The sequence below is a fragment of the Micromonospora sp. TSRI0369 genome (assembly GCF_001905625.1).
Taxonomy (GTDB): domain Bacteria; phylum Actinomycetota; class Actinomycetes; order Mycobacteriales; family Micromonosporaceae; genus Micromonospora; species Micromonospora echinospora_A.
Window position 1 is genome coordinate 206,824 of record NZ_LIVU01000003.1, and the last position, 115,343, is coordinate 322,166.

General features: G+C 72.5%; 94 protein-coding genes (1 of these 94 running past the window's edge). 61 read left to right on the forward strand and 33 right to left on the reverse strand.

The genetic code is table 11. The features are described from left to right. Together AMK25_RS09845 and AMK25_RS09850 are read left to right on the forward strand one after the other, a co-directional pair. The coding region (locus tag AMK25_RS09845) for a carbohydrate ABC transporter permease (protein WP_198937492.1) at positions 1–825 on the forward strand (825 nt) is incomplete at its 5' end. Next, positions 822–1,691 (forward strand): carbohydrate ABC transporter permease, encoded by an 870-nt coding sequence (locus AMK25_RS09850; RefSeq protein ID WP_073827873.1) that lies wholly within the window; start codon positions 822–824, stop codon positions 1,689–1,691. The genes AMK25_RS09845 and AMK25_RS09850, both read left to right, overlap by 4 nt. A gap of 17 nt (positions 1,692–1,708) precedes the next feature. On the opposite strand, the gene AMK25_RS09855 is transcribed toward AMK25_RS09850, so the two are convergent. Further along, positions 1,709–3,247 carry a glycoside hydrolase family 43 protein gene (locus AMK25_RS09855; RefSeq protein WP_083664691.1) on the reverse strand — a complete coding sequence of 513 codons (1,539 nt, stop codon included), beginning with the start codon at positions 3,245–3,247 and terminating at the stop codon, positions 1,709–1,711. Between the two features lie 80 nt (positions 3,248–3,327). On the opposite strand from AMK25_RS09855, the gene AMK25_RS09860 reads away from it, so the two are divergent. Beyond that, on the forward strand, positions 3,328–4,992 hold the full coding sequence (locus AMK25_RS09860; protein WP_083664692.1) for a CocE/NonD family hydrolase: 1,665 nt from the start codon (positions 3,328–3,330) through the stop codon (positions 4,990–4,992). Between the two features lie 27 nt (positions 4,993–5,019). Continuing rightward, a complete protein-coding gene (locus tag AMK25_RS09865) occupies positions 5,020–6,984 on the forward strand; it encodes a right-handed parallel beta-helix repeat-containing protein (RefSeq protein ID WP_073827874.1) in 1,965 nt (654 codons plus the stop codon). Positions 6,985–7,049: 65 nt separating this feature from the next. Here AMK25_RS09865 and AMK25_RS09870 read toward each other — a convergent pair whose 3' ends face one another. The 6 genes from AMK25_RS09870 to AMK25_RS09895 all read right to left on the reverse strand — a co-directional run bounded on the left by AMK25_RS09870 (position 7,050) and on the right by AMK25_RS09895 (position 15,652). Beyond that, positions 7,050–9,452 carry a phosphoketolase family protein gene (locus AMK25_RS09870; RefSeq protein ID WP_073827875.1) on the reverse strand — a complete coding sequence of 801 codons (2,403 nt, stop codon included), beginning with the start codon at positions 9,450–9,452 and terminating at the stop codon, positions 7,050–7,052. A 40-nt stretch (positions 9,453–9,492) separates the two neighbouring features. Next, positions 9,493–12,147, reverse strand: a complete 2,655-nt coding sequence (adhE, locus tag AMK25_RS09875) for a bifunctional acetaldehyde-CoA/alcohol dehydrogenase (protein ID WP_241826312.1) — start codon at positions 12,145–12,147, stop codon at positions 9,493–9,495. 135 nt (positions 12,148–12,282) lie between these two features. Then, positions 12,283–13,095 (reverse strand): ABC transporter ATP-binding protein, encoded by an 813-nt coding sequence (locus AMK25_RS09880; protein ID WP_073827876.1) that lies wholly within the window; start codon positions 13,093–13,095, stop codon positions 12,283–12,285. Then, positions 13,088–13,903, reverse strand: a complete 816-nt coding sequence (locus AMK25_RS09885) for an ABC transporter permease (protein WP_083664694.1) — start codon at positions 13,901–13,903, stop codon at positions 13,088–13,090. Before AMK25_RS09885 ends, AMK25_RS09880 begins: the two co-directional genes overlap by 8 nt. Then, positions 13,900–14,670 (reverse strand): ABC transporter permease, encoded by a 771-nt coding sequence (locus AMK25_RS09890; protein ID WP_073827877.1) that lies wholly within the window; start codon positions 14,668–14,670, stop codon positions 13,900–13,902. Before AMK25_RS09890 ends, AMK25_RS09885 begins: the two co-directional genes overlap by 4 nt. 7 nt (positions 14,671–14,677) lie before the next feature. After that, complete coding sequence (locus tag AMK25_RS09895) at positions 14,678–15,652, reverse strand: ABC transporter substrate-binding protein (RefSeq protein ID WP_073828606.1); 975 nt, start codon at positions 15,650–15,652, stop codon at positions 14,678–14,680. Between the two features lie 250 nt (positions 15,653–15,902). Here AMK25_RS09895 and AMK25_RS09900 point away from each other — a divergent pair, with 250 nt between their 5' ends. The 7 genes from AMK25_RS09900 to AMK25_RS09930 all read left to right on the forward strand — a co-directional run bounded on the left by AMK25_RS09900 (position 15,903) and on the right by AMK25_RS09930 (position 20,707). Continuing rightward, on the forward strand, positions 15,903–17,132 hold the full coding sequence (locus AMK25_RS09900) for a flavin-dependent oxidoreductase (protein WP_241826349.1): 1,230 nt from the start codon (positions 15,903–15,905) through the stop codon (positions 17,130–17,132). After that, positions 17,129–17,596 (forward strand): MarR family winged helix-turn-helix transcriptional regulator, encoded by a 468-nt coding sequence (locus AMK25_RS09905; protein WP_198937493.1) that lies wholly within the window; start codon positions 17,129–17,131, stop codon positions 17,594–17,596. The genes AMK25_RS09900 and AMK25_RS09905 overlap by 4 nt, the downstream gene beginning before the upstream one ends. Beyond that, positions 17,593–18,090, forward strand: a complete 498-nt coding sequence (locus AMK25_RS09910) for a DUF3237 domain-containing protein (protein ID WP_073827879.1) — start codon at positions 17,593–17,595, stop codon at positions 18,088–18,090. The genes AMK25_RS09905 and AMK25_RS09910 overlap by 4 nt, the downstream gene beginning before the upstream one ends. 110 nt (positions 18,091–18,200) lie before the next feature. Next, a complete protein-coding gene (locus tag AMK25_RS09915; RefSeq protein WP_073827880.1) occupies positions 18,201–18,614 on the forward strand; it encodes a DUF6153 family protein in 414 nt (137 codons plus the stop codon). Between the two features lie 58 nt (positions 18,615–18,672). Continuing rightward, the gene (locus AMK25_RS09920; RefSeq protein ID WP_073827881.1) at positions 18,673–19,332 is read left to right on the forward strand and encodes a DUF305 domain-containing protein; all 660 of its coding nucleotides are present in this window, start codon (positions 18,673–18,675) and stop codon (positions 19,330–19,332) included. A 92-nt stretch (positions 19,333–19,424) separates the two neighbouring features. After that, the gene (locus AMK25_RS09925; protein ID WP_073827882.1) at positions 19,425–19,787 is read left to right on the forward strand and encodes a BlaI/MecI/CopY family transcriptional regulator; all 363 of its coding nucleotides are present in this window, start codon (positions 19,425–19,427) and stop codon (positions 19,785–19,787) included. Next, positions 19,784–20,707, forward strand: coding sequence for a M56 family metallopeptidase (locus tag AMK25_RS09930; protein WP_073827883.1), 924 nt, complete (start codon positions 19,784–19,786; stop codon positions 20,705–20,707). Before AMK25_RS09925 ends, AMK25_RS09930 begins: the two co-directional genes overlap by 4 nt. A gap of 33 nt (positions 20,708–20,740) precedes the next feature. Here AMK25_RS09930 and AMK25_RS09935 read toward each other — a convergent pair whose 3' ends face one another. The 4 genes from AMK25_RS09935 to AMK25_RS09950 form a co-directional block, all read right to left on the reverse strand. Next, positions 20,741–22,309 (reverse strand): copper resistance CopC/CopD family protein, encoded by a 1,569-nt coding sequence (locus AMK25_RS09935; RefSeq protein WP_241826314.1) that lies wholly within the window; start codon positions 22,307–22,309, stop codon positions 20,741–20,743. Positions 22,310–22,518: 209 nt separating this feature from the next. Beyond that, complete coding sequence (locus tag AMK25_RS09940) at positions 22,519–22,935, reverse strand: hypothetical protein (protein WP_143194720.1); 417 nt, start codon at positions 22,933–22,935, stop codon at positions 22,519–22,521. 49 nt (positions 22,936–22,984) lie between these two features. Beyond that, complete coding sequence (locus tag AMK25_RS09945) at positions 22,985–24,400, reverse strand: class I adenylate-forming enzyme family protein (protein ID WP_073827885.1); 1,416 nt, start codon at positions 24,398–24,400, stop codon at positions 22,985–22,987. Beyond that, a complete protein-coding gene (locus AMK25_RS09950; RefSeq protein ID WP_073827886.1) occupies positions 24,390–25,934 on the reverse strand; it encodes an NAD(P)-binding domain-containing protein in 1,545 nt (514 codons plus the stop codon). The genes AMK25_RS09945 and AMK25_RS09950 overlap by 11 nt, the downstream gene beginning before the upstream one ends. Positions 25,935–25,997: 63 nt before the next feature. On the opposite strand from AMK25_RS09950, the gene AMK25_RS09955 reads away from it, so the two are divergent. Genes AMK25_RS09955 through AMK25_RS09985 form a run of 7 tightly spaced genes read left to right on the forward strand, consistent with a single transcriptional unit; the run spans position 25,998 to position 34,729 of the window. Further along, positions 25,998–27,485 (forward strand): HAL/PAL/TAL family ammonia-lyase, encoded by a 1,488-nt coding sequence (locus AMK25_RS09955; protein WP_073827887.1) that lies wholly within the window; start codon positions 25,998–26,000, stop codon positions 27,483–27,485. 12 nt (positions 27,486–27,497) lie between these two features. Continuing rightward, a complete protein-coding gene (locus AMK25_RS09960; protein ID WP_073827888.1) occupies positions 27,498–29,054 on the forward strand; it encodes an NAD(P)-binding domain-containing protein in 1,557 nt (518 codons plus the stop codon). A 1-nt stretch (position 29,055) separates the two neighbouring features. After that, the gene (locus AMK25_RS09965; RefSeq protein ID WP_073827889.1) at positions 29,056–30,129 is read left to right on the forward strand and encodes an alpha-hydroxy acid oxidase; all 1,074 of its coding nucleotides are present in this window, start codon (positions 29,056–29,058) and stop codon (positions 30,127–30,129) included. Next, positions 30,126–31,460 (forward strand): cytochrome P450, encoded by a 1,335-nt coding sequence (locus AMK25_RS09970; RefSeq protein ID WP_073828609.1) that lies wholly within the window; start codon positions 30,126–30,128, stop codon positions 31,458–31,460. Before AMK25_RS09965 ends, AMK25_RS09970 begins: the two co-directional genes overlap by 4 nt. After that, positions 31,457–32,725 carry a cation:proton antiporter gene (locus AMK25_RS09975; RefSeq protein WP_073827890.1) on the forward strand — a complete coding sequence of 423 codons (1,269 nt, stop codon included), beginning with the start codon at positions 31,457–31,459 and terminating at the stop codon, positions 32,723–32,725. The genes AMK25_RS09970 and AMK25_RS09975 overlap by 4 nt, the downstream gene beginning before the upstream one ends. Positions 32,726–32,777: 52 nt before the next feature. After that, complete coding sequence (locus AMK25_RS09980) at positions 32,778–33,449, forward strand: response regulator transcription factor (protein ID WP_143194721.1); 672 nt, start codon at positions 32,778–32,780, stop codon at positions 33,447–33,449. After that, on the forward strand, positions 33,449–34,729 hold the full coding sequence (locus AMK25_RS09985; protein WP_073827891.1) for a sensor histidine kinase: 1,281 nt from the start codon (positions 33,449–33,451) through the stop codon (positions 34,727–34,729). Before AMK25_RS09980 ends, AMK25_RS09985 begins: the two co-directional genes overlap by 1 nt. Here AMK25_RS09985 and AMK25_RS09990 read toward each other — a convergent pair. Beyond that, positions 34,689–35,798 carry a carboxypeptidase-like regulatory domain-containing protein gene (locus tag AMK25_RS09990; protein ID WP_073827892.1) on the reverse strand — a complete coding sequence of 370 codons (1,110 nt, stop codon included), beginning with the start codon at positions 35,796–35,798 and terminating at the stop codon, positions 34,689–34,691. The genes AMK25_RS09985 and AMK25_RS09990 overlap by 41 nt on opposite strands. Positions 35,799–35,929: 131 nt before the next feature. Between AMK25_RS09990 and AMK25_RS09995 the strand changes: the two genes are divergently transcribed. The 5 genes from AMK25_RS09995 (at position 35,930) to AMK25_RS10015 (ending at position 42,865) form a co-directional block, all read left to right on the forward strand. Next, positions 35,930–36,382: an OsmC family protein gene (locus AMK25_RS09995; protein ID WP_073827893.1), complete on the forward strand. Its 453-nt coding sequence runs from the start codon at positions 35,930–35,932 to the stop codon at positions 36,380–36,382. Between the two features lie 255 nt (positions 36,383–36,637). Then, the gene (locus AMK25_RS10000) at positions 36,638–38,092 is read left to right on the forward strand and encodes a family 43 glycosylhydrolase (RefSeq protein WP_073827894.1); all 1,455 of its coding nucleotides are present in this window, start codon (positions 36,638–36,640) and stop codon (positions 38,090–38,092) included. A 48-nt stretch (positions 38,093–38,140) separates the two neighbouring features. Further along, a complete protein-coding gene (locus AMK25_RS10005; RefSeq protein ID WP_073827895.1) occupies positions 38,141–39,652 on the forward strand; it encodes a family 43 glycosylhydrolase in 1,512 nt (503 codons plus the stop codon). Positions 39,653–39,706: 54 nt separating this feature from the next. After that, on the forward strand, positions 39,707–41,362 hold the full coding sequence (locus AMK25_RS10010; protein WP_073827896.1) for an RICIN domain-containing protein: 1,656 nt from the start codon (positions 39,707–39,709) through the stop codon (positions 41,360–41,362). Positions 41,363–41,422: 60 nt separating this feature from the next. After that, positions 41,423–42,865: a pectate lyase family protein gene (locus tag AMK25_RS10015; protein WP_083664696.1), complete on the forward strand. Its 1,443-nt coding sequence runs from the start codon at positions 41,423–41,425 to the stop codon at positions 42,863–42,865. 49 nt (positions 42,866–42,914) lie between these two features. On the opposite strand, the gene AMK25_RS10020 is transcribed toward AMK25_RS10015, so the two are convergent. Next, entirely contained in the window at positions 42,915–43,796 is an 882-nt protein-coding gene (locus AMK25_RS10020; RefSeq protein ID WP_073827897.1) for a helix-turn-helix transcriptional regulator, read from the reverse strand. A gap of 164 nt (positions 43,797–43,960) precedes the next feature. On the opposite strand from AMK25_RS10020, the gene AMK25_RS10025 reads away from it, so the two are divergent. Continuing rightward, positions 43,961–44,818 (forward strand): SDR family NAD(P)-dependent oxidoreductase, encoded by an 858-nt coding sequence (locus AMK25_RS10025; RefSeq protein ID WP_073827898.1) that lies wholly within the window; start codon positions 43,961–43,963, stop codon positions 44,816–44,818. A 51-nt stretch (positions 44,819–44,869) separates the two neighbouring features. Here AMK25_RS10025 and AMK25_RS10030 read toward each other — a convergent pair whose 3' ends face one another. After that, the gene (locus tag AMK25_RS10030) at positions 44,870–45,541 is read right to left on the reverse strand and encodes an alpha/beta fold hydrolase (RefSeq protein ID WP_073827899.1); all 672 of its coding nucleotides are present in this window, start codon (positions 45,539–45,541) and stop codon (positions 44,870–44,872) included. Between the two features lie 47 nt (positions 45,542–45,588). Between AMK25_RS10030 and AMK25_RS10035 the strand changes: the two genes are divergently transcribed. The 5 genes from AMK25_RS10035 to AMK25_RS10055 all read left to right on the forward strand — a co-directional run bounded on the left by AMK25_RS10035 (position 45,589) and on the right by AMK25_RS10055 (position 51,280). Then, positions 45,589–46,251 carry a winged helix-turn-helix transcriptional regulator gene (locus AMK25_RS10035; RefSeq protein ID WP_198937494.1) on the forward strand — a complete coding sequence of 221 codons (663 nt, stop codon included), beginning with the start codon at positions 45,589–45,591 and terminating at the stop codon, positions 46,249–46,251. A 164-nt stretch (positions 46,252–46,415) separates the two neighbouring features. After that, positions 46,416–47,438: a sporulation protein gene (locus AMK25_RS10040; protein ID WP_073828613.1), complete on the forward strand. Its 1,023-nt coding sequence runs from the start codon at positions 46,416–46,418 to the stop codon at positions 47,436–47,438. Between the two features lie 103 nt (positions 47,439–47,541). Further along, complete coding sequence (locus AMK25_RS10045; protein WP_073828614.1) at positions 47,542–48,192, forward strand: M23 family metallopeptidase; 651 nt, start codon at positions 47,542–47,544, stop codon at positions 48,190–48,192. A 163-nt stretch (positions 48,193–48,355) separates the two neighbouring features. Next, positions 48,356–50,311, forward strand: coding sequence for an elongation factor G (locus tag AMK25_RS10050; RefSeq protein WP_073827900.1), 1,956 nt, complete (start codon positions 48,356–48,358; stop codon positions 50,309–50,311). Positions 50,312–50,449: 138 nt separating this feature from the next. Then, entirely contained in the window at positions 50,450–51,280 is an 831-nt protein-coding gene (locus AMK25_RS10055; protein WP_073827901.1) for an endonuclease/exonuclease/phosphatase family protein, read from the forward strand. Here AMK25_RS10055 and AMK25_RS10060 read toward each other — a convergent pair. Further along, complete coding sequence (locus tag AMK25_RS10060; protein WP_073827902.1) at positions 51,260–52,087, reverse strand: SAM-dependent methyltransferase; 828 nt, start codon at positions 52,085–52,087, stop codon at positions 51,260–51,262. The two genes, AMK25_RS10055 and AMK25_RS10060, sit on opposite strands and share 21 nt — an antisense overlap. Before the next feature lie 256 nt (positions 52,088–52,343). Here AMK25_RS10060 and AMK25_RS10065 point away from each other — a divergent pair, with 256 nt between their 5' ends. Together AMK25_RS10065 and mhpA are read left to right on the forward strand one after the other, a co-directional pair. Beyond that, complete coding sequence (locus AMK25_RS10065; protein ID WP_073827903.1) at positions 52,344–55,484, forward strand: BTAD domain-containing putative transcriptional regulator; 3,141 nt, start codon at positions 52,344–52,346, stop codon at positions 55,482–55,484. A 116-nt stretch (positions 55,485–55,600) separates the two neighbouring features. Next, a complete protein-coding gene (gene mhpA, locus AMK25_RS10070) occupies positions 55,601–57,313 on the forward strand; it encodes a bifunctional 3-(3-hydroxy-phenyl)propionate/3-hydroxycinnamic acid hydroxylase MhpA (RefSeq protein WP_241826315.1) in 1,713 nt (570 codons plus the stop codon). Positions 57,314–57,322: 9 nt separating this feature from the next. On the opposite strand, the gene AMK25_RS10075 is transcribed toward mhpA, so the two are convergent. Further along, positions 57,323–60,082 (reverse strand): matrixin family metalloprotease, encoded by a 2,760-nt coding sequence (locus AMK25_RS10075; protein ID WP_073827905.1) that lies wholly within the window; start codon positions 60,080–60,082, stop codon positions 57,323–57,325. 165 nt (positions 60,083–60,247) lie between these two features. Between AMK25_RS10075 and AMK25_RS10080 the strand changes: the two genes are divergently transcribed. Both AMK25_RS10080 and AMK25_RS10085 read left to right on the forward strand, forming a co-directional pair. After that, positions 60,248–62,281: a hypothetical protein gene (locus tag AMK25_RS10080; RefSeq protein ID WP_083664715.1), complete on the forward strand. Its 2,034-nt coding sequence runs from the start codon at positions 60,248–60,250 to the stop codon at positions 62,279–62,281. Positions 62,282–62,366: 85 nt separating this feature from the next. After that, a complete protein-coding gene (locus AMK25_RS10085; RefSeq protein ID WP_073827907.1) occupies positions 62,367–63,185 on the forward strand; it encodes a M23 family metallopeptidase in 819 nt (272 codons plus the stop codon). Positions 63,186–63,219: 34 nt separating this feature from the next. Here the strand turns inward: AMK25_RS10085 and AMK25_RS10090 are convergent, their stop codons facing one another. From AMK25_RS10090 to AMK25_RS10110, 5 genes are read right to left on the reverse strand one after another with little or no spacing between them, the layout of a single operon-like run. Then, on the reverse strand, positions 63,220–64,644 hold the full coding sequence (locus AMK25_RS10090) for a class-II fumarase/aspartase family protein (protein ID WP_073827908.1): 1,425 nt from the start codon (positions 64,642–64,644) through the stop codon (positions 63,220–63,222). Further along, entirely contained in the window at positions 64,641–66,614 is a 1,974-nt protein-coding gene (locus tag AMK25_RS10095) for an FAD/NAD(P)-binding protein (RefSeq protein ID WP_073827909.1), read from the reverse strand. Before AMK25_RS10095 ends, AMK25_RS10090 begins: the two co-directional genes overlap by 4 nt. Beyond that, on the reverse strand, positions 66,611–67,819 hold the full coding sequence (locus tag AMK25_RS10100) for an FAD-dependent monooxygenase (protein WP_073827910.1): 1,209 nt from the start codon (positions 67,817–67,819) through the stop codon (positions 66,611–66,613). Before AMK25_RS10100 ends, AMK25_RS10095 begins: the two co-directional genes overlap by 4 nt. Continuing rightward, positions 67,816–69,387: a class I adenylate-forming enzyme family protein gene (locus tag AMK25_RS10105; RefSeq protein ID WP_073827911.1), complete on the reverse strand. Its 1,572-nt coding sequence runs from the start codon at positions 69,385–69,387 to the stop codon at positions 67,816–67,818. The genes AMK25_RS10100 and AMK25_RS10105 overlap by 4 nt, the downstream gene beginning before the upstream one ends. 9 nt (positions 69,388–69,396) lie before the next feature. Further along, positions 69,397–69,939: an SRPBCC family protein gene (locus tag AMK25_RS10110; protein ID WP_073827912.1), complete on the reverse strand. Its 543-nt coding sequence runs from the start codon at positions 69,937–69,939 to the stop codon at positions 69,397–69,399. Between the two features lie 166 nt (positions 69,940–70,105). Between AMK25_RS10110 and AMK25_RS10115 the strand changes: the two genes are divergently transcribed. After that, positions 70,106–71,827: a helix-turn-helix domain-containing protein gene (locus tag AMK25_RS10115; protein WP_073827913.1), complete on the forward strand. Its 1,722-nt coding sequence runs from the start codon at positions 70,106–70,108 to the stop codon at positions 71,825–71,827. Here the strand turns inward: AMK25_RS10115 and AMK25_RS10120 are convergent. The 4 genes from AMK25_RS10120 to AMK25_RS10135 are packed head-to-tail and all read right to left on the reverse strand — an operon-like array spanning position 71,768 to position 75,424. Further along, positions 71,768–72,817 carry an NADPH:quinone reductase gene (locus AMK25_RS10120; protein ID WP_241826316.1) on the reverse strand — a complete coding sequence of 350 codons (1,050 nt, stop codon included), beginning with the start codon at positions 72,815–72,817 and terminating at the stop codon, positions 71,768–71,770. The two genes, AMK25_RS10115 and AMK25_RS10120, sit on opposite strands and share 60 nt — an antisense overlap. Then, positions 72,814–73,653, reverse strand: coding sequence for an arylamine N-acetyltransferase family protein (locus AMK25_RS10125; RefSeq protein ID WP_073827914.1), 840 nt, complete (start codon positions 73,651–73,653; stop codon positions 72,814–72,816). Before AMK25_RS10125 ends, AMK25_RS10120 begins: the two co-directional genes overlap by 4 nt. Before the next feature lie 3 nt (positions 73,654–73,656). Next, entirely contained in the window at positions 73,657–74,466 is an 810-nt protein-coding gene (locus AMK25_RS10130; RefSeq protein ID WP_073827915.1) for an arylamine N-acetyltransferase family protein, read from the reverse strand. A 4-nt stretch (positions 74,467–74,470) separates the two neighbouring features. Beyond that, entirely contained in the window at positions 74,471–75,424 is a 954-nt protein-coding gene (locus AMK25_RS10135; RefSeq protein WP_073828616.1) for an amidohydrolase family protein, read from the reverse strand. 252 nt (positions 75,425–75,676) lie between these two features. Here AMK25_RS10135 and AMK25_RS10140 point away from each other — a divergent pair, with 252 nt between their 5' ends. Beyond that, complete coding sequence (locus AMK25_RS10140) at positions 75,677–76,681, forward strand: 3-oxoacyl-ACP synthase III family protein (RefSeq protein ID WP_073827916.1); 1,005 nt, start codon at positions 75,677–75,679, stop codon at positions 76,679–76,681. A gap of 46 nt (positions 76,682–76,727) precedes the next feature. Here AMK25_RS10140 and AMK25_RS10145 read toward each other — a convergent pair whose 3' ends face one another. Continuing rightward, positions 76,728–77,822 carry an IS701 family transposase gene (locus AMK25_RS10145; RefSeq protein ID WP_073827917.1) on the reverse strand — a complete coding sequence of 365 codons (1,095 nt, stop codon included), beginning with the start codon at positions 77,820–77,822 and terminating at the stop codon, positions 76,728–76,730. Between the two features lie 144 nt (positions 77,823–77,966). Beyond that, positions 77,967–78,662, reverse strand: a complete 696-nt coding sequence (locus AMK25_RS10150; protein ID WP_073827918.1) for an NAD(P)-dependent oxidoreductase — start codon at positions 78,660–78,662, stop codon at positions 77,967–77,969. Positions 78,663–78,789: 127 nt separating this feature from the next. Between AMK25_RS10150 and AMK25_RS10155 the strand changes: the two genes are divergently transcribed. Further along, positions 78,790–79,467 (forward strand): TetR/AcrR family transcriptional regulator C-terminal domain-containing protein, encoded by a 678-nt coding sequence (locus AMK25_RS10155; protein WP_073827919.1) that lies wholly within the window; start codon positions 78,790–78,792, stop codon positions 79,465–79,467. A 51-nt stretch (positions 79,468–79,518) separates the two neighbouring features. On the opposite strand, the gene AMK25_RS10160 is transcribed toward AMK25_RS10155, so the two are convergent. Beyond that, positions 79,519–80,187, reverse strand: coding sequence for an NAD(P)H-dependent oxidoreductase (locus AMK25_RS10160; protein WP_073827920.1), 669 nt, complete (start codon positions 80,185–80,187; stop codon positions 79,519–79,521). 190 nt (positions 80,188–80,377) lie between these two features. Here AMK25_RS10160 and AMK25_RS10165 point away from each other — a divergent pair, with 190 nt between their 5' ends. After that, on the forward strand, positions 80,378–80,794 hold the full coding sequence (locus AMK25_RS10165; RefSeq protein WP_073827921.1) for a YybH family protein: 417 nt from the start codon (positions 80,378–80,380) through the stop codon (positions 80,792–80,794). A 153-nt stretch (positions 80,795–80,947) separates the two neighbouring features. Here the strand turns inward: AMK25_RS10165 and AMK25_RS10170 are convergent, their stop codons facing one another. Both AMK25_RS10170 and AMK25_RS10175 read right to left on the reverse strand, forming a co-directional pair. Next, positions 80,948–81,952, reverse strand: a complete 1,005-nt coding sequence (locus tag AMK25_RS10170; RefSeq protein WP_073827922.1) for a nitronate monooxygenase — start codon at positions 81,950–81,952, stop codon at positions 80,948–80,950. Between the two features lie 83 nt (positions 81,953–82,035). Continuing rightward, entirely contained in the window at positions 82,036–84,135 is a 2,100-nt protein-coding gene (locus AMK25_RS10175) for an MMPL family transporter (RefSeq protein ID WP_198937495.1), read from the reverse strand. 1,021 nt (positions 84,136–85,156) lie between these two features. On the opposite strand from AMK25_RS10175, the gene AMK25_RS10180 reads away from it, so the two are divergent. After that, positions 85,157–86,830, forward strand: coding sequence for a LuxR C-terminal-related transcriptional regulator (locus AMK25_RS10180; RefSeq protein ID WP_073827924.1), 1,674 nt, complete (start codon positions 85,157–85,159; stop codon positions 86,828–86,830). A 54-nt stretch (positions 86,831–86,884) separates the two neighbouring features. Here AMK25_RS10180 and AMK25_RS10185 read toward each other — a convergent pair whose 3' ends face one another. Beyond that, the gene (locus tag AMK25_RS10185; RefSeq protein ID WP_198937496.1) at positions 86,885–89,554 is read right to left on the reverse strand and encodes a helix-turn-helix transcriptional regulator; all 2,670 of its coding nucleotides are present in this window, start codon (positions 89,552–89,554) and stop codon (positions 86,885–86,887) included. A gap of 420 nt (positions 89,555–89,974) precedes the next feature. Between AMK25_RS10185 and AMK25_RS10190 the strand changes: the two genes are divergently transcribed. The 14 genes from AMK25_RS10190 to AMK25_RS10255 all read left to right on the forward strand — a co-directional run bounded on the left by AMK25_RS10190 (position 89,975) and on the right by AMK25_RS10255 (position 103,920). Then, on the forward strand, positions 89,975–91,063 hold the full coding sequence (locus AMK25_RS10190; protein WP_073827925.1) for a polyprenyl synthetase family protein: 1,089 nt from the start codon (positions 89,975–89,977) through the stop codon (positions 91,061–91,063). Then, entirely contained in the window at positions 91,063–92,127 is a 1,065-nt protein-coding gene (gene mvk, locus AMK25_RS10195) for a mevalonate kinase (protein ID WP_083664699.1), read from the forward strand. Before AMK25_RS10190 ends, mvk begins: the two co-directional genes overlap by 1 nt. Continuing rightward, positions 92,117–93,157: a diphosphomevalonate decarboxylase gene (gene mvaD, locus AMK25_RS10200; RefSeq protein WP_073827926.1), complete on the forward strand. Its 1,041-nt coding sequence runs from the start codon at positions 92,117–92,119 to the stop codon at positions 93,155–93,157. Before mvk ends, mvaD begins: the two co-directional genes overlap by 11 nt. Then, entirely contained in the window at positions 93,154–94,263 is a 1,110-nt protein-coding gene (locus AMK25_RS10205) for a phosphomevalonate kinase (RefSeq protein WP_073827927.1), read from the forward strand. Before mvaD ends, AMK25_RS10205 begins: the two co-directional genes overlap by 4 nt. Further along, positions 94,260–95,342, forward strand: coding sequence for a type 2 isopentenyl-diphosphate Delta-isomerase (gene fni / locus AMK25_RS10210; protein ID WP_073827928.1), 1,083 nt, complete (start codon positions 94,260–94,262; stop codon positions 95,340–95,342). The genes AMK25_RS10205 and fni overlap by 4 nt, the downstream gene beginning before the upstream one ends. A 23-nt stretch (positions 95,343–95,365) precedes the next feature. Further along, positions 95,366–96,394, forward strand: a complete 1,029-nt coding sequence (locus AMK25_RS10215; RefSeq protein WP_073828619.1) for a hydroxymethylglutaryl-CoA reductase — start codon at positions 95,366–95,368, stop codon at positions 96,392–96,394. Between the two features lie 2 nt (positions 96,395–96,396). Then, positions 96,397–97,572 carry a hydroxymethylglutaryl-CoA synthase gene (locus AMK25_RS10220; RefSeq protein WP_073827929.1) on the forward strand — a complete coding sequence of 392 codons (1,176 nt, stop codon included), beginning with the start codon at positions 96,397–96,399 and terminating at the stop codon, positions 97,570–97,572. A gap of 50 nt (positions 97,573–97,622) precedes the next feature. After that, the gene (locus AMK25_RS10225; RefSeq protein ID WP_073827930.1) at positions 97,623–98,513 is read left to right on the forward strand and encodes an aromatic prenyltransferase; all 891 of its coding nucleotides are present in this window, start codon (positions 97,623–97,625) and stop codon (positions 98,511–98,513) included. A gap of 124 nt (positions 98,514–98,637) precedes the next feature. Beyond that, positions 98,638–99,771, forward strand: a complete 1,134-nt coding sequence (locus AMK25_RS10230) for a sensor histidine kinase (protein WP_073827931.1) — start codon at positions 98,638–98,640, stop codon at positions 99,769–99,771. After that, positions 99,768–100,430, forward strand: a complete 663-nt coding sequence (locus AMK25_RS10235) for a response regulator (protein ID WP_073827932.1) — start codon at positions 99,768–99,770, stop codon at positions 100,428–100,430. Before AMK25_RS10230 ends, AMK25_RS10235 begins: the two co-directional genes overlap by 4 nt. 192 nt (positions 100,431–100,622) lie before the next feature. Further along, positions 100,623–101,018, forward strand: a complete 396-nt coding sequence (locus AMK25_RS10240) for a DUF6223 family protein (RefSeq protein WP_073827933.1) — start codon at positions 100,623–100,625, stop codon at positions 101,016–101,018. A 55-nt stretch (positions 101,019–101,073) separates the two neighbouring features. Further along, a complete protein-coding gene (locus AMK25_RS10245; protein ID WP_073827934.1) occupies positions 101,074–101,538 on the forward strand; it encodes a DUF6220 domain-containing protein in 465 nt (154 codons plus the stop codon). After that, positions 101,535–103,520 carry a multicopper oxidase family protein gene (locus AMK25_RS10250; protein WP_073827935.1) on the forward strand — a complete coding sequence of 662 codons (1,986 nt, stop codon included), beginning with the start codon at positions 101,535–101,537 and terminating at the stop codon, positions 103,518–103,520. Before AMK25_RS10245 ends, AMK25_RS10250 begins: the two co-directional genes overlap by 4 nt. Positions 103,521–103,530: 10 nt before the next feature. Then, complete coding sequence (locus AMK25_RS10255; RefSeq protein WP_073827936.1) at positions 103,531–103,920, forward strand: VOC family protein; 390 nt, start codon at positions 103,531–103,533, stop codon at positions 103,918–103,920. 143 nt (positions 103,921–104,063) lie between these two features. Here the strand turns inward: AMK25_RS10255 and AMK25_RS10260 are convergent, their stop codons facing one another. Continuing rightward, positions 104,064–104,531, reverse strand: coding sequence for a DUF6069 family protein (locus tag AMK25_RS10260; RefSeq protein WP_073827937.1), 468 nt, complete (start codon positions 104,529–104,531; stop codon positions 104,064–104,066). Between the two features lie 93 nt (positions 104,532–104,624). After that, on the reverse strand, positions 104,625–106,580 hold the full coding sequence (locus tag AMK25_RS10265; RefSeq protein ID WP_073828620.1) for an anthranilate synthase family protein: 1,956 nt from the start codon (positions 106,578–106,580) through the stop codon (positions 104,625–104,627). 235 nt (positions 106,581–106,815) lie between these two features. Here AMK25_RS10265 and AMK25_RS10270 point away from each other — a divergent pair, with 235 nt between their 5' ends. The 9 genes in view from AMK25_RS10270 to AMK25_RS10310 are tightly spaced (at most 32 nt apart) and all read left to right on the forward strand, a layout consistent with a single transcriptional unit that may run on beyond the window. Continuing rightward, positions 106,816–108,099, forward strand: coding sequence for an aspartate kinase (locus AMK25_RS10270; RefSeq protein WP_198937498.1), 1,284 nt, complete (start codon positions 106,816–106,818; stop codon positions 108,097–108,099). Positions 108,100–108,114: 15 nt separating this feature from the next. Next, positions 108,115–108,939: a 2-amino-3,7-dideoxy-D-threo-hept-6-ulosonate synthase gene (locus AMK25_RS10275; protein WP_073827938.1), complete on the forward strand. Its 825-nt coding sequence runs from the start codon at positions 108,115–108,117 to the stop codon at positions 108,937–108,939. Between the two features lie 31 nt (positions 108,940–108,970). After that, the gene (locus AMK25_RS10280) at positions 108,971–110,074 is read left to right on the forward strand and encodes a 3-dehydroquinate synthase II (RefSeq protein WP_073827939.1); all 1,104 of its coding nucleotides are present in this window, start codon (positions 108,971–108,973) and stop codon (positions 110,072–110,074) included. A 25-nt stretch (positions 110,075–110,099) separates the two neighbouring features. After that, a complete protein-coding gene (locus AMK25_RS10285) occupies positions 110,100–110,861 on the forward strand; it encodes an amidohydrolase family protein (RefSeq protein WP_073827940.1) in 762 nt (253 codons plus the stop codon). Next, positions 110,858–112,174 (forward strand): phenylacetate--CoA ligase family protein, encoded by a 1,317-nt coding sequence (locus AMK25_RS10290; protein ID WP_073827941.1) that lies wholly within the window; start codon positions 110,858–110,860, stop codon positions 112,172–112,174. Before AMK25_RS10285 ends, AMK25_RS10290 begins: the two co-directional genes overlap by 4 nt. Positions 112,175–112,184: 10 nt before the next feature. After that, positions 112,185–113,375 carry an FAD-dependent monooxygenase gene (locus tag AMK25_RS10295; RefSeq protein WP_073827942.1) on the forward strand — a complete coding sequence of 397 codons (1,191 nt, stop codon included), beginning with the start codon at positions 112,185–112,187 and terminating at the stop codon, positions 113,373–113,375. Then, the gene (locus AMK25_RS10300) at positions 113,375–114,160 is read left to right on the forward strand and encodes a 2,3-dihydro-2,3-dihydroxybenzoate dehydrogenase (protein ID WP_073827943.1); all 786 of its coding nucleotides are present in this window, start codon (positions 113,375–113,377) and stop codon (positions 114,158–114,160) included. Before AMK25_RS10295 ends, AMK25_RS10300 begins: the two co-directional genes overlap by 1 nt. 32 nt (positions 114,161–114,192) lie before the next feature. Beyond that, a complete protein-coding gene (locus AMK25_RS10305) occupies positions 114,193–114,867 on the forward strand; it encodes an isochorismatase family protein (RefSeq protein WP_073827944.1) in 675 nt (224 codons plus the stop codon). An 11-nt stretch (positions 114,868–114,878) separates the two neighbouring features. Next, a protein-coding gene (locus AMK25_RS10310; protein ID WP_073827945.1) for an SDR family NAD(P)-dependent oxidoreductase crosses the window boundary here: on the forward strand, positions 114,879–115,343 show its 5' portion. The gene runs 237 nt beyond the window's last position; only the first 465 of its 702 coding nucleotides appear in the window; its start codon is at positions 114,879–114,881; its stop codon lies off the right edge, out of view.

The window sequence follows — 115,343 nt, forward strand, 5'->3', positions numbered from 1 at the left end:
TTCGGTCTCTTCCCGCTGCTGTTCACCTTCTACATCTCACTGTTCGACTGGGATCCCATCGGTGAGCACCGCTTCGTGGGGCTGGACAACTTCGCCGAACTCCTGCACGACCCGCGCTTCTGGGGAGCGTTGCGGAACACGTTCAGCATCTGGGTGATGTCGACGGTGCCGCAGTTGCTCCTGGCGCTCGGCCTGGCGCACCTGCTCAACCACGCGCGGCTGCGGCTGGCCGCGTTGTTCCGGATGTCGGTGCTCGTTCCCTACGTCACCTCGGTGGCGGCCACGACCATCGTCTTCGCCCAGATGTTCGACCGTGACTACGGCATGATCAACTGGTTCCTCGGGCTGCTGGGCTTCGAGCACATCGACTTCACGGCCTCGCTGTGGGGCAGCCACGTCATGATCGCCACGATGATCGCCTGGCGCTGGACCGGATACAACACACTGCTGTACCTCGCCGCGCTCCAGGCGGTTCCCCGGGAGCTGTACGAGGCCGCCGCCGCCGACGGTGCGAACGGCTGGAGACAGTTCCTGCACATCAGCATCCCGTCGTTGCGGCCGATCATCGCGTTCACCGTGGTGACGTCGACGATCGGCGGGCTGCAGGTCTTCACCGAGCCACTGCTTGCCAACCCGGTGGGCGGGCTCACGTGCGGGGCGGCACGGCAGTGCCAGACCGTCACCCTGTACCTCTACGAGCAGTCCTTCGGACAGTTCCACTTCGGCTACGGCGCGGCGGTCGGCGTCGCGCTCTTCGTCATCGTGGTCGCCTTCTCCGGAATCAACTATCTGCTGGCCACCCGCGTCCGCTCGGAGCGCCCATGAAGCCCGAACCCTCGACCGCCGCGCCCAAGCGGGCCAGGCGGCGCCAGGCCAACCGCGTCTCGATCGCGGTGTACGCGCTGCTCACCCTCGTAGCGCTCGCCAGTGTCTTCCCGCTCTACTGGATGTTCGTGGTGGCCACGACGGACTCCGCCACCGCGACGACCCTCCCGCCGACGATCACACCCGGCGGCAACTTCCTGCACCTGGCGGAACTGGTCTTCACCATCGTGCCATTCGTGCAGTCGCTGCTCAACAGCCTCATCGTGGCCACCACGATCGCCGTCGGCCAGGCGGTGCTCTGCGCGTTGGCCGGCTTCGCCTTCGCCAAGCTGTCCTTCCCCGGCCGCAACACGCTGTTCCTCATCGTCGTGCTGACCATGACGGTGCCGGCGCAGTTGGCAGTGGTACCGCAGTACCTGATCATGTCCGAGCTGAACTGGGTGGACAGCCTGCAAGCGGTGATCGTTCCCGGTCTGGTCAGCGCGTTCGGCATCTTCTGGATGCGTCAGCACATCGGCAGCACCATCGACGACGAGCTGATGGCCGCGGCGCGCGTGGACGGCGCGACCACCTGGCAGATCTTCTGGCGGATCGCCTTCCCGCTGGTACGCCCGGCGGCGTACGTGCTGGGCCTGTTCACGTTCGTCTACGCGTGGAACGATTTCCTGTGGCCGTTCATCGTCCTGAAGTCGCCGGAGAACTACACCGTCCAGATCGCCATCAAGGCACTGCAGCAGAACCGGGACATCGACCTGGGCCTGGCCATGTCCGGCTCCTTCCTGGCCACCATTCCGCTGCTGGTGTTGTTCGTCTTCGTCGGACGCCGTCTGGTGCAGGGAATCATGGAAGGCGCATTCAAGGGGTGAGGTCCGTCTCGGTCTCGTCAGCCGGCCGGCCGGTAGTCGAACCAGTCGAAACCTGCGCTTCCCTCGGTGACGTACATGCCGATGACCCGGCCGGTGAACCCGGAGGCGACCTCGGTGGACAGGTAGCGCCCGTCGAGTTCTGCCAGGCACGACCAGCCGTCGCCGGTCTCGACCTCGAAGCTGATCGTGTCACTCCCGGCTGCCGTCACGCCCACGAGGCCCGCCTGCGCCAGATCGCCGGACGAGGTGACCGTCGGGGGCAGCACGTCGGTGGTCCGGGTGCTCAGTGCCAGGGTCACCGCCCCCGCGGGCACCGGGCACTCCCCGAACACCTGACGAAACGGCCCGACCCGGCCGATGACCCGGGCCTGCCCCCGGGCGAGCTCCAGGTCGTAGTGGTGGGCCTCGTCGATCCTGATCGTCAGCCCGGACCGGCCGGAGCCGGGATCGACGCGGGCGCTGACCCGGCAGTCATGGTGCTGTTGGCGGCGGCCGACGACTGTGGCGCCGCCGCGGTCGAGGCTGTCGCCGGACGCGTACAGGGTCAGCCAGCCGGGCCGGTCGGTCAACGACCACGCCGAGGCGGGCCGCTCCCGCGGAGAAATCCACTGTGGCCCCAGCCGGTCGTCGTCGAAGTCGTCCCGCTCGACCCACCGGCTCGCCCCATCCGGGCCGGTGGCGATCGAGACCGGGTCGACCACCGGCCACCCGTCGACCCAGCGCACCGGTGCCAGGAACGTCTCCCGCCCCAGGACGTGGTAGGGCGGCCACTGGCCTTTCGGCCGGATCCCCAGCAGAACCATCCACCAGCTGCCGTCGGCCGCCTCCACCATGTCGGCGTGCCCGGTCGCCTGCACCGGCCGGTCGGTGCCGCGGTGCGTCAGGATCGGATTGGCCGGCCCGGGCTGGAACGGCCCGCGCGGCGAGCGTGCGCGGGCGACGCTCACCGCGTGGCCGGTGTGGGTTCCGCCCTCCGAGACGAGCAGGTACCACCAGTCGCCGACCCGGTACAGATGCGGCGCCTCCGGGTACTGGCCACCCGTTCCCGACCACATCGCCACCGGTCCTTCCAGGACCTCGCCGGTGCGCGGGTCGATCCGGTACGACTCGACCCCGGACACCGTCATCCAGCAGTTGCCGTCGTCGTCCCACGCCAGGGACGGGTCCACGTGGGGCAGGTCCAGGTAGACCGGATCCGACCACGGGCCGGCGGGATCGGTAGCCGTCACGATCAGGTGCCGGTCGAGCGTGACGTTCGTCGTGACGACCCAGAACCGGCCGCCGTGGTGGCGGATCGTCGGCGCGTAGATGCCCCGCGAGGCCAGTGTGTCGGCCGGCAACCGAAGCTGACCGGCGCGGTCGAGCACGTTGCCTATCTGCCGCCAGCTGACCAGGTCACGACTGTGGAAGATCGGCACACCGGGCGCGTACTCGAAGCTCGAACACACGAGGTAGTAGTCCTCATCGGCGCGGCAGATGCTCGGATCGGGCCAGAAGCCCGGCAGGATCGGGTTGCGGTCGCCGAGGGACTCACCGTACGCAGGCTCCGGTTCCATTTCCGCTCCTTCTCGTACGGGCACGACGCCGCCATGAGTGTCGATGCCGCGAACCGTATCGGGCAACCCGCGAGCGAGCGATGACAGTTCTCGGCCGCCTCCTGTCCGGGCGGCTCCGTCGCCACGCGGCCACGGATCCCCCGTACACCTTCACCGTGCGGCGCGGGCTGCGCGTGCCGATGGACGACGGCGTCGAGCTGGTCGCGGACCTCTACCAGCCGGTCGGCGCGGTGGAACCGCCGTTGCCCACGATCGTCGTGCGCTCGCCGTACGGCCGGCACGGCTCGCTCACCCACGCGTCGGCGCTGGCCGGCGCGGGGTTCACGGTGCTGGCGCAGAGCTGCCGCGGCACCGGCGGCTCCGGTGGCAGCTTCCGGCCCCAGCTCGACGAGCAGCGCGACGGCATGGCCACCCACCGGTGGGTACGCCGCCAGCCGTGGTGCACCGGCACCGTCGCGACGTACGGGGAGAGCTACCTCGGCTACACCCAGTGGGCGGTGGCCGGACGGATGTGCCGTGACGACCCCGGCAACGCCCCGGACGCCCTGTGCCTGAACGTCACGATGGCCGACTTCGGCCCGATCACCTGGACCAACGGCGTCTTCTCGCTGGAGGGCTCACTCGGCTGGTCACGTCTGATGGACCTGCGGGGCCTGCGCGGCGCCCTGGTCCGGGCCCGGCTCACGCGGCGGCCGGACCGGGAGCTGGCGGCGGCCTTCGACGTGCTGCCGCTGTCCCGCGGCGACACCGCGGTGGCAGGCCACCCGATCAGCTGGTACCAGGACTGGCTGGCCCACGAGAAGCTCACCTGCGACTACTGGACCCGGCAGTCGCACACCGCGTCGGTGCCCGACGTCACCGCGCCCGTGTACATGGCCACCGGCTGGTACGACATCTTCCTGCCCTGGCAGTTGCGCAACTACGCCCAACTCGCCGCGGCCGGTCGTCCGCCCCGGCTGACCATCGGACCGTGGGGCCACAGCAGTGCGCAGAGCCCGTTTCTCGCCGAGTCGATCACGTTCCTCAAGGAACACTTCGCCGGCGCGCCCACGACCCGGCCGGCGCCCGTGCGCGCCTTCCTCACCGGCGCGGAGCAGTGGCGCGACCTACCCGCGTGGCCGCCGCCGGGCACCGCGGCGCAACGGTGGTACCTGCACGCCTCCGGGCTGGTCGACCCGGCCGTTCCCGGCGCGGGCAGCACCCGCTACACCTACGACCCCGAACGGCCCACGCCCGCGCTCGGTGGCCCCGGCATGGGCCCGGCCCCGGGGCCGGTCGACAACAGCGCCCACGAACGCCGCGCGGACGTGGCAGTCTTCCGCAGTCCACCGCTGGCCCACCCGATCGTCCTCGCCGGGGAGCCGACCGCCCGTGTCCGGTTCCGTTCGACGGCGGCCAGCGCGGATGTGTTCGTGCGGATCTGCGACGTGCACCCCGACGGCCGCTCGATGAGCGTGTGCGACGGCATCCGCCGCGTCGGCGGCGTCGGTGCCGCGGGCACCGACCCGCAGCCCGACGAGGACGGTTTCGTCGAGCTGGAGGTGCCGCTGTGGCCGGCGTTCCACCGCTTCGCCGCCGGCCACCGCGTCGCCGTGCAGGTCAGCTCCGGAGCGCATCCGCGCTACGCCCGCAATCCCGGCACCGGCGAACCGGCCGCCACCGCGGCCACCACCGTGCGAGCGGAGCAGGAGATCTCCCACGGCGGAGCCCACCCCTCCCGGATCGACCTGCCGGTATGGACCTGAACAGACATCTCCAGAAGGGCTCCCCGGATGACATCCGTGTTCCACGTGGCGACAAGCGGTTCCGATCACGCCGACGGCTGCGCCGAGCGGCCGTTCCGGACGATCAACCGGGCGGCCGGCGTCGCCCAGCCCGGTGACACGGTGGTGGTGCACGCGGGGGAGTACCGCGAGTGGGTGAAGCCACGCCACGGCGGTCTCAGCGACTCGCGCCGCATCACCTACGGGGCGGCGCCCGGCGAGCACGTGGTGATCAAGGGATCGGAGCGCGTCACGGGCTGGGAGCCGCTCGGCGGGACGGTGTGGCGGGCAACCGTCGACAACTCGCTGTTCGGCTCGTTCAACCCGTTCGCTCAGGAGGTGGCCGGTGACTGGATCGTCTACCCCCGGGGCGCGCCACGCCGGCACCTCGGCAACGTCTACCTCAACGGCCTGAGTTTCTTCGAGGTGGCGACCCGGGCGGAGGTCGACGATCCGCCACGGCGCACCGAGGTCGTCGACGACTGGACCGGGGTGACCCACCCGATCGGCAATCCGGATCAGACCCGGCTCGTCTGGTACGCCGAGGTCGGTGAGCAGACGACGATCTGGGCCAACTTCCAGGGCGCCGACCCGAACACGGAGCTGGTGGAGATCAACGTACGCCGCAGCGTCTTCTACCCGGAGCAGCCGCACCTGGACTACATCACCGTCCGGGGCTTCGAGCTGGCGCACGCGGCCAGCCCGTGGGCGCCGCCGACCGCCGACCAGCCGGGCCTGATCGGACCCGGCTGGGCGAAGGGGTGGGTCATCGAGGACAACGTGATCCATGACGCCAAGTGCTCGGCGATCTCGATCGGGAAGGAGGGCTCCACCGGGCAGAACTTCTCGGCGCTGCGCGGCGACAAGCCGGGCTACCAGTACCAGTTGGAGTCGGTCTTCGCGGCCCGCCAGATCGGGTGGGACCGCGAGCACATCGGCTCGCACGTGATCCGCCGCAACACGATCTACGACTGCGGCCAGAACGCGATAGTGGGTCACCTCGGGTGTGCGTTCTCCACGATCGAGGACAACCACATCCACGGCATCGGCGTGAAGCGCGAGTTCTACGGGTACGAGATCGCCGGCATCAAGCTGCACGCCGCCATCGACGTGGTGATCCGGCACAACCGGATCCACGGCTGCTCGCTCGGCACCTGGCTGGACTGGCAGGCGCAGGGCACCCGGCTCTCCCGCAACGTCTACCACGACAACTGCCGGGACCTCTTCGTCGAGGTCAGCCACGGCCCCTACCTGGTCGATCACAACATCTTCGGCTCACCAGCCGCGCTGGAGCTGTTCAGCCAGGGCGGCGCCTTCGTCAACAACCTGATCTGCGGCACGATGCGGCTGGAGCCGGTGCTGGACCGCGCTACGCCGTACCACCTGCCGCACAGCACCCAGGTCGCCGGGTACGCCGTGATCTACGGCGGCGACGACAGGTACGTGGGCAACCTCTTCCTCGGCGGCGACCCGGGCGCGGCCTACGGGACGGGCGCGGAGGGCCAGGGGTCACCGCTGGGCGGCACCGCCGGATACGACGGCCATCCCGCGTCGTTCGCGGAGTACCTGACCCGCCTCGACGAACAGCCGCCCAGCGACCAGCAGAAGTACCTCGACGTGAAACAACCGGTGTACGCCCGGGCGAACGCCTACGCCGCGGGCGCCCGGCCGTTCGCGGGTGAGCGTGAGCCATGGGTGCTGGGCGCCGCGTCGGCGGCAGTCGTCGCCGAGGGTGACGCGGTCTGGCTCGTCACCGATCTGCCCGAGGCGTTCGACGAGGCTCGCGTCGGCGTGGTCTCCGGCCGGGACCTGGAACGGGTCCGGTGCGCCGACGCGGAGTTCGAGGAGCCGGACGGCAGCCCCGCCGTCATGGACGTGGACCTGGTGGGGGAACCCCGGCAACCTGGACGGGACGGCGCCGTCGGCCCGATCGCGGGCCTCGCGTCCGGGGCGCGCCGCACGCGCGTCTTCTGACGGCGGACCCGCGCGTACGCGGACGGAGACGGTGACGCCGGCCGGCGTCACCGTCTCCGTCTGCCTCAGCCGCGCGCTGCCCAGTCGCCGAGGGCCCAGTCGCGCACCTCGGGCATGTCCTCCAGGTGCTCCACCACGTACGCCTCGTGGCGGTCGAGCTGACTGCGGCACCACGCCTTGAGGTCCGCCGCGCCACGCGGGAGGCGCTTGGCGTTGTTGATGGCGTCCATCACGAGGTGGTACCGCGACGCCTTGTTGCGCACCGTCATGTCGAACGGCGTGGTGGTCGTGCCCTGCTCGATGAAGCCGCGCACGCGGAACCGGTCCGCGTCCGGGCGCCCGTGGACGAGCTGGTGGATCGCACCGGGGTAGCCGTGGAAGGAGAAAATCACGTCGACGTCGTCGGTGAACAGCTCGGTGAACAAGGTCTCGCTCATGCCGTGCGGGTGGTCCTTGGGCCGGACCAGCGTCATCAGGTTGACCACGTTGACCACCCGGACCTTGAGACCGGGCAGCCGGTCGCGCAGGATCTGGGCCGCCGCGACCGTCTCCATGGTGACGACGTCGCCGGCGCAGGCGAGGACGATGTCGGGATCGCTGGTGCCGTCGTCGGTGCCGGCCCACTCCCAGATTCCCGCGCCGCGGGCGCAGTGCTCGATCGCCTCGTCCATGGACAGGTACTGCAGCTGCGGCTGCTTGTCGATGACGATCAGGTTGATGTACGACCGCGACCGGAAGCAGTGGTCGGCCACCGACAGCAGGGTGTTGGCGTCCGGCGGCAGGTAGACCCGGGCGACGTCGCCCCGCTGGGTGAGCACCACCTGGATCAGGCCCGGCCCCTGGTGGGAGAAGCCGTTGTGGTCGTTGCGCCACGCCGTCGAGGTGAGCAGCACGTTGAGGCTCGGCACCTTCGCCCGCCACGGCAGGTGCTTGGCCTCCTGCAACCACTTGCCGTGCTGCACCGTCTGGGAGGCGCTGACCATGGCGAACGCCTCGTAGGTGGCGAACATGCCGTGCCGGCCGGTCAGGTTGTAGCCCTCCAGCCAGCCGTGGCAGTTGTGCTCGCTGAGCACCTCCATGACCCGGCCGTCGCGGCTGATCGCCACGTCCTCCGGTGTCACCCGCTCCATGAAGGCGCGGTCGGAGACGTCGAAGACGCTGCCGAGGCGGTTGCTGTTTGTCTCGTCCGGACAGAACAACCGGAACCGGTCGGCGTTGCGGGTGTAGATGTCGCGGACCATCTCGCCCAGCTTGCGCGTCGACTCGGCCCGCTGCTGCGCCGGCCGGGGCACCTCGATCGCGTACGACCGGAAGTCCGGCAGGTCCAGGTCCCGGGTCAGCAGCCCGCCGTTGGCGTGCGGGCTGGCGCTCATCCGCAGGTCACCGTCGGGGGCCTGGTCCCGGATCAGCGCCACGGGCGCGCCGGTGGAATCGAACAGCTCCTCCGGACGGTACGACTTGAGCCAGCGCTCGAGCAGCGCGAGATGCTCCGGGTTGTCCTTGACGCCGGACAGCGGCACCTGATGCGACCGCCACGTCCCGGTGACGGTGACTCCGTCGACGGAGTCCGGACCGGTCCAGCCCTTCGGCGACCGCAGGATGATCAGCGGCCAGGTGGGGCGGGCGCCGTCCCAGGAACCGTCACGGGCGGCGGTCTGGATGTCGCGGATCCTCGTCCAGGCCGTGGCGAGGGCGGCGGCGAAGCGGTGGTGCATGCCGGGCAGGTCGGAGCCCTCGACCTCGATGACGTCGTAGCCGTGGCCACGCAGCAGGTGGCGTACCTCCTCGGGGTCCTTGCGCCCCAGCACGGTGGGACCGGAGATCTTGGCGTCGTTGAGGTGCAGGATCGGCAGGACCGCGCCGTCACGTTCGGGATTGAGGAAGGACACGCCCTTCCAGGAGCCTTCGAGGGGCCCGGTCTCGGCCTCACCGTCGCCCACCACCGCGATGGCCAGCAGGTCCGGGTTGTCCATGACCGCGCCGAACGCATGGACCAGGACGTAGCCCAGCTCACCGCCCTCGTGGATGGAGCCCGGGGTGGTCACCGACACGTGCGACGGGATGCCGCCCGGGCTGGAGAACTGCCGGAACAGGCGCAGCATCCCGGCCTCGTCCTGGCTGACGTCCGGGTAGATCTCGCTGTAGGTGCCCTCCAGGTAGCCGGCCGCCACCAGTGCGGGCCCGCCGTGACCCGGGCCGGCCAGGTAGATCGCCTGCTGGCCGGTGTGCCGGATGAGCCGGGAGACATGCGCGTAGATCAGCGACAGGCCGGGGCTGGTTCCCCAGTGGCCGAGCAGGCGCGGCTTGATGTGCTCAGCCGACAGCGGCTCGCGCAGCAGTGGGTTGCCCTGCAGGTAGATCTGCCCGATGGTCAGGTAGTTGTTCGCCCGCCACCACGCGTCCAGACGGGCGAGTTCGGTGTCGTCGAGTTCGGCAAGCGTACGGAGTTCGGATTCGACCGCGGTCACCGTGCTTCCTTTCACTGATCTCGTCTTGTCCGGACCCAGGTTAGGCCCCGTCGGGCTTGTTCACCGGGGGCCGCAGGCCGCAAGCCGCGGGACCTTCGGCCCTCGATGGCGAAGCGGCGGCGCCGCCACGGCAAGCGGCGGTCGTCGATCCGTAGTACGCGGCGCGCATCAGTTCCTGCATGTCGCCGAGCATCGGCATGCGCGGATTGGCCGGCGCGCACTGGTCCTCGTACGCGTTCAGCGCCTGTTGCGGCAGCGCCGCGAGGAAGGCCCGCTCGTCCACCCCGACGGCCGCGAACGACGGCTCGATGCCGACCTCGTCGCGCAGGCGCTCGATCGCCGTGGCCAGCGCTTCGACCGCTTCGGCGTCGGTGGCCGCGGGGAGCCCGAGGGTATGGGCGATGTCGGCGAAGCGTTGCGGCGCCCGGTACGTCTCGTACCTGGGCCAGCCGGTGAGCTTGCTCGGCACGGTCCCGTTGTACCTGATGACGTGCGGGAGCAGGATCGCGTTGGTGCGTCCGTGTGCGACGTGGAAGGTCGCTCCCAGGGTGTGCGACATGGCGTGCACGATGCCGAGGAAGGCGCTGCCGAACGCCATGCCGGCGATCGTGCCGGCGTTGTGCATCTTCTCGCGGGCCACCGGATCCGCGGCGCCCTGGTGCACGGCCCGGGCGAGATTGCCGAAGATGAGCCGGACGGCGTGCAGGGCCAGACCGTCGGTGAAGTCGTTGGCGTAGACGGACACGTACGACTCGATCGCGTGGGTGAGCGCGTCGAAGCCGCTGTCCGCGGTGACCACCGCGGGCAGGTCGGCGGCCAGGACCGGGTCGACGATCGCCACGCTCGGCGTGAGCGCGTAGTCGGCGAGCGGGTACTTCTTGCCGGAGGCGGTGTCGGTGATGACCGCGAACGGGGTGACCTCGGCTCCGGTGCCGGAGGTGGTCGGGATGCAGACGAGCTGGGCCAGCGCGCCGAGGGTGGGGAACTTGAAGGCGCGTTTCCGGATGTCGAAGAACTTCTCCCGCAGATCGGCGAAGACCACCTCGGGGTGCTCGTAGCGCAGCCACATCACCTTGGCGGCGTCCATCGCCGAACCCCCGCCGAGCGCGACGATGGTGTCCGGGCGGAACGAGCGCATCAACTCGGCGCCCCGGTCGACCGTTTGTACGCTGGGCTCCGGTTCGACGTCGTCGATGATCTGCAGGGCCACCTGCTCGCGGCGGCGGTGCAGCACGGACAGCACACGGTCCACGTACCCCAGCTTGGTCATGGTGTGGTCGGTGACCACGGTGACCCGGCGGACGTCGGGCATGTCGGCGAGGTAGCGGATCGCGTTCGGCTCGAAGTAGATCTTCGGCGGAACCTTGAACCACTGGAGGTTGTTCGTCCGCCGGGCCACCCGCTTGATGTTGATGAGGTCGACCGCTGTGACGTTGTGCGACACCGAGTTGTGGCCGTAGCTTCCGCAGCCCAGCGTCAGCGACGGCAGGAAGGCGTTGTACATGTCGCCGATGCCGCCCTGCGAGGCCGGCGCGTTCCAGATGATCCGGACGGCCTTGACCCGGCGGCCGTACGCCTCGGCCAGATCGGCGTCCCGTGTGTGGATGACGGCGCTGTGCCCCAGGCCGTCGAACTCGACCATCTGCTCGGCGTACTCGAAGCCTTGGTCGTGGCCGGTGGCGGGCAGCAGGGCGAGCACCGGGCAGAGCTTCTCCCGGGTCAGCGGCTCGGCCGGGCCGACCCGGTCGACCGGGACCAGGATGATCGAGGTGTCCGGGTCGACCGGGAAACCGGCGTGTTCGGCGATCCAGGGCACCGACTGCCCGACCACGTCGGGGTTGAGCTTCCCGGAGCCGAAGAGCAGCTTCTCCAGCAGCGACTTCTCCTCCGTCGTCGCGATGTGGGCGTGCAGTCGCCGGAACTCGGCGAGGGCGGCCGGCCGGATCGCGTCGTCGACGATGACGGCCTGCTCGGAGGCGCAGATCATGCCGTTGTCGAACGCCTTCGACAGCACCACGTCGTGGACCGCGCGGGCCACGTCGGCCGACGCCTCGATGTACGCGGGGACGTTGCCGGCGCCGACGCCGAGCGCCGGTTTGCCGGTGGAGTAGGCGGCCCGGACCATGGCGTTGCCACCTGTCGCCAGGACCACCGAGACGTCGGGATGCCGCATCAGTTCGTTCGTCGCGGCCACCGACGGTTCGTCGATCCACTGGATGCAGTGCTCCGGCGCGCCGGCGGCGACGGCGGCGTCGCGGACCGTGCGGGCCGCCTCCTGGCTGCACCGCTGCGCCGCCGGGTGGAAGGCGAAGATGACCGGGTTGCGGGTCTTGAGGGCCAGCAGCGCCTTGAAGATGGTGGTCGAGGTCGGGTTCGTCACGGGCGTCACCGCGGCCACCACCCCCACCGGCTCGGCGATCTGGGTGATGCCCGTGATGTCGTCCTGAGCGATCACTCCGACCGTGCGGACGTCGGCCATGTGGTTGGTGACGTGCTCGCAGGCGAAGATGTTCTTCACCGCCTTGTCCTCGAACACGCCGCGGCCGGTCTCCTCGACCGCCAGCATCGCGAGTTCGGCGTGCCGGCCGAGCGCGGCCACCGACGCCTTCTTCACGATCCCGTCGATCTGTTCCTGGCCGTAGGAGTCGTAGGCGGCCAACGCCGTGAGACCGTTCTCCACCAGGGTTCCGATCATGCTTCCGCCCTCCATCGGTCCGTCACCTCGACCATAGATCCGCGACGATCGATGTCGGCACGGCCGGTGGACCCGTGCGGGCGGGACCACCGGCCCGCGCCCGGACGCCGGGCCGGGGAAGCGGGCGGGGCACCGTCAGGACGTCGGCTGGGGCGCCTCGGCCGGCCCCCGCTTGGCCCGCTGGATCTGCTCGTAGACGTGGGTCCGCAGTTCGGTGAACCGGGGCAGCGCCCGGGTGGTGAGCTGGTCGCGTTCCCCCGGGAGGTCGATCACCAGGTCCTCCTGCACCCGGGTCGGTGAGTTCGACAGGACGAGCACACGCTGGCCCAGGTAGACGGACTCGTCGATGTCGTGCGTCACGAAGACAGTGGAGATTCCCCGGGTCAGGTGCAGTTCGCGGACGAGGTCCTCCAGGTCCGCGCGGGTCTGCGCGTCCACAGCGGCGAACGGCTCGTCCATGATCAGCACGTCCGGCTGGTACGCGATGGCGCGGGCGATGGCCACCCGTTGCTGCATCCCGCCGGAGAGCTGCCACGGGTGGCTCCGCGCCGACTGCGGCAGCCCGACCGCATCGAGGGCGTCGGTGACCAGCCGGGCGCGTTCGGCGCGGGAGAGCTTCTTGTGGCGAAGCGGAAGCTCCACGTTGCCGCGGACGGTCAGCCACGGGTAGAGGCTGCGGCCGTACTCCTGGAAGACCACCGCCATCGCCGGGCTCGGGCCCGTGACCGGCGAGCCCTCCATCTCGACGAGGCCGCTGGTGGGCCGCAGCAGTCCGGCGAGGCATTTCAGGAGCGTGGTCTTACCGCAGCCCGAGGGACCGACGATGCACAGCAGCTCGCCCGGATCCATCGTGAAGCTGAGGTCCCCGATCGCCTCGACCTCGCCCCGGCCGGAGGCGTAGACCTTCCGCAGGTGCTCGACCCGCAGCAGCGGGCTCCCGTCAGGCACGGGTGATCTCCTTCATTCCGTGGTACCAGCGCAGAACGCGGCGCTCGACGACACCGAAGGCCACGGCGAGGACGACACCGATGAGGCCGAGCAGGAGGATGCCGCTCCACATCTCGGCGATGAGGTAGTTCCGCTGGAAGTAGGCGATCCGGTAGCCGAGGCCGGCCGACGACGCGAACATCTCCGAGATGACCATGAGGATCAGGGCCACCGAGAGCGCCTGCCGGACGCCGGTCATGATGCGCGGACTCGCCGCCGGGAGGATCAGCAGCCACAGCCGGTCCCACCGGGAGATCCGGAAGGAGCGTGCGGTCTCCAGCATCACGCTGTCGGTCGACCGGACACCCTCGATCGTGTTCAGCAGGATCGGCCAGATCGCGCCGGACACGATGACGACGACCTTCATGGTGTCGGTGATGCCGAGCAGGAGCATCGCGACCGGAATCAGCACCGGTGGCGGAATCGCGCGGAAGAACTCCAGCAGTGGTTCGAGGATCTCGCGTAGCGGGCGGATCCGGCCGATGACGACGCCGGCGGCGACGCCGAGCAGGACCGACGCGAACAGGCCGGCCAGGAGGCGGTACACGCTCGGCAGGACGTCGTCGACGAACGCCGGGCCGATCCAGGTCTGCCGGAACGCGTCGAGGAGCGGGCGGGGGCCGACGAGGAACCGGCTCGTCGACCGCGTGGACCAGACCGCCCACAGCCCCACGGCCAGGACGGGTAGCCCGACCGCGAACAGGACGTTCTCGGCAGCCCGGACACCGGGGCCGCGGGGACGGGCCCGGCCCGCGCCGAGGGCGGTCACCGGGCTGCCTCGTCCGCGAGGACCGACTGGTGCCAGGCCAGCGAGCGGCGTTCGACGAAGCGGAACACGAGGTTCACCAGCAGGCCGAGGACCCCGGTGACCACGACGAGGCCGTACAGGCCGACGGCGTCCCCGGCGGAGCGGGACAGCTCGATCATGCGCCCGAGGCCGGGGTTACCGATCACCATCTCGGCGGTGACGGCCAGGATGAGCGCGACCGCCGCGCCGAGGCGCAGGCCGGTCATCAGGTACGGCAGAGCGGTCGGCAGGACGAGGTAGCGCAGCCGCTCGGCGCGGGTGAGGCCGAAACTCCGCGCGGTGTCCCGGGCGACGGTGTCGACGTCGGCGACGCCGTAGATCACCTGCACGAACACCTGCCAGAACGCCGCGTAGACGATGATGACGAGCGCGGCGCGCATCTGCAGGCCGAACATCAGCACGGCGAGCGGGATCAGCGCGACCGACGGCACCGGTCGCAGGAACTCGACTGTCGTGTGCGTCGCGCGACGCAGGAACGGCACCAGCCCGACCACAGTCCCCAGCGCGACCGCCGCGAGCGTCGCCACCGTCAGGCCGATCGCCCACGACGTCATGGTGAGCCGGACCCGCCGCCAGAACGCCAGGTCGCGGACCTCCTCGGCCAGCCGTCCGAACACGTCGGTGGGGTACGGCAGGTTGTGCGGGTCGACCAGTCCCAGTGTCGGAATCAGTTGCCAGACGACGAGGAACCCCAGCAGGCCGACGGCGCCCAGCAGGATCTTGCGCATCGGCCGGCTACTGCTGCTGGATGAGTCGGTCGAAGTCGGGTCGCCGGTCGAGGACGCGGTACTTCTGGGCGAGCGTCGCCAGTTGCTCCAGGCCGGCCCGGTCGAGCTCCCACCCGAACGCCGGGAGCCGTACGGAGTCCGCCACCGCTTCCGGTAGCTCGAGGTTGTCCTTGATGGCCTGACGGAGGTCCTTCTCGTTGGCCGGATCCTTGGCCCAGGTGAGCGTCTTCTTCATCGCCGCCGAGAAGTCCGCGACCAGGGCGGAGTCGGAGTCCTTCAGCTTGCTCGACGTGATCGTCGTCAGGGTGGCGAGCCCAGGAACGGTGGCCTGGTACGGGGCGACCACGAGGACGTCGCCGCGCTTGCGCATCTGGGTGATGAACGGCTCGGTCACCCAGGCGGCGTCGATGTTGCCGGCGGCGAGCTGGGCGGGCGCGTCCGGGAAGGCCACCTCGACGAACTTGACCTTGGCGGGGTCGCCGCCGTCCTTCTCGACCGCCGCCATGATCGTGACGTCGCCGGCGGCGCCCAGGCTGTTCACCGACACCTTGCGCCCCGCGAGCTGGGACGGCCGGGTGATGCCGGATTTCGCCGACGCCACCACGGCGTTGATGTCGTCACCGTCGGCATAGGACGACGCGTAGTTCCCGATGATCACCACGCCGAGGTTCTGCAGGTCGGCGCGGAACGGGCCGAACGGCTGGCCGATGGCGAAGTCGATGTCGCCGTTGATCAGGGCCGGGATGGCCTGGGCCCCGCCCTGTGCGGGCACCACCTCCACGTCGAGCCCCTGCTCCCGGAAGATGCCCGCCTCGATGCCGCCCCACAGCGCGGCGGTCTCGCTGATGGGCAGCGCCGCCACGCGGACCTTGCGCAGCTCGCCGCTTGCCCCGGGGGACGGATCGGTGGCGTCGGAGTCCGTGCAGCCGGTGAGGGCGATCGCGACGCCGGCCAGAACAGCGAGGGCGGTGACCTTCTTCATGGACGAGCCCTTCCGTGCGAAGCGCTGGTGCATCCGGAGGAGTGGGGGCCGGCGAGGAGAGGTGAACCATCCGACCGCGTCGATCAGCGTCATGCAGAGGTGATTGATTGTCAAGAATTCTGATAAGGCGGTTCGCATTGCGATCGGAGTGGTCCGACCGCGATGAGAATGCATCTTGACGCACCACGATTTTGTGACCAAACTGTGCGGTTGGTGGCGCGGTGGCGGAGGGGGCGACGACTTGGCGATCGTGATCGTGGGCGCTGGTATCGGTGGCCTCACCACCGCGCTCAGCCTGCACCGGGCCGGCTTCCGTGACATCGCCGTTTATGAGCGCGCCGACGCGCTGCGCCCACTCGGCGTCGGGATCAATCTGCTCCCGCACGCCGTCCGAGAGCTGACCGAATTGGGCCTCGGGGAGCGAGTGGAAAGGCTGGGCGCCGCGCCCGGCACGCTGGCTTACTACAACCGGCACGGTCAGCAGATCTGGAGCGAGCCGCGCGGGCTGGACGCCGGATACCGCTGGCCGCAGCTTTCCGTGCACCGCGGCCGGTTCCAGATGGAACTGCTCGCCGTGGTGCGGGAACGGCTGGGCGCCGACGTGGTGCGCACCGGGCACCGGCTGGTCGGCGTCCACGACGGCGTCGCACGCTTCGCGACGGCGGCGGGGGAGGTGAGCGTCGCGGCCGACCTGATCGTCGGCGCGGACGGCATCCACTCCGCGCTGCGCCGGCAACATCAGCCCGACGAGGGCGAGCCGATCTGGAACGGGCTGACGCTGTGGCGGGGGACGGCCCGGGCGCCCGGATTCCTGGACGGGCGAACCATGATCATGGCAGGGGACGCGGAACAGAAGTTCGTCGCGTACCCGATCGGTCCCGGCGTGATCAACGTCGTGGCCGAGCGGCGCGGCCCCGGTTTCGCCGGGCCGAACGCGGACTGGAACCGGACGGTCGACCCCGCGCCGGTCGTCGCGCTCTTCGCGGACTGGCGCTTCCCGTGGCTCGACGTGCCGGCACTGCTGGCCGCCGCCGACGAGATCCTGGAATACCCCATGGTGGACCGCGACCCGATCGACACCTGGACCCACGGGAACACCACGCTGCTCGGGGACGCGGCACACCCGATGTACCCGAACGGCTCCAACGGGGCGTCGCAGGCGATCCTGGACGCGCGTACCCTCGCCTTTCACCTCGCCACCGCGCCGACGGTCCCGGCGGCGCTGGAGGCCTACGAGGCGGACCGGCGGCCGGCGACCACCGCGCTCGTGCTGAGCAACCGGCGGCAGGGCCCGGAGCAGGTGATGGTGCTCGCCCGCGAGCGCGCGCCGGACGGGTTCGCGCACATCCACGACGTCATCCCGCCGGACGAGCTGACCGAGATCGCCACCGGCTACAAGAAGGCGGCCGGCTTCCTGCCCGCCGACCTCAACGAACGGGCCTCCCTGACGCCGACGGTCTTCTCGGGCGTCCTGCCGTGACCGGTCCGGAGACGACCGAGCTGGACGCGGCACGCCTGGCGTCGGTGATCTCACCGCTGCGCCGCACGCTACTCGCCGCCGCCCGTGCCGCAGAGCACCTGCCGGAGGTCCCGGACGCGCAGATCGAGATCGTGCGGGCGCTGCCCCGCGGCACCGTGTCCGGCCCCGGTGAGCTGGCCGAACGACTCCGCCTGAGCCGCTCGACGGTCAGCAACCTGCTCACCACGATGGAGGGCAACGGTCTCGTCGAGCGCCGCCCCCGTCCCGGCAACCACCGCCACGTCGAGGTTCTCGCCACCCCGAAGGCACTCGACCTGTTCGACCGCTTCGACCTCGCGAGCGGAGACCTGGTCGCCCGCGCCGCGGCCACCCTGTCGGCGGCGGACCGCGCGGCCCTCGCCGCCGCGGTGCCCGCGCTGGAACGCCTGCGCGACGCGCTCGCGGACACCAAGGACACCCCATGAGTACGCGCCGACCCGCCGGTCACGGGGCGGTGCGCGCCCCGGCGGTTCCCGGCCTGGAGGCCGCGTTCGAGGTGGAGGTGCGGCTCGGCGCGCTGGAGGACCACGGGGTGACCCGCGCGGGCCACCGTCGCGTGGTGCCTGTCATCGGCGGCCGGGTCACCGGCCTGTTCGAGGCCGACATCCTGCCCGGCGGCGCCGACTGGCAGCTGGTCCGTCCGGACGGCGCCATCGAGATCGACACGCGCTACTCGGCGCGCACCGCCGACGGCGGCCACGTCTACCTCCGCACGTTCGGCGTCCGCAGCGGCCGCCCGGAGATCCTCGCGGCGTTGCTGCGTGGCGACGCGGTCGACCCCGTCGAGTACTACTTCCGGCTGGGCGTACGACTGGAGACGTCGGTGCCCGCGCTCGCCGTGCTGGAGCAGTCCGTCTTCGTGGCGTCGGCGATCCGCGAGGCCGACCGGGTGCGCTACACCGCCTACCGCGTCACGTAGGTGTTCCCGGGCGGCGGGTTGTGCGCGTTCGCCCTCCCCGTGCCCGGCCCCTGTGATATCCCATCTACTATGCGCCTGTAGTAGACGCTGGTGCCTGCGGAGGGGGTGGGATGGGACGCTCTCACCCGCTGCTGCGGCTGGCGCTGTTCATGGCCGTGACGTTCGGGGTGTTCGGCATGCACACCTTCGGCCACCCGGCCGGGCCCGACGCCGCCCACGCGAGCGCCGCACGCGGGAGCACCGGCCACGACGCCGGCGCCGCCCACGAGATCCCCGCCGCACCCGACACCGCACACGGAGAAGGCGGCTCGCCCGGGCATCGCGACGGCCTGCACGCGTTCACCGTGTGCCTGGCGGTGCTGGGCGGCGCCCTGGTCCTCGGCGTCCTGTCCCTGTTGCGCCGACGCCGCCGGGGCGCCGGCACACCGACTGGCCCCTGGTCCCGGGTGAACCGCCCGGACCGGGGTCCACCCCTCCCGACCATCGGGCTGCGACTGCGAGCCGTAACGGTGCTGCGCACGTGAGGAGAGCACGACCCGACGACTCCGTTCCGGAACGCCTCACGACAAGGACCACGTACTGATGAGACCGACCATCCTGCGCCGCGCCGCCCTCACGGGCATCGCCCTGTCCGCCCTGCTCGCCACCGCCGCCTGCGGCGGCGCGGACGACACCGGCGGCATGACGCACGGCACCGGCAGCAGTTCCGCGGCGGGCGCCTCACCCTCGGCCGACGCCACCGTCAACGACGCGGACGTGATGTTCGCCCAGATGATGATCCCGCACCACCAGCAGGCTGTGACGATGGCCGACCTGGCCCCGGCGCGCGCGAGCGACCCCGAACTCAAGGACCTGGCCGCCAAGATCAAGGCGGCGCAGGATCCGGAGATCGCCACCATGAAGGGGTGGCTCACGGCCTGGGGCAAACCCACGGACCTGCCCAGCGACCACAGCATGCCCGGCATGAGCGCCACGCCCGGGCACGGTATGCCGGGGATGGGCTCGGGGATGCCCGGCATGATGTCCGAGCAGCAGATGAAGGACCTCGCCGCGGCGAACGGCGCTGCCTTCGACAAGATGTTCGCCGAGATGATGATCGCCCACCACAACGGCGCCATCGACATGGCAAAGGCCGAGCAGGCCGACGGCCGTAACCCCGAGGCCAAGGCGCTGGCCGCCAAGATCGCCTCGGATCAGGCCACCGAGGTGCAGATCCTGCAGAAGATCCTCGACCGTCTGTAGACGGCCTGGTGCGGTCGGTCCCGGCCCGGCGCCGGGACCGGCCGCACCGCCACGACACCTGACGTACCCTGACCGGCACGAAGGGAGAGCGCGTGGCGGAACTGGGCAGACTCGAATCGGCAGTGATGGACGTCCTGTGGCGTGCGGTTGAGCCCGTGCTCGTGCGCGACGTCCTCGACGCGGTGACCACCGACCGGGTCCTGGCGTACACGACGGTCCTGACCGTGCTGGACAACCTGCACCGCAAGGGCTGGGCCGTGCGGGAGAAGGACGGCAAGGCCTACCGCTACCGTGCCGCCGGCACCCGCGAGGAGATCATCGCGCGGACACTGCGCCGGGTCGTCGAGACGAGCAGCCACCCCGACCTGGTGCTCCTGCACTTCGCCCGGTCCGCCTCCGACCACGAGCTGCACATCCTGCGGCAGGTCCTGGACGAGCGGGAGTCCGGCGCATGAGCCTCGCGCTCGCCCTCGTCACCGGCGCGGCGGCGGTCGCCTGGTGTGGCCCCGCCGCGTTGCGGCTGTGCTTCCGGCACGTCGCCGACCCCGTCGCGATGCTGCTCGGCTGGCTCGGCCTGATCGTCGCGGTGCCCGCCACGTTCGTCCTCGCCACCGTGATGCTCCTCGCGCCGGGCAGCACCCGGCAGTGGGCGCTGCACGACCTCGCCCGCATCTGCTGGCACTGGGCGCAACCCAGCCGGCCGCCCGCCGTCGACGAGATCGTCGGGGCGACCGGAGCGCTGCTCCTGCTGGCCGTGCTCGCCCGCTTCGCGACGACGTGCACCCGCCGGGCGATGCGCGCCCGCCGCGCCCGCCGTGCTCACGCCGACCTGTTCACGCTTGCCGGCGGCCCGTCGGAGCGCGGTGAGGCGGCGGTGCTGTGGATCCCCCATCCGACCCCGATGGCCTACAGCCTCGGCGGATCCGGCGGGCTGACGGTCCTGGCCAGCGCCGCCGGTGACCTGCCGGCGGAGCAACTCGCCGCGGTGCTCAGCCACGAGCGGGCACACCTGCGGGAGCGTCACCACCTCCTGGTGGCCGCCGTGGAAGGGCTCGCCGCCGCCGTACCGTGGCTGCCCCTGACCCGCCAGGCGCCCGCGGCCGTGCGCCTGCTCGTCGAACTGCGCGCCGACGCCGCCGCGGTCCGCGAGTGCGGCCCGACCGCCGTACGCGACGCGCTGCTGACCTTCGCCGGCGCGCCGCACCCGCCGTCCGCGCTGTCGATGGCCGGCGCCGATGTGGCCATCCGGCTGCAGCGCCTCCAGGTGCGCCGCCCGCACCGCCGTAACCTGCTCGCCCGTGCCGTGCTCGCCGCGACCGCCCTGGCGGCCCCGCTGGGCGCCGGCTTGGTCACCGGCATCCTGTTCTGCCTGTAGACCCCGGGACCGCCCGTGCGGCGCGGGCGCGACCTACGTGCCGGTGTTGACCAGGATCGCCGTGGCCAGCAGGACAGCCACCATCAGCACCGCCTCCGCCAGCACCGTGCGGCGCAGGCGACGCATACCGTCCGGGGTGGGTTCGTCCAGCCGGGGTACCACCCGCCTGCTGTTGTAGAGCCCGACGACGGCTACGACCGCCACCAACGCGACCTTGACCAGGAGCACCCGTCCCCAACCGGTGCTCACCAGGTGACCGGGCCGGTCAAGGATCGCCACTGACAGTGCGACGCCCGCGACGCCCGTCAACGCCACGGCGGCGCTGGCCGGAACAGAGAATCGCACCGCCATCTCGGCGGCGCCCGTCGGCACACCGATACGCGCACGCCCGAGCAGCAACGCCGCCAGGAGCAGAACCCCGCCGACCCACACCGCCGCGGCAAGCGTGTGCGCGACGTCCGCCGCCACGACGATCGTCCGTGGTCGCGCGGTGACGGTGTGCCCGTCGAACAGGAACGAACCGAGCAGCAGCGCCACTGTGACACCGAGGAGCACCGGCCGGACCGCTCGCGCGCGTACCCGTTGCGCCTCGTCGCCGCTCACGTCACCGGCGGGCGGCACGACCAGGGGACGAGGGGCGGTCGGGATCGCGGCGACTGTCGCCACGGCGTGCCGCCCGACCGCGTGCCGCCCCCGGATCAGCGCCGCCTCCAGGGAACCGGCCACGAGTAACCCGGCCGCACCGGCGAACCGCAGGCCCAGCCCGGCGGCTACCGGCGTACGGCCGAGCGCGGTCAGCGCAGGTAGGCTGACCGCCGAGGTGAGACCGCCCCCGCCGAACACGGCTGCCAGGGCCGCCAGTTCGAGCACCACACCGGCCGCCACCGTCAGCCCGGCGACGCGTACCCAGACCTGGACCAGCCGGATGTCGCTGCGCGTACCCACCAGTGTGGTCAGCGCGAAGACCAGAGCACCCACACCGAGCAGGATCGCCCCGTAGGACAGCCAGCGCCCTGCCGTGCCGACGAACCGCACCGAACCCTGGTCGGCGTCAGCCGTGTGACCCACCGCGTGCCCGCCGGAATGGGCCGGTGGGGACGCCGACGGAGCGGCCGGTCCACCGTGACCGGTGTCCCCGTGCGAACCGGCCGTGGGTCGAGGGGTGGCCGTCGCGCCCGGTGGCGCGTCGGCCGGGACCACGGTGAACGTGACATCGCCGGTCAGGGGATGGGCGTCCGGGGCGGCCACGCTCCAGCGCAGCGTGAACTCCCCGTCGGTCAACGCGGCGGAGGGGTGGACCAGCCACGTACGGCCCCCGTCGGGGGTGTGAGTGGTCACCGGAACGGCCGCACCCTCGCGGGAGAGCCGGAAACCGGCCGCGGTGGGCGTGCCGGGAGCGCTGAACGTCAGCCGGATCTCCGCGACCGCGCCGTCCACGCGCGCGCCGTCCGCCGGTACGACCTTGAGCAGCTTGAAGTGCGCGGCGGCGGGCGACGCGAACCCGAGCACCACGAACACGGCGGGACAGCACGCCAACCACACCAGCAGCACCCACCGTGCCGCGCGCCGCGCCGGCAGCCGAGGACGCCCTGGGAAAGGCACCGCTGATCCCTTCGTCAGGGAGACGTGGGCCCGGTGCCCATCGCTCCGACCTGATGCGGTCGCCATCCTAAGGGAACTACTAGCGGTTGGTAGTAGAGCACCGGCCTGGTCAACGGAGCAGTCCGTCTTCGTGGCGTCGGCGATCCGCGAGGCCGACCGGGTGCGCTACAGCGCCTACCGCGTCACGTAGGTGTTCGCGCTCCGGGGCCTCAGGCCTGCACTCCCGCGTAGATCCACGGCACGATCAGCGCGTACCCGAGGAGGAGTGCGCCGACTGTGACGACCGGCGTGGCGACGAGCACCACCGCCGAAGCGACGCGGACCCGGATACGCAACACCTTGTGCATCTCGGGGGTGCGCGCCAGCATGATCAGCGTGGTGATCCACGTGGCGAGGCCGACAGCGGCGACGAGGCCGAGCCACGACATCAGCATGAGGATGTTGGTCGCGAACCGGTCGCCCGCGTCGCTGCCGTACTGCAGCAGGTAATCCCTGTTCCGCGCCCCGAACAGGATGTTGACGCCCGCGAACGCGGCGAGGGCGACGGACCACAGGGCGGCGAATCCGACGGCGGTTCTCCGCAGGCTGGAACGGGTACGCAGCGCGGCGGCGTCGAGGACTGTCATGCACGGATGGTAGGCCACCAGTGGCCGACCGGTGAAGATCATGTGGGCGTCACGCCAGGGCGCGCTTGTCCGGCTTGCCGCTCGGCCCCACCGGCACCCGGTCGATCCACCGGATCGTCTGCGGCGCCGACGCTTCGCCCAGCGCCCGGACCACCAGCGCGCGCAGCCGTCCGGCATCCGGCGTGTGACCGGCGGCCGGCACCACGTAGGCGTGCACCGCCTCCCCGGTGACGTCGTCGGGACGGCCGACGACGTACGCCTCGGCGACTGTGGGGTCGGTGGCGAGCACCCGTTCGATCGGGCCGGCGTACACCAGGTTGGCGTGCACGATGACGACGTCCCGGATCCGGCCGAGCAGGTGCAGGTAGCCGTCGCCGTCGAGCCGGGCCAGGTCACGGGTGCGGACCCAGCCGTCGACGAAGACGTCGGCGGTCTCGGCGGGATCGTTCCAGTAGGCGGCGGCCTGCGCCGGTGTGCGGACGAACAGTTCCCCCTCGGTGGCGGGGCGGCCGTCGGCGTCCCGGATGGACAGCTCGGTCACCGCTGGTGGGCGGCCGACCGAGGCGAGCGCGGCCGGGGACGCCAGCATCTCGGCCGGCGTCACCATCGTGATCATTCCGGTCTCGGTCTGGCCGTAGCCCTGGAAGACGACGGGACCGAGCACGTCGAGCGCCTCGGCGAGCCGGCCCGGCGCGAGCGGAGACCCGGACACCAGCAGGGCCCGCAGACTGCTCAGGTCGACCGGATCGACGCGCTGGTCGTGCACGAGCTGGTACAGCTTGCCCACCGTGATGACGCTCGCGGTCGCCCGGTGCCGGGCGATCATGCCCGGGAAACCCGGAGGCCGGGCCGCGACGATGGTGCCGCCCGCGGCCAGGGTGAGGATGGCGTACTCCAGCATCACCTGGCTGCTCAGCGAACCGAAGACGAGATAACGCCGGAGCCGGGTGGCGAGGTCGGCGATCGCCGGGGGCCACCGGTCCGGGTACGGGGCCCAGGCCGCGCTCATCGCCGCGTACGTCTGCGCGCAGCCCTTCGGGCTGCCGGTGCTGCCGCTGGTCCAGATGATGCGGGCGACGTCGTCCGGGCGGCCGGCGGCGATCAGCGGCCTTCCGTCGTCGGGGGTGCCCGCCAGCTCGGCGACCCGGACGTCGTCGAGCAGCAGCTCGTCCTCGCCGCGCCGGGCGCGGTGGGCGGGCGTCAGGTCGGGGCGGATCCCGGAGACCCGGGCGCCGACCGCGAACGCCGCGATGATCGCCGCGAACGCCTCCGCGGTGACGCCGAGCCGCAGGGCCACCCCGACGCCGGGGCCGGCCCCCGCGGCCCGGAGCCCGGCGGCGATGCGCCGGACCAGCCGGTACATCTGGGCCGTGGTGACCCTCCGGTCGCCGTCCTCGAAGACCGGCCGGTCGTCACCGGTGGCGAGCAGGTCCAGCACGGGCTGCGGCCAGACCTCAGCCGGCATCGGAGAGCACGCCCTTGACGAAGAGCACGAGCGGCTGGTGGTGCACGTCCGGCAGATTCCAGTGGTTCTCCAGGTTCTCCGCGAGGTGGTGCGCCGCGACGACCCGGCCGCCGCGGTGGACCCGGACGACCGGGTGCAGGTAGCTGGCGTCGTGCGCGTGCGCGGCGTCGTTCTCGGCGATCCGGGGCACCGTGACGTCGAACGGGTCGACCTGGTCGTGGTCCGGCCCGTACTCCAGGGTGACCACGAACGCGAACGGTTCCGGGCCCAGGCCGCCGTCGTGCACGTACGCGACGGGCACCTCCTCGTGGTAGCGCGCGGTGTCGCCGTCGACGACGACGACGTCGCCGAGGACCGCGAACTGCTGCCACAGCGCGGAGGTGCGGTTGATCCGGGCGATGACCGCGTCGGCGATCGCCTCCGGGGTGGGCTCCAGCGGCGTGGCCGGCCACGGGGTGTCGTGGTGGCGGGCGCCGAGGATCCGGTGCAGGGCCCGCACGCCGTACCGGAAGCCGTGGATGAACCCGTTCGTCGAGCGCTTGAAGTCGCGCTGCTGCGTGAGGGTGCCGGCGAAGTAGAGGCCGGGCACGTTCACCGACTCGTACGCCGGGGTCTGCTCGGGGAAGCGGTCGTTGATCACCAGCCGTGGCCGGGCGGACGGGTCGAAGATGCTCGCGTCGAACCGGAATCCGGTGCAGAGGATGACCCGGTCGTAGTCGATCTGCCGGATCGCCTCGACTGTGCGGGCGTACCGGAAGTCGATCCGGTAGCCGCCGTCGTCGCGCCGGGCGATCCGCTCGACGGTGCCGTCGAGGACCGCGTTCTGCGACTTGAGCTGGTACGTGTCGAGGAAGTTGTTGTTCACCGCACGCAGATGCCCGACGTAGTGCGACTGCCACGCCAGCTTGATCGAGTGCGGGCCGGCGACGTGGATGACAGCGGCGGTCTCGACCAGGGCGTCAGCGGTCTCGAAGGCCGAGTTGCCCTTGCCGATGATGAGGACGCGCTGGTCGGTGAAGTCGTCCGGGTCGACGCTGACCGTGTCGTACCGCTCGGCGAGCGCGGCGCCTTCGATCGGCGGGACGTACAGCTGGGACACGCCGGTGGCGACCACCACCCGGCGGGCGGTGAGGGTGTCGTCGCCGACGTGGACGGTGAACAGGTCGCCGTCGCGCGCGACCCCGGTGACCCGGGTGTCGTACCTGACCCGCAGACCCTGGGCGAAGTCGGCGAGGTAGCGCACCAGTTCGGCGGCGTCCGGGAAGTACCGGCGGCTGTAGTTCTTGAACAGCAGCGCCGGATCGTCGCTGAGCAGCGAGTTCCAGTCCGCGCGCAGGTTGAACTCCGGATCGTCGGATCCGGTCCACACCTTGTTGATCGAGATGAGTTGCCGGTGCCGGGGGTAGGTGGTGAAGAACGTGCCCGGCGCCGGGCCGGCCTCCAGGACCAGATAGTCGCGGCCGTCGCGCTCCAGCAGGTGAGCGAGCTGCAACCCGGCCGGTCCGGCTCCGATGATCAGATAGTCGACCGTCATGCGCCGCAACGTAGCGACTCGATCTCAGAGCGTTCTGAGAATTCGTCTCTAGGGTGCGATCGCATGACGACAGAGGTGGACCTCGATGTCCCACTGCGGATCGCCGACCTCCGGGCCGCCCGCGACCCGGTCAAGGTCGTGGTCGGACCGCAGGTCCGGGAGCGCGTCACGGCAGCCCGTACCTTCCTGTCCGCGGTGCTCGGCGACGACCGCGCGGTGTACGGCGCCACCACCGGATTCGGCGCCCTCGTCGGGTACGCGGGCCGCGCCGACCTGCGTGACCAGGCCGACAACACGCTCGCCCACCTCGGCGCCGGTCAGGGCCCGGAACTCGACCCGGAGGTGGTCCGCGCGACAGTGCTGCTGCGGGCCGCGTCGCTGGCCCGCGGCGCGTCGGGGGTCTCCCCGCACGTCATCGACGCCCTCGCGGCGATGCTCGCGACCACGTTCGTCCCCGTGGTGCCCCGGCTCGGTTCGGTCGGCGCCAGCGGTGACCTGATCCCGCTGGGCGCTGCCGCGCAGGCGTTACGGGGCCGGGGCCACGCCTATCTGGACGGAGTACGGCTACCGGCGGCCGAGGCGCTGAAGCGGGCCGGGCTGGAACCGCTGCCGCTGGACGGCCGGGACGCTCTCGCTCTGGTCAACGGCACCTCGCTGACCACAGCGGCGACAGCGCTGGCGCTGGACGCGGCCCGCTCCGCGCACCGGGCGGTCCAGGTGCTCACCTGCCTGCTCGCCGATCTGCTGGGCAGCGACACGCAGTTCCTCGACGCCCGGTTGCTGGCCGCGTACGGCCATCCGGGCGCGGTCGACGTGGGCGCGCGGATGCGCCGGGTCGGCGCCGGTCTCGTCGCGTCCGGGGCACGTCCGTTGCAGGAGCCGTACAGCATCCGGTGCGCGCCGCAACTGCTCGGCGCCGCCGAGGACGCGCTGCGCTACGTCGACGCCGTCGTCGGGGCCGACCTCGCGAGCGTCACCGACAACCCGTTGTTCTTTCCCGACGAGGACCTCGTCGTGCACGGCGGCAACTTCTTCGGGCAGCCGGCCGCGTTCGCCGCCGACGTGCTGTCGATGGTCGTGGCGCAGGTCGGCAACCTCGCGGAACGGCAACTGGATCTGCTCGTCGACCCGAACCGCAACGGCGGCCTGCCGCCGATGCTCGCCGCCGGCCCGGGACAGCAGCACGGACTCCAGGGGGTGCAACTGGCGGCGACCGCCCTGATCACCGAGATCCGCCGGGACACCATGCCCGCGAGCATGCAGAGCGTGCCGACCAACCTGCACAACCAGGACGTCGTCCCGCTCGGCACCCAGGCCGCGCTGCGGGCGCTGGACCAGACTCGGTTGCTGCACCTCGTCGTCGGGTCACTCGCGGTGGGACTGCGCCAGGCGGCGTACGTCGGCGCGCGTGCGCCGACCGCGTCCGGCTGTGCCGAGGCGCTGGCCGCGGTGGCCGCGGCCGTACCGCCGATCGACCCGGACCGGCCGCTGGACGCCGACGTGCGGCGCGCCGCCGACGTGATCGCGGATTTCTCCGTTTCCTTCTCCTGAGGATGGACGCACATGACGCTTGACTACCTGATCGTCGGGGCCGGGCCGGCCGGCCTGCAACTCGCGGCTCTGCTGGAGGCCGACGGCAAGCGCGACTATCTGGTCCTGGAACAGGCGGCGATCCCGGGGGCGTTCTTCGCCACCTTTCCCCGCCACCGGCAACTGATCTCCATCAACAAGCCGCACACCGGCTCGGACGACCCGGAGCTGAACCTGCGGCTGGACTGGAACTCACTGCTCAGCGGCGACCCGGCGCTGCGGTTCACCGGCTACACCGAGCGGTACTTCCCCGACGCCGACGTGATGGTCCGCTACCTGGCCGACTTCGCCGCGAAGACGGGGGCGCGGGTCCGGTACAACTCCCGGGTGACGTCGGTCGGCAAGGTCGACGGGGTGTTCGAGGTCCGGGCGGGGGAGGAGGTCTTCCGGGCGCGCCGGCTGGTCGTCGCCACCGGCGTCTCCCAGCCGTACCGGCCGGACATCCCGGGTCTGGAGCTTGCCGAACAGTACGCGGAGATGCCCGTCGACCCGCGTGACTACCTGGACCAGAAGGTGCTGATCATCGGCAAGGGGAACTCCGCGTTCGAGACCGCGGACAGCCTGATGGAGACCACCACGCTGATCCACGTGGCCGGTCCGAGTTCGATCCGGATGGCCTGGCGCACGCACTACGTGGGACACCTGCGGGCGGTGAACAACAACTTCCTGGACACCTACCAGCTGAAGTCGGCGAACGCGATCCTCGACGGCGACGTCAGACGCATCGAGCGCGACGGCGACGGCTTCACTGTGACCTTCTCGTTCTCCCGCGCCGACGAGGTGGTCAAGGAGCTGCGGTACGACCGGGTGCTCGCCTGCACCGGTTTCGCCTTCGACGCGTCCATCTTCGACGACACCTGCCGTCCGCGACTCGCCATCCGGGACCGCTTCCCGGCGCAGACCCCGGAGTGGGAGTCGGTGAACGTGCCCGGCCTCTACTTCGCCGGCACGATCAGCCAGGAACGGGACTTCAAACGCTCGACGAGCGGCTTCATCCACGGTTTCCGGTACGCCGTCCGGGCGCTGCACCGGATCCTGGAACGACGGTACGGGGACACGCCGTGGCCGGCGGAGAAGCTGGACGCCACCGCGGAGCTGATCGCCGACGCCGTCGTCGCGCGGGTCAACCGCACCTCCGCGCTGTGGCAGCAGTTCGGCTTCCTCGCCGACGTGGTCACCGTCGCCGGATCCGACGCGCGCTACCACGAGGAGGTGCCCGTCGAGTACTTCACCGGCACCGGCCTGCGCACCCCCGACCACGACTACGAGCACGCCTTCGTGGTCACCCTGGAGTACGGCCCCGAGCACGACCAGGTGGACCCGTTCGACGTCACCGTCCACCGGGTCGCCCAGGACGTCCCCGGCCAGGCCCACGACGCCGCCTACCTGCATCCGGTCGTCCGCCACCACCGGGCGGGCCGGGTCGTCGCCACCCACCACCTGGCGGAGAACCTGGAGAACCGGTGGGACCGGCCGGAGACCCACGTCGCGCCGCTCGTCGCGTTCCTCGACGGCTGCCTGAGCAGTTGAGATGCGTCCGTTCGACGCGGCGCTGGACGGCCCGGCGCTGAACCTGGCCGACCTGGCCGCCGACGCGCGGGGCCGCCTGGACCCGGTGCACTGGGACTTCTTCTCCGGCGGTGCCGGCGAGGAACGTACGGTGCGCGCCAACGAGGCGGCCTTCACCCGGCGCTGGCTGGTGCCCCGCGTCCTGCGTGGCGTGCGCCGGCGCGACCTGCGGATCTCCCTGTTCGGCAGCCGGATCTCGATGCCGGTGCTGATCGCGCCGACCGCGTTCCACCGGCTGGCCCACCCCGAGGGCGAGGTGGCAACCGCGCGCGCCGCCGCCGAGGCGGGCACGATCATGGTGGTCAGCATGGCGGCCACCCGGCCGGTCGAGGAGATCGCGGCGGCCGGCGGGCCGCTCTGGTTCCAGCTGTACCCGCAGCCGGACCTCGACTTCACCGCGTCAGTGGTACGGCGGGCGGAGACGGCCGGGTGCACCGCCCTGGTCGTCACAGTCGACTCGCCCGTGTTCGGCCGGCGGGAACGCGATCTTCGGCACGGCTTCGCCGACCTGCCGCCCGGAATGAGCTGCGAGAACATGCGCGACGCGACCGGCCGGGTACGCGACATCCAGATGGACGCCGGGCTGGACTGGGACCGGATCGCCTGGCTGCGCGAGGTCACCACGCTGCCGATCTTGCTGAAGGGGGTGCTGCATCCCGCCGACGCGGCGCTGGCCGTCTCGTACGGTCTCGACGGTCTGCTGGTCTCCAACCACGGTGGCCGGCAACTCGACGGGGCGCTGGCCACCCTGGACGCGCTGCCCGCCGTGGTCGAGGCCGTCGGCGGGCGGGTGCCGGTGCTGCTCGACGGCGGCGTCCGGCGGGGCGCCGACGTCCTGGTGGCGCTGGCGCTCGGCGCGAGCGCGGTGCTGGTCGGCCGCCCGGTGCTCTGGGGGCTCGCGGTCGGCGGCGCCGCCGGGGTACGCCACGTCCTCGACCTGCTCCACGCCGACCTCGACCGGACGCTGACGCTGGCCGGCGTCGCCGAGCCGGCCGACCTGCGCGGCGACCTGGTCGCCACGGTGGCGTGCGGATGAGCGCCCTGATCGTCCTGCCGGTCCTGGCGGGGATCGCCTGGACCGTGCCGTACTGGCTGCCCCGCACCGTGGTCCGGCTGCGGGAGTGGGTGTTCGTCCGGGTCAACGGCGTCGAAGGCGTTCCGGTGCCGGGCCCCACCGTCGGCATGGAGCACTTCGAGCGGGTGTACTCCGATCCGGCGGCGGACGGACGCAGCCGCGGGGCCGGGCTGTCGGACCTGTTCTGGTACTGGCTGGCGCCCGGACCGCAGATGCACCAGGAACACCTGGAACCGGGGGAGCGCTACCGGAGGGTGGCCGCCACGACCCGGCGGGTGCTCGCGGTACGCCGCCAGCGCTGCGACGACCTCGCCACCGCGGCCACCCGGCGCGTCCTCGACCGGTTGCCGGCCGACCGGACCAGCCACGTCCGGCTGCGCGACCTGATGATGCCGGTCTGGGCCGAGGTCTACTACGAACTCGTCTTCGGCGAGGCGTGCCCACCGGAGGCGCGGGCGCTGATCGTCGCCAACGCCGACGACGTGGTCAGCGGGCTGAAGTGCACCGGACTCCGGCACATGCGGCGGCGCGAACGGCTGACCGGGTATCTGCGCGACCGGATCGAGGCGGGGACCTGCCCGGTGACGCTGCCGCCGCCGTTCACCGCCCAGGAAACGGCCTGGTACCTCCAGGGCGCGTTCTTCAACACCGCTGTCGTGCAGATGTCCGAGGCGATGGCGCACGTGCTGCTCGCCCTCGCCACGCACCCCGATGTGCAGCGGGGACTCGACGGTGACGACGCGCTGGACCGGGTGATCGACGAGACGCTGCGCGTGCACCCGCTCTTCGGCGTCGCGCACCGGATCACGTCCGCGCCGATCACGCTGCCCACCGGGGCGGCACTGCCCGCCGGAACGGTGCTGCTCTTCAACTACCTGGCGTTCCACCGCGGCGGGGCCGCCGGCGACGACCGGTTCGACCCGGACCGGTGGCTGACGCTCAAGCGCGGCGACGCGCACTTCATCCCGTACGGGGTCACCGCGAACCGCGCCTGCCCGGCCCGCGGCGTCGCGCCGGTGATGATGCGCGCCGCGACCCGCGAGGTGCTGCGCCGGTACGTCCTGATCTCGTCCGCCTCACACACCCGGTCGCTGCCCAGCCGGGGCCCCGCGTACCTGACACCGGTCGGGCTCACCGGTCCGGGACGGCTGCGGCTCGCCGCGATGCGGTCGCGGGACCGGTGGGCCGACGTGGGCCGCAGCATCCGGCAACTGGTGTTCGGCACCTGGATGGTGGTCGACGCCCGCCGGCAGCGCTTGTGCACCGACTACTTCGAGAGGGCTGTCCGATGACACCAACGGAGCTGGCGCCACGGTTCTTCATCGCGGTCACCGTGATCCTGATCTTCTGCAAAGGGGTCGCGTGGCTGCTCGGCAAGGCGGGTCAGCCCGCCGTGGTCAGCGAGATGCTCGCCGGCGTACTGCTCGGCCCGTCGCTGCTCGGGCTCCTCCTGCCGGACGTGCAGGACGCCCTGTTCCCGGCCCCCCTGCTCCCGATCCTCTATGTAGTGGGTCAGGTCGGCCTGGTGCTGTTCATGTTCCAGGCCGGGTACGCGTTCAGCGCCCACCGGGTCACCGGGCTGGCCGGCACCGCCGGCGTGATCTCACTGGCCGGGGTCACCGCGCCGCTCCTGCTGGGGGTGCTGCTGGTGCTGGTGACGGCGGGCGTCGTGCCGATCCAGGCCGACGGGACGTCACTCGGGGTCTCGGCCGCGTTCGTCGGCGTCGCCCTGGCCATCACCGCGTTCCCGATGCTGGCCCGGATCATCACCGAGAAAGGGCACGCCGGCACCCGGCACGGCACGCTCTCCCTGGCCAGCGGCGCGATCGACGACGTGGTCGCCTGGATCATGCTGGCCGCCGTGCTGGCGGTCGCGTCCGGCCGGGCCGGACCCGCGATCGTCACCGCCGGCGGAGCGGTCCTGTTCGGGCTGGTGCTCTGGTACGGCGGGCGTACGGTCACCGCCACGCTGATGACCCACCGGGCCCTCAACGACCGCGCCCGGCTGCTCGGCACCGTCGCGCTGCTGTTCCTGGTCGCCTGGTACACCGACGAGATCGGGCTGTACGCGGTCTTCGGCGCGTTCGCGGTCGGCGTGGTGATGCCCCGCACCGACAACACCGACAAGGTGGTGGACACGCTCACACCGGTCGCCGCGACGCTCTTCCTGCCGCTGTTCTTCACCTACTCGGGCCTGCGTACGGAGTTCGGCCTGCTCGCCTCCCCGCCGGTGCTGTTGTTCGCGCTGGCCTGCGTGACGGCGGCGATCGTCGGCAAGTTCGGCGCCTGCTGGGCGGCGGCCCGAATGCGGGGTGAGCCGTCGAGCGTCGCGTTGCGGGTCGGCGCGCTGATGAACGCCCGTGGCCTGATGCAGCTCATCGCGCTGAACGTCGGGCTGGAGGCGGGCATCGTGAACCCCGCCCTGTTCACAGTGCTGGTGCTGGTCGCCTTGGTCACCACGCTGATGACGACGCCGACGCTGAGCTGGATCGAGCGCCGGGAGGCCCGGCAGCCCGACGCCGTACGCGAGCCCGCGCTGGCGGTTTCAGATAGTTGAAGAGGCAAATACTGATGCTTCCATCGGCAGTCATCTATGGGATCGTTAACACATGCGGGGCGGAACATCGAACCGGCTGCTGCTGGTCGAGGACGACGCGGATCTGACCGAGATGCTCACCGAGACGCTCGGCCACGAAGGTTACCTGGTCGACCGGGCCTTCGACGGCCAGCGCGGGCTGCATCTCGGGCTGACCCGCACCTACGACGTGATGGTCATCGACCGGATGCTGCCGGCGCTCGACGGCCTCGACCTGGTCACCCGGCTACGCGCCCGGGCGGTCCCGGCCCGGACCCTGATGCTCACCGCGCTCGGCACCGTCGACGACCGGATCGCCGGGCTGGACGCGGGCGCCGACGACTACCTGATCAAACCGTTCGACCTCGACGAACTGAGCGCCCGGGTCCGGGCGCTGTGCCGGCGCAGGCCCGAGCCGACCGACGTGCTGCGCATCGGCGCCGGCCGGCTCGACCTGGGACCGCGCGAGGCGGTGCTGGCCGACGGCACCCGGGTGGCGCTGTCCACCCGCGAGTTCGAGCTGCTGCGCGTGCTGGCGGCCCGGCCGAACGCCGTGCATCCACGAGCCGTGCTGCGCCGCAAGGTCTTCGAGGAGGCGGCGGGGGCGTCGATAGTGGACACCTACGTCTACTACCTCCGGCGCAAACTCGGCCGCGCGGCGGTACGCACCGTGCACGGCCTCGGCTACCGCCTCGGAACGCTCTGATGGAGGCGGTCGAGCAGGCGATCGTGCGGCGGACCCGACTCCGGATCGGCCTGTTCGTCGGCCTCACCATCGGTGCCCTGCTGTTGCTGGCGGGCGGCATCTCCTACGCGGTGCTGGTCCGGGGCCAGGACGCGCAGATCCAGCGTGAGCTGGCGTGGGGCACCGAACACGGCACCATCGCCGGCCCGCCCGCCTGTAGCTGGATCTTCGAGTACGAGGGCACCACCGTGCACACCGGCGCGAACCCGCCACCACCGGGCTTCCCGTTGCACGACGTGCTGGCCACAGTGGCGGCCACCGGGGCCACCGAGATCACCACTGTCACGCGTAACGGCACGACCTACCACGTACGCACCGAGGCCCGCGGCGACGGTGTGGTCCAGGCGGTGTTCGACGCCCGTTTCCAGCTGTCCGACCGCCGGCACCTCCTGCTCGCGTTCAGCCTCGCGGCGGTGGTCGGGCTGCTCGCCGCCGTGCTGACCGGCATGGTCGTCGGCCGTCGAGCCGTCGCACCACTCGCGGAGGCCCTGACCCGGCAGCGCCGCTTCGTCGCGGACGCCAGCCACGAACTGCGCACGCCGATCGCCCAGGTGCACACCCGGGCCCAGTTGATCGCGCGCCGGGCGCGCAACGACGGCGCCGCCACGAACCTGGACGACCTGGATCGGCTGATCGGCACCACCCGCCGGCTCGGCGAGATCGTCGACGACCTGCTGCTCTCCGCCCGGCTCGCCGCCGCGCCCGCCGACCGGGAGCCGGATCCGCCGGTCGACCTCACCACGCTGATCGGTACGACAGCCGCAGCCGAGGGCGACCGGGCAGCCGAGCGTCAGGTCACGCTCGTCCTGGACGTCCCGGGCGACCCGCTGCCGGTGCCGGGTGTCGAGTCGGCCCTGCGCCGGGTCGTGGGCGAACTGCTGGCGAACGCGCTTGCCCACACCCCCGCGGGAGGCCGGATCACCGTGACGCTGCGGGCCGTGGACGACGTCGCAGAGTTCGTGATCGCCGACACCGGGAAGGGCTTCGACCAGGCGGACGCCCGGCGCATCTTCGACCGGTTCCACCGGGGCGCGGGCGCCGGCGACCGCCGTTTCGGCCTGGGGCTGGCCCTGCTCCAGGAGGTCGTCACCAGCCACCACGGCACCATCGAGGCCGAGGGCCATCCGGGCCGGGGAGCCCGATTCACCGTACGTCTTCCGACGGGGCGATCGCCGAGCGCCACGGGCAGGGCCGCCCGGATCAGGAACCTCCGGGTGTGGCAGTTCGGCGCCGGTACGTGAGCGCCGGATCGTGGAGCGCGTTCTCCGGCCCGCCGGGCCCGCCGCCGGCCGGCCCGAGGTGCAGGATCGCGGTCGGCGCGTCGGCCAGGTTCCCGCCGGCCGGCAGCCAGGTCGCCGGGGGAGCCACCGCCTCCGCCACCGCGCTAGGTGCGTTCCTCCGGCGCACCAGCACCAGTGCGAGCGCGCCCAGGCCCGCGGCGACCAGCAGGCCACCCAGGAGGAACATCGACGTACTGCCGCCCTCCTCGCCGGCCGCCTTGAGCGCCGGCGGCGCGGCCGCGGGCGTGTCGTCGTCGGCCGCCGCGGCGAGAGGGCTCGCCTCCGCGGCGGGCGTCGGCGACGTCGTGGCCACCGCGGCAAGGGTCAGCCGTACGGTGGCGACGTCACCGGCCCTGCCCCTGACGGTCGCGCGGGCGGCACGGTAGCCGTCCATGGACGCGCGGACCGTGATGGATCCTTCGGCGATCGTCCGGCCGGCCTTGGAGGTGATCGAGAACTGGCCGCTGCGGTTGCTGGTCGTCCGGTACTCGTGACCGGCGCTGTCCCGGATGGTCAGGTCCGCGCCGCCGATCGCCTTTCCGTCGGCGTCGAGGACCCGGCCGGAGACCCCACTCACCCCGGCCGCCGGTTCGGCCCCGCCGGTGGGCGAGGCACCCGGTCCGTGGACGTGGACCATCTTGTAGGCGTAGCTGTTCTGCCCGGCGAGCCGCACGCCGATCGAGATGTTGAGGCCGGTGGTCTCACCCGGGCGTGCATCCGGGGCGACGAGTGTCGCGTCGAAGGTCCGGCTCTGGCCGGGACCGAGATCCGGCTCCGCCCGGCAGCCGGTGGCGCACCGCAGGCCGCCGCCCACCACCACGATCGCCGTCTCGGCCCGGCGTCCGGTGTTGGTGACGCGGAACCGCACGCGTACCGTCTCGCGGGGTTTCACGTTCTCCGCCGAAACGCTCAGGATGCTCACCGTCTCCGGCGCGGCCGTGGCCGGTGCCGCCGCGACCGCGAACGTTCCTCCGGCCAGCGTGGCCAGTACGGCCGCGCGGGCCCATCGGACACGGGAGCGCGTCGTCACTTCCCACCACCTTCGCCGAGAGCGGGCACCATCGGTCGATGAAGCCGCGGGCCACTATGCCCTGTGCGGGACGGGTTGCGCGACCCGGCCCATACCGCACGTTTGCGGAGCGATTTCGGTAGGTTCGTCGCATGAGTGAGGACACGTTCCGATCGGTGGAGATCGAGCGCACCAGCGTGGGCAGATACGTGGCGCGCAACGCCCGTGGCGGCGAGATGTCGATGGGTACGGGGGAGGACGCGACCTTCACGCCCGTGGAACTGCTGCTGGCGGCGCTCGGCGGCTGCACAGCCGTCGATGTCGACCTGGTGACCAGCCGGCGCGCCGAACCGACCCGGTTCGCCGTCACGGTGAGCGGTGACAAGATCCGTGATCCGGAAGCCGGAAACCGGATGCGGAACCTCACCGTCACCTTCGCTGTGGCGTTTCCGGCCGGCGCGGACGGTGACCGGGCCCGCGACGCCCTGCCGCGATCTCTGCGGCAGTCACACGACCGGCTCTGCACCGTCTCCCGCACTCTGGAGATGGGCACTCCCGTCTCCCTCGTGGACGCGAGCGACCCGGGCCCGGCCGAGCCGCGGTGACCGACGGAGGCCCGGTGTCGCCAGGGCCGATCCGCCGGGACTGTTAGCGCTAACCACCGCCGCTGCGGTTTTTCGACGTGTGCGGCGATCCGACCGTAAGCAAGCCTTCCGAAAGCTTCGAGCCTGCCATCACCTTGACAGTCGTCTATGTTATCGAAAACATGATTGGTATCCCGGACGTAACGCCGCTGCCATGATCGTTCGCCCCGTGTTCGTGATCTCGAGAGCGGAGGCGACCAAGCGCAGGAGGTTTCGGTGGCAGGGACCGCTCAGACGACACGGACGGTTGCGGTGGCGGTTTCGGCCGCCCTGGCCCTCGGCGCGGGCGTGCTGGCCGGGGTGCCGCCCGCGTCGGCGGCGACGGTGGACACGACCGCGTCGTACGTGTTCGTGAACCGGCACAGTGGCAAGGCGATGGACCTGTACGACTGGTCGACGGCGGAGAACGCGCCGGTGAACCAGTGGACGCGCAATGACCTCGCGGTGCAGCAGTGGCAGTTCGTGGACGCCGGTGGCGGGTTCTACAAGGTGCGCTCCCGGCACAGCGGCAAGGTGCTGGAGTTGCCGAGCGGCGGCGACGGCACCCAGTTGGTGCAGTCCACCGACCGGTCCTCGGCCACCCAGCAGTTCCGGCTCCAGGACTCCGCCGGCGGGTTCGTGCGGTTCGTGAACCGGCAGTGGGGCAAGGTGATCGACGTGTGGGGCTGGTCCACCGCCGACGGTGGCCGGCTCGCCGGTTACTCCGACCTGGACGGCGCCAACCAGCAGTGGCAGCTGATCCGACTGGGCGGCGGGACACCGACCAGCCCGGCGCCGACCACTCCGGCGCCGGCCTATCCGCAGCCCGGCCGGGTCACCGGCGACATCGGCGTGCACGACCCGACAGTGGTCAGACGACCCGACGGCACCTACCTCGTCGCGCACACCGGTGACGACATCGCGTTGAAGACCTCCACCGACCGGGTGGCCTACCGCAACGCGGGCACCGTCTTCCCCGGTGGCGCGCCGTGGACCACCACGTACACCGGCGGCTCGCGCAACCTCTGGGCGCCGGACCTGTCGTATCGCAACGGGCGCTATCACCTGTACTACTCGGCCTCGACCTTCGGCTCCAACCGCTCGGCGATCTTCCTGGCCACCAGCGCCACCGGAGCCGCCGGGAGCTGGACCAACGAGGGGCTGGTCGTCGAGTCGAGGACCACCGACGACTTCAACGCCATCGACCCGAACCTCACCGTCGACGACCAGGGCCGCTGGTGGCTCACCTTCGGCTCGTTCTGGTCCGGCATCAGGATGATCCCGATCGACCCGGCGACCGGGCGCAGGCTCGGCACCGCCATGCACGGGCTCGCGAACTACGGCCCCGGCATCGAGGCACCAGTCCTGGTCAAGCGCGGCGCCTGGTACTACCTGTACGTCTCGTTCGACAGATGCTGCCAGGGCGCCGCCAGCACGTACCGGATCATGGTCGGCCGTTCGGCGAGCCCGACCGGGCCGTTCGTGGACCGCGACGGCCGGGACATGCTCGCCGGGGGCGGCACCCAGATCCTCGCCTCGCACGGCAGCGTGCACGGGCCCGGCCACCAGGCGGTCCTCGCCGACACCGACGGCGACGTCCTTTTCTACCACTACTACGCCGACAACGGCGCGTCGCTGCTCGGCGTCAACCGCATCGGCTACGACGCCGCCGCCTGGCCCTACGTCTACTGACCCGGGACCCGGACCACCCCCGACGACCTGGCCCACCTGGGAGGGCACATGCCGCTTCGACACCTGCTCCGCACGGCCCGCCGCCGAGGGGCCGGCGCGGCGCCCGCCGACGCCCCCGCCCGCCGGCGCCTGCGGCCGATGCTGGCCGCGGCACTCGCGGCGCTCGCCGTGACCGCCGGTCTGCCGGTGACCGGGCCCGTGCAGGCCGCGCCGGCCGTGAACCACACCAACCCGCTGGTGAACCAGCGGGCCGATCCGCACATCGTCAAGCACACCGACGGCTACTACTACATGACCGCGACGGTCCCGGAGTACGACCGGATCGTGCTCCGGCGGGCCACCACCCTGCAAGGGCTGGCCGGCGCCGCGGAGACGACGATCTGGCGCCGGCACACCAGCGGGGAGATGGGCGCCCACATCTGGGCGCCGGAGATCCACTTCATAAACGGCAAGTGGTACGTCTACTTCGCCGCCGGACGCACCGACGACGTGTGGCGGATCCGGATGTACGTGCTGGAGAACGCGAGCGCGAACCCGCTGTCCGGCTCGTGGACCGAACGCGGCCGGATCACCACGCCGTGGGACACGTTCAGCCTGGACGCCTCGACGTTCGTGGTGAACGGGGTGCGGTACCTGACCTGGGCCCAGCAGGAACCCGGCATCTCCACCAACTCCAACGTCTACCTCGCCCGCATGGGCGCCAACCCGTGGCAGATCACCGGCACGGTGACCCGGCTGGTGGTCCCGACGTACGACTGGGAGACCCGTGGTTACCGGGTCGCAGAGGGTCCGACGGTGATCCAGCGCAACGGCCGGGTCTTCCTCACCTACTCGGCGAGCGCCACCGACGCCAACTACTGCCTCGGCATGCTGACCGCGTCCGCCGGCGCGAACCTGCTCGACGCCGCCGCCTGGGCCAAGAGCCCGAACCCGGTGTTCGCCAGCAGCGCCGCCACCGGCCAGTACGGCCCCGGGCACAACTCCTTCACCGTCTCCGAGGACGGGCAGAGCGACATCCTGGTCTACCACGACCGCAACTACCGGGACATCAGCGGCGACCCGCTCAACGACCCGAACCGGCGGACCCGGATCCAGAAGCTCTACTGGAACGCCGACGGCACCCCGAACTTCGGCATCCCCGTACCCGACGGGGCTACCCCCATTCGGCTGCGGTCACACGACCTGACCACGAGCTACGTCCGGCACTACGACTACCGGGCCCGGGTCGAGCCGAACGTGACGAACCTGGCCGACTCGCAGTTCCGCATCGTCCCCGGCCTCGCCGGCGGCGGATCGGTGTCCCTGGAGTCGACGAACTTCCCCGGCTACTTCCTGCGCCACCGGGCCTTCGCCCTCTACGTCGAACGCGACGACGGCTCGGCCCTGTTCGACAACGACGCGAGCTTCCAGCGCCGCCCCGGCCTGGCCGCGGCCGAGGCGCTCTCGCTCGAATCGCAGAACTACAGCGGCCGGTACGTCCGCCACCGCGACGGACTACTCCAGCTCGAAGCGGTGAACACCAGCGCCGACCGGGCCGCGGCCACCTTCCACCTGGAGTAGGCGCCCGGAGAAACCGTCACGCCGCATTCGGCGTACCCCTTTTGGAGGTCCACGATGCTCAACCCCGCAGTGACGTCGCCGCCCGGCGCCCCACGCCGCCGTGCCGGCCTGGTGCTGGCCCTGGTGGCGGCGCTGGCCGGCGCGGTCGGCGTCGCCGTGGTGGCCGCGCCGCCGGCGCAGGCCGCCACCATCGACACCAGCGCCTGGTACGTGCTGGTCAACCGCAACAGCGGCAAGGTCCTCGACGTCCGGGACACCTCGACCGCCGACGGCGCGGTGATCCAGCAGTGGTCCCGCAACGACGGCGCGTGGCAGCAGTTCCAGTTCGTCTCCTCCGGCAGCGGCTACTACCGCCTGCGGGCCCGCCACAGCGGCAAGGTGATCGACCTGTGGGAGTGGAACGTCGCCGACGGCGCGGAGTACCGGCAGTGGCCCGACCTCAACGGCACCAACCAGCAGTTCCAGGTCCTCGACTCGGACAACGGCTACATCCGCCTGATCAACAGGCACTCCAGCAAGGCCCTGGAGGTCTGGGAGCGGTCGACCGCCGACGGCGCCCGGATCAGCCAGTACACCGATCTCAACGGCGCCAACCAGCAGTGGCAGCTGGTCCCGATGGGTACCGGCACACCCACCACGCCGCCGCCGAGCACCGGGTGCGGCAGCGGCTCGTACCAGGCCGAGGCGGTGCTGAACGGCGGCACCTGGACGGCCCGCAACGGATCGTCGACCGTGTACACCGGCTCGGACATGCTCGCCGCTATGCAGGCAGCGGTGAACTCGCTGTCGGCGGGACGGACCGCGAAGCAGCGGGTGGTGGTGCGCGGCTCCGGCTCGATGAGCGCGGGCTCGCGGTTGTCGCTGCCGTCGTACACGACGCTGGCGGTCTGCGGCACGATCAACGTGACCGGCTCGGGATCGGGCGACTACGCGCCCGTCTACTCCCGCGGCACCACCGACGTCGAGGTGCAGAACCTGACGCTCACCGGTGCTCCGCTGTACGGGATCTTCATGCGCAACGTGAACAACCTGACGCTCGGCCAGATCGACATGCGGCTGTCCGGCGGCTTGGGGGTGCGGATCGACAACCACGGCGGCGACCGGGCGGTCAAGGTGCGCAACGTGCGCATCGACACCGTGTACGTGTCAGGGACCGGCGCGCACGGCGTCGAGACGTACGGCGTCGACGGCCTGACGATCGGCACCGTCACCGCGCGCAACACCGGATACTCCGGTCTGCTGCTCAACGACACGATCAACGCCACCGTCGGCACCGTCGACGCGCAGGGCGCCGGCACCGGAACCGGCTACGCGGCGTTCCGGATGGCCAACCGCAACGGCCGGGTGGGCAACTCGTACCCGACGAACATCCGGGTCGGCACCGTCATCGCGTCCGGTGGCGGCCGGGGGATCTTCTGCGTGTCGGAGTCCGGCGGCGCGGTCATCGACCGCGTGACGATCTCCAACACCGGCAACAACTCGATCCTCGTGGAGAACTGCTACAACGTCACGATCGCCGGGGTGTCCGGCACGGTGACCGGCGGCGGCGAGGTCCGCATCGCGTCCCGGACCGAGTTCCCGATCTCCTCCGGCATCCGCTTCCAGAACCTCACTGTCACCAACACGAACATCACCCAGAGTCCCTGCGGCGGAGCGAACAACACGATCAGCAACGTCACGCGGGTCAACTCGACGCTGACCTGGTGTTGAGCGCCGCAGGCGTACCCCCGCACCACCCACCCACCACCACCGTCCACCGGAGGAGTTCCCGTGACAACGGCTCTCACCACCACCGAAAGGCGCCGGCGGCACCGCTGGCGGTCCCTGGTCGCCGCCGCCGGCGCCCTCGTCGTCGGCACCGTCGGCGCGGTCGTCGCGTCGCCCTCGGCCGAGGCGGCCACCATCGACACAGGCGCGTACTACGTGCTGGTCAACCGCAACAGCGGCAAGGTCCTCGACGTCCGGGACACCTCGACGGCCGACGGCGCGGTGATCCAGCAGTGGTCCCGCAACGACGGCGCGTGGCAGCAGTTCCGCTTCGTCAGTTCCGGCAGCGGCTACTACCGCCTGCAGAACCGCAACAGCGGCAAGGTCGTCGACCTGTGGGAATGGAACACCGCCGACGGCGCGGAGTACCGGCAGTGGCCCGACCTCAACGCGACCAACCAGCAGTTCCGGGTCCTCGACTCGGACAGCGGCTACGTCCGCCTGATCAACAGGCACTCCAACAAGGCGCTCGAGGTCTGGGAGTGGTCCACCGCCGACGGCGGCCGGATCTCCCAGTACGCCGACCTCAACGGCGCCAACCAGCAGTGGCAACTCGTGCCGATCGGGGGCGGCAGCCCTGGGACGCCCCAGACCGGGCTGGTCGGCTGGGCCACCCAGAACGGTGGCACCACCGGCGGCGGCAACGCCGCCGTCACCACGGTGACCAGCGCGTCCGCCCTGTCCAGTGCGCTCGGGTCGTCCAGCGCCGCGGTGATCCGGGTGTCCGGCACGATCTCCTGCTCCGGCATGCTGCGGGTCCGCTCCAACAAGACGATCCTCGGCAACGCCGGCGCGACGATCTCCGGCTGCGGATTCACAGTCAGCGGCGACCGCAACGTCATCGTCCGCAACCTGAACTTCCGCAACTGGAGCGATGACGCCATAAACGTCGAGCAGTCGGCCACCAACATCTGGATCGACCACAACAGCTTCACCAACGGGTACGACGGCGCTGTCGACATCAAGCGCGGCTCCGACTTCGTCACCGTGTCCTGGAACCGCGTCTACGGTCACGACAAGTCGATGCTGCTGGGCCACAGCGACGACAACGGCAGCCAGGACGTCGGCCACCTGCGGGTCACCTACCACCACAACTGGTTCGACGGCTCCAACCAGCGCCACCCGCGGGTGCGCTTCGGCAACCCGGTCCACGTCTACAACAACCTCTACAGCAACGTCGGCGGCTACGGCGTGGCGTCGACGATGAACGCCGGGGTGCTCGTGGAGGGCAACTACTTCGAGAACACGGCCGACCCCTACCACCGGGGCGAGGGCTCGTCCGGTCCCGGTTCCCTGGTCGCCCGCAACAACTGCTTCGTCAACTCGGGGGCCGGGCAGGCCGGTGGCAGCGTCGCCGGCATCCCGTACCCGTACACGCAGGACGCCGCCTGCGACGTGAAGGCCGTCGTGACGGCGGGCGCCGGGGCCGGACGGATCAGCGTCTGACCGCGCGCTGCTGGAAGGTGGGCCGGCCCGGGTTCGCTCTCGGGCCGGCTCAGCCGCGCGGCGTCCGGGTGGACGAGGTGGTGCCCGGCGTCGACCCGGACCGGGCCACCAGCGACCCCAGCAGGCGCAGGTTGTCGTGCGACGGGCTGCCGGGATCGGTGGTGTAGATGAACAGCGTCTGGTCCGGGTCGCCGGGCATCGCGAGGGCCTCGTAGCGAAGGGTGATCGGCCCGACCTCCGGGTGGCGCATCCGCTTGGTGCCGTACGTGCGCTCGTGCACGTAGTGCCCGTTCCACCAGGTACGGAACTCCGGGCTCCTGATGGTCAGTTCGCCGACGAGCCGGCTGAGCTGTGGATCGTCGGGATTGCGGCCGGCGTACAGACGCAGGGTGCCGACCACCTCGGCGGCCACAGTGGGCCAGTCCAGGAAGGCGTCGCGGGCGCCCGGGTCCAGGAAGATCCACCGGATGTAGTTGCGCTGCCGTGGCGGCAGCAGTGTCCAGTCGGTGAGCAGCGCACGGGCGAGGGCGTTCGACGCGAGCACGTCGGTGCGGCGTCCGAGGACGAGCGCCGGGTGCTCGGTCATGGAGGCGATCAGCTGGTGCATCGCCGGACGTACCCGTTGGGCGGGCGTCTCCTGGTTGCCGCGCCGGACGGGCCGCGCCAGGTCGGCGAGGTGGGCTCTGGCGGCGGCGTCGAGCTGGAAGACCCGCGCGAGGGCCTCGACGACCGCTGCGGACGGGCTGGTGTGCCGGCCCTGTTCGAGCCGGGTGTAGTAGTCGACGCTCACCCCGGCGAGCAACGCCACCTCTTCCCGGCGCAGCCCGCGGACCCGGCGCCCGTGCGTCGCGGGGGCGATGCCCACGTCCTCCGGCGCCAGGGCGGCCCGGCACCGGCGAAGGAACCGGCCGAGGTCTGAGTGTCCCGCCATGACCCAATGATCGGCCGCGAGTGGCGTCCGGCGACACCGTCCGGGTGGGTGTGTCGTTCCCAGGCAGCGCTGGGCCTGCCTCGCCGTGTTCTCGGCCCTTTCTCGTCCGCAGCATGGGATGTGTCCCAGCCGGGACGCCACGGCACCGAGACTCAGGAGCTCTCATGTCCTTCCCGACCACCCGTCCGGCCACCTGGTTCGTCACCGGCACGTCCCGCGGCATCGGCCTCGAACTGGTCCGGCAGCTGCTGGACCGGGGCGACAACGTCGCGGCGACGACCCGCTCGGCCGAGCGGCTCGGCGCGGCCCTCGGTCCGGTCGACCGGGAGCGGCTGCTTCCCCTCGAACTCGACCTGACCGACGAGGCGGCGGTGGCGTCGGCGGTCCGCGCCACCACCGACCGTTTCGGCGCCGTCGACGTCGTGGTGAACAACGCCGGCTACGGCTTCCTCGGCGCGGTCGAGGAAGCCGGCGACGCCGAGGTGCGGAAGATGTTCGAGGTGCAGGTCTTCGGCGTCTGGAACGTGCTCCGCGCGGCCATTCCCGCTATGCGCGCCGCGCGTAGCGGCCACATCGTCAACGTCTCCTCGATCCTGGGCCTCACCGCTTTCCCGGGCTGGGGCCTGTACTGCTCGGCGAAGTACGCGCTGGAGGGCCTGTCGGACGCTCTCGCGGCCGAGGTCGCCGAGTTCGGTATCAAGGTCAACGTCGTGGAGCCGGGCTACACGCGTACCGATTTCCTGCGCACGTCCTCGCTCGGCCTGCCGGCGAGCACCGCCGACGGCTACGGGGCGATCCGCGAGATGACCGAGGCGCACCTGGCGATGCCCGGGAGCCAGCTCGGTGACCCGGTGAAGGCCGCCGCCGCCATCATCGAGGTCGCCGTCGGCGGCGCGGCGCCGCTGCACCAGGTCCTCGGCTCCGACTCCTACGCGCTGGCCAAGGCCCGTGTGGAGGCGCTCGCCGGTGACATCGAGGCCGGCCGCGCGCTCGCGTTCACCACGGACGTCGCCGGCTCCTGACATGCCCGGTGCGGCGTCTGCCGGTCCCCGCCACGGCGGGGACCGGTGGCCTCAGCGGTCCAACGCGGCGGCCAGCGCCTCGGGCCGGCTGAGGGCCAGCAGATGACCACCGGGCAGGCGCCCGGGCGTGACGCCGAGCCGCTGCTGGGCCACCCGGGTCTGGAACTCGGCCGGGAAGAACCGGTCCGCGCTGCCGCACAGGACCTCGGTCGGCACGTCGGGCCACGCGTCCAGCGGCCATGGCTGCGCGAACGGCGTGCCCGACTGCGGTGACCCACCCGCCATGGCCTGCTCGGTGATGTCCTCCGGCACGTCGTGGAAGAAGTACACGAGCGGGTCGAACGGCCCGTCTGGGGAGCGGCCCTCGCGCCGGTCACACTCACGGCGGGCCTGGTCCTGGCCGGTGTTGGTCCACCAGTCGCCGCCGGTCTCACCGGGCGCCGGGATCATCGCGTTGACCAGGACCAGCCGTGCGACAGGCAGCCGGCCGCGGAGCAGTGGCGCGGTCAGGCCGCCCATCGACTGGGCCACCACCACCAGGTCCCCGCGGTCACCGGCGGCGTCGACCACGGTGTCCGCGTACTCCGGCAGTCCCGCGCTGTCGTCCGCGGCCGGCAGGTCGACGGCGATCGCCTCGTGGCCGCGCTGCTTCAGCAGGGGGACCAGGCGGTGCCAGTACCAGGCGTCGCCGCCGGCCCCGGGCACCAGGGTGTACGTCGTCATGGTGCGAATTTAGCACCAGGAAGTGCGGCAGCGATACCATCATCGGCATGGCGCGCGCATACGACGACCCCTGCGGCCTGGCCCGGGCGCTCAACCTGGTCGGCGACAGGTGGGCGTTGCTGATCGTCCGCGAGTTGCTGCTCGGGCCGAAGCGCTTCACCGACCTGCGGCGCGGCCTGCCCGGCGCCAGTCAGAGCATGCTCACCGCCCGGCTCGCCGAGCTGGAGGAGGCGGGAGTGGTACGCCGCCGGCGTCTCGGCCCGCCGGCGGGCGTCCGGGCGTACGAGCTGACCGAATGGGGGCGGGACCTCGAACCCGCCCTGCTGGGCTTGGCCAGGTGGGGGAGCCGGAGCCCGCTGACCTCGTCGGCGCAGCTGAGCGTGGACGCGCTGGCCCTCGCCATGAGGACCACCTTCGACCCGGCCGCGGCGGGCGACTTCGCCGTACGGTGTCAGCTTCTTCTCGACGGCGACAGCCTGCTCGTCACCGTCGAGGACGGACGGTTCGACGTGGTGCGCGCCGACGCCGCCGCCCCCGAGCTGGTGATCCAGACCGGTGCCGGGGTCTTCCGCTCGCTCATCTTCGGCGGCGTGCCATTGCATGCTGCCGACGTCATCGTCCGGGGCGACGGCGAGGTTGCGGCCCGCCTGCTGCGGCTGTTCCGCCGCCCCACGCCGGTCGACGGCCGGGCTGGCGATGCCCTAGAGTGACGGCGCGAACGCGCTCAGCTATTTCTCAGGTGGCGTTGGTAGTCTCCCGGCACGGCTTGATCCATTATGGACGCCGTTGATCTCGTTGTGGCACAAGGGATCCAGATGAACTTCCCACCGGATTCGGGGTGCCGCGCGTCCGGTGGTCGTCGAGGGAGATGTTCGTGGTGTTCAAGAGGATGCTGGGCGCGTTCGGGGTGGGCGGCCCGAGTGTCGACACGGTCCTGGCCAATCCGAGTACGCGCCCCGGCCTGATGCTGGCCGGGCAGGTGAACCTGACCGGTGGCAGCCACGACGTGGAGATCGACCACATCACCGTCGGGCTGGTCACCCGGGTGGAGATGGAGGGCGCCGAGGAGGAGTACGACGCCCTCGTGGAGTTCCACCGGGTCCAGGTCGCCGGTGGTCTGCGCCTGTCCGAGGGGCAGCAGATGTCGCTGCCGTTCCAGGTGGCGATGCCGTGGGAGACGCCGGTGACCGACCTGTACGGGCAGCGCCTGCACGGCATGACGATGGGCCTGCGTACCGAGGTGGCGATCCGCGGCGCCGTGGACAAGGGCGACCTCGACCCGGTGTACGTGCACCCGCTGCCCGTACAGGAACGCATCCTGGAGGGCCTCGGCCGGCTCGGATTCGGATTCAAGGGCGCCGACCTGGAACGCGGGCACATCTCGGGCCTGCGCCAGAGCCTGCCGTTCTACCAGGAGGTCGAGTACTACGCCGCCCCGCAGTACGCCCACGCCGTCAACGAGGTCGAGCTGACCTTCGTCGCGAACGAGTACGGCGTCGACGTCGTGCTGGAGTTCGACAAGCGCGGCGGCCTGTTCTCCGGCGGCCATGACTCCTTCGGCCGCTACCACGTCGCGCACACCGACGCCGACCAGGTCGACTGGGCCGCTCAGGTCGACGCGTGGGTCCGCCAGTCCCTCGACGGCTACCAGAGCATGCACGCCGGCCACGCCTACGGGCAGCCCGCCTACGGCGCGCCCGGCTACGGCGCGCCGGGCTACGGGCACGCCGCGTACGGCCACCACAAGGACGAGCACCACGATCGGCACGGCGGCCCGGGGATGGGGACCGTCGCCGCGGGCGTGGTCGGCGGCGCCGCGCTCGGCTTCGCCGGCGGGATGGTCGCCGACGAGGTGTTCGACTCCTTCGGCGACGACGAGGGCGGCGACGAGGAGTGAGCCATCGGGGGATCCCCGGTGGATCTTCGACGTCGCCAGCGCGGATGCCCGCTGGCCCGGGAAGCTGTCCGGGCCAGCGGGCGCTCGTGTCATGCTCGAAACGATGAGCACCCAGCGTCCGCGCGACACGCGTCCCCTTCGTCGGCCGCGCCGCCGTCCGGCCCGCGTCGCGTTGGTCGCCGGCGTCCTCGCCGCGTTGGTCGCCGCCGCTGTGGTATTGGTGCCACTGCTGCGGCCGCCGGGCCCGCGACCGGCCTTCCAGCTCCCGGTGGCCTGCGGTGAGACGTGGCGTCTCTCGACCTATCCCGGGCACGACGACTACGACATCGACCTGTTCCCGACCAGAGGTGAGGCGTGGGGACGGCCGGTGCTGGCCTCCGCCGCCGGGACCGTCACCGTGGCGGGGATCAACGGTTCTCTGGGTGGCCGTACCCCGCAGGACCCGAACGGGCCGAAGGGGCGGGGCGGCGGCTACTGGGTGAAGATCGACCATGGCGGGAAGTGGGAGACGCAGTACCTGCACCTGCTCGAACCGCCGCTGGTCGAGTCCGGTCAGCGGGTGGCCCGCGGCGATCAGCTCGGGCGGGTCGGCAGCACCGGGAACTCCGGCGCCCCGCACCTGCACTACGAGCAGCGCCGGGGATGGGAGAAGGTGGAGACCCACTTCGACGGCCTGCCGTCCGGCATCACGTCCGACGACCGTGCGTACACGGTGCGCCTGACCAGCGCCAACTGCGACCAGAGACGCCCGTAGCCGGCGCCACCGAAACCTAATTCGGTCGCGGCGGTCGCGACGGTCGGGCAAGGTGGGACTGCATCCGGCGGCGAACCCCCGCCACCAGGACCACGACGAGGAGTGACAATGCGAGCAGCTTCCACGCTCCGGACCCTTGACCGTCCTACCGTGGAGTCCTGCCTTGGCGTTGTTGAACCTCGGAATCGTCGCCCATGTTGATGCCGGAAAGACCAGTCTGACCGAGCGGCTGCTGTACGAGGCGGGCGCCGTGTCCGAGCCGGGCAGCGTCGACGCCGGCACGACACGGACCGACTCGATGGAGTTGGAGCGCCGGCGTGGCATCACCATCCGGGCGGCCGTCACGTCGATCACCATCGGTGATCTGAGCATCAACCTGCTGGACACCCCCGGCCACCCCGACTTCATCGCGGAGGTCGAGCGTTCGCTGGCCGTGCTGGATGCCGCCGTACTCGTGGTGTCGAGCGTGGAGGGGGTCCAGCCGCAGACCGTCGCCATCTGGCGGGCGCTGCGCCGGATCGGCGTACCGACGGTGTTCTTCCTCAACAAGGTCGACCGCCGCGGTGCCGACGTCGGTCGGGCGACGGCCGAGCTACGCCGGCGGCTCGGGGCGCGTCCGGTCCTGCTCACCACTGTCGCCGGCCAGGGCGGACGCGAGGCCCGGGTGCGAGCCGTGCGCCTCGACGCCGAACCGGTGGTGGCGGAGGTGGCGGAGGTCGACGACGCGGTGGCGGCGCGGTGGCTGACCGATCAGCCGGTACGCGCCCGCGACGTCCGGCGAGCGATCCGCGGCGCGGTACGCCGTGGCGACCTGATCCCGGTCGCGTGCGGCTCGGCGATCACCGGAGCCGGGGTGCGCCAGTTGTGCGACGTCCTGGCCGATCTGCTGCCGTACGGCGACACGCGGGACGGTCCGCTGGCGGGCACGGTCTTCGCCGTCGACCGGGACGGCCACGGCCGGCGGGTCTGGTTGCGGTTGTGGTCCGGGCGGCTGCGCGTACGGGACCGGGTGCTGCTCGCCGGAGCCCGACCTCAGACGGTGACCCAGATCGCCGTCATCGAGCCCGAGGGTGTGCTGGTGCGAACGGCGGTGTCCGCCGGTCAGATCGCCGCGGTGCGGGGGGTGTCGGCGCGGATCGGGCAGCACATCGGGCAGCCGCCGCGGCGACACGGCTACCGGTTCCCGCCGCCCACCCGGCAGGCGGTGGTCGAGCCGGTCGAACCGGAGCAGCGCCTGGCGATGTTCGCCGGCCTGGCCGAGCTGGCCGACGAGGACCCGCTGGTGGACCTGCGCCTCGACGAGCAGCAGGCGGAGGCGGTGATCCGCCTGCACGGCGAGGTCCAGAAGGAGGTGCTGGCCGCCCTCATGGAGGACCGGTACGGCGTCCGGGTGCGGTTCTCCGGCACGCTGACCGCCTGCATCGAACGGGTCGCCAGCACCGGCGCCGCCGAGGAGCGGGTGCGGGAGCGCGGCAACCCGTACCTGGCCGGGCTGGGGTTGCGCATCGAGGCCGCCCCGGTCGGGCACGGCATCGAGTTCCGCTCCGGTGTCGAGCGGGGTCGGCTGCCGCCGGCGTTCGTCGCCGCCACGGAGGAAGGCGTGCGGGCCGCGCTGCGGCAGGGCCGGCACGGCTGGCCGGTCACCGACTGCGTGGTCACCATGACGGCCTCGCAGTACCTCCCCCGGCAGAGCAGGCCGCACCAGAAGTTCGACAAGTCGATCTCGACAGTGGCGGCGGACTTCCGCCACCTCGCCCCGGTCGTGGTCGCCGCGGCGCTGCGCCGGGCCGGCACCCGGGTGTGCCACCCGGTCGAGCGGTTCGACGTCAACCTTCCCCAGCAGGCGGTGGAGACGGTGCTGGCGCTGCTCGCCCGGCTCGGAGCGGTCGTCCACGACACCGGCGTCGCCGGCGGATACCTGGAGGTGAGCGGCACCCTGCCGTCCGCGCGGGTCCCGCAGGTCGTCGCCGCCCTTCCTGACCTCACCGGCGGCGAGGCGGTCCTGACCACCACCTTCGATCACTACGCGCCGGTCACCGGTGAGGAGTCTCCGACGTTGCGCCGGCGCGGACCCGACCCGGCCGACCGCGAGGCATGGTTCAGGGCCGTGCCGAGGTAGGCCCGCCTGGGCGCCTGACCGGGCGGCGGCCGGAGCGGTTCCGGGGATAGGATCACCGGCACCCCGCCGCCGCCCGTACCCGCCGGAGCCCCGCTGTCCCAGCAGCCCGCCACCCGTCCCGCCCGGCGTGCCCGCCGGGTGCTGGCCCTGGTGTGCCTGCTCGTGGTGGCCGGGCTGCCGGCCGGCTCGGCGCCGCTCGGCGAGCCCGGGTCGGGGACGCTGCGGGTGCTCCAGATGAACCTGTGCAACAGCGGCCGGGCCGGCTGCTACACCGGCCGGGCCGTCCGCCGGGCCGCCGACGTGATCGCCGCCGAGCGGCCCGACCTGGTCACGCTCAACGAGGTCTGCCGCGACGACGTGGACACGCTGGAGCGCGCGCTGCGGGGCGCCCGTCCCGGCGGCACCGTGGTGTCCGCGTTCCAGGCCGCCGGTGACCGCCCCAACGCCGCCCCCACCTACTGCAACAACGGCCAGCCGTACGGGATCGGGTTGGTGACCCGCCTCGACGCGCGCGGCGCGCGGCCCTCCGTGCACCGCGGCACCTACCCGGCGCAGGATTTCGCCGACCCCGAGGAGCGGGTCTGGCTCTGCCTGCGGGCCGCCGGGCTGCTGCACGCGTGCACCACGCATCTGGCGAACACCAGTGGCGACGTCGCGCTGGCCCAGTGCGCGCAACTGGTCGGCGCGGTGGTGCCGGCGATCCGCCGCGACGGCGGGTACGCGCCGACAGTGCTCGCCGGTGACCTCAACCTCCGCGTCGGCGGCACACCGGACGTGCGCTCGTGCGTGCCGGCGGGCTACCGGCGGATCGACGACGGCGCCCGGCAGCAGATGGTGACGACAGGCGACGTCACCATCTGCTGCCACCGGCCGGTGGACATGCGCGGGACGACCGACCATCCGGCGCTGCTGGCCACGGTGTCGATCGACAGCGCGACCGGGACGGACCTACGGTTTGCGGGCGAGTAGCCCGACGAACGTGTGGTAGGTGTCGGTCTGCTGGGGCGCGGGCGCGTCCGGATCCGGACGCCACTCGGCCAGCGGCACCAGCCCCGGCTCCAGCACCGTCAGCCCGTCGGCGAAGGCGAGGATCTCCTCGTCGGTACGCCAGCGGCCGGTGCCCAGGGACTCGTTGAAGACCCGCTCGACCTCGCGCGCCTTGCGGGAGCCCTCCGGGTCGCGCTCGCCGGGATCGCGGAAGTGCGAGATCGCCACGTAGCTGCCGGACGGCATCGCGTCGATCAGTTCCGCCGCCACCGCGCGCGGATCCTCGTCGTCGCCGAGGTGGTGCAGGATCGCGAAGAGCAGCAACCCGATCGGCCGGTCGAAGTCGAGGAACCGGCGGACGTCCGGGTCGTTGAGGATCTCCTGCGGTGCCCGGACGTCGGCCTGGATCACCGTCGCGGTGCCCTCCGCGGCGAGCAGCGCCCGCCCGTGGGTCAGCACGATCGGGTCGTTGTCCACGTAGACCACCCGGGCCGCCGGGTTGTGCTCGGTGGCGACCTCGTGCACGTTGCCCTGCGTGGGCAGCCCTGAGCCGAGGTCGAGGAACTGGTCGATGCCCGCCTCGGTGACCAGGAACCGGATCACCCGGCGCAGGAACGCCCGGTTCGCCTGGCCGGCGGCCGGCCCGTCCGGCGTGATCCGCAGCGCGTGCTCGGCGACCTTCCGGTCGACCTCGAAGTTGTCCTTGCCGCCCAGGAAGTAGTCGTAGACCCGGGCGACGCTGGGAACGTTGAGGTCGATGCCGGGGGGTGCCGCCTTGTCGCGGGTCACAGGCGTCTCCATTCGATTCGGATCAGCGCCGCCCGTCCGTGGGGGGTTACGGGCGTTTTCGGGGAGTGTAGCGACCGGGCGGCCCGAATTGTGGCCCCGGCTGGTACCGCTCCCACGCCGTCGGGCCGTCACCAGCACGTTCGCCGCGCGACACGCGGAACGCGCCGGACCGGAGCCGGTTCGCCGATGTCCGATGTGGCGTCCCCGCTGCCATACTCGGCATCGGACAGGTGGGGGTCGTCGTAAGGGTGAAGGCGTGCGGTTCCGGGTGCTAGGTCCGCCCGGCATCGACCGGGACGGGCGAGGCGTGCCGCTCGGCGGGCCGAAGCAGCGGGCCCTGCTGGCCCTGTTCCTGCTGCGGCCGAACCGCTTCGTCGCCGCCGACTGGCTGGTCGAGGCGCTCTGGGACGGGCGGCCGCCGGCCAGCGCCCACACGACGCTGCGCACCTACGTCGCCGGACTGCGCCGGGCCGTGGAGCCCGAGCGGTCCCACCGCGAGCCGGCACGCGTCCTGCGCAGCCGCCCCCGAGGGTACGAGCTGCGGGTGGAGGCCGAGGCAGTCGACGCGATCCGATTCGGACACCTGGTGGACCGGGCTGCGGACACGCTCGCGGCCGGGAATCCGGCGGCCGCCGAGCGGACGTACGCCGAGGCGCTGGCGCTGTGGCGTGGCGAGCCGCTCGCCGGCGTCGGCGAGCTGAACGCGGTGCGTCCGGAGGTGGCGCGGCTGGCCGAGCTGCGGCTCACCGCCGAGGAGGGCCGGTTCACAGCTGCCGTCGCGGCGGGCCGGCACGCGCCGCTGCTGGCGGAACTGCGCCGCTTCGTGTCGGCGAATCCGCTGCGCGAGGGGGCCCGCGCGCAGTTGATGCTGGCGCTGTACCGGTCCGGCCGGCAGACCGAGGCGCTCGCGGCCTTCGACGAGGGACGCCGGGTCCTCGCCGCCGAGTACGGGCTCGACCCCGGTGAACAGATGCGGGCGGCGCACCGGCTGATCCTGGAACGGGCCGTACCGGCGCAGCCCGGAGCGCCGGCGGCGGCCGACCGGCAGGTCGTGCGGACGGCCGGGGCCCGGCCGGCCCGTGCCGAACCGGGCCCGGCCGCGGGCGGCGGGTCGCCGGACCGGCGCGCGGACCCGCTCGTGGGGCGTGGCGCCGAGCTGGCGCGGCTGCGGGAGACGCTCGACGCGGCCACCCGGCGCGGCGGGCGGGTCGTGGCCCTGGTGGGGGAGGCGGGCATCGGCAAGACCAGCCTCGCCGCCGCGCTCGGCGCCCAGGCCACGACGGACGGCGTGCCGGTCGTCTGGGGTCGCTGTCCGGACGTCGGGCAGGCGCCGCCGTTCTGGCTGTGGAACCAGGTGGTACGCGCGCTCGCGGCCATGCCGGACGTCGGCGCCACCGGTTCGGCGAGCCGCCTGGGCGGGTTCGCCGCCGGGTCGCTGCCCGGCCCGGCGGACGAGGGCGGCCTCGACCCCACGGCGCGGTTCCAGGTGTACGAGGCGGCGTCCGACCTGGTGCACGCGGCGGCCCTGCGGCGCGGTCTGCTGGTCGTGCTGGACGACCTGCACGCCGCCGACCCGGACTCGCTGCTGTTGCTGCGGTTCCTCTCCGCCGGCCTGTCCACGTCCCGGGCGCTCGTGGTCGCCACCCTCCGGCCGTACGACCACGACCCGGCCCTGGTGGCCACAGTCGCCGAGCTGGCCCGCGGGCGGGATTTCGGTCAGCTCCGGCTCGCCGGGCTGGACGCCTCATCGGTCGCCGACCTCGTCCGGCACCGGACCGGGACGGCGCCGCCGGAGCCGGTGCTGGCCCGGCTCGTCACCCGCACCGGCGGGAACCCGTTCTTCCTCACCGAGCTGCTGCGCTCCCGCACCGGCGCGGCGGCCGACGCGGAGCTGCCGCCGAGCATCCGCGACACGGTACGGCTGCGGCTCGGCGGGCTGCCCGAGCCCGCCCGCCGCTGCCTCGACCTGCTCAGCGTGGCCGGACACGACCTGGATCTGCAGGTGATGGCGGCGGCGCTGCACACCACCGCCCCGGCGCTCGCCGAAGCGCTCGCCCCGGCGTACACGGCCGCCCTGGTCACCGAGGCGGGCCCGGGCGCCGTCACCTTCCGCCACCCGCTCATCGCCGAGGTCACCTACGCCGAGCTGGTCCCGCCGCGTCGCGCCGCGCTGCACGCCCGGCTGGCGGGCGCGTACGAGCGGACCGCCGGCGTCGCGCCGGCCGAACTGGCCCGCCACTACGGTCAGGCGGTCGGCCTCGGCCACGGCGAGGACCACCTGCGGTGGTCGCTGCGCGCCGCCGACGACGCGACGCGGCGGGTCGCCTACGAGGACGCGCTCGGCCACCTCGAACGCGCCGCGCGCCGGCTGGCCCCGGCCGCCCAGGTCTCGCCCGACGCGGCGTCCACCGAACTGACCGTCCAGTTGCACCGCGCGTCGCTGTTGCAGATGACTGTCGGCGTCGGCAGCGACGCCGTCGACCAGGTCTGCGCCCGTGCCCGTGAGCTGCTGACGCTAGTCGGGCCGGACACCGACCTGCGGCACGCGCTCTGGGCGCTGGGTGAGCTGGCCGCCAACCGGGCCGAGTTCGCGATCTGCGCCGACCTCGCCGGGCGCCTGGTGCGATCCCCGGACGACGGCAGCGGCCTGATCGCCGTGGCCGGTGAGTACCTGCTCGGCGCGGTCGGCTACTTCACCGGCCACCAGGCCGAGGCCGAGCGGCGGCTCAGCGCCGGGATCGAACGGCTGCGTACCGTCGACCGGGCGCTGCTGCGCCGGGAGGTGGGCCGCCGCCCGGTGCTGGCCTGCCACAACTTCCGGGCGCTCGTGCGGTCGATGCGCGGCGACCCGGCCGGCGCCCGGGCGGACATCGCCGACGCCGAGGCCCTCGCCGAGGAACTGGACGACCCGTACGGCCGGGCGAACGCGGCGCTCTACGCGGCCTGGCTGGCGATGCAGGAACACGACGTCGACGCGGCCGACGGCGCGGGACGCCGGTGCCGGGACATCGGCCGGGCCACCGGCCTGCCGCACATGACGGCGACCGGCGCGTACTTCCTGGAGTGGGCCGCCGCGCGCGGCGGCGACCACGGCCGGCTCGACGCGATGCGCGCCGCCGCCGACGAGTTCTACCGTCCCGGGCTGCGGTCCACCCGGACCATCACGTGCGCCGCGATGGCCGATGCGTACCTGGCCGCCGGCCGTCCGGAGACCGCGGCGACGCTGGCCGCGGAAGGACTGGCAGTGGCGGACCGGTTCGGCGAGCGCGTCGTCGTCGCCGAGCTGCACCGGATCCGCGGGGCCGCGCGCCGCGACCGCGTGGAGTGGGACCTCGGCGCCCGGATCGCCGCCGACCAGGGCGCCGCGTTGCTGCTGCACCGGTTCGCGGCCTTCTGAGCGGTGTGGAGGCCCACCTCCACGCCTTCTCCACACCCTTTCCACACCGGGCTGGTGCCCTGGTCGGCGTCGGACGGCCGGAGCCGTCCGGGACCATGTTCCGAAGGGGCACCACAATGGGATCAGTTCAGTCGCCGGATCGTCAGGCGGTCCAGGAGGTCGACGTCGCCGTCATCGGCTGCGGGCCGGTGGGCGCGCTCACCGCCAACCTGCTCGGCGCCCGCGGCGTCACCACGCTCGTCGTGGAGCGCGGCGCGGCCCCGCACGGCCAGCCACGGGCCTTCTCCTGCGACGACGAGGCGATGCGTATCTACCAGCAGTCCGGCCTGCTGGACGAGATACGCGACGCCACGATCGCGCCGCCGCTCGTCGAGTACGTCAACGGCGCCGGCCGGGTCTTCGCCCGGATGGCGCTGTCCGAGACGGACTTCGGGTACGGGCACGCGCCGCTGCGCTTCTTCGACCAGCCGCGCCTGGAACACACGCTGCGCGCCGGGCTGGACCGTTTCCCGCACGTTCAGCTCTCACTCGGCACCGAGCTGGTCGGCCTCACCCAGGACGAGGACGGGGTCACCGTGCTGCTGTCCGACGTGGCCACCGGCCAGCGGCGGGCCGTCCGCGCCCGGTACGTGCTCGGTTGCGACGGCGCGCGCAGCGCCACCCGCGCCGCCGTCCGGATCCCGTTGTCCGGGGCGAGCTACGCCGAGCCGTGGCTGGCGGTCTCCGGCGACGTGCCGCCCGACGCGGTACGGGTCGGGGACACGCGGTTCGTCTGCGACTGGCGGCGTCCGGCGTTCGTGTCCCCGGGCGCGGGGGGCAGCTACCGGATGGAGTTCATGCTGCGGCCGGGGGAGACCGAGGAGGAGATGCGGAGGCCCGAGACCGTCGCCGCGCTCGTCTCGCCGTACGTCGATCCGGCCCGGTTCACCGTCACCCGCGCGGTGGTCTACACCTTCCACCACCTCATCGCGCAACGGTGGCGGGAGGGACGGGTGTTCCTGCTGGGCGACGCCGCCCACCAGATGCCGCCGTTCATGGGTCAGGGCCTGTGCAGCGGACTGCGCGACGCGGCCAACCTGTCGTGGAAGCTGTCGCTGGTGCTGTCCGGCGCGGCCGATCCCGTCGTGCTCGACACGTACGAGACCGAGCGGCGCCCGCACACGGTGGAGATGGCGCGGACGAGCGTCCGGCTGGGGCACGTCTTCCTGGCCCGCAACCGGGTCGCCGCCGCCATGCGCGACGCGGCCCTGCGGGCCGTCCAGACGATCCCCCGGGTACGGCGGTTCGTGGAGCGCTTCGAGTTCAAGCCGGTGCCCGCGTACCGGCGGGGCCTGATGGCCGGCGGGCGGCGCGACGGCGCGGTCGGGACCATGTTCCCCCAGCCGCGGGTGCTCGTCCCGGGCGCGCCCGGGGAGCGCCTGCTCGACGAGACGCTCGGCGACGGTTTCGCCGTGCTCGGTCGCGCCGGCGTGGACAACCCGCTCGGAGCGTGGCGGCCGGGGCTGCCGGTGCGGTTCGTCGCGGTCCATCCGTCCGGCACGCCGCTCGCCGACCTGCCGGGCTCATCCGGTGACCTGCCGGACGAGCCCGGCGACGGCGGGCCGGACCGGGTCGACGTGGTGGACGCCGACGGGGCGCTCAGCGGGTGGCTGCGACGGCACGGCGCCGACCTGGTGGTGCTGCGGCCGGACCGGTTCGTGTTCGCCCTGGTCACTGCCGATGGGATCGAGCGGGCCGGGCGGGACCTGTCGGCCGCCCTCGGCGCGCCGCCGCGCGGAGGCCGGACCCCGGCGGACACGGCGGGACTCGCGGCGGCACCGGGTTCGTGACCGTCCCGCTCACACCACGTCGGACACCCGCGTCAGGTTGGTGCGCTGCCAGTCGTGGGCGCCGAGCGAGCGGGACAGCAACTGGATGTTGCCGTTGGCCGCCGTGTAGGTGATCTGGAGGCGGCCGCCGCCCAGCCACACCGACAGCAGGGTCGAGCCGACCGGCGGCATGCCGTCGATCTGCACGCGCTCGGCCTGCCACGTGTCGCCGTCGCCGGTCAGCTCCCACAGCCCGCCGTCGAAGTCGGCGAAGACCAGCAGCCAGCCGTCGGGCGCGCCGTCCACGCCGGGCAGCCGCTGCACCGCCGACGCGCGGCACTCCGGCAGGCCCAGTTCGGCGGTCAGCGACCGCGTGTGCCAGGCGCCGTCGTCGCCCACGGCGTACATCCGGATGTCCTGCCGGTGGTCGAGGCCAAACACCCGGTGCCGCTCGCCGGCGCGGTGTTCGCCCCACACCGGCATCATGGTCAGCGGTAGCGGGTTCTCCGCCTGGGTGGCCCAGGTCAGCGACATCTGCCCCCAGCCGGTCGGACCCTCCCACAGCATCCGCAGGTGCTCCTCGGCGTCCCGGTAGACGATCACGTCGAGGCCGGTGACGCCGTCGACGTACCCGTAGGGGGTGCCGTCGGCCGCGACCGCGCCCTCCACCGACACGTCCTGCCAGACCCAGCCCTGCCCGGGCGCCTGGGACAGCCGGATCGTCCGGCCGTCCGTGGCGCTGTAGACGACCCGCTGGGTGTCGTCGTTGCGGTAGGCGTGCGGGCCGTACCGCACGGCGGGCGGGCCGCCGCTGTCCTGCGTCAGGTCACCCCACCACCACTGGCCCTGGTCGTACCAGATCTGGTAGACGTGGCCGCCGTCGCCGGCATAGACGTACGACGGTACGCCGTCGTGGGCGAAGAACGGCGACGGCGCGCTGCCCCTTGCCATCCGGGGCGCCCCCACCTCGTCCGTGAGCCGGGTCCACGTCCACCCGTCGCTGGTCGGATAGTGCACCACCAGATGCCGCTCGCAGTCGGAGTAGGCGACGTGGTCCACGTCCGGCAGCACCCGCAGGCCGACGCCGTCGGTGAACGGCAGCCGCCCGTACATGGCGAACAGGCCGTTGCGGTCGTCGGACTTGGGCACCCGGTACCAGCTCGCGTTGCGGTGCATCACGTTGCTGCTCTTGCCGTGGTTGAGCCCGAACGCGTGGCCGATCTCGTGCGTGGCGACGTGCCGGAAGTCCGGTCCGTAGAGGTCGACGTCGAAGTACCCGTGCGCGTCCCAGCCGATCTTGCGGTTGAAGATGACCGGCAGCTGGCCGCCCGCGTCCGGCCAGCCGGGAGCCGCCCCCCACTTGGTCACCGCGTAGACGGTCCGGAACCAGCCGGTGTCGTGGAAGACCGGGTCGTCGCCGACGGAGAAGACGATGTCCGCCTCGGCCGGGTCGAAGACCCGGGTGAACTCGAACGGCCCGTTCCAGTTCTCGCCCAGCACCTCGCGCCACACGTCGAACGACACCGTGATCAGCTCGTGCTTCAGCTCCTCGGTGAAGTCGTCCCGGGCGTGCGGCATCGTCATGTCGCCGAGGTGGTAGGTCAGGTTCGTGTGCCGGAAGTGGTGTCCCTCCAGGACGAAACTCGCCGATGTCGTCCGGTCCGGGTTGCCGCAGCCGGGCGCGGTCAGGTGGGCGGCGGTGACGGCGTCCGGCCGTCCGGTCACCGGCAGCTCGTGGAACGTCTGGTACGCCCGGATCGCCGCGCCGAGCCCGGCGGCCGGGGCGAAGCCCGCCTCGGTGAGCAGCGTGGCGACCGCGTCCAGGGGCAGGTCCGCGACGTCCGGGCGGATCAGCGACACGGTGCCGTCCACGACGTCGCCGATGTACGCGGTGCCGTTCGCGGTGACCGCCACCGCGTACGGGGCGTGGCCGGTGGTGATCGGATCGAGCGTGCGCGGCGCGTACGGGTTGGCGGTGTCGACGAGCTGGACACCCTTGTCGGTGGCCAGCCAGGCCCGGGACAGTCCCGGCACGGCCGCGAGATCGCGGACGCCTGCGGCGCTCCTTACCGCGCCGAGCCGCTGGCCGGTGTCCGGGTCGTGCACGCCGAACAGCGGGTGCACAGTGCCGCCGCCGAGCGAGCCGACGTAGATCATCCCGTCGTGCGCGATCGCCACGCCGCCCGGCTGAAGATGCGCGGGCTCGATCGGCGCCACGGTGAGCGTCCCGTCCGGGCGCAGCACGGCGAGCGCGTCGTCGGCCGGGACGAGGCCCTTGACGTACAGCGAGGCGTAGACGGTGCCGTCCGGGCCCACCGCGAGCCGGATCGGCGCCGACGGCAGCGGCACCGTGTGCCGCTGCGTGGTGTCGGCCAGTTCGATGACGTGCAGCCGCTTGTGCGCCCAGTCGGCGGTGTACAGCAGGTCGGCCGCCGGGTCCACGGCGATCGCGATCAGCCCGAAGCCGATCGGGATGTCGGTGACCGTCCCGGTGGCCAGGTCGCACCGGGAGACGCTGTAGCTCTGCACCCCCCGGTTCATCACGTACGCCTGCCCGCGTCCGGGGTGCCAGGCCACCGCGCGCGGCTCGTGGCCGACCGGCAGGGACGGGCGGACCGGCGCGAGGGTACGCGGGTCGAGCACGTGCAGCCGGCCGGCGCCGGATGCGGGGTAGTGGGTGACGAGCAGCGCTGTGCCGGTGTCCGTGATGGCGTGCACCGAGCCGGGGTCCCCGGCGGTGCCGAGGGCGACCTGGAGCTGAGGTGGGGGTGTGGGGGCGGGTGTGGTCATGACGTCCTCCAATGGACGTGAGTACTTCGTGACCCACCGTAGAGCTATGCCTCTGACCTGCTGATTCTTCGTCGTTGATCCGGCATTGCCGGCCCGCGGGCCCTTGCCGAGATTCCTTCACGAGCGTAGGAAGAACACCACCGTCCCATGTCGAAGGAGACGCGCGTGCCCACCCCCAGACGGCTCCGTCTCGCCGTGTCCGCGCTGGTGACCGCAGCAGCAGTGCTGCTCGGCTCCGGTGCCGCCGCGGCGCCGCCCGCGCCTCCCGCCCCGGCCGGGAACCGATCCTGCGACCCGATCGCCCCGGCGGCCTGCCTGCTGCCGTTCCCCAACGACTACTTCACAGTGCTGGACCGCAGCACGCCGACCGGCAAGCGGGTGCGGTTCGCGGCCTCCGCGATGCCGGCGAACGTGCTCGGCGTCCCGATCGACCCGGCGGAGTGGAACCGGCAGGACGGATTCAGCCCCGGCTCGCCGATCCTGGCGCGCGTACCCGGTCTCGACGCTACGAGGACCCGGATCGCGCCCGTCACCGACGTGGGCCGCTCGCTGGCGCCGGACGCGCCGATCGTGCTGCTCGACGCCCGCACCGGGCGGCGTACGCCGTACTGGGCCGAGCTGGACGCGCACGCCGCCGGCAGCCCGGACCGGCAGGTGCTGATCATCCGGCCGGCGGTGGCGCTGACCGAGGGCGCCCGGTACGTCGTCGGCCTGCGCGACATGCGCGACGGCGACGGCGCGCTGATCCCGGCCCCGAAGGCGTTCCGCGCGTACGTGACCGGCGCCGGCCTGGACCGGCGGGACCCCCGCGCGCCGCAGATGAAGCGGATCCTCGCCGACCTGGGCCGGGCCGGCGTCAAACGGCACAGCCTCTACCTGGCCTGGGACTTCACAGTGGCGAGCCGGCACGGCCTGACCGGGCGGATGCTCGCGGTCCGGGACAGCGCGTTCGCCGCGCTCGGCCGCCGCGCCCCCTCGTTCACAGTCACCCAGGTCACCGACTACACGCCCGAGCAGGACCCGCTGATCGCCCGGCAGGTGACCGGCACCGTCGCCGTACCGTCCTATCTGACCGGCGACGGGGGACCGGGTTCCCGGCTGCACTACGGGCCGCCCGGCGGCGACGGCACGCCGCCGACGCCGAACGCGCTGCCCACGCCGTCCGGCACGACGGTGTCCGCCGACTTCGTCTGCAACATCCCGCGCAGCGCGTCCGCCACGAGACCCGCGCACCTGTCGCTCTACGGCCACGGGCTGCTCGGCCGGCCGACCGAGATCAACGCCGGCAACGTCAAGACCATGTCGCAGACGTACGACTTCACCTTCTGCGCGACGAGTTGGATCGGCATGGCGGCAGCCGACGTCCCGTACGTGGCGGGCGCCTTCACCGACCTCAGCGCCTTCCCCGCGGTGGCCGACCGGTTGCAGCAGAGTTTCCTGAGCTTCCTCTTCCTCGGCCGGACGATGATCCACCGCAACGGGTTCGCCGCCCACCCGGCGTTCCGCGACGCCGCCGGGCGGTCGTTGATCGACGTGGCCGGCGGGCTGCACTACGACGGCAACAGCCAGGGCGGCATCAACGGCGGCGCGCTGACCGCCATCGCCCAGGACTGGACCCGCTCGGTGCTCGGCGTGCCCGCGATGAACTACTCCACGCTGCTGCAGCGCAGCGTCGACTTCGCCCCGTTCCAGACGGTCATGGACGGCTACTACCCGGACAAGATCGATCAGCAGCTCATCTTCGCGCTGCTGCAGATGCTGTGGGACCGGTCCGAGGCCAACGGGTACGCCCAGCACATGACCGACCGGCCGCTGCCGCGTACCCCGGCGCACCGGGTGCTGATGCACGTGGCCTTCGCCGACCAGCAGGTCTCGACGGCGGCGGCGGAGGTGCAGGCCCGCACCATCGGCGCCCGCCTGCACACCCCGGCGCTCGCCGACGGCTGGTCGCCGGACGTGCGGCCGTTCTGGGGCATCGCGCCGATCCGCAGGTACCCGTACGCCGGCTCGGCCATGGTGGTCTGGAACAGCGGCGCGGCGTACGCGCCACCGCCGACGAACCTCGCCCCGGCCGGACCGGAGTACGGCGAGGACTCGCACGAGTTCCCGCGCGCGCAGCCCGGCGCGCAGCGGCAGAAGGCGGTGTTCCTGCTCACCGGCAAGGTGATCGACGTCTGCCCGGGCCGGCCCTGCCCGTGACGCCTGCGCACGACGCGAACCCGGTGATCCCGACGATCGCCGGTGAACCCTTGCCCCCGACCGGAAGTGGTCTTACCTTACATCGATGATCCTCAGTGACGGGTCGTCCCGGGACGTCGGCCACGGCGCTCCGCCGCCCGAGGACCTCGGTGGCATCGCCTATCTGCGTGGACTGTCCAGACGCGGGCTCCTCACCGGCGCCGCGCTGGCCGCTTCCGGGGTGTCGTCCGCCTTCGCCCTGCTGCCCGGCTCCGCCAGCGCCGCCGGCGGCTACCAGAGGCCGTGCGGACGTGTCCGCATCTCCAGCTCCTGGCAGGACCACCGGAACCGGACGCCGCCCTCGGGCGAGCCGGGCACCGACTACGCGGTCGGCACCGGCACCCCCGTCATGGCGGCGGCGAACGGCACGATCCGGTTCGTGAAGGCCGACACCTCCACGGCGACCGGGCGCGTCGTGGGGATGGCGCACGACGACGGCAACTACACCCGGCACCTGCACCTGTCCGCGATCGCCGTCTCACCCGGTCAGCGTGTGTCGCGCGGCCAGACGATCGCGTACTCCGGCTCCTCGGCCAACGGCAGCGAGTACGGCGTCGGACCGCACGTGCACACCAGCCTCTGGCTGAACACCGCCAGCCCGACGGATTTCCGCGCGACAGTCGATTTCGAGAGCTGGGCCGGAGACGTCGCCAACCCGAACCCGCCCGACCAGGAGGCAGACGACGTGTTCATCGCGAACGTGAAGGGCAACTGGTATCTCGTGGTCCCCCAGGGCACCGGCAAGCCGCGGGCGGTGGTCCTCGGCGGTGACAGCAACGCCGCCGCCTCCGGCATCCCCGTCCTGAACTTCACCTGGGACCCGTCGATCAGCGCGCTCCGGGCCGCGGTCGACGGCATCGGCTGATCCGACCGCGGACCCGTTCGCGTGGGCGCGGAGGTCAGCGCCGGGCCGGCTCCGGTGCCACCCGGGCCACGACCGCGCCGTCCACCAGCGTGCCCGCCGCGCCGAGGTAGCCGGCCGGGTCACCGATCCGGGCCAGTTCCTCGGCGGTGTAGCGGCCGCGCAGCTCCGGCGTCTCCGCCAGGACGTCGGACAGGGCGCGATCGGTCGCGTCCGCCTCCGCGGCGGCCCGGGTCAGCACCTCCTTGATCCGGTCCCGGCCGACGACGGGGGTGAGCCGGGCGGCGATCCGTTCCGAGGTGAGCTGGCCCCGCGTCAGCGCCAGGTTGGCCGCCATCCGCTCCGGGCGCACCACGAGCCCCCGCGTCAGCGTCACGGCCGCCTCCGCGGCGCCGCCGGTGAGCCGCAGGCATTCGCGCAGCAGCAGCCACTCGGCGTGCCACACGCCGGCGGACCGCTCGTCCTCGCTGAGCAGCGCCTGGGTGAGCCCGGCCGCCAGCGGCGGCACCTGGAGCGCGGCGCTGCGGATGAGCGTGGCGAAGACCGGGTTCCGCTTGTGCGGCATCGCGGAGGAGGCGCCGCGCCCGCTGGCCGCCGGCTCCGCCACCTCGCCCACCTCGCTGCGCGCCAGCGAGAGCACGTCCACGGCGATCTTGCCGAGGGCGCCCGTCACGAACGCGAGCACCGCGGCGAGGTCCGCCAGCGGCGTACGCAGGGTGTGCCAGGGCAGCGTCGGCCGGCTCAGGCCGGTCTCCTCGGCGAACGCCGCCACGAGGCGGTCCACGTAGCCGGGGTCGGGCTCGGCCGCACCGTCCATTGCCGCGTACTCCAGATAGCCGGCCAGCGTGCCGGCCGCGCCGCCGAGCGACACCGGCAGGCCCTGGTCGCGTACCCGCCACAGCCGCACCCGGGCGTCGCAGAGCAGTTGGTGCCAGCCCGCCGCCTTCAGCCCGAACGTGGTGGGGGCGGCGTGCAGGGCCAGCGTACGTCCGGCCATCGGCACGTCCCGGTGGGCCAGCGCCAGTCCGGCGAGCGCGTCGACGGCGGCGGCGAGGTGGTCGTCGATGACGGTGAGCGCCCGGTGCGAGACGGTCATCGCCGCGGTGTCCAGGATGTCCTGACTGGTGGAGCCGCGGTGGACGTACTCGGCGGAGGCCGGGTCGAGTTCGGCGACGGCCCGGGTCAGCTGGGCGACGAGCGCCACCACCGGGTTCGCGGTGTCCCGGGACGCCAACGCGACGTCCCGCAGGTCGAACAGCTCGGCCCGGGCGGTCCGGGTGATCACCGCGGCGGCCTGGGCGGGCAGCGTGCCCAGCCGCGCCTGGGCCCGGGCCAGCGCCGCCTCGGCGTCCAGCATGGCCTGCAACCAGGCCCGGTCGCCGACCACCGGCTCGATGCTCGTGCCGGCGCGCACCGGTGAGAGCAGGCCGCTGTCCACGGCCACGTCCAGGGTGTCGATCACACGATCACCCCCGGGAAGCGGGCCGGCCCGGAGGCCGCGCGGTCGGCCACGGCACGTCCGGCCGGCGCGAGCGAGCGCACCTCGGCGGCGATCGCGTCGGCGTCGGCCAGGATCACCGAGTCGCTGCCCGGCCGGATGCCGGCCGCCGTGACCCAGTGCACCGACTCGGTGGGCACACCGAACGCGAACCGGCGGGGGTGCGGCTGATCCTGGGCGTCGACGACCCGGTAGGGACGTTCGGTCACGGCGAGTCCTCCTGTCTCGTACGTACCGCCGTCGTAGGGGATCCGGTACGGCCGGCACTGTTCGGTGTCGAGCATGTGGCGCAGCAACGGATCGGCGGTGCCGCGCAGGTCGGGCTCCGGCAGCCGCGCCTCGATGAGGACGCCCGCGCGGACCGGGGGACCGGGCACCGTCCGGGACGTCGCCTCGAACGCGGGTGTCTCGGTGTCGATGACGATCTGGGTGTCCGGCCCGGTCAGCTCCAGCACACCCGCCTCGATCAGTGCGATCGTCTCCTCGACGCGCCGGGCCGGCGGTCCGATCGAGAGGAAGGCGTTGAACGGGGTGAACCAGCCGGTCAGCTCGTCGCGGTACGAGTCGCCGTCGATCCCGCCGTGGTCGACCGCCAGGCGGATCTCGTTGCGCAGGTCGCGCAGGACGTCCAGCGCGGCCTTGAGCGGCCCGTCGACGTTGCCGGCCCGCGCGTGCGCCACGTCCCGGGCCAGGTGGTCCAGCAGCCAGTCCCGGAAGTCGTCCCGGTCGCGGAACTCGCGGCCGCGGTACGGGCGGGCCAGCCGGTCCCAGTCCCAGCGCCGCGCCGGCGGTATCCGGTACTCGTCGAGCAGCGCCGGCCGACGCTCGGCCGGCGTCGCGAGGTAGCGCACCGTGAAGGTCTCGGCCCGGTCGGCGTGCCCGGTGCGGCGCAGCAGCGTCGCGTAGTAGACGCTCTCCACCTCGGCGGCGATCAGCGGCCACACGTCGCGGCGGAACCGGATCGACTCGCCGCGGGCGCGGCGGGCGCGCAGCCGCGCCACGGCCTGCGCGGTCAGCAGCCGAGGCAGGTGCCGGCCGGTCACACCCTTCTGGTTGTCGCCCCGGGCATGCGCCGGGATGCCCCGGCGGGAGCTGGCGGACAACCTCGGTTCGGCGCCGCTCGGCCGGTACCGCAGCCGCCCGCCCTCCTCGGTGAAGCTGCCGCCCCGGCCGACGGTGAGCAGGATCAGGTGGTCGAAGAACGTGAGGCCCAGCCCGCGCAGCAGCACGGGGGCGCCCGGCGGGATGTGGCTGAGGTCGACGTCGGCGGGGTTGGCCTGGGGCAGGTAGGTGAGTCCGTGGACCCGGGACAGGCTCGCCGTGCGTGCCTGCCGCGGATCCAGCCGGGCGGCGGCGTGACCCAGGGCCAGCACCACCGCGTCCAGGTGGTGCAGACGGGTGCCGTCGGCAAGCCGTACGCCCTGCGGACCGCCCGGTACGCCCGACGTGTCGGCGCTGGCCACCGCGCGGGAGCGGTGACACCGGATCGAGACGTGCGGCGGCGCGCGGCGCACGATCCGGCGGAAGCTGGCCCGTAGATAGTGGCCGTAGAACGCCCGGGTCGGATAGTCGTCGGGGCCGAGCGCGCGCGCCTCGTCGAGCACGTCGCGGTCCAACGCGCCCAGCGGGCCCACCGACGCCACGCTCCTGGCCCACTCGTAGAGGCTGGGCCCGGGGTCGATCGGCCCGGCCAGCCGGCAGCTCGGGTCGGTGTAGACGGTGATCTGCGAGGCGACGGTGTTCGTCAGCAGCAGCCGGGACTGGTCGGTGCGCCACACCGCGCCGGCCCCGGGCGCGGCGGGATCCACCACGTGCACGGTCAGGCTGGCGCAGGTCCGCTCGTGCCGTTCCTGGGCGCAGAGCCGCTCCAGGACGGACAGCCCGCGCGGACCCGCGCCGACGATGCAGATCCGCAGATGTCGCGGGCCTGTCATCGCACGGCCTCGCTCGGGCGCTCGCCGCGCACCCGGGCGGCGTGCATCCAGGCCACCGCCGTGTGCAGCTCCTCCGGCGTCATGGCGGCCAGCGCCCGGTTGCGGGCCGTCGCCGCGTCCCCGGCGGCGTGCCAGAGCCGGATGCTGTCCCGGGAGACGGCCTGCACCGCGGCGGTCCGCTCCCGCCGTTGAGCGACGTAGCGGCGGAGCACCTCGGCCACCGGCTGCGCGCCGTCGCCGAGCAGGTCGCCGAGCACCACCGCGTCCTCCAGGGCCTGGCAGGCCCCCTGCGCGGCGTAGTGCAGCATGGGGTGCGCGGCGTCACCGAGCAGGGCGACCCGGCCGTCGGCCCAGTCGTCGACGGGCGCCCGGTCGACGAGCACCCAGGCCCGCCACTCGTCGGTGAGGCGCAACAGGTCGTCGACCGCGCCGAGGCGCGACATCGCGGCCCGGACCAGGGCGCCGTCGGTGGGCCGGCCGGCGAACAGTGTGGGCGCGCCGTCGGCGTGACTGGCGGCCATGTTCAGGTACGCCCCGCCGCTGATCGGGTAGTGCACGAAGTGGCAGTCCGGTCCGGCCCACCAGGTGACCGCGTCCCGGCGTACCCGGGCGGGCACCTGGGACATCGGGACGATGGCGCGGTACGCGGTGATGCCGGAGTTGCGCGGCTCGCCGTCGTCGACGAGCTGGCGGCGGATGCGGGAGTGGATGCCGTCGGCGCCGATCACCATGTCGGCGGGGATCCGTTCGCCGGAGTCCAGGTGCACGGCGGCTTCGGCGGCGCTCTGGTGGTATCCGGCCACCGAGGCGGCCGGGCGCAGCGTGATCCGGGGCAGCCGCCGGGCGGCGTCGAGCAGCCGGCGGTGCAACTCGGCGCGGTGCACCACCACGTACGGGCTGCCGAACCGGCGCTGGTACCGCTCGGTCAACGGCAGGCTGGTCACGTGCGTGCCGGTCACGCCGTCCATGAACCGCAGCTCCGCCATGGCGACCGCCGTCGCCCGGACCTCCGGTCCCACGCCGAGCGCGTCCAGCGCGTACAGGCCGTTGGGGGCCAGCTGGATGCCCGCGCCCAGCTCGGTGAACTCGGGCTGGCGTTCCAGGACCGTCACATGATGCCCGTGCGCCGCCACCGCCAGGGCCGTGGCGAGCCCGCCGATGCCGCCCCCGGCCACGACCACCCGTACGGGCGTCCGGGTGCTCATCCGGCCGTGCTGTCCCGGTCGAGCAGCTGCTTGGCCAGCTCCAACCGTTTGATCTTGGTGGTGGCGGTCTGCGGGAGATCCGCCAGGCGCCGCTGCACCGGGCGGGCCATCGGGGGCAGCGTGGCGACCGCGCCGGCCCAGCGGTCGGCGTCGATCGGCAGGTCCTCGCTGGTGCAGATCACCGGCACGGGCGGCCCGTCCGGCGCGGGCAGGATGATCACCTCGACGAGTTCGTCCAGCCGGGTGAAGAGGGTGTCCTCGACCGCCAGCGTGCTGCCGAACCCGTCGATCTCGTCGACCTCGCGGTCGAGCAGGTGCAGACAGCCCAGCCGGGTGCGGTAGCCCAGGTCGCCCATCCGCCACCACGATCCGTGGCGCTGGCCCTCGTACCGCTGTTGCTCGCCGAGGTAGGTGACGATGCGCCCGTCGGTGCGTACCTCGATGTAGCCGGGGTTGTCGCGGGTGGGTGGACGTCCGTTGCGGCTGACCACCCGGATGTCGGTCATGCCGGGGAACGGCATGCCGACGCAGCGCCCGTCGGCGTCCTCCGGCCGGCGGCGGGTGAACGCGCGGGCCGCGACCGGGCCGACCTCGCTCTGCCCGTAGAGCTGGCCGAACACCGGCTTGGGATGCGCGGAGGCCCCCAGCATGCGCCGGACCGTACGCGGGTGGATGGCGTCGAAGGTGCTGCTGAAGTAGCGCACTGTGGCCAGCGGCGCGCGCGGGTCGTCGGCCAGCCGCTCCCACCGCAGGAACGAGTTGGGGTGGGTCTCCAGCACGCCCGGACGGTGGGTCAGGAACAGGTCGGTGGCCTGGTCCGGGTCGTTGTCGGCGAGCACCAGCAGCGGGAAGCCCCGCAACATCGTGATCGCCAGCGCGGTGAACAGCCGCGAGTGCACGAACGAGACGTGGATGGCGACGGGGCAGCGGCGCCGCACCAGCGCGGCGACCGACGCCTGCGGGCGGTAGCGCGCCTGCAGCGTCCGTCCGGTGTGCACGGCCAGCTTCGGCAGCCCGGTGGTGCCGGAGGTGTGGGTGACCAGGGTGGGGTGGTCGGGCGACATGAGGATCGGCGGGACGTTCGGCACACCGGTCAGGGCGCGCAGCGACGTGGCCGACGGATGGTCACCGGAGGCGAGCAGCACCCCGGCGACCGTGGGGAACACGGTGTCGGACAGTCCGGCGTCGAGGGTGGCGCGGTCGGTCAGCAGGTACGGCCGGCCGACCCGGCGGATCAGGTGGACCACAGTGGTGGCGTCGAGGTGGGGGGAGAGCAGCACCGGCACGGCCCCGATCCGGGCCAGCGCGCACGCGCTCAGCGTGATGTCGAAGTTGTGCGACTTGTAGACCACCACGCGGTCGCCCGGCCGCACGCCGGCGGCGTGCAGGCGGGCGGCCAGGTCGGCGACCAGGCCGGCGACCGCGCCGACGGTGAGCCGCCGGCCGAGTTCCGGCGCCACGTCGAGGTCGTGGTCGAGGGTGATGCTGTTGTCCGGGTGCCGGGCCGTGGCCCGGTCGAAGAGTGTGCCCAGTCGGATGCCGCGATTGGCGATCGTCTGCAGCAACATGTCCGGCTCCTACCGTTCGGTCTCGATGATCGACTTGAGGCGGCGCAGCGTCTCGTGTAGATCGGCACCGACCTTTGCGCCCCATTCGGTGACGAAGCGCCGGCGCTCGTCGTCGTCCATGTCTTGGGTGATCTTGCGAATGCCCTCGGTGGGCTGGTCCATCCGGAAGTGGTGCGTCAGCCGGCAGCCGGCGCCCTCCGGGCTCATCCGGAAGGCCCAGACGCTGCTCTGGGCGTTTCCCCTGCTGTCCCGCATCGCCCAGCTGAACTCGACGCCGGGGATCGCGGTGTGCACCTGCGACTCCGTGGTCCAGACGCCGCGGACGACCGGCGCCCAGGCGACGACGTCCTCGCCACGCACGTTGTGGCCGCGGAACACCGCCCCGGCGGTGCCGGGACGGCCGCTGATCCACTCGCCTCCGGTGCACTCGGTGCTCCACTCCCGGCACCGTGGAAGGTCACTGACGAGCGCGTAGACCTCGTCCGGAGTGGCGTCGACGACGATTTCCGCCTGCGATTCGAACAGTGGCGTGGTGGTCTCGGTTTCGGCCATGCGGAGAATCGTCGTTATCGGCTTCCCGAAGGGTCAAAGTGTTCGACTCTGATTCATCAGGTTCGACGTCGTCGACCGCCGGGACGCCTATAATCCGGCGCAGATCTGCGACGCGACTACGGACACGGGAAGAGTCATGCGGGGGAGCAGGGAACAAGGCGCCGCCGTGCCCGGGGACGCGCCGTTACCGGCCGGCTCCGCCGACGACGCCGCGCCCGGAGCGGTCGCCGAGCCGGTGGACGACCCCGCGGTGCCGCACGACGAGAGCGGCCTGCTGCGGGACATCGCCCGTCAGGGCCGGCGGCTGCTCGACGCGCCGGCCGCCTTCGTCGCCGTCGTGTCCGAGGACGGACCCACGATCACGGTACGGGCGGTGGACGGCCCCGACGAGGGCGGCCCGCCGGCCCTGCCCGGTCACCATCCCTCCGGCGCGGCCCTGCTGGACGGGTCGCCGCTGTGGTGCGGGAACGCGGAAACCGGGCCGGCCGCCGCGCCGGTGTCCGGGCCGCCGCACGACGGCGGGCCGGTGTCCGGGCCGGGCGACGACCGGCCGCTGCACGCGGTGGTCGCGGTGCGTCTGGGCCACCTGCGCGGATACGCTCCCCGCCGAACCGTCGCCGCGCTGTATCTCGCCGACAGTCGCCCCCGGACGGTCACCGCTGCTGAGCGCGTCCAGTTGACCTCGTTCGCCCGGCTCGCCGGCGCGGCGATGGAGAAGACGCAACTGCTCGACGTCGCGATCGCCCGGCTCTACGGGCTGGAGCAGCAGTCCGCCCGTACCGCCGCCGACCTGGACCGGCTGCGGACGCTGCGCTCGGCGCACTACGGCTTCATCGACCTGGCCGTGGCCCGCGGCGACGCGCGGGCCTTCGTCGTGGAGGCCGACCGGCGCCTCGGCGCGTCGGTGCGGCTGTGCACCGACGACGGTCTCGTGGTCGCCGCGAGCCGGCCTGCCGCCGGCGCCGCCGGACCGGAGCCGGGCGCGCCGGACGGCCGCCGCCTGGTCGTCCCGGTGCTGGCCGGCGACCGGCGGATGGGAGACCTGCTGCTGGAGATGGACAGCCCGCTCGCCGATCCGGACGGGCAGCTCCTGCTCCTGATCGCCCAGGCAGCGGCGGTGATCCTGCGGCAGCTCGACGACAGCCGGGAGAGCCAGGCCCGCCGTGCCCTGCTCAACGAGCTGATCACCACGCCGCAGCCGCCGGCCACGCTGGTCGAGCGGGCCCGGCGCCTCGGCGTGCGCCTGGACCGGCCGTACGTCGTGGTGGTGCTGCGGCCGGACGGGGTCAGCCCGCACTGGGCGTCGATGTGGAGCGCGGCGTTCGCCGCCCGTGGTGACGGTCTCTCCGCGCTGCACGACGACGACATCGTGCTGCTGCTGCCGGGTGAGGCCGACCCGGCCGAGATCGCCCGGACGGCCGCGGAGGAGTCGGGTGCGCTGTTCGGCAGGCCGGTGACGGCCGCGGCGTCCGACAGCGGTTCCGGGCCGGAGCGGGTGGCCGTGCGTTACCGGCAGGCGCTGCGCTGCCTCGACGTGATGATCATGATGGAGCTGGCCGGTCGTGGCGTGTCGGTACGGGAGCTGGGTTTCCTGCCGATGCTGCTGGCCGGCCGGGAGGGCATCGACCAGTTCATCGACGCCACCCTCCAGCCGGTGCTCGACTACGACAGGCACCGCGACGGCGACCTCGCCCGCACGCTCGACGCGTACTTCGAGGCCGGCCGCAGCCCGACCAATGCGGCGGAGCTGCTGCACATGCACCCGAACACCGTCACCCGGCGGCTGGACCGGGTGAAGCGCCTGCTCGGCCCGACCTGGCAACTCCCGTCACGGGCGCTGGAGATCCAGCTCGCGCTCCACCTGCACCGCCTGCTCACCGAGCTGTGACGCCGCGCCGTCCGGGACGACAAGGGCCCGCCGCCCGCGCATCTCGCCGTCCTCCACCATCCGGTGCGCCTCCCGCATGGCGGACAGCGGCAGTCGCACCACCTCGCGCGGGCGCAGCCGGCCGGCCGCGAGCAGCCGGTTGATGAAGCCGGCCGCCTCCGCCAGCTCCGCGGTCGTGGCCAGCGAGATGACGAAACCGACTATCGACCTGTCGTTCGTGTACAGCTCGCCGGCGGGCAGCGCCGGCCGGGTCCGCGCCCCCGCGAGCAGCACGATCCGCCCTCGCACGGCGAGTTGCCCGACCGCCAGGTCCAGGTCGTTGGTCCCGGAGGTGTCCAGGTAGACGTGGACGCCCTCCGGGCACGACGCGGCGAGCCGGTCACCGAGGTCGGGCGCGGCGTAGTCGACCACCTCGACCGCGCCGGCGGCCCGGCAGAACGCCTCGTCCGGGGGCGCGGCGGTGGCGACCACGCGCCCGCCGAGCGCCGTCGCCGTCGTGATCAACGCGGAGCCGACGTTGCCGCCGCCACCGCCCACCACCACCGTCTCACCGGGTCGCAGGCGGCCGTGCACCGCCAGCGCCAGGTAGGCGGTGGCGGCCGGATGCAGGACGGTGACCGCCTCCGCCGAGGCCGCCGCGGGCAGCGGGTACAGCCGGTCCGCGGGAACCACCACCTGCTCGGCGGCCGCGCCCTGACGCCCGCCGTGGCCCAGGCTGTTGCACCAGACCCGGTCACCGGGGCGGAAGCCGGCGACGCCGTCACCGGCGTGCGCGACGACGCCGACCACGTCCCGGCCCACCACGAACGGCAGCGGGACCGGCGTACGGTACGTGCCGGCGCGCACGAACGTGTCCACGTGGTTGACGGTGGTGGCGAGCGTGTCGACGAGCACGTCGGTGGGGCCGGGCCGGGGCGCGGGCAACTCGCCGTACCGGATCCCGGCGGCCGGGCCCAGCCGGTCGACGTAGGCGGCCCGCACTGTCGTCATCGGCGGGCCGGCCCGCCGTCGTCGCTCTGGAAGAACGCCATGCGCGAGGACTGGTCCGCGTACGGGCTCGGTGTCGGCGGCTTGTCCAGGACGATCCCGAACCACCGCCGGTACGCCTCCAGCAGGGCGTCGTCGTCGGTCAGCGTCTCGACCCTCCGGCGGTCGCCGGCGATGACGGTGAGCACGTCGCCCTGCAGGGTGACCCGCCCGTCGGCGGTGGGCAGCGTGCAGAACATGTTCCGCAGGAACGGCGAGTCCGGGCAGGTGCGGTACCACCACAGGTTCTGCCGGAAGTCGGACAGGTCGGCCGGCCCGTCGTAGAACCGGTACTGCAACGCGCCGTTGCGGTACACGTCGACGGCCCCGGGCTCGACCCGCTCGGTGGTGAACCGGCCGTGCGGGTCCACGTACGGCTCGGCGGCGTCCAGCCGGAACGGGAAACGGCTGTTCTTGCCGAAGCCGACGTCGACCAGCCAGCGGGAGCCGGTCTCGGGAAGGTCCACCGTGAGCATCAGATGATTGTGCGGCCCGTTGAACCGCCCGGAGAGCCAGACGCGCCCCTGGTGCAGGGTCACCGCGAAACCCAGCGCCCGCAGCAGGAAGAACAGCGAGGTGTTGATCTCGAAGCAGCCGCCGCCGCGGCGCTGGCGGACCACCTTGTCCAGCACCCGCTCGTCCATGTAGATCTCGTGGCCCAGGTGGTAGTCCAGGTTCTCGAACGGCACCGTGAAGGTGTGGCGTTCCTGCAGGTCGCGCAGCGCCGCCAGGTCCGGTCGCTCGGGGCGCGCGGCGCCGATCCGGTCCAGGTAGCCCTGCACCTGCTCGTCGGTCAGCACGGCTCAGTCCCGCTCGTACGACATGCGCATCGACTTCTTGACGTGCGGACTCGGCTTCGGCGGCGCGTCCAGCTTGATGCCGAAGTACTTGTCGTACGCCGCCAGCAGGTCGTCGTCGTTGGTGAGCCGTTCGATGCGCCGCTCGTCGCCGTCGATGACGACGAGCTTGTTCTCCCGCAGGATGATGCGCCCGTTCTCGGTCGGCAGCGTGCAGGACAGGTTCTGCAGGAACGGCGAGTCCGGTGAGGTGCGGTACCACCACAGGACCTGCATGCCGTCGGCGGCCACGACCGGCTCGTCGTAGAAGCGGTACTGCAGCGCGTCGGCCCGGAAGACGTCGGTGGCGTTGTCGGCGACCCGCTTGGTGGAGAAGGTGCCGTGCGGGTCGTCCTGCGCCTGCGGCGACTCCAGCAGCAGCGGGTAGCGGCTGCTGCGGCCCAGGCCGACGTCGCTCAGCCACCGGTCCCCGTCGATGCGCACGGTGGTCACCGAGTGGTTGTACGGCGGCGTGAACGCATGCCCGAGCCAGACCCGGCCCTGGTGCAGCGTGACGTCGAAGCCCAGCGACTCCAGCAGGTAGTGGAACGCGTTGTTGATCTCACCGCAGCCACCGCCCCGGTTCTGGTACACGATCTTCTCGACCACCCGCTCGTCGATGAAGATCTCCTTGCCGAGGTGGTAGTCGATGGTCTCGAACGGCACCGTCAGCTCGTGCTGCGCGTGCAGCAGCCGCAGCGCCTCGGCGTCGAGCCGCTCCGGCCGGGCCACACCGATGCGGTTCAGGTACGCGTCGACAAGCGTGTCGTCGAGCATGTGGTCACTCTCCTGTCGAGGGGAAACGAGCGAACAGCTTCGCCGCGTTGGACCGGTTGACCGCGGCCCACCACGCCGGATCGAGGTCCGCGTGGCGCGCCACTCCCGCACCGATCGAGGCGCCTAAGGACTCGGGCATGAAGGGGTAGTCGGAGCCGACCAGGACCCGTTCCGGGTCGGCGAAGAGCCGCAGTGAGGCGAGCGCGTGCCGGCCGCACATCGCCACGTCGAAGTAGAGGCGGCGGAGCACGGCGAGGGGATCGTCCGGCAGGCGGTCGGCGAGGTCGCCGTTGATGACCGGGCCGTAGGTGAGCCGGTCGGCGTAGTAGCTGACCCCGCCGCCGCCGTGCGGCAGGATGATCCGCAGCTCGGGGAACCGCTCCAACGTCCCGTTGTAGAGCAGCTGCGCCACCAGCCGCACCGTCTCGAACGGGAACTCGTACAGCGACAGCGGCAGCCCGAAGCTGGGCTGGCCGGCGGCCGGCGGCACCGCCGGGTGCACGAAGATGGGCGTGCGCCGCCGCTCGGCCTCGGCCAGCAGCGGATCGAGCCGGCGGTCGCCGACGTAGAGCCCGTCGTAGTTGGTGAGCAGCCCGAGCCCGTCGAGACCGAGCACGTCGATCGCGTGGACGAACTCCGCCACGCAGTCGTCGAGGTGGGGGAAGGGCAGCACCGCGAACGCGCCGAAGCGGCCGTCGCCGGCCGCCACGAACTCGGCCAGGTACTCGTTCAGCCGCCGCGCGAGAGCGCGGCCCCGGGCGCGGTCCAGCGAGGGTACGCCCGGCCACAGGCTGACGATCGCGGCGCGTATTCCCTGCCGATCCATCATGGCGATGCTGCCCGACCGGCTCCAGGTGGGACGGTCGACTCCGGAAAGGACCGTGGAACCGCCCAATTCGCGAAGCTCGGCGGCATAGAAATCGGGAATAATGTGATGGTGCACGTCGATGGCATCCATCCACGGTGACCCGGCCGGACCGAATACGGGTTTGGCGTCCACATCCGCATCGTGGTGATCGGAGCGCGCCTGGCCAAGGCGGTCGGCGCTAATATGTCACGTCGGTTCCGGCGGTTGCCCTGCCCGGTTCGGTTGCCATACATTGACCGCAGGTCTGGTCTGGTGGACCGTCGACACTATTCGCCGCGAAGTCGGTGCCCGTCCTTATCGCAATTCCGCGATCGACGGCTGGTGAAGAAATGGACCTGGCGCATGCTTACTTATTCGCGTGGCGACCGGCCGATCGGTGTGCTCGGCACCGGCTCCTACCTGCCCGGCCGGGTGGTGACGAACGACGAGGCGGCCGAGCACGCCGGGGTGACCGGCGACTGGGTGTTCGAGAAGACCGCGATCCGGCAGCGGCGGTGGGCCAAGCCCGACGAGGCGACCTCCGACCTGGCGATCGGCGCGGCGCGCGTCGCGCTCGCGGACGCCGGCGTCGACGCGGCGGACCTGGCGCTCGTCGTGGTGGCCACCTCGACGCCGGACTCGCCGCAACCGCCCACGGCCAGCGTCGTCGCCCACGAGATCGGCGCCGGCCGGGGCACCGCCGCGTTCGACGTCAACGCGGTGTGCAGCGGCTTCAGCTACGGGCTCGCGGTGGCCGAGCGGCTGGTGACGGCAGCGGGGGACCGCCCGGCGCTGGTGATCGGCGCGGACGTCTACTCGCGCATCCTGTCGCCGCAGGACCGCCGTACCGTGGTGCTCTTCGGCGACGGCGCGGGCGCCGCGGTCATCGGGGTCGGTGGCGCGCACCGGGTCGTGGCCACCCGGCTGCTCAGCTTCGCCGAGGCGCGCGGGCTGATCGGAGTGGCGGCCGGTGGCAGCCGCCTGCCGGCCTCGGAGCAGACGCTCCGCGACGGCTCGCACCACTTCCGGATGGACGGCCGGGGAGTACGCGAATTCATCGACACGCACGTGGTCTCCGGCATCGCGGAGTTCCTGGCCGAGCACGGCGTAGCGCCGCACCGGCTCGGGCATCTGGTGCCGCACCAGGCCAACGGACGGATCCTCGCCTCGATGGCGGAGCGACTCGGGCTGCCTTTCGACCGCGTCGCCAGCACCTACGCCGCCTACGGCAACACCGGTGCCGCCGCGGTGCCGATCACGTACGACCAGCTGTGCCGCTCCGGCCGGGTCCGTCCCGGCGACCTCGTGCTGCTCACCGCCTTCGGTGGCGGGATGTCGATGGGGATGACACTGCTCCAGGCCGTCTGAGCCGGGGCGGGCGCCGGTGGCCCACGGTCACCGGCACCCGCCCGCGTCAGGAGGTGCGTCGCAGTGCCGGCTCCGGCCGGCTGTGCATCGCGAGCACTGTGTGCGCCGCCGACGCCAGCGTCACATGGCGGTGCCAGCCCCGATATGAGCGGCCGGTGAAGTCGCGCAGACCCACCTGGTCACCGGTGGCCTCCAGGTCGTCGGTGACCCGGCGGACGAGCGCCGTCCGGCGGACCATGTCGGCGAGGCCGATGTCGCCGCGGCTGGTCAGCCACAACTGGCCGGGCTCGCGGCGGCCCGGCGCGCTCAACTCCACCAGCAGCAGGGGATCGTGGCTGCGGGTGCTTGGCAGCCGCACCGCTACGGTGCCGGCCAGCACCGGCGGGCTCGCCGTGAGTCCGAAGACCGGCCGTCGCTGGTGCCGCGCGGTCGCCGCCAGGTCACCGGCCGGCTCGGCGGCCGTACCGGCGGCCGGGACCAGCCGCAGACCGGCGGGTACCCGGATCAGCACCGGCGCTCCGGCGGCCCGCAGCCGGCGGACCACCGCCTCGACGTCCATCTCCCGCGCGTCCACCACGACCAGCTCACCGGCCGGCGCCCCCAGTTCCAGGTACGTCTCGACCGTGCAGGCCCCGAGCGACTGGGTGACCGCGTCGTCCGGGATGGCCGCGCGGCGCCGGCGCTTCTCGTCGGACAACCAGTCCTCGTTGAGGTGCAGCCGCCAGTTGACCGGGGTGACGACGTTCGCCGAGGCCGCCCAGAGACCCACCGCGTGCTGCGCGTTCAGGGACTGTCCCAGGCCCGGCGAGTACCGGCGGCCGACACCTACCGAGTGCGTTCCGGCCTTGCGGATCAGAGTCGGGTGCAGCACCCAGGTCCGTGCCCCGCAGAGCCGGGTGACGTGCCGGGCGAGCGCCCGCCGGACCGGCATCCAGTCCCAGGTCGAGTCGCTGACGAAATGGTGCAGCGCCTGCTCCGCGGCGGGTTCCGTGGAGATCGCGGCGATGTTGCGGATCGACTTGCGTCCCCGGGCCAGCAGGAGCCCGCGGACGTACTCCCGGCCGCGCCGTCGCTGATCACTGCGGGGCAGCCCGGCCAGAATGTCGTCACACAGATCCGTCAGGTCCTCGTCCAGCAGCATCCTGCCTCCTCGCGGCGCGGCGGCGAATGCAAACGAGCTTGGAACCCGCGGCGAGGATGGTCGAGGTGCTGCCGGCACCGCCCTCGGGGCCACAGTGGTTGGCCGAGGCGCAGGTCGCCGGGCGGCCCGCGTGGCGGGCAGCCTTCACTTGCCGATGTGCAGCGCCTCCCGGATGAACATCTGCGCGAAGGTCGGCGCGCCGGTGGTGGTGACCACGTCGATGAACTGACCGAGGTGGAGGTCCTCGGTCGCTTCCCGGACGAGCAGGTCGGCCAGGTCGGTACGGGAGGTGAACCGGCCGGGGAGCCGGCGCGGCTCGGCCCGGTAGTCGGTGACGCCGTCACCGTCGAAGAGGCCGGCCGGGCGGACGACGGTCCAGTCCAGACCGCTGTCCGCCACCACCTTCTCCATCCGCGCCATGTCGTCGTAGACGGTGCGTCCCATCTTCAGCAGGATCGGCGCGATGATCTTCTTGAACGTGAACGTCTCGCCCTCGGCGTGCTCGCCGCTGGTGCCGGTCGACGTCACGCAGACCAGCCGGCGCAGGCCGTGGACCCGCATCGCGGCGATCATGTTGGCGGCGCCCTGCGAGTAGACCCGCACGGTCTCCTTCGTGTACGGCACACCCAGCGTGGAGATCACCGCGTCCTGACCGGCGACGGCGGCATCGACAGCCGCGGCGTCCAGCACGTCCGCCCCCACCACCCGCAGGCTCTCGCCCCGCAGCGGGAAGGACTCCGGACGCCGGGTCACGGCCGTGACGACGTGGCCCCGGGTCATTGCCATCTCCGTGGCCAGCCGGCCGGTGGGCCCGTTCGCGCCGAACACCACGAGTTTCATCTGGCTTCACCTCTTCGCCGGCGCGAGGGTCGAACGATGGTCCAGCACTCGAACAACGTTCCAGTGCCCGTCCAATGTACTACGCTCACGGGCGGAACAGGCAGATTTCGGGCAAGGCGGTGACGGGATGGCGGAGCGGAGCCGGAGTCTGTGGCTGCGGACCACGTCCGCCGGGCGGCCCGATCCGCCGCTGACCCTCGAACGCATCACCGCCGCCGCTGTCGAGCTGCTGGACGAGAACGACGTCGGGCAGCTCACCATGCGCCGCCTCGCCGACCGCCTGGGCGTCGGCACCACCACGCTGTACTGGCACGTGGACACCAAGGAGGACGTGATCGACCTCGCGGTCGACGCGGTGTTCGCCGCCACGCCGCCACCGCCGCCGGGCGACGACTGGCGGGCGGACGTCACGACGCTGCTGAGCGAGCGGCGTGCCGCGCTGCTGCGGCACCCGTGGTCGGCGGTGATGCGCCGGCGTCCCGCGGTCGGCCCCGGCTTCCTGTCCTGGATGGAGTTCCTCCAGGCCACCCTGACCCGCGCCGGGTTCGCCTCGCGGGACGTCACCGCGGCGAGCTGGGTGCTCTACAGCCACGTCCAGGGCTCCGCGGCCAGCCAGGCAACGCTGCGGTGGTCGGCGGAGGAACGCCGGGAGGGCCAGCGGATGCTCGAGCGGCACAGCTCCCGCTATCCCACCCTGGCCGCGCAGCGGCACCTGCTGGACGACGACTGGGACACGAACTTCACGCTCGGGCTGGCGTACGTGCTGGACGGTTTGACCGCCCGCGCCGGAGTCGGCGCCACCTGACCCCGGACACGCCGAACCGGCCCGCGCCGGGCGGGCCGGTTCGTGGCGGAGTCAGAGGCCGAACTTCTCCGCCAGCAGCCGGCGGTCCACGTACTTGATCGCCGACGTGGTCTGCTCGCGGCCGATCTTGTACGCGGTGGCCACCTCGACCAGCCGCAGCGCCTGGTACTCGAGGGCGGCGAGGTTGTCCTCGTGGACGTTGTTCGCCTCGTGCCGCGAGACGCTGCACGTGCCGTACGGCGCGCCGTTGTTCGGCAGGCCGAGCACCTCCACGCTGGAGCCGTTCGGGACGATCAGCGAACCCCAGTGGCAGATGCAGTTGTGCAGCGCCAGGATGGCCGCCTGCTGACCGGCGTGCGGCATCGAGCCGGACGCGAACACCGACACCACCTTGTTCGCCAGGTCGCCCGGGATCGCGACCGGTCCGGAGTGGTCGATGAAGTCGAGGATCTGCGGAGCGGGCAGCCCGTAGTGCACCGGAGTGCCGATCATGATGGCGTCCGCCGCGACCAGGTCCGCGAGCGTGGCCACCGGAACGTCGGCGGTCTCGGCGTTGAGCTCGGCGTACGCCTTGTGGTCGAGCACCATCGGACTGGGCAGGTCGGGCACCTTGTAGAGCTGCGCCTCCGCGCCGGCCTTCACCGCCGCCGCCGCCGCGGCAACGGCCATCTGGTAGGTATTCCCGCTGCGGGAGTGGAAGATGATTGCCACCTTGATCACAGGAACGCTCCTCACGAGTCGATGCGCCTGGGCATCGCATGGACCATCTACGGGCATCCTGTCGGCCGCGACCCGCACGGCAAACGGCGCGGATCTTAGTTAGTCACCTCGGCGTCCGCCGGGCCCGCGACCTGACAGAACCGGCTCGTCGCCGTTGACCGGTCCGTCCTGATCCGGGTGTGCTGCGCCCATGTCGAACGCTTCCGAGGAAACGCCCGCCGCACCCACCGACCCCGCCGCGCTCCTGCCCCTGTTCGAGCGCGCGTTCAACAACCGCGATCTCGACCAGCTCGAGCGGCTCTACGAGCCGGACGCCCTGCTGATCCTCGCCCCCGGCACGGTCCTGACCGGCGACGAGAGGCGTTCCCGCAGCCGGGAGGAGCAGCACTTCCTGCCGATCAAGGTCGCCGTCCGCCACCAGTACGTCACCGGCGACATCGCTCTGGTGATCAACGACTACGTCCACGAGGGAACCGGGCCGGACGGCACCCCGCTACGGATCGAGGGCACCGCCGTCGACGTGCTCCGGCGCGGCGCGGACGGCGCCTGGCGCTGCGTCATCAGCAACCCCGCCGGCCTGGGCACCGCCGGGCCCACCGCACCCTGACGACTGTCGACGCCGGGCCGCAGTGGCGCCGGTGACCGGCGGGCCGGCTCCCCTCGGCAGACCAGGTGGAGCCGGCCCGCCGAGGGGAGCGACCGCGCCAGGCTGGCCCGCCCGCGAGGGCATCCCGGCCGTCCGCGGGCCCGGTCCGGACGGTCAGCCCGTCAGCCGGGCCACGATGTCGGCGGCCGGCCCCGGCACGGCGGACGCGAAACCGGTCCCGGCCCACAGGTTCAGCGCCTCGGCGTCGCCCTGGCGCGCCGCCGCGGCCCGGATCGGCGCGGTCAGGTGGTGCACCGCCGGGTAGGCGACCGGCGCCGCCTCGGAGTAGGCGTCGGTGAAGCGGTTGCGCAGGGCCCGCGCCGGATGACCGGTGAACGCCCGGGTGACCACGGTCCGGCGGAAGTCGCCGGAGAGCATCGCGGCGCGTTGCGCCGGCCGGGTGCCGGCCTCGTCGGCGAGCAGGAACGCGGTGCCGCTCTGGACCGCCGCCGCGCCGGCCGCGCGCAGCCGCGCGACATCCTCGGCGGACGACGTTCCGCCGGCCACGACGACCGGCAGATCCGTGACCGCCCGTACGGCGGCGAGCAGCTCCTGCGCCTCGCCGCGCGGCCGGTAGCCGGCCGGATCGGTGGTCGACGCGTGCCCGCCCGCCGTGCCCGCCTGCGCGACGAGCGCGTCCGGGCCGGCGGCGACCGCCCGGCGGCCCTCGTCGGCCGAGGTGACGGTGATCAGCACGTGGCATCCGGCGTCGCGCAGCGCCCGCACCACACCCGTCGGCGGTACGCCGAACGCGAAGCTCACGAGCGGGACCGCGTACGCCACCGCCACGTCCACCTTCGCGGCGAAGTGGTCGTCGTCGTGCGGGCGCGGCGGCGGCAGGTCCACCCCGTATCGCTGCGCCTCCGGCAGCAGCAACCGGCGGTACGCCTCCACCGGCGCCGGGTCCGGCTCGGCCGGGGTCGGCACGAAGATGTTGAGCCCGTACGGCACGCCGGCCGCGCGCATGGCGCGTACCTCGTGTTCGACGGCCTCGGGGGACTGGTAGCCGGCGGCGAGGAAGCCGACCGAGCCGGCCCGGGCGGCGGCCGTGACCAGCGCCGGGTTCGACGGACCTCCGGCCATCGGGGCGACCAGGAGGGGAGGAAGCAGCTCGGGCATGGCGTGACCCTACGTCGGTTCCGGACGACAGCGAGTGCGGGGAACCCGTCCAGGGGTTCCCCGCACTCTTTGGGGGAAGGGGCTCAGATCCTGGCCGCTTCCTCGACTCCGGCCGGGGGAACCGGGGTCGTCTTCGCCCGCCGTCCGGGCATCCACCAGTTGGCGTTGCCGCACAGCTCCATCACCGCCGGGACGAGGATCATCCGGACGATGGTGGCGTCGACGAACACCGCCACGGCCATGCCCAGGCCGACCTGCTTGACCGAGACGTCGGGACCGAGCATGCCGGTGGTGAAGACGGCGATCATGATCGCGGCGGCCGCCGTGATCACCTTGGCGGTCCGGGCCAGACCACGGGTCACGGCCTGGCGGGTGTCGCCGGTGCGTTCGTACTCCTCGCGGATCCGCGAGATCAGGAAGACCTCGTAGTCCATGGAGAGGCCGAACAGCAGCGGGAACATCATCATCGGCACCCATGTCGTGATCGGCATCGAGGTGGGGAAGCCGAGGGCGGACCCGAGCCAGCCCCACTGCACGATCGCCACCAGCACACCGAAGGAGGCCCCGATGGACAGCAGGTTCATCACCGCCGCCTGCAGCGCGATCGTGACCGACCGCACCAGCACGACCAGCAGCAGCAGGGACAGCAGGATGACCACGGTGATCATCACGGGCAGCCGCGAGCTGGTCTCCTCCGCGAGGTCGATCGCGCCGGCGTTCGGGCCGCCGAGATAGACCTCGCGGCCCCCGGAGGCCGCGGGCAGCACGTCGTCGCGCAACTTGTGCACCAGGTCCGCGGTGGCCTCGTCCTGGGCGCCGGTACGGGGGAAGGCCATGAAGACGGCGGCCTGCCCGTCCTGGCTGATCCGGGGCGGCGTGGCGTACGCGACGCCCTCGGTGCCGCTCACCGCGGCGACGACCGGACCGAGGTCGCTGTTCCCGTCGCCGACCTCGGCGGCGAAGATCAGGGGAGCGCCGTAGCCGGGGCCGAATCCCTCGGACAGGATCTCGTACGAGGTGTAACTGCTCCGGTCACGGGGCTGGACGCTGGCGTCGGGCAGGCTCAGCCGCATCGACAGCAGCGGCGCGGTCAGCACCAGCAGGACCCCGGTGGCCAGGAGCGCGGCGGTGACCGGGCGGCGCTGGACGACGCCGGCCCAGCGCTCGGCGAGCGTGCGGCGCTCCTGCTTCGGCGAGTCGGCGTCGGCCTGGCGAAGGGGTCCCCGGCGCGGCACGCGCAGGCCCTGGATCTTGTAACCGGCGAAGCCCAGGAAGGCCGGCATCAGCGTGACCGCGGCGATCATCGTCACCAGCACTGTCGCCGACGCCCCGAGCGCGACGCCGTTCATCATCTTCTGGCCCATGGCGATCAGGCCCAGCAGCGCGATCATCACGGTCGTGCCTGCGAAGAGGACGGCATGACCGGCAGTGGTGATGGCCTTGACCGTGGCGCTCTCGGGATCGTCCCCCTCCAGCAGGCTGTCCTTGTAGCGGGTCAGGATGAACAACGCGTAGTCGATGCCCACACCGAGGCCGATCAGCACGGCGATGAGGACCGTGAAGTCCGGCGAGGGGACCAGGTGCCCGACGAGCTTCATCAGCGCGACCCCGCCGAGCACCGCCAGCAACGCGGTCACGATCGGCAGGCCCATCGCCACGAGCGAGCCGAAGGCGAGGAACAGGATCACCGCGGCGGTCACCACGCCGACCGCCTCGGCCGGGCCCTGCGGGGGCGTCTCCGCCTTCTCCGCCCGCTCTCCGCCCAGCCCCAGCGTCACGCCGTCGCCGGAGGCGTCCTTGACCGTGTCGACGAGCGGCTTGGCCTCGGCCTTCTCCACGTCCATCGAGGTCAGCGGGATCGTCGTCCGGGCGATGCGGCGGTCGGAGGTGACCAGGTTGCGGTCGTCGTAGGGCGACACGATCGGCCCGGTCACCGGTGAGGCGTCCAGATCGGAGATGACCTTCTCGATCTTCTGCCGGGCCGCCGGGTCGTCGATCCCCCGCTCGGCCTTGATGGCCAGGGTGAGGGTGTCCCCCCGCTGCTCGGGGAAGTGCTTCTCGATCAGGGCCTGGGCTCGTGCCGAATGGGAGTCTCCGCCGGAGTAGACGTTGTCCGGGGCGGCGCCGTAGCGGAAGCCCAGGAACGCCAGCGCGATGACGCCGACGATCCAGGTCAGGAGCACCAGTCGACGACGCCGGTAACAGAACCGCGCCAATCCCGCCAGAGCTCCGTCTGTGCGGGGAGTCTCGGTAGGCATCATCTTCTCCTCAAGTCAATAAGCGCTCTACCTAATGGTCGTGAACAGGCACTTCTGTGTCGCCGTACGGATGCAGGCACTTCCTGGTCGCTAGTACCACGGTTGCGGTACTCCATTTGCAGTACACCTGTCGGTATCCGGTCAGCGCCGTATCCTGCGCTTTTTCTGTCGGCAGAGCGGCGCGGTCGCCCGCCGCCCGCCGGCGCGCCTGCGGGGCCGGTCGGGCCCGGATCGCCCGCTGCGGCGTCGCGGCCCGGTCGCAGCATGTTTCACCTGTTCAGGGCGGCTTCCGGGCGCTCGGGCCGTCGGTCGGGGTGGTTGCCGGCGAGGGCTATTTCGGTCATGCGAGAGGGTTCTGCCAATCGTGGCATTGTTTAGTTAAGTCCGATATCAGCGGGATGCTGCCTGATATATGACGGCTGCGCCCGGGCCTGCCGGATAGCTATGATGAGCGACGACGGTGATCGATGGCAAATGTTGTTGCTGTGGGGTAGCGTCACCGCCGAGTCCAGGCTTTTCTTGAGCTGTGTGCGCATATTCCGGGGGGATTATGACAACGGGACGGCCGCGGGAGAACCGGGCGACAGACGCAGCACGAAATCCGGTGTGCGCCGCCGGGGGGCCGGCGTCCCAGCCATGGGGCGGAGGGAGCGACGAGCAGGTCCTGCGCGAGATCCTCGGGGTCGACGTGCACCGCGAACTGATTGACTTCGCGGGCGGCGCCGGCGGAAATCCGCACCTGGTCGCCGAACTCGCGCGCGGGCTCGCCGAAGAGGGATTGATTCGGGAGAGAAACGGTCGGGCGGAATTGGTGTCCCGGCGAATTCCCCGGCGCGTGCTGAGTTTCGTCATGCGGCTATTGAATGATGTCAGCGCCGACTGCCAGCAGTTCCTGAAGGTTGCCGCGGCATTGGGCAGATCCTTCATGCTGGAGGACGTTTCGAGAATGCTGGGCCGATCGTCGGCGGCCCTGCTCCCGCCGGTGGACGAGGCGATCGCCTCGGGCTTCGTCGTCGCCGCCGAGCATCAGCTCGCCTTTCAGAGCGACTTCCTGCTGCGCGGCATCATCGAGTCCATTCCCGGGCCCGCCCGCGACGCCTTGAGACGTGAGGCGATGAGCCTTTCCGGGCGACGGCGCCCGGCGGCCGACCAGAATCGCCGGTTGGACGCGGCGCCTACCGCGCCGGTGAGCGCGACCGGGGAGGACGCCACCGGATCCTGTTCCCGGGCGCACCGCCTGATAATGAACGGGAACGCGAAGGCCGGTATACGCGTCGCCGAGGCGGTTCTCGCCGGCCCGGCCGCGTCGCTCGCCGCCCGGCGTGACGCGGAGGCGTGTCTGGTGCTGGCCGATCTGCTGCTCGGCGGGGAGGGCGGCGACCCGATGACCGAGGCGATCCTGCGCGAACGCGACGCCGAGTCCGGTGACGCCGCGCTCGCGATGGCGCTGACCGCCCGGTCCACCGGGCTGTGGTCGGCGGGAAAGCTGGCGGAGGGCCTGAAGCTGGGACGGGCGGCGGTGCGGGCGGGCGCGGAGGTCGAGCCGGTGTGGCGTCTGCACGCCCAGCTCGCGCTCGCCGGGAAACTCGCGAACCTCCGCGAGTTCGACGAGGCCGAGGCGTTGATCAACGAGGCGGAAGCGGGTTTGCGCGGACTGCCCGCGCCGATCTGGACGGCCGCGACGGCGGTGATGCGGTCCCGGTTGCTGCTCCAGGCCGGGCGGATCGGGGAGGCGCGTCGGGAGGCGGCGCTGGCCACCACCGCCGTGGAGGGGGACGCGGTGCCGATGCTGCGGCCCCTCGCCTACGCGGTGCTCAGCACCGCCTCCTTCTACATGGGGGACCTGCCCGCCGCGATCGAGTACCTCAGGCGGGGGCAGCGGGACGCGGACCGCCACGTGGTCCTCGACTCGGTGCAGTACTCGTGGGCGGAAGTGCTGATCACGGTCAAGCAGGAAGGCCCGCGGGCCGCCGCCCAGATGCTCGCGGGCAAGCACCACCGCCTGCCGACGCAGCGCCGCCTCTACGTCGAGGTGCCGAGCGCCGCCGCCTTCCTGGTCCTGCTCGCCCGCGACGTGGATGACCGTGACCTCGAACGCCGCGTCCTCGACACGGTCAACGGGCTCGCCGCGGACAACCCCAGGATCCAGGTCGTCAGCCTCACCGCCATGCACGCCCACGCGCTGGCGAACAGCGCTCCGGCGGCCCTGGCGCTCATCATCGTGCAGTCACGGGACCCGATCTCGGTGGCGCTGGCCACCGAGGAACTCGCCAAGCTCTACGCCGCGCAGGCCCAGGCGGGGGGACGGCCGGCGACGCCGGCCCGCGCCGAGGAGGCCGCCACCCCGCCGGCGAGCTGCTGGTCGACCCTGTCCGACATGGAGCAGCGGATCGCCTACCTGGTGAGCGTGGGCCTGACGAACCGGCAGATCGCCAAGCAGGTCCACCTGTCCGCGCACACCGTCAACTACCACCTGCGGAAGATCTACCGGAAACTGGGTTTCAACACCCGGGCCGAGCTGGCGCACGCCGCGGCCACGTACTCCGGCCGGGCGGCGATCTACTCCATGAGCGGCGACCAGGACTGGGGCGCCGGATCGATGACCGGCAAGGCCAGCTGAACCCCATTCCCGGCGTCCGCCGGCTGAACCGCGCCCCGGCGTACGCCGGCCGGTTCAGCCGGCGGACGCCGGCTGGCGTGTGGTGGCCAGCGCCGGCCGGACCGCCTCGTGCGCGATGAAGCAGCGGGTCAGTTCCACCCGGCTGTTGATGTCGAGCTTGGAGAAGACGCGCCGCAGGTGACTGTCGACGGTGTGCGGGGACAGGAACAGCGAACTCGCTGCCTCGCGGTTGGTCATCCCGTCCACGATGGCCCGCACGACCCGCAGCTCCGCGCTGGTCAGGCTCTCCCACCCCGACCGGGGCCGGTCGGGGACCAGCGGGCGGACGTTGTGAGCCGGCAGGCCACGCAGCTCGGCCTCCACGCGCTCCAGGTCGCGTCGCGCGCCGCACTCCCGGTAGCCGTCCGTCGCGGCTTCGAGCAGACGGGTGGCCTCGGCCCGCTCCCGGGTGCTGCGGGCCGCGTCCTCCACCGCGCCGGCCGCCGCGAACGTACGGCCGGCGAGGCGGTGCAGATCCGCGGCCCGCAGCAGCGCCGCCGGATCGCCGCGCAGGAGACCCGCGGCGTGCTCCGCCGCCGCCGCCAGCGACTGGACGAACGGGTTGCCGCGGGCGACGCGCCGGGCGACCTCCACGGCCCGCTCGGCCTCCGCGTCGAGCCCCGCCCGGCGGGCCTGGCGTACGAGCGTCGCCGCGGCGGCCGGCGCCTCGGTGAACAGCAGCGGATCGGGTACGACCTGTCCGGCGACGTTGATCAGCGTCTGCACCATCATCGCCGGACGGCCGCTGGCCGCGTGGAACCGGGCCAGCGCCCAGTCCATCCGCACCGAGTCGTCGGCGGAGGCCAGCCGCTCGGCCGCCCGCAACTGGTCGCTGGCCGTGGCGAGGTCACCGTGGTGCACGCTCAGGTGGGCCAGGACCAGGCGCGCCGGTACGCAGTCGTCCTGCCGGGAGTGGTCGGCGGCTCGCAGCGCCGCCTCCGCCTCGGCGCGTGCCTCGTCCAGCCGTCCGGCCGCTGCCAGCAGCTCGGCCCGGTGGCCGCGCCAGAGCGACTCCGAGCCGGTGTGACTGGGCTCCTGCGCCAGCGGTCGTACGGTGTCCAACACCGCCTGCGCCTCGTCGAGCTGATCGGCCGCGCCCAGCGCCCGGACCAGCCAGGTCCACAGCGGCCGCCGGCCGGGCGCGCAGCCCGTCGACTGGTGCCGGGGCTCCGGCCCGGCGGAGGAGGCGCCGCCCAGGTGCTTCGTGGTGTCCGCGAGCGCCCGGTCCAGCTTGGCGCGGTCCAGCTCGCACACGTCGTGGCGGGCCTGCGTCCGGCGCAGGAAGCCGGCCGCCAGGCGGTGGCTGCCGGCGGCCCGCATCCCGTGTCCCAGTTCGAGCACGAGCTGCGCCTCGACGTCCGCCGGGAGGTCGCGGCGGAGCATCACCTCCGCGAGGCGGCCGGCCTCGGCGGCCCGCCCCGCCCCGGCCAGCAGGCGCAGCGCACGGGCCAGCGCTCGTGGCGCCTCGGCGGATCCGTTCTCCAGGTGGGACACGGCGGCTGCCACCACGTCGTCGCACCCGCACCGGCCCGAGCGCGGCCCCGCCGTCGCGGCGGGCGTGGCCGCGTCCGGCGCGGAGCGCGTGACGCGTACGCCGGCGGGGGAGTGGGGCGTCCCGGGCCGCGGATCGGGCCGCCCGCGCCGGACCGGGTCGCCCGCCGCCGGTGCGGGCGCGGATCCGGGCTCGGCACGCTCCGGTTCCGGGTACGCGGCGTGGCGAAGCGCCTCTCCGAGCACCGGGTGGGCGAAGGTCAGCTCCGCGCCGTCGCGTCGTATCAGCCCGACCCGCACCGCCTCGTCGATCGCCGCGGACACGTCGGCGGCCGACCCGTCCAGCAGGCCCGTCACCCGGTCGACGGGGAACGTGTGGCCGAGCCGGCCGCCGGCCGCGAGCAGGCGCCGCAGCGGGGGCGGCAGCTCCTCCAGCAGCCCGCGGACGGCGGCGAGGACACCGTCGGGCAGCTCGTCGGACACCACCGACGCCGCCCCGTCCACGATGATCATCTGGCCGGCCTTGATGAACGCGCTGAAGACGATCTCCATCACCTTCGGGTTGCCGCCGCAGCGGGCCGCCCAGCGCAGGACGGAGGCGTCCGGCCGGGCGCCGAGGATGCCGGCGCACAGATCGGCCACCGCCTCCTCGCCCGGCTCGCGCAGCCGTACCCGTACCGCGACGTGCTCGGCCAGCCAGTCGACGGCGTGCTGAGCGATCGACCCGGCGGCGACCGGCCGGCGGGCCAGCAGCCAGAGCACCGGCGAGGACGCCAGGCGCGGCACGAGTCCGCGCAGGGCCAGGGCGCTGACGTCGTCGATGCGCTGGGCGTCGTCCAGGGCGACCACGAGCGGGCGCCGGCGCGCCGCGACCTCGACCAGATCGCCGACCCGGTCGATCAGCCAGAACGGGTTGGCGCCCGGCAGGGCGAGCTGCTCGACCGCCGCTTCGCCGGGCATCGCGTGGCGCAGGAAGTTGACGAGCAGGTGTACGGGCACCGGCTGATCCGTGACGCTTGCCCGCCCGGCCACCACTGTCAGCCCGCGGGCCGCCGCCTCCAGGCCGGTGACCTTCAGCAGGTGGGTCTTGCCGATGCCGAACGGCCCGTCGACGACGACGCAGCCCCCGGATCCCCGCATGGTGGCGTCGAGCAGTTCCCCCAATGAGGACAATTCCTGCCCGCGCCCCGCCATGCGATTCATGATGACCATCCCGATTTCCTCTGCTGAATCGTCCGACGTGCGCCGCGAGCCGATGTCCCACCGCGTTCGACCGTCCGTTCTGGACAGTTGAACGCCGGACCGGGGCGGGCTACTCAGTTATACGGGATCTGCGGCCGTTCGTCGGCGACGTCGCTGGCAGCGCGCACTACTCGCGTGAGTAGTGGGCAGGGTGTCAGGCCGCGATTACTGTCAGGCCATGCCGGGCTCGGCGTGCCGGCGCGGACGAAATGGCGACGCCGATGGGGAGATCGGCGCCGTTTCCGCGCCGGCGCAAAACGTCCGGAACGGAATCGACTAATCGCCGCTCGACGCGACTGGTCTAGCGAATCCAGGGGAGTCCGAGATGCGTGAGTGTAATGGTGACCGCCGTCTTGATCGGGAGACGCGGGCATGACCGTCGGATATCTCGGGGCGGTCACCGACTCGGCACCCGTCGACGCCGCGCTGCGCGACTTCTTCGCCGAGCGCCGCGCCGAGGCACGCGAGCTCGGCGACGACTTCGCGGCCCTGGTCGCCGAGCTGGAGAGCTACGTCCTGCGGGGCGGCAAGCGCATCCGGCCCGCCTTCGCCTGGCTGGGCTGGATCGGCGCCGGCGGCGACCCGGAGGACCCGGTGGCCACCGCGGTGCTGAACGCCTGCGCCGGGTTCGAGCTGCTGCACGCGTCCGGCCTCATCCACGACGACATCATCGACGCGTCCCAGACCCGCCGCGGCCATCCCGCCGCGCACGTCGCGTACGCCGAACGGCATCGGGCGCGGCGCTTCTCCGGTGACCCGGGAACGTTCGGCACCGGCACCGCCATCCTGATCGGAGACCTCGTCCTGATCTGGGCCGACGTCCTGGTCCGCGCCTCCGGCCTGCCGGCCGACGCGCACGTGCGGGTCTCACCGGTGTGGTCGGCGGTGCGCTCCGAGGTCATGTACGGCCAGCTGCTCGATCTGATCAGCCAGGTGAGCCGGAGCGAGGACGTCGACGCGGCGCTGCGCATCAACCAGTACAAGACCGCGTCGTACACGGTGGAGCGGCCACTGCAGTTCGGCGCGGCGATCGCCGACGCGGACGACGCCCTCTTCGCGGCCTACCGCGCCTTCGGCGCCGACGTGGGCATCGCCTTCCAGCTGCGCGACGACCTGCTCGGCGTGTTCGGCGACCCGGTGGTGACGGGCAAGCCGTCCGGCGACGACCTGCGGGAGGGCAAGCGGACGGTCCTGCTCGCCACGGCGCTCAAGCGCGCCGACGAACGGGACCCGGACGCGGCGGCCTACCTGCGGGCGAAGGTCGGCACGGACCTCGCGGACGAGGAGATCGCCCGCATCCGCGGCATCTTCCGCGACGTCGGTGCGGTCGAGGAGATCGAGCGGCAGATCTCGCAGCGCACCGACCGGGCGCTGGCCGCGCTGGAGGCGAGCAGCGCCACCGCCCCCGCGAAGCATCAGCTCGCCGACATGGCGATCAAGGCCACCCAGCGGGCCCAGTGATGTCCACGGAACCGGTGACCGTCGTCGCCCGTGGCGTTCTCGACGGCCGGGGTGACGGGCCGGGCCGCCTCGGCACCGGCCGCGCCCACGGCAAGGCCATCCTGCTGGGCGAACACGCCGTCGTGTACGGCGCTCCGGCGCTCGCCGTCCCGGTGCCGCAACTGACCGCCGTGGCGAAGGCGCGGCGGGCCGGCGGCGACGGCGGCGACGAGATCTCCTTCGCCATCGCCGGGCTGGAGAGTCCGGAGGTGACGTCGCTTCCGACCGACGGCCTGCAACATCTGGTGACGGAGTTCCGGCAGCGGGCCGCCGTCACCGAGCCGATGCGCGTCGACGTGCTCGTGGACTGCGCCATCCCGCAGGGCCGGGGGCTCGGGTCGAGCGCCGCCTGCGCCCGCGCCGCGGTGCTGGCCCTCGCCGACGCGTTCGACCGCCGCCTCGACGCCGCCACGGTGTTCGATCTGGTGCAGACCTCGGAGAACGTGGCGCACGGCCGGGCCAGCGGCATCGACGCCCTGGCCACCGGTGCGACCGCGCCACTGATCTTCCGCAACGGCGTGGGCCGGGAACTGCCGGTCGCCATGGCGGGCGCCGCGCGTGCCGCGCGAGCGTCGGACCCGGCCGGCTTCCACGCGGTGCTCGTCATCGCCGACAGCGGCGTCAGCGGCAGCACCCGGGACGCGGTGGAGTTGCTGCGGGGCGCCTTCGAGCGCTCCCCGCGCACGCGCGACGAGTTCGTCAGCCGGGTGACCAGCCTGACCGAGGCGGCGGCGCACGACCTGCTCCAGGGCCGGGTCGCCGACTTCGGCGCGCGGCTGACCGAGAACCACCGGCTGTTGCGCGAGGTCGGCATCAGCACCGAACGGATCGACCGGATGGTCGACGCCGCGCTCGCGGCGGGCAGCCCGGGCGCCAAGATCAGTGGCGGTGGGCTGGGCGGCTGCATGATCGCGCTGGCCCGGGACCGCCGGGAATCCGCGGCGGTGGTGCGGAGCGTCCAGCAGGCCGGCGCCGTCCGCACCTGGGCCGTCCCGATGGGGAGGTTCGCCGGCCATGACGACTGACCACCGGGCGGAGCCGTCCGCGCCGGCGCTCGACCGGCCGGCGACCGCCGTGGCCCATCCGAACATCGCGCTGATCAAGTACTGGGGCAAGCGCGACGAGCAGCTGATGATCCCGTACGCCGACAGCCTGTCGATGACGCTCGACGTCTTCCCGACCACCACCACCGTCCGGATCGACAGCGGCGCGACGGCCGACGAGGTCGTCCTCGACGGCTCGCCCGCCGACGGCGAACGGCGACAGCGCGTCGTCACCTTCCTGGACCTGGTACGGAAGCTGGCCGGGCGCACGGAACGGGCCTGCGTCGACACCCGCAACTCCGTGCCCACCGGCGCCGGCCTGGCGTCCTCGGCGAGCGGATTCGCCGCCCTCGCCCTCGCCGGCGCCGCCGCGTACGGCCTCGACCTGGACACCACCGCGCTGTCCCGCCTGGCCCGGCGGGGATCCGTGTCGGCCTCCCGGTCGGTCTTCGGCGGCTTCGCGATGTGCCACGCGGGCCCCGGCGCCGGGACCGCCGCGGACCTTGGCTCCTACGCCGAGCCGGTGCCCGTCGCGCCCCTCGACGTCGCGCTGGTGATCGCGATCGTCGACGCCGGGCCGAAGGCGGTGTCGAGCCGCGAGGGGATGCGGCGAACCGTCCGGACCTCCCCGCTCTATCAGTCGTGGGTCGCCTCCGGCCGCGTCGACCTGGCCGAGATGCGGGCCGCGCTGCTCCAGGGAGACCTGGACGCCGTCGGCGAGATCGCCGAACGCAACGCCCTCGGCATGCACGCCACCATGCTGGCCGCCCGGCCGGCGGTGCGCTACCTGGCACCGGTCACTGTCGCCGTGCTCGACAGCGTGCTGCGCCTGCGCGCCGACGGCGTCTCCGCCTACGCCACAATGGACGCCGGACCGAACGTCAAGGTGCTCTGCCGCCGCGCGGACGCCGACCGGGTGGCCGACACCCTGCGCGACGCCGCGCCGGGCTGCGCCGTGGTCGTCGCCGGACCGGGGCCGGCGGCCCGGCCGGACCCGGGCAGCCGGCCGTGACCGGTCCGGGCGCCGTGCGCCGCCACGCGCCGGGCAAGCTGTTCATCGCCGGTGAGTACGCGGTGCTGGAGCCGGGCCACCCGGCGCTGCTGGTGGCGGTCGACAGGGGAGTGGACGTCACCGTCTCCGGCGCCGGCGCCCACCTCGTTGTCGACTCCGACCTCTGCCCGGAGCAGGCGTGCCTGCGGTGGCAGGACGGCCGGCTCGTCGGCGCGGGCGACGGGCAGCCGGCACCCGACGCCCTCGGCGCCGTGGTCTCGGCGATCGAGGTGGTCGGCGAACTCCTGGCCGGGCGAGGGCTGCGCCCACTGCCCATGCGGGTGGCGATCACCAGCCGGCTGCACCGCGACGGCACGAAGTTCGGCCTCGGGTCGAGCGGGGCGGTGACAGTCGCCACGGTGACCGCAGTGGCCGCGTACCACGGTGTGGAGCTGTCGCTCGAATCGCGGTTCCGGCTGGCGATGCTGGCGACGGTGCGTGACGGCGCCGACGCCTCCGGCGGTGATCTGGCCGCGAGCGTCTGGGGCGGCTGGATCGCCTACCAGGCGCCCGACCGCGCGGCCGTGCGCGAGATGACGCGGCGGCGCGGCGTCGAGGAGACGATCCGCGCGCCCTGGCCGGGCCTGCGGGTCCGGCGGCTGCCACCACCGCGTGGCCTCGCGCTGGAGGTGGGCTGGACCGGCGAGCCGGCCAGCAGCAGCTCGTTGACCGGGCGGCTGGCCGCCTCCCGGTGGCGGGGCAGCCCGGCGCGGTGGAGCTTCACCAGCCGTAGCCAGGAGTGTGTGCGTACCGCCATCGACGCGCTGGAACGGGGCGACGACCAGGAACTGCTGCACCAGGTCCGGCGGGCCCGGCACGTGCTTGCCGAGCTGGACGACGAGGTCCGGCTCGGCATCTTCACCCCCCGGCTGACGGCGCTGTGCGACGCCGCCGAGACCGTCGGCGGCGCGGCCAAACCGTCCGGCGCCGGCGGCGGGGACTGCGGCATCGCGTTGCTGGACGCCACCGCCGCGACGCAGACCGCGCGGCTGCGCGAGCAGTGGGCCGCCGCCGGGGTGCTCCCCATGCCGATCCAGGTCCATCAGACGAACGGGAGCGCGCGATGATCGCCAACCGCAAGGACGACCACGTCCGGCTCGCCGCCGAGCAGCAGGGCCGGCTCGGCGGTCACCACGAGTTCGACGACGTGTCCTTCGTGCACCACGCCCTGGCCGGCATCGACCGGTCCGACGTCTCGCTGGCCACGTCGTTCGGCGGCATCGACTGGCCGGTGCCGCTGTGCATCAACGCGATGACCGGCGGCAGCACCAAGACCGGCCTGATCAACCGGGACCTGGCGATCGCGGCCCGGGAGACCGGCGTACCCATCGCCACCGGGTCGATGAGCGCCTACTTCGCCGACGAGTCGGTGGCCGAGACGTTCAGCGTGATGCGCCGGGAGAACCCCGACGGGTTCATCATGGCCAACGTCAACGCCACCGCCTCCGTCGAACGGGCCCGGCGGGCCGTCGACCTGATGCGGGCCGACGCGCTGCAGATCCACCTGAACACCATCCAGGAGACGGTGATGCCGGAGGGGGACCGGTCGTTCGCCGCCTGGGGGCCGCGGATCGAACAGATCGTCGCCGGCGTCGGTGTGCCGGTGATCGTCAAGGAGGTCGGCTTCGGGCTCAGCCGCGAGACGCTGCTGCGGCTGCGGGACATGGGCGTCCGGGTGGCCGACGTCGCCGGCCGCGGCGGCACGAACTTCGCGCGCATCGAGAACGACCGGCGGGACGCAGCCGACTACTCCTTCCTGGACGGGTGGGGACAGTCGACACCCGCCTGCCTGCTGGACGCCCAGGGCGTGGACCTGCCCGTGCTGGCCTCCGGCGGCATCCGCAACCCGCTCGACGTGGTCCGCGGGCTGGCGCTCGGCGCCGGCGCGGCCGGGGTGTCCGGACTGTTCCTGCGCACGCTCCTGGACGGCGGCGTGCCGGCGCTTCTGTCGCTGCTCTCCACCTGGCTCGACCAGATCGAAGCCCTGATGACCGCCCTGGGCGCGCGGACCCCGGCCGACCTGACCCGCTGCGACCTGCTGATCCAGGGTCGGCTGAGCGCGTTCTGCGCGGCCCGGGGCATCGACACCCACCGCCTCGCCACCCGTTCCGGCGCCACCCACGAGATGATCGGAGGCATTCGATGAACGACGCGATCGCCGGTGTGCCCATGAAATGGGTAGGTCCCGTGCGGATCTCGGGAAACGTGGCGCAGATCGAGACGGAGGTGCCGCTCGCCACGTACGAGTCGCCGCTCTGGCCGTCCGTCGGCCGGGGCGCGAAGATCTCCCGGATGGTCGAGGCGGGCATCGTCGCCACGCTCGTCGACGAGCGCATGACCCGCTCGGTGTTCGTACGCGCCAAGGACGCGCAGACCGCCTACCTGGCCTCGCTGGAGGTCGACGCGCGGTTCGACGAACTGCGTGACATCGTGCGCACCTGCGGCAGGTTCGTCGAGCTGATCGGGTTCCACCACGAGATCACCGCGAACCTGCTGTTCCTGCGGTTCAGTTTCACCACCGGCGACGCGTCCGGGCACAACATGGCGACGCTGGCCGCCGACGCGCTGCTGAAGCACATCCTGGACACCATTCCGGGAATCTCGTACGGCTCGATCTCGGGCAACTACTGCACCGACAAGAAGGCCACCGCGATAAACGGCATTCTCGGCCGGGGCAAGAACGTGGTCACTGAGCTGGTCGTGCCGCGGGAGATCGTCCACGACAGCCTGCACACGACGGCGGCGGCGATCGCCCAGCTGAACGTGCACAAGAACATGATCGGCACGTTGCTCGCCGGCGGTATCCGCTCGGCCAACGCCCACTACGCGAACATGCTGCTCGGGTTCTACCTGGCCACAGGTCAGGACGCCGCGAACATCGTCGAGGGCTCCCAGGGCGTGACGGTAGCCGAGGACCGCGACGGCGACCTCTACTTCTCCTGCACGCTGCCCAACCTGATCGTGGGCACCGTCGGCAACGGCAAGGGGCTCGGCTTCGTCGAGGAGAACCTGGAGCGGCTCGGCTGCCGCGCCTCGCGTGATCCGGGCGAGAACGCCCGGCGGCTCGCGGTCATCGCGGCCGCGACGGTGCTCTGCGGCGAGCTGTCGCTGCTCGCCGCGCAGACCAACCCGGGCGAGCTGATGCGGGCGCACGTCCGGCTCGAACGCCCGACCGAGACCACGAAGATCGGAGCCTGACGATGGCCGAGAGACCCGCCGTCGGCATCCACGACCTGTCCGCCGCGACGGCGCATCACGTGCTGACACACGAGACCCTGGCCGCGAGCAACGGCACCGACGTGGCCAAGTACCACCGTGGCATCGGGCTGCGGGCAATGAGCGTGCCCGCCCCGGACGAGGACATCGTGACCATGGCTGCCGCCGCCGCCGCGCCGGTGGTCGCCCGCCACGGCACCGACCGGATCCGGACCATCGTGTTCGCCACGGAGTCGTCGGTCGACCAGGCGAAGGCGGCCGGGATACACGTCCACTCCCTGCTCGGCCTCCCCTCGGCCACCCGGGTGGTCGAGCTGAAGCAGGCCTGCTACGGCGGTACGGCGGGACTGCAGTTCGCCATCGGCCTGGTGCACCGTGACCCGTCGCAGCAGGTCCTGGTGATCGCCAGCGACGTGTCGAAGTACGCGCTGGGTGAGCCCGGCGAGGCGACCCAGGGCGCCGCGGCGGTCGCCATGCTCGTCGGCGCGGACCCGGCGCTGGTACGCGTCGAGGACCCGTCGGGCATGTTCACCGCCGACGTCATGGACTTCTGGCGGCCGAACTACCGCACCACCGCCCTGGTCGACGGGCACGAGTCCATCTCCGCCTACCTGCAGGCGCTGGAGGGCTCGTGGAAGGACTACACCGAGCGCGGCGGGCGCGCCCTGGACGAGTTCGGCGCGTTCTGCTACCACCAGCCGTTCCCGAGGATGGCCGACAAGGCGCACCGGCACCTGCTCAACTACTGCGGGCGCGACGTCGACGACGCGCTGGTGGCCGGGGCCATCGGGCACACCACCGCGTACAACGCCGAGATCGGCAACAGCTACACCGCGTCGATGTATCTCGGGCTCGCGGCACTGCTCGACGCCGCCGACGACCTGACCGGCCGGACCGTCGGCTTCCTCAGCTACGGGTCCGGCAGCGTCGCCGAGTTCTTCGCCGGCACTGTCGTGCCCGGATACCGCGCGCACACGCGACCCGACCAGCACCGCGCGGCGATCGAGCGGCGGCAGGAGATCGACTACGCGACGTACCGGGAGCTGCACGAGCACGCCTTCCCGGTCGACGGCGGCGACTATCCGGCGCCGGCGGTGACCACCGGGCCGTACCGGCTGGCCGGGCTCTCCGGCCACAAGCGCGTCTACGAGCCGCGATAGGACCGGCCACGCCGGCCGCCCTGACCGAACGAACCATGCTTGGAGGATCGATGTCCGGAACTCCCGAGGTGGCCGAGCTCTACTCGACCATCGAGGAATCGGCCCGGCAGCTGGACGTGCCCTGTTCGCGCGACCGGGTCTGGCCCATCCTGTCCGCGTACGGCGACGCGTTCGCCCATCCCGAGGCGGTGGTCGCCTTCCGGGTGGCGACCGCGCTGCGTCACGCGGGGGAGCTGGACTGCCGGTTCCGGACGCATCCGGACGACCGGGACCCGTACGCCTCGGCGCTCGCCCGGGGCCTCACCCCGCGCACGGACCACCCCGTCGGCGCGCTGCTCTCCGAGGTCCACCGGCGCTGCCCGGTGGAGAGCCACGGCATCGACTTCGGTGTGGTCGGCGGCTTCAAGAAGATCTACGCGGCCTTCGCCCCGGACGAGCTGCAGGTGGCCACGTCGCTCGCCGGCATTCCGGCGATGCCCCGCAGCCTCGCCGCGAACGCCGACTTCTTCACCCGGCACGGCCTCGACGACCGGGTCGGCGTGCTGGGATTCGACTACCCGGCCCGGACCGTGAACGTCTACTTCAACGACGTGCCGCGTGAGTGCTTCGAGCCGGAGACCATCCGGTCGACGCTGCGCCGGACCGGGATGGCCGAGCCGAGCGAGCAGATGCTCCGGCTCGGCGCCGGGGCGTTCGGGCTCTACGTCACGCTGGGCTGGGACTCCCCGGAGATCGAGCGGATCTGCTACGCCGCGGCGACCACGGACCTGACCACGCTTCCGGTACCCGTGGAACCGGAGATCGAGAAGTTCGTGAAAAGCGTTCCGTACGGCGGCGGGGACCGGAAGTTCGTCTACGGCGTGGCGCTGACCCCCAAGGGGGAGTACTACAAACTCGAGTCGCACTACAAATGGAAGCCGGGCGCGGTGAACTTCATTTGAACAGCGGCCGGTTCCGCCGCCGGGCCGGTGTGACACGCGGGCGGAGAACGCGCCGGGCGGCGGAACCGGGATCAATGCCTGTTCGCTCGGGTTCAACACTGGCGCGCTCCGCTAAAGTGCGAACATGACGACTGGACTGTCCAGTGTGTGGGCCCGGGTGAAGAACTGGGTCGTCGCGTTGGCTGTGGCGGCGGTGCTGATGATCAGCGCGCTGGCCGGTGACCATCCCGCCCCCGAGGGCCTCGGTCTGCTCGGCTTCGCGCTGGTGGCGGCGAGCGGCCTGGCGCTGGCCGCCAGTCGTCGGGCCCCGATCGCCGTGCTGGTCGCCACCGGGCTGTGCGTGGTGGGCTACAACGCGATCGGCTTCGGGGTGCCCGCCATCGCGTACCTGTTCGCGGTCTACGCGGCGGTCCGGGCCGGGCACCGGCTCGTCACGCTCGGGGCGAGCGCCGCCCTGCTCGTCGTGCTGCCGCTGGCGATCATGGTCTCGCCCGCGGACGGCGCCCTCAAGGAGGCGCTCGCGCAGTCGCGGGGCGTGCTGGAACTGGCCTGGCTGATCGCCGCGGCGGCGGCCGGTGAGGCGCTGCGGCAGGCCGAGCGGCGGGCGGACGAGGCGGAACGGACCCGCGAGGAGACCGCCCGGCTGCGCGCCACCCAGGAGCGGCTGCACATCGCACGGGAGCTGCACGACTCGCTCACCCACCAGATCTCGATCATCAAGGTGCAGGCGGAGGTGGCGGTCCACCTGGCCCGCAAGCGGGGCGAGCAGGTGCCGGAGTCGCTGCTGGCGATCCAGGAGGCCGGCCGGGCGGCGACCCGCGAGCTGCGCGCGACCCTGGAGACGCTGCGTGACCTGACCAAGTCCCCGTCGCACGGGCTCGACCACCTCCCGGAGCTGCTGGCCGGGGCCGAGAAGATCGGCCTGGCCACCACGCTGACCATCGAGGGCGACCAGCGGGACGTGCCGGAGGCGGTGGGCCGCACCGCGTACCGGATCGTGCAGGAGTCGCTCACCAACACCGCCCGGCACGCCTCCGCCGCGGCCGCCGCGGTCCGGATCGACTACCGCCCGGACGCGCTGAGCATCCGGATCGACGACGACGGGACGGCCCGGCCGGGCGCCGCCCCGGTGCCCGGCGTCGGGCTGCTGGGGATGCACGAGCGCGTCCTCGCGCTGGGCGGCCGGCTGCGGGCGGAACCCCGCACCGGCGGAGGCTTCACCGTCCAGGCCGAACTCCCGGTGGTGCGCGTCCCATGATCAGGATCATGCTGCTCGACGACCAGCCGCTGCTGCGCAGCGGGTTCCGCGCGCTCCTCGACGCCGAGGACGACATCGAGGTGGTGGCCGAGGGCGGGAACGGCCGGGAGGGCCTGGCGCTGGCCCGGCAGCACCTGCCCGATCTCGCCCTGATCGACATCCAGATGCCGGTCATGGACGGCGTCGAGACGACCCGGCAGATCGTCGCGGATCCGGCGCTGGCCGGGGTACGCGTCGTCATCCTCACCAACTACGGCCTCGACGAGTACGTCTTCCACGCGCTGCGGGCCGGCGCCACCGGCTTCCTGGTCAAGGACATCGAGCCGGACGACCTGCTGCACGCCGTGCGGGTCGCCGCGCGCGGTGACGCGCTGCTCGCGCCGTCGATCACCCGGATGCTGATCAACAGGTACGTGTCGGAGCCGCTCTGCGCGGACGTCACGCCCGGCATGGAGGAGCTGACCAACCGGGAACGCGAGGCGGTCGCCCTGGCTGCCCGGGGCCTGTCCAACGACGAGATCGCCGATCGTATGGTGATCAGCCCGCTGACCGCGAAGACCCACGTCAACCGCGCCATGACCAAGCTGCAGGCCCGCGACCGCGCCCAGCTGGTGGTGTTCGCCTACGAGTCCGGCCTGGTGTCACCCGGCAATCGCTGACCGGGCAGCCCGCCCGGTCTGTCGCCTCGGCAGTGCTGCGGCTGCGGTATGCGGCTGCTCCCGGCGCAGACGCCGGAGCCCATGGATACCGTCACCGCAGTAGATCGATTGTCTCCTTCGGCATGACGACCCGTAGCGGGGTCGTTACCTACGCTGGCGCAGATGCCTGTTCCCGCAGCCGAAGGGGCTTCCATGTTCATCCGTCGTTTGCTCACCGCCGCCGCAGCCGGCGTCCTCGGTGGGCTCGCACTCGTCGCACCGGCGGCCGCGCAGGTGACGGCCGCCGACGGTGACGGTGGTTCCGGCCGCGCCGGATCCGTGCTGGCGCTCGCGCTCGCGTTGCTCGGCCTCGTCCTGGGCGGGTGGGCGTTGCGCTCCGCGGGGCGCGGCGGCGGTCGTGGCAACGCGATCGCCGCGCTGGTGCTCGCGGTGGCCGGCCTGATCGCCGGCGTGGTCGCCCTGGCCGGCTCCGACGGTGGTGTCGGCAGCGGCAACGGCCGTGGCGGCGCCATCGTGGCCGTCGTGCTGGCGCTGATCGGGATCGCCGTCGGCGGCCTGGCATTCACCCGCTCCCGGCGCGCCGCCTGACCGGCGCTGCCGACCGAACACCCCGGTGACCCAACCGAACCCGAAGGGGAGTCCCATGCGCAAAGTGTTCGCCGGACTGGCAGCGTTCCTGCTGCTCGTGCTCGTGGTGCAGTTCTTCCTGGCCGCCAGCGGCGCGTTCAGCAACGAGGCCAACGAGGAGGCGTTCCGCCCTCACCGGATCCTGGGCCTGGGGAGCATCCTCGTCGCCGTGGTGCTGACGGTGGCCGCCGCGGTGATGCGGATGCCCGGCCGGATCATCGGCCTGTCCGGCCTGGTCGCCGGGCTGGGCATCCTGCAGGCGCTGATCGCGGTCATCGCCAAGGCGTTCGGCGACTCGGCCGGTGACTCGGCCGTCGGCCGGTACGTGTTCGGCCTGCACGCGGTCAACGGACTGGTGATGGTGGCCGTCGCCCGCGTCATCCTGCGCAGCGTCCGGGCGGCGCCGGACACGACCACCACGTCCGGCGTGGACACGACTGTGACCGGCCCGGCGGCCGACTCGGCGCGAACGGCGTCATGAGCACGCTCCAATGGATCCTCGTGGACCACGTCGTGGCGCTGCTCGGTGTCGCGACGTGGTTCGCAACGGGTGTCACGGCGGCTCTCGGCCGCCACCGGATCGCGTTGGCGCTCCTCGGCGCCGCGGTGCTGGTGACCGTCGCCCGCCTGGGCACCGTGGCGCTGCTGGCCGACCGCGGCTGGTGGTTCGTCCAGGAAAAGGTTCTGCTGGGGCTGCCGATGCTCGTCGCCGCGGGGCTCGTCGCGGTGCTCCTGGCCGGCCCGCGCCTGCTCGCGGCCCGGCAGTCACCGGCGGCGGACCTGCCGGCCGGCGCGCTGGTCGCGGTGCTGACCGCCGGCTTCGCCGCGCTGGCCGGCCTGGTGGTGACGTTCACCGCCGGGTACCCGCTGACGTGGAGCACCGCGCTGATCGCCGTCGCCCTCGTCTGCGCCGCCGCGCTGCTCACCGCGCGGGTGGTCGGACGACCCGCCGCCCCGGCCGCGGAGGCCGGCTCCCCGGAGCACACGCCGGCGGCGGCCGGGCCCACGGCGCTGTCCCGCCGCCGGTTCCTCGGCGTGGCCGGGGGAGTGGTCGCGGCGGGCGCCGGCGCCACCGGCGTCGGCCTGCTCTTCCGAGACCCGGAGGCGATGGTCACCGGAGGCGGCCCCGGACACGCGGGTGGTGCCCGCCCCAAGGTCTCCGTGGCGGACCTGCGCGGCCCCGGCGCTCCGGCGGCGGGCGGCACGGCGCGACGCCACGTGCTCACCGCCCGGACGGGCACCGTCACGATTCCGTCCGGACGTCCGGTCGACGCCTGGAGCTACGAGGGCCGCCTGCCCGGGCCGGCCATCACCGCGACCGAGGGCGACCTGATCGAGGTGACGCTCCGCAACGCCGACATCGAGGACGGCGTCACCGTGCACTGGCACGGGTACGACGTGCCGTGCGGCGAGGACGGCGCGCCGGGTGCCACGCAGCACGCGGTGCAGCCCGGCGGCGAGTTCGTCTACCGGTTCCAGGCGGACCAGGTGGGGACGTACTGGTACCACACCCACCAGGCGTCGCACCCCGCCGTGCGCAAGGGGCTGTACGGGACGCTCGTCGTGACGCCGCGCGAGGACCGGCCGGAAGCGGAGCGCGGGCTGGACCTGACGCTGCCGGTGCACACGTTCGACGACGTCACGATCCTCGGTGACCAGGAGGGACGCGCCGTCCACGACGTCCGCCCCGGTCAGCCGGTGCGACTGCGTCTGATCAACACCGACTCCAACCCGCACTGGTTCGCCGTCGTCGGCTCGCCCTTCCGGGTGGTGGCCGTCGACGGCCGCGACCTCAACCAGCCGGGCGAGGTACGCGAGGTCGGGCTCCGCCTGCCCGCCGGAGGCCGGTACGACCTGACCCTGGCCATGCCGGACGCCAAGGTCACGCTGCTGCTCGACAACGACTCCGACCAGGGCATCCTGCTGCGCCCGCCGGGCGTCGGCGGCGGTGACCGCCCGCTGCCGGACACCGCCGACTGGCCCGAGTTCGACCTGCTGGACTACGGCGAGCCGGCGCCCGTGCCGTTCGACGCCGACGACGCCGACCGCCACTTCACCATCGTCCTCGACCGGGCCCTGGCCATGGTCGACGGCAAGCCCGCGTACGCCCAGACCGTCGACGGTCGCGCACATCCCTCCGTCCCCGACCAGCTCGTCCGGGAGGGGGACGTCGTGCGCTTCACGGTGGTCAACCGGAGCCTCGAAACCCACCCGTGGCACCTGCACGGCCATCCGGTGCTGATCCTGTCCCGCGACGGCCGGCGCTACTCCGGCAGCCCGCTGTGGATGGACACCTTCGACGTGCGGCCGGGAGAGGTGTGGGAGGTGGCGTTCCGGGCGGACAATCCGGGTGTCTGGATGAACCACTGCCACAACCTGCCGCACCAGGAGCAGGGCATGATGCTGCGGCTCGTCTACGACGGTGTCACCACGCCCTTCGCCAGCACGAGCCACGCACACTGAGGGGACTCGCATGACCGCAGACCTGCACGGCCTGGCCAGCGTCCGCTACATCGTCGACGACGTGTCGGCGGCGATCGAGTTCTACACCACCCACCTGGGTTTCACGGTGTCGACCGCGTTCCCGCCGGCCTTCGCGGACGTGGTGCGCGGGCCGCTGCGGCTCCTGCTGTCCGGGCCGACCAGCTCGGGCGCCCGGGTCACCCCGGCGGACGCGGCCGGGTCCGGGCGCAACCGCATCCACCTGATCGTCGACGATCTCGACGCCGAACGGGAGCGGCTGGAGCGCGCCGGGGTGACGTTGCGCAGCGACATCATTTCCGGGCCCGGCGGTCGTCAGTTCCTGATCGCCGACCCGGCCGGCAACCTGGTCGAGATCTTCGAGCCGACGGCCCGCGGCTGAGCCGCCGCCGGACCCGACCGCCTCCCGGCTACCCCTGACCGTCCGCGCCGATCTTGCACTTACTGCCCTTCCATTGCCGGGAATGTCTCTTCTGTCCGGGCCGGAAGTGCAAGATCGCGGGGCCGGGAGGGGTGGCGGCGGGATCAGTACCGGTCCGTGGTGGGTGCGGAGAGCCGCGCGGCCAGGATGGAGATGATCACGGCGCCGGCGATCACGTGGGTGCCGGCGAGGACGAGCTGCGTCGACACCGCGGTGTCCCGGGCGAAGGCGGGCGCGGCGAGGGACAGCACGGTGAACGCGACGGTGCCGGCCACGAAGGCACGCACGGGCCGCCGGGCCCGCCGCGCGACGACCACCGCCAGGACGATTCCGCCGATCGACCAGAGCACGACGCTGCGGGCGATGGCCCCCACCGGGATCGCCTGCGCCTGCTCCTCCCAGACGCCGGCCGCCTCCATCGGTACGCCGAAGCCCCGGGCGGCGAGCGTGAACGCCTCCGCGGCCACGGCCCCGGCGAGGGTGGCCAGCACGCCGACCAGCCACACCGGAGCGGTGGCCGGCGACCAGGTGGGCCGTGCCGCGACGGGAGTTCGGGGAGTGGCCTCATCCACGGCGTCGCCTCCGGTCGGGTGCCTCGATGTGTTCTCGGGAGAATGCGGGGACGCCACGACGGCAGTCAACATGGACAGTTGAACGCCCTGGCGTCACGGGCGGGTCCCGCGCCGACCCGCCGCCTCGGCCCCGGCGGCGGCCGTGCCGTCGGCGAGCAGGGAGACCAGCAGGTCGCCCAGGATCCGTGGGCCGTGCTGGGTGAGGACGGACTCCAGGTGGAACTGGACGGACCGGAATCCCGGGCCGCGCAGCGCGTGCACGTCCCCGCTGTCCGGGCTGCGGCTGATCTCGATCGGGCCCCGCCGGCCACCGGCCACCACGTCGTGCGCGGAGCGAGCGGTGTAGGTGTTGTAGAACCCCACGAGTTCCGGCCGGCCGAACAGGTCGATCCGCTTCTGCACACCCTGGTTGGGCACCGCGCGCCGGGCGAGGGGGAACCCCAGTTCGGCGGCGAGCACCTGGTGGCCCAGGCAGATGGACAGGAACGGCACCGTCCCGGCGAGCAGGTCGCGGGTGAGCCCGCGCAGGATCCGCATACGCGGGTCGGTCAGGTCGCCCGGGTCGCCGGGGCCGGGACCGACGACGACGAGGTCGTGTCCCTCCGGCCGAAGCCGGCTGTCGAACCGGGCGATGCTCGACCGCAGCCCGAGGGCCCGCAACTGGTGGTCCAGCATGGCCATGAACGTGTCCTCGTTGTCGACGACGAGCACGCGGCGTCCGGTCAGCGCCGGGTTCGGGGTTCGCCGCTCCGCGCCGTCGAGCCAGAACCTCGACAGTGTGGTGTTGCGCTCGCGCAACGCCCGCCGTACCCGGGGGTCGGTGGCCAGGGACGAACGCGCCCGCACGGCCGTCGTCCGCCCGCCGTCCGGGTCGATGCCGAGGCCGAGCGCCGCGCGCATGGCGCCCGCCTTGGCCCGCGTCTCGGCCACCTCCGACTCCGGCTTGGAGTCCCGCACGAGGGTGGCGCCCACGCCCAGGCGCAGCGTGCCCGCGTCGTCGATCTCGGCGGTGCGGATCATGATGGCCGAGTCGAGCGTACGGCTGCCGGCCGAGTCGCGGCCCATCAACGCGAGCACGCCGCCGTAGTAGCCGCGGCCGGTCGTCTCGTGGCGGGTGATGACCCGGAACGCGTTCTCGATCGGGCTGCCGGTGACCGTCGGCGCGAGCAGCGTCTCCCGCAGCACGTCGCGCACGTCCAGGTCGCTGCGGCCGGTCAGGATGTACTCGGAGTGCGTCACCCGCGCCATTTCCTTGAGGAACGGGCCGTGCACCTGGCCGCCGGAGGCGCACATCCGCGCCATCATTTTCAGTTCCTCGTCGACGACCATGTAGAGTTCGTTAGCCTCTTTCGGGTCGTTCAGGAATTCCAGCAGACCGGAAACGGCCGGGCCGTTCGGGGGGTGCCGGTAGGTCCCGCTGATGGGATTCATCGAGACGGTTCCGTCGATCATGCTGACGTGTCGTTCCGGTGACGCGCCGATGAACGTGCCGGCGCCGGAGTGGAACAGAAACGTCCAGTAGGAACCCAGTTCGCCCGTCAGCAACCGGCGGAAGAGCGCCAGTTCCGTGGCGATCGAGTAGTCGGCCAGCCGCGCGGTGAAGGTGCGCCGGATGACGAAGTTGGATCCGGCGCCCAGCCCGATCTCGTCACCCACCACCCGCTTGACGATCGCCGCGTAGTCCTCGTCGCTGAGGTCGAAGTCGGCGTCGGTCACCGGCACGCCGCGTTCGGGCAGGCCCGCCAGCGCCTGTCCGCGGTCGAGCCCGAACTGCTCGTCGACGCGCATCGCGAGCAGCGGCGCGCCGTCGTCGTGGCAGTCGAACCCCCGTTCGGTGACCTGCCGGTACGGCACCGCCACGAGCAGGTCGTGCCGCGCGCCGGTCGCCGGCTCGGTGGGCAGGGGCAGCTCGCCGAGGGTGTCCACGTCGCACACCTCGCCGGTCAGAACCTCCACGTACGCGCACCCGGCCGCGCCGGGCCGGTGCAGCAGGGCGAAGGCGCGCCCGTCGCCGCCGAGACCGGACAGCAGATCGGGGAATCCGGTCACGTTCGATTCCGTCCCGTCCATGTCGCTCCCTTTGCCTGAGAGATCGCCTGTCGATACTGCGTCCGGCAAAAGGCGTCGCACATGACGTGTTGTCGCCGACGGCATCACGTGTTTCCGGTAACGCGCCGACGTTATGGCGTGAACGACTGAATCGGCGGGCTACTACTCGGGCGAGTAGTGCCCACGCAGATCGACCGCGATTACTGTCGACCGCAATGCCGATACGACGAGGGCGGTGAAGACGACTGTGGACGTGCTGGTCCAGAAATACGGGGGCACCTCGCTGCAGACCCTCGACCGCGTTCGGCACGCCGCGCTGCGGATCGCTGAGGCGCGGCGGCACGGCTCCGCCGTGACAGTGGTCGTGTCGGCGCGCGGCAGCCGGACCGACGACCTGCTGCGGCTGGCGGCCGACGTCGGCGCCGCGGGTCCGTCCCGGGAACTCGACCAGTTGCTCGCAGTCGGCGAGTCCGAGTCGGCGGCGCTGATGGCGCTGGCGTTGACCGGGCTGGGAGTGCCGGCCGTCTCGCTGACCGGGCACCAGGCGGAGATCCACACCACCGACCGGCACGGCGACGCGCTGATCTCCCGGATCGGGGCGGCGCGGGTGGAGGCGGCGCTGGGCCGTGGCGAGGTCGCCGTGGTCACCGGATTCCAGGGCATCGACCGGGCTGGTGACGTCGCCACGCTGGGGCGCGGCGGCTCCGACACGACAGCGGTGGCGCTCGCGGCCCGGCTCCGCGCGTCGGCATGCGAGATCTACACCGACGTGGACGGCGTCTTCAGCGCCGACCCCCGCATCCTTCCGGCGGCGCGTTGCCTGCCGTGGGTGGAGCCCGGCGTCATGGCGGAGATGGCGTTCGCCGGCGCGCGGGTCCTGCACACCCGATGCATCGAGCTGGCCGCCATGGAAGGGGTCGAAGTGCGCGTGCGCAACGCGTCGTCGCAGGCGCCCGGAACGATAGTCGTGGACCGGCCCGACGACCGGCCGCTGGAGACCCGGCGGGCCGTGGTGGCGGTCACCCACGACACCGATGTCGTCCGCGTGCTGGTGCACTGCCGCGACGGCCGCCGGGACATGGCGCCCGACGTGTTCGAGGTGCTGGCCGCCCAGGGGGCGGTGGCGGACCTGGTGGCCCGGTCCGGACCCTACGAGAGCGAGTTCCGGATGGGGTTCACCATCCGCCGCAGCCAGGCCGAAGCGGTGCGGACCGCGCTGCACGACCTCACCGCGTCCTTCGACGGCGGGGTCCACTTCGACGAGAACGTCGGCAAGGTGTCGGTGGTCGGCATGGGCCTGCTCAGCCGCCCCGAGCACACGGCCCGGCTGATGGCGGCGCTGGCCGCGGCGGGGATCTCGACGAGCTGGATCTCCACCTCCCAGATGCGGCTGTCGGTGATCGTGTCGCGGGACCGCACCGTCGACGCCGTCGAAGCCCTGCACCGCGCGTTCCGCCTGGACCGGTCCGAGCCGGCGGACGCCACGTCTCTGACCTCCCGCCGTTCCGCCACCGCCTGAGAGAGGTAGGAAACCGTGGCCGTACTCAACGCTTCGTTCGCTCGTGGCCTGCGTCTGCGCCGACTGTTCCGGCGCGGCGACGGACGCCTGCTCGTCGTCCCGCTCGACCACTCCGTCACCGACGGGCCGCTGCGCCGCGGCGACCTGAACTCGCTGCTCGGTGAGCTCGCCGGCACCGGCGTGGACGCCGTGGTGCTGCACAAGGGCAGCCTGCGGCACGTCGACCACGGCTGGTTCGGCGACATGTCGCTGATCGTGCATCTGAGCGTGAGCACCCGGCACGCCCCGGACCCGGACGCGAAGTACCTGGTCGCGCACGTGGAGGAGGCGCTGCGGCTGGGCGCCGACGCGGTCAGCGTGCACGTCAACCTCGGCTCACCGCAGGAGGCGCGGCAGATCGCCGACCTGGCGGCGGTGGCGGGGGAGTGCGACCGCTGGAACGTCCCGCTGCTGGCCATGGTGTACGCCCGCGGGCCGCAGATCACCGACTCCCGGGCTCCGGAGCTGGTGGCGCACGCCGCGACGCTCGCCGCCGACCTCGGCGCCGACATCGTCAAGACCGACTACGTGGGCACGCCCGAGCAGATGGCCGAGGTGGTGCGCGGCTGCCCGATCCCGCTGATCGTGGCCGGCGGCCCGCGCTCGGCCGACACTCCGACGGTGCTCGCCTACGTCTCGGACGCGCTGCGCGGCGGCGTGGCCGGGATGGCCATGGGCCGCAACGTGTTCCAGGCCGAGCAGCCCGGCCTGATGGCCGCCGCCGTGGCACGGCTGGTGCACGAGCCACGCCACGTGCCGGACCGGTACGACGTCGACGACCGGCTCGCCCTTACGTCCTGAGACTCCCTGACCGTCCACCGAGGAGAAACCCGTGAAGCTGTGCTGGCTGGACATCCGTAACGTCAACGGCGCCAAGGAGGCAATCGTCGAGGAGGCGGTCCACCAGCGGGTGGACGCCGTCGTGGCGGCCGATCCGGCCGACCTGGAGACGCTTCCCCCGACGGTGAAGAAGGTGCTGTTCCCCCAGGGCGGGCCGCTGCCGGAGAAGCTGGAACCGGCCGACCTGGTGATCGTCGAGCCGGCCCGGCACGGCGAGCCCGCCGAGCTGGCGGCCCGGTACCCGGAGGTGGAGTTCGGCCGGTTCGTCGAGATCGTCGACGCGGACAGCCTGGAGGACGCCTGCCGGTCCGCGCGCCACGACCGGTGGAGCCTGCTGTACTTCCGCGACCCCACCAAGATCCCGCTGGAGATCGTGCTGGCCGCCGCGGCGGGCGCGGAGGGCAGCATCATCACGCAGGTCGCCGACGTCGAGGAGGCGGAGATCGTCTTCGGCGTCCTGGAGCACGGCTCGGACGGCGTGATGCTGGCGCCCCGCGCCGTGGGGGAGGCCACCGAGCTGCGGACCGCCGCGGTGAGCACGGCGGCGGACCTGTCGCTCGTGGAGCTGGAGGTCACCGGCATCCGGCGGGTGGGCATGGGCGAGCGCGCCTGCGTCGACACGTGCACGAACTTCCGTCTGGACGAGGGCATCCTGGTCGGCTCGCACTCCACCGGCATGATCCTGTGCTGCAGCGAGACGCACCCGCTGCCGTACATGCCGACCCGGCCGTTCCGGGTCAACGCCGGCGCGCTGCACTCGTACACGCTGTCCGCCGGCGGGCGGACCAACTACCTCAGCGAGCTGGTCTCCGGCGGCCGGGTGCTCGCCGTGGACTCGCAGGGGAAGTCCCGCGTCGTCACAGTGGGACGGGTCAAGATCGAGACGCGTCCGCTGCTGGCGATCGACGCGGTCTCCCCCTCCGGGACACGCGTCAACCTCATCGTCCAGGACGACTGGCACGTGCGCGTGCTCGGGCCGGGCGGCACCGTGCTCAACGTGACCGAGCTGACCGCCGGCACGAAGGTGCTCGGTTACCTGCCGGTGGAGAAGCGGCACGTCGGCTACCCGATCGACGAGTTCTGCATCGAGAAGTGACAGGCGGCGGGAAGGGGAGCGGGCGATGACCGCGCAGCCGGTGCTGGACTTCCACGTACGCCTGGCGCCCCGGCCCGGGGCGCGGGAGCGGCTGCTCGCCGCGCTGCGCGAGTGCGGGCTGGCGCGGGCGGTGGTGTGCGCGGGCGGCACCATCGACCTGGACCGGCTGTCCCGCCAGCTCGTCACCGGCGGCCACGTCGAGACCGACGCCGACAACGACGCGGTGGCGGCGGCCTGCGCCGGCACCGACGGCCGGCTGGTGCCGTTCTTCTTCGCCAACCCGCACCGGCCGGCCGAGGCGTACCGGGCCCGCGCCGCCGAGTTCCGCGGCCTGGAGGTCTCACCCGCCGTTCACGGCGTCGCCCTGACCGACCCGCGGGTCGCCGACCTCGTGGCCGTGGCGGCGGAGTTCGACCATCCGGTGTACGTGGTCTGCCTGGACCGACCCGGCGCGGGCGTGGCCGACCTGGTCGGCCTGAGCCGCCGGTTCCCGCAGGTGAGCTTCGTGCTCGGGCACAGCGGCGTCGGCAACATCGACCTCTACGCCCTGACCCTGATCCAGGACGAGCCGAACATCTCGCTGGAGACCTCCGGCGGCTACACCTGCGTTGCCGAGGCGGCGCTGCGCCGCCTCGGCGACGACCGGGTGGTGTTCGGCTCCGAGTACCCGCTGCAGCACCCGGCCGTGGAACTGGCCAAGTTCCAGGCGTTGCGGCTGCCGCCGGAGCAGTGGCGGCGGGTCGCCTGGGACAACGCGCATCGACTGCTAGGAGAGGAGAAGCGGTGAGCGAGCCAAGTTCGAGCCTGCCCCGGCTCGGCCAGTGGCACGGCCTCGAGGACCTGCGGCGCCTCCAGGAGAAGCAACTGGCGGAGACGTTCACCTGGGCGGCCCGGTCGCCGTTCTACCGGGCGCGGCTGGCGTCCGGCGCGCCGCCGGTGACGCCCGCCGACCTGGCCGACCTGCCGCTGACCACCAAGCAGGACCTGCGGGACAACTACCCCTTCGGCATGCTCGCCGTGCCCCGCGAGCGGCTGGCGACCTACCACGAGTCGAGCGGGACCGCCGGGAAGCCCACCCCCTCCTACTACACCGCGGAGGACTGGACCGACCTGGCGGAGCGCTTCGCCCGCAAGTGGATCGGCATGTCCGCCGACGACGTCTTCCTGGTCCGCACGCCGTACGCGCTGCTGCTGACCGGGCATCTCGCCCACGCCGCCGCCCGGCTGCGCGGGGCCACCGTGGTGCCCGGCGACAACCGGTCGCTGGCGATGCCGTACGCCCGGGTGGTCCGGGTGATGCACGACCTGGACGTCACGCTCACCTGGTCGGTGCCGACGGAGTGCCTGATCTGGGCCGCCGCGGCGATCGCGGCCGGGCACCGGCCCGACATCGACTTCCCGGCGCTGCGCGCGCTGTTCGTCGGCGGCGAGCCGATGACCGACGCCCGCCGGCGGCGGATCAGCCGCCTGTGGGGGGTGCCGGTCATCGAGGAGTACGGCTCGACGGAGACCGGCAGCCTGGCCGGGGAGTGCCCCGAGGGCCGCCTGCATCTGTGGGCCGACCGGGCGCTGTTCGAGGTGTACGACCCGGACACCGGCGCCGTCCGCGCGGACGGCGATGGCCAGCTCGTGGTCACGCCGCTGTTCCGGGAGGCGATGCCGCTGCTGCGGTACAACCTGGAGGACAACGTGTCGGTCTCCTACGACGACTGCGGATGCGGCTGGAAGCTGCCCACCGTGCGGGTGCTCGGCCGGTCGGCGTTCGGCTACCGGGTCGGCGGCACCACCATCACCCAGCACCAGCTGGAGGAACTGGTCTTCTCCCTGCCGGAGGCGCACCGGGTGATGTTCTGGCGGGCCAAGGCGGAGCCGGCGCTGCTGCGGGTCGAGATCGAGGTGGCCGCCGCGCACCGGGTCGCCGCCGAGGCGGAGCTGACGGCCTCGATCCGGGCCGCCTTCGGCGTGGACAGCGAGGTCACCGGCCTGGCGCCGGGAACCCTGATCCCGCTCGACGCGCTGACCAGCATGCCGGACGTGGTGAAGCCACGCAGCCTGTTCGGTCCGGACGAGGACTGGAGCAAAGCGCTCCTCTACTACTGAGGGAACCGACATGCCGCAGATGAGGGTCGCCGTGGCCGGCGCCGGCATCGCCGGGCTCGCCTTCGCCGCCGCCCTGCGCCGGACCGGGATCGACTGCCACGTGTACGAGCAGGCCGACCAGCTCATGGAGGTGGGCGCGGGCGTGCAGGTCGCGCCGAACGCCACCCGGCTGCTGCACCGGCTGGGCCTGCGTGACCGCCTGCGTACGGTGGCTGTCGCGCCGCAGGCGATCGAGATGCGCCGCTGGGACGACGGCACGCTGCTGCAACGCACCCCGCTGGGCAGCGTGTGCGGACGCCGCTTCGGCGCGCCGTACTACGTGGTGCACCGCGCGGACCTGCACAGCAGCCTGCTGTCGCTGGTGCCGCCGGACCGGGTGCACCTGGGCGCCCGCCTCACCGCCGTGACGCAGACCGCCGACGAGGCGTACCTGCACCTGTCCAACGGCACCACGGTCGCGGCGGATCTCGTCGTGGGCGCCGACGGCATCCACTCGGTCGCGCGGGAGCAGATCGTGGCGGACCGGCCGCGCTTCTCCGGACAGTCCATCTACCGCGGGCTGGTGCCGGCCGAGCGGGTGCCGTTCCTGCTCACCGAACCCCGGGTGCAGTTGTGGTTCGGGCCGGACCAGCACTGCGTCTGCTACCCGGTGTCCGCCGGCCGGCAGGTGAGCTTCGGCGCGACGGTGCCCGCCACCGACTGGCGGCAGGAGTCGTGGTCGGGCCGGGGCGACGTGACGCAACTCGCGGCCGCGTACGCGGGCTGGCACCCGGACGTCACCCGGCTGATCGCCGCGGCCGACCGGGTCGGCAGGTGGGCGCTGCACGACCGGGACAGCATCGACCGGCTCAGCGCGGGACGGGTGACCCTGATCGGCGACGCTGCGCACCCGATGCTGCCGTTCCAGGCGCAGGGCGCGAACCAGGCCGTCGAGGACGCGGTGGTGCTCGCGGTCTGCCTGGCCGGCGTGGAACCGGCGGGCCTGGGCGCCGCGCTGCGCCGCTACGAACGGATCCGCCTGCCCCGGACCACCCGGATCCAGCGGCAGTCCCGGGCCAACGCCGAGATGTTCCACCTGGCCGACGGCGCCGACCAGCGCCGCCGGGACGTCGCCGCACAATCCTCGTCCGGCCTGGACCGCCACGAATGGCTCTTCGGGTACGACGCCGAGAAAGCCACCACGACCAGCGGGAGCGCCTGATGGAACTGACCGGAATCGAGTCGAAGGTCGCCCTCGTCACGGGCGCGGGGCAGGGCATCGGCGCCGCCGTGGCCGGTGTCCTGGCGAGGGCGGGCGCGCAGGTGGCGGCGGTGGACCGCAACGCCGAGGCGCTGACCACCGTCGTGACGAAGCTCGCCGCCGAGGGCGACTCGGCGCGCGCCTACTGCGTCGACGTGTGCGACAGCGAGGCGGTGGACGCGCTGGTGCGCCGGGTCGAGGAGGAGATGGGGCCGGTCGCCATCCTGGTCAACGCCGCCGGCGTGCTGCACACCGGACGGGTCGTCGAGCTGTCGGACCGGCAGTGGCGCCGGACCTTCTCGGTGAACGCCGACGGCGTGTTCCACGTGTCCCGGGCGGTGGCGCGGCGGATGGTGGGCCGCCGTCGTGGCGCGATCGTCACCGTGGCGTCGAACGCCGCCGGGGTGCCGCGTACCGAGATGGCCGCGTACGCCGCCTCCAAGGCCGCGTCCGCGCAGTTCACCCGCTGCCTGGGGCTGGAGCTGTCCGGCTACGGCATCCGGTGCAACGTGGTCTCGCCCGGCTCCACCGACACCCCCATGCTGCGGGCCATGCTCGGCGAGGGCGCCGACCCGAGCGCGGTGATCGAGGGCACGCCGGGCGCGTACCGCGTCGGCATCCCGCTGCGCAAGCTGGCCCAGCCGCGCGACGTGGCCGAGGCGGTCGCCTATCTGGTGTCCGACCAGGCGGGTCACGTGACCATGCACGACCTGTACGTCGACGGCGGCGCGGCCCTGCACGTGTGACGCCCTCGCACGGAAACCGGAGGCGAGAACCGATGGCCATGACCCCGATCGCGCCGTACCGCATGCCCGGCGACGGCGACCTGCCCGGCACCGCGCTGCCCTGGCGTCCGCACCCGGACCGGGCCGCCGTGCTGGTGCACGACCTGCAACGCTACTTCCTGCGCCCGTTCGTGGCCGGGGAGTCCCCGCTGGCCGAACTGCTCCCCAATGTCGCGAAGCTGCTCGCCACGGCGCGGGCGGCCGGCGTGCCGGTGCTGTACACCGCGCAGCCCGGTGGCATGAGCCGGGAGGACCGCGGGTTGCTGCACGACCTGTGGGGCCCCGGCATGAGCAGCGCCGAGGACGACCGGGGCATCGTCGACGACGTCGCCCCGCAGCCGGGCGACACGGTGCTGACCAAGTGGCGGTACAGCGCGTTCTTCCGCAGCGACCTGGAGGAGCGACTGTGCGGTGCGGGACGGGACCAGCTCGTGGTCTGCGGCGTGTACGCGCACATGGGGTGCCTGATCACCGCCTGCGACGCGTTCAGCCGCGACATCGAGGCGTTCCTGGTGGCGGACGCGCTGGCCGACCTGTCGCGCGAGGACCACCTGATGGCGCTGCGCTACGCCGCGGACCGCTGCGCGGTGCCGTTGTGGACGGCGGATGTGCTGGACGGGCTGGCGGGCGCCGCCGGGCGTCCGGATCAGAGCAGCACCCAACGATGAGGAGAACAGCGATGTCGGATCGGACCCGGGTCGTGGTCGTCGGCGGAACCTCGGGGATCGGGCGGCACTTCGCCCGGTTCTGTGCCGAACGCGGAGACGACGTGGTGATCACCGGCCGTTCGGCGGCCCGGACCAAGACCGTCGCGGACGAGATCGGCGGGCGGACCCGTGGGCTCGCTCTCGACCTGGCCGAGCCGGAGGCGATCGCGGACGCGCTCGCCGACGTGCCGCACGTCGACCGGCTCGTGGTCGCGGCGCTGGACCGCGACTACAACACCGTCCGCGCGTACCGGCCGGGCGACGCGGCGCGGCTGCTGACCGTCAAGCTGGTCGGCTACACGGCGGTCCTGCACGCCCTCGCCCCGCGGATGACCGACGAGAGCGCTGTCGTGCTGCTCGGCGGTCTGGCCAGCCACCGGCCGTATCCCGGCTCCACCTCCGTCACCACCGCCAACGGCGGGATCAGCGCGCTGGTG

Coding starts and splice junctions, on each gene's coding strand:
- AMK25_RS09850 (WP_073827873.1), top strand. CDS start 822: ATGAAGCCCGAACCCTCGACCGCCGCGCCCAAGCGGGCCAGGCGGCGC.
- AMK25_RS09855 (WP_083664691.1), bottom strand. CDS start 3,247: ATGGAACCGGAGCCTGCGTACGGTGAGTCCCTCGGCGACCGCAACCCG.
- AMK25_RS09860 (WP_083664692.1), top strand. CDS start 3,328: ATGACAGTTCTCGGCCGCCTCCTGTCCGGGCGGCTCCGTCGCCACGCG.
- AMK25_RS09865 (WP_073827874.1), top strand. CDS start 5,020: ATGACATCCGTGTTCCACGTGGCGACAAGCGGTTCCGATCACGCCGAC.
- adhE (WP_241826312.1), bottom strand. CDS start 12,147: ATGATCGGAACCCTGGTGGAGAACGGTCTCACGGCGTTGGCCGCCTAC.
- AMK25_RS09890 (WP_073827877.1), bottom strand. CDS start 14,670: ATGCGCAAGATCCTGCTGGGCGCCGTCGGCCTGCTGGGGTTCCTCGTC.
- AMK25_RS09895 (WP_073828606.1), bottom strand. CDS start 15,652: ATGAAGAAGGTCACCGCCCTCGCTGTTCTGGCCGGCGTCGCGATCGCC.
- AMK25_RS09910 (WP_073827879.1), top strand. CDS start 17,593: ATGAGTACGCGCCGACCCGCCGGTCACGGGGCGGTGCGCGCCCCGGCG.
- AMK25_RS09915 (WP_073827880.1), top strand. CDS start 18,201: ATGGGACGCTCTCACCCGCTGCTGCGGCTGGCGCTGTTCATGGCCGTG.
- AMK25_RS09920 (WP_073827881.1), top strand. CDS start 18,673: ATGAGACCGACCATCCTGCGCCGCGCCGCCCTCACGGGCATCGCCCTG.
- AMK25_RS09930 (WP_073827883.1), top strand. CDS start 19,784: ATGAGCCTCGCGCTCGCCCTCGTCACCGGCGCGGCGGCGGTCGCCTGG.
- AMK25_RS09940 (WP_143194720.1), bottom strand. CDS start 22,935: ATGACAGTCCTCGACGCCGCCGCGCTGCGTACCCGTTCCAGCCTGCGG.
- AMK25_RS09945 (WP_073827885.1), bottom strand. CDS start 24,400: ATGCCGGCTGAGGTCTGGCCGCAGCCCGTGCTGGACCTGCTCGCCACC.
- AMK25_RS09950 (WP_073827886.1), bottom strand. CDS start 25,934: ATGACGGTCGACTATCTGATCATCGGAGCCGGACCGGCCGGGTTGCAG.
- AMK25_RS09955 (WP_073827887.1), top strand. CDS start 25,998: ATGACGACAGAGGTGGACCTCGATGTCCCACTGCGGATCGCCGACCTC.
- AMK25_RS09960 (WP_073827888.1), top strand. CDS start 27,498: ATGACGCTTGACTACCTGATCGTCGGGGCCGGGCCGGCCGGCCTGCAA.
- AMK25_RS09965 (WP_073827889.1), top strand. CDS start 29,056: ATGCGTCCGTTCGACGCGGCGCTGGACGGCCCGGCGCTGAACCTGGCC.
- AMK25_RS09970 (WP_073828609.1), top strand. CDS start 30,126: ATGAGCGCCCTGATCGTCCTGCCGGTCCTGGCGGGGATCGCCTGGACC.
- AMK25_RS09975 (WP_073827890.1), top strand. CDS start 31,457: ATGACACCAACGGAGCTGGCGCCACGGTTCTTCATCGCGGTCACCGTG.
- AMK25_RS09980 (WP_143194721.1), top strand. CDS start 32,778: ATGCGGGGCGGAACATCGAACCGGCTGCTGCTGGTCGAGGACGACGCG.
- AMK25_RS09985 (WP_073827891.1), top strand. CDS start 33,449: ATGGAGGCGGTCGAGCAGGCGATCGTGCGGCGGACCCGACTCCGGATC.
- AMK25_RS09995 (WP_073827893.1), top strand. CDS start 35,930: ATGAGTGAGGACACGTTCCGATCGGTGGAGATCGAGCGCACCAGCGTG.
- AMK25_RS10005 (WP_073827895.1), top strand. CDS start 38,141: ATGCCGCTTCGACACCTGCTCCGCACGGCCCGCCGCCGAGGGGCCGGC.
- AMK25_RS10010 (WP_073827896.1), top strand. CDS start 39,707: ATGCTCAACCCCGCAGTGACGTCGCCGCCCGGCGCCCCACGCCGCCGT.
- AMK25_RS10020 (WP_073827897.1), bottom strand. CDS start 43,796: ATGGCGGGACACTCAGACCTCGGCCGGTTCCTTCGCCGGTGCCGGGCC.
- AMK25_RS10025 (WP_073827898.1), top strand. CDS start 43,961: ATGTCCTTCCCGACCACCCGTCCGGCCACCTGGTTCGTCACCGGCACG.
- AMK25_RS10030 (WP_073827899.1), bottom strand. CDS start 45,541: ATGACGACGTACACCCTGGTGCCCGGGGCCGGCGGCGACGCCTGGTAC.
- AMK25_RS10035 (WP_198937494.1), top strand. CDS start 45,589: ATGGCGCGCGCATACGACGACCCCTGCGGCCTGGCCCGGGCGCTCAAC.
- AMK25_RS10045 (WP_073828614.1), top strand. CDS start 47,542: ATGAGCACCCAGCGTCCGCGCGACACGCGTCCCCTTCGTCGGCCGCGC.
- mhpA (WP_241826315.1), top strand. CDS start 55,601: ATGGGATCAGTTCAGTCGCCGGATCGTCAGGCGGTCCAGGAGGTCGAC.
- AMK25_RS10075 (WP_073827905.1), bottom strand. CDS start 60,082: ATGACCACACCCGCCCCCACACCCCCACCTCAGCTCCAGGTCGCCCTC.
- AMK25_RS10085 (WP_073827907.1), top strand. CDS start 62,367: ATGATCCTCAGTGACGGGTCGTCCCGGGACGTCGGCCACGGCGCTCCG.
- AMK25_RS10095 (WP_073827909.1), bottom strand. CDS start 66,614: ATGACAGGCCCGCGACATCTGCGGATCTGCATCGTCGGCGCGGGTCCG.
- AMK25_RS10100 (WP_073827910.1), bottom strand. CDS start 67,819: ATGAGCACCCGGACGCCCGTACGGGTGGTCGTGGCCGGGGGCGGCATC.
- AMK25_RS10105 (WP_073827911.1), bottom strand. CDS start 69,387: ATGTTGCTGCAGACGATCGCCAATCGCGGCATCCGACTGGGCACACTC.
- AMK25_RS10110 (WP_073827912.1), bottom strand. CDS start 69,939: ATGGCCGAAACCGAGACCACCACGCCACTGTTCGAATCGCAGGCGGAA.
- AMK25_RS10120 (WP_241826316.1), bottom strand. CDS start 72,817: ATGACGACAGTGCGGGCCGCCTACGTCGACCGGCTGGGCCCGGCCGCC.
- AMK25_RS10130 (WP_073827915.1), bottom strand. CDS start 74,466: ATGCTCGACGACACGCTTGTCGACGCGTACCTGAACCGCATCGGTGTG.
- AMK25_RS10135 (WP_073828616.1), bottom strand. CDS start 75,424: ATGGATGCCATCGACGTGCACCATCACATTATTCCCGATTTCTATGCC.
- AMK25_RS10140 (WP_073827916.1), top strand. CDS start 75,677: ATGCTTACTTATTCGCGTGGCGACCGGCCGATCGGTGTGCTCGGCACC.
- AMK25_RS10145 (WP_073827917.1), bottom strand. CDS start 77,822: ATGCTGCTGGACGAGGACCTGACGGATCTGTGTGACGACATTCTGGCC.
- AMK25_RS10150 (WP_073827918.1), bottom strand. CDS start 78,662: ATGAAACTCGTGGTGTTCGGCGCGAACGGGCCCACCGGCCGGCTGGCC.
- AMK25_RS10155 (WP_073827919.1), top strand. CDS start 78,790: ATGGCGGAGCGGAGCCGGAGTCTGTGGCTGCGGACCACGTCCGCCGGG.
- AMK25_RS10165 (WP_073827921.1), top strand. CDS start 80,378: ATGTCGAACGCTTCCGAGGAAACGCCCGCCGCACCCACCGACCCCGCC.
- AMK25_RS10170 (WP_073827922.1), bottom strand. CDS start 81,952: ATGCCCGAGCTGCTTCCTCCCCTCCTGGTCGCCCCGATGGCCGGAGGT.
- AMK25_RS10180 (WP_073827924.1), top strand. CDS start 85,157: ATGCTGGGCCGATCGTCGGCGGCCCTGCTCCCGCCGGTGGACGAGGCG.
- AMK25_RS10185 (WP_198937496.1), bottom strand. CDS start 89,554: ATGGCGGGGCGCGGGCAGGAATTGTCCTCATTGGGGGAACTGCTCGAC.
- AMK25_RS10190 (WP_073827925.1), top strand. CDS start 89,975: ATGACCGTCGGATATCTCGGGGCGGTCACCGACTCGGCACCCGTCGAC.
- mvk (WP_083664699.1), top strand. CDS start 91,063: ATGTCCACGGAACCGGTGACCGTCGTCGCCCGTGGCGTTCTCGACGGC.
- mvaD (WP_073827926.1), top strand. CDS start 92,117: ATGACGACTGACCACCGGGCGGAGCCGTCCGCGCCGGCGCTCGACCGG.
- fni (WP_073827928.1), top strand. CDS start 94,260: ATGATCGCCAACCGCAAGGACGACCACGTCCGGCTCGCCGCCGAGCAG.
- AMK25_RS10215 (WP_073828619.1), top strand. CDS start 95,366: ATGAAATGGGTAGGTCCCGTGCGGATCTCGGGAAACGTGGCGCAGATC.
- AMK25_RS10220 (WP_073827929.1), top strand. CDS start 96,397: ATGGCCGAGAGACCCGCCGTCGGCATCCACGACCTGTCCGCCGCGACG.
- AMK25_RS10225 (WP_073827930.1), top strand. CDS start 97,623: ATGTCCGGAACTCCCGAGGTGGCCGAGCTCTACTCGACCATCGAGGAA.
- AMK25_RS10230 (WP_073827931.1), top strand. CDS start 98,638: ATGACGACTGGACTGTCCAGTGTGTGGGCCCGGGTGAAGAACTGGGTC.
- AMK25_RS10235 (WP_073827932.1), top strand. CDS start 99,768: ATGATCAGGATCATGCTGCTCGACGACCAGCCGCTGCTGCGCAGCGGG.
- AMK25_RS10240 (WP_073827933.1), top strand. CDS start 100,623: ATGTTCATCCGTCGTTTGCTCACCGCCGCCGCAGCCGGCGTCCTCGGT.
- AMK25_RS10245 (WP_073827934.1), top strand. CDS start 101,074: ATGCGCAAAGTGTTCGCCGGACTGGCAGCGTTCCTGCTGCTCGTGCTC.
- AMK25_RS10250 (WP_073827935.1), top strand. CDS start 101,535: ATGAGCACGCTCCAATGGATCCTCGTGGACCACGTCGTGGCGCTGCTC.
- AMK25_RS10255 (WP_073827936.1), top strand. CDS start 103,531: ATGACCGCAGACCTGCACGGCCTGGCCAGCGTCCGCTACATCGTCGAC.
- AMK25_RS10285 (WP_073827940.1), top strand. CDS start 110,100: ATGACCGCGCAGCCGGTGCTGGACTTCCACGTACGCCTGGCGCCCCGG.
- AMK25_RS10295 (WP_073827942.1), top strand. CDS start 112,185: ATGCCGCAGATGAGGGTCGCCGTGGCCGGCGCCGGCATCGCCGGGCTC.
- AMK25_RS10300 (WP_073827943.1), top strand. CDS start 113,375: ATGGAACTGACCGGAATCGAGTCGAAGGTCGCCCTCGTCACGGGCGCG.
- AMK25_RS10305 (WP_073827944.1), top strand. CDS start 114,193: ATGGCCATGACCCCGATCGCGCCGTACCGCATGCCCGGCGACGGCGAC.